The organism is Curtobacterium sp. SP.BCp (genome assembly GCF_051903255.1).
GTDB lineage: Bacteria > Actinomycetota > Actinomycetes > Actinomycetales > Microbacteriaceae > Curtobacterium.
The window spans coordinates 3,161,441-3,276,279 of sequence record NZ_CP194338.1; the positions used below are offsets into that span (position 1 = coordinate 3,161,441).

The window sequence follows — 114,839 nt, forward strand, 5'->3', positions numbered from 1 at the left end:
TACCAGAACGGCACCGAGGTTCCGCACGGCCCCGGCTGGCCCGGCGTCGAGGTCACCGAGCCGGAGCCCCTGCCCGAGGCGACCCCGCCCGCGACCCTGTTCTGATGGGACGAGCGCCGGGTCCCGACGAGGCACGGTCACTCGTCGAGTCACGGCTCCACGACGGCGAAGAGCTCCTCTGGGTCGGCCGGAGTGATCCGGCCCGCGTCTTCGTGGACGCCGATCGGTGGCTGATCCCGCTGAGCGTGCTGTTCTCGGCGGTCCTCGCCGTCGCCGACGTCGCAGTGTTCTCGTCGGGCGCCCACCCGGTGACCATCGTCGTGCTCGCAGCACTGTCCGTCGCTGCCGCGCACGTGCTCGTCGGGCGCTTCCTCGTGAAGCGGCACCGCAAGCGCACCGACGTCTACGCGGTCACGGACCACCGAGTGCTCGTGGTGAACGAGCGCCGGGTCCGGGAGACCTCCGCGAGCCGGACCGACTGGTACGTCGATCGCTCCGCCGAGCACATGTCCGTCGAGTGGGACGACTCACGCCACCTCGACACGCTCTTCTGGGGTGGAAGCGAGGCGGTGCGGCAGTACGCGAACACCGGCCTCGACCTCACGCCCGAACGCGGGAACTTCGCGCTCTACGACGTCGCGGACGGCGAAGCCTTGCTCGCCGCGCTGCGGCGAACTTCTGGCCGGTGAGGTGGACCCGGCCTGGCAAGTCGGGCAGGCAGCGGGGTCAGTAGGTCCCGTCCCGCCGGTCCTGCCGGGTGATCTGCTCACCGGACGCCGGATCGATCCCACTCCGGGTGGTCGTCGTGGTGCGACGGCCGCCGAACGCCACCGCCAGGCTGATGATGAGCAGCACGACGCCGGCGGCCATCAGGATGTAGCCGATCAGGCGGAGGTCGACCCCGGCGACCTGGATGTTCAGGGCGAACGCCACGATGGCGCCGATCACGATCAGGGCGATGCTCGATCCGATGCGCATGGCGGTTCCTCTCGACGGTCCCGGCCACCGGACGGGGCTGGGCTGCCGTCGAACGTACCCGGACGTCAGAGTGGGCGTTCCCACAGTGTGACGGTGCTCTCCAGCCGGTCGTACCGGTAGGCTTCGTCTCCCCCGTCGGCTCGTACCCGAGCGAACGCCAGAACGGCTCCGCCACGTCCGCGTTCGTCGCGACGATCCCGAGCCGGAGCCGGGTGATCGGGACGGACGATGCCGGCACACCCACCCCGACGGACGCACGGGCGAACGCCACGACCTCGTCGTGCATCGCTCGCCCGAGTCCCTGCCCGTGCGACCCACCGCGGACGACGAGCAGTCCGATGTACGCGACCTCCGGCGCCGGGTACCCGAGCAGCACGTCCGCGAAGGCCACGAGACGGTCGCCGTCCCACAGTCCGAGGCCGTGCTTCCCCGCGGGGTCGAACCCGTCCGGGACGCCGATGAGCGCGCTGAGGCCGTCGGACGGCCCCGGCGGGTAGCCGGTGATGCGCTCGGCGTAGTCCGGCACCGACTCGAGGAGGTCCTGCAAGGCGGCGACGTCGCGCGCGGCGGACGCACCGCCGAGCGGACGGGCAACGGGAGCCATCAGTCGACGTCCACCTCGGCCCACCCGTCGAACCGGCCGATCTCGGTCACCCGGACGACCGCCTCGCCGGCCTCGTCGGAGGCGTCGAGGTCGATCGTCGCCGAGAACCCGAAGTCCTTGTCGCCGGACGGGTCCGCGAAGATCTGCCGCGCACGCCAGGTCCGCCCGGCGCCGTCCTCGGACAGCACGAGGTACCCCATCGAGCGCGCATCCGCGTCGGTGCCGATCGAGTCGTGCGCGTCGTAGTACTCCTCGAGCGCGTTGTCCCACGCCGATCGGTCGAACCCGCTGGTCGCGTCGAGCTGCCCGAGCCCCTCCGGGTCGTCGGCGGCGGCGAGCAGCACCCGCTGGAACAGGGCGTTGCGGACGAGGACCCGGAAGGCCCGCACGTTCCCGGTCAGGCGCGCAGGTTGCGGCGGCGCGATCACCTCGTGCTCGGCCTCCGCCAGCGCGACGTCTCCGTTGAGGAGCGCTTCCCACTCGTCGACGAGCGAGGAGTCCGTCTGCTTGACGACCTCGCCGAGCCACTCGATGAGGTCGTCGAGCTCGGGGGTGCGCTGCTCCTCGGTGATGGTCTGCCGCATGGTGCGGTACGCGTCGGAGAGGTACCGCAGGACGAGCCCCTCCGAGCGGGTGAGCTGGTAGAACCGCACGAAGTCGCCGAAGGTCATCGCCCGCTCGTACATGTCCCGGACGACGGCCTTGGGCGAGAGCGTGAAGTCGAGGACCCACGGCTGCTCGGCGGCGTAGGCCTCGTACGCGGCGGTCAGCAGCTCGTCCAGCGGCTTGGGCCACGTGACCTCCTCGAGCAGCTCCATCCGCTCCTCGTACTCGATGCCCTCCCGCTTCATGCGCGCGACCTCTTCGCCGCGCTCCTTGAACTGCTGCTGCGCGAGGATCGCCCGCGGGTCGTCGAGCGTGGATTCGACGATCGACACCATGTCCAGCGCGTACGTCGGCGACTCCGGGTCGAGCAGCTCGAACGCGGCGAGCGCGAAGGGTGAGAGCGGCTGGTTGAGCGCGAAGTTCGGCGCGACGTCGACCGTGAGCCGGTACGACACAGGCGGCCCGGAGAACCGCTCGATCACCCGTGCGTTGATGAGCGTCCGGGCGATGGTGAGCGCGCGCCGGGCCATCGCGAGCTGCCGGGATCGGGGCTCGTGGTTCTCGAAGACCAGCGCCCGGACGTTCTCGAACACGGATCCGCCGCGGGCCACGACGGAGAGCACCATCGCGTGGGTGATGCGCATGCGCGACACCATCGGCTCGGGCTCGGCCGCGATGAGCTTCTCGAAGGAGGCCTGCCCCCAGGAGACGAATCCCTCCGGCGCCTTCTTCTTCTTGACCTTCCCCTTCTTCTTCGGGTCGTCGCCGGCCTTCGCGAGGGCTCGGGCGTTCTCGATCTCGTGCTCAGGCGCCTCGGCGACGACGTCGCCCTCGGTGTCGTACCCGGCGCGTCCGGCCCGTCCGGCGATCTGGTGGAACTCGCGCGCGGACAGCTGCCGCATCCGCGAGCCGTCGAACTTCGTCAGGCCGGTGAGCAGCACGGAGCGGATCGGGACGTTGATGCCGACGCCGAGGGTGTCGGTCCCGCAGATCACCGGCAGGAGGCCGCGCTGCGCGAGCTGTTCGACGAGCCGACGGTACTTCGGCAGCATCCCCGCGTGGTGGACGCCGATGCCCGCGCGGATGAGCTTCGAGAGGGTCTGCCCGAAGCCGGCACTGAACCGGAACCCGGCGACGGCATCGGCGATGAGATCGCGTCGTTCACGGGACGCGACGCGGACGGACATCAGTGCCTGCGCCCGCTCGAGTGCCGCGGCCTGGGCGAAGTGCACGATGTAGATCGGCGCCTTGCCCTCCTCGAGCAGCCGTTCGACGGTCTCCTGCACGGGCGTCATGACGTACTCGTACGACAGCGGGACCGGCCGGGAGACACCGGTCACCCGGGCGGTCGGCCGTCCGGTGCGGCGGGACAGGTCGTCCGCGATCGTGGTGACGTCGCCGAGGGTGGCGGACATGAGGAGGAACTGCGCACGTTCGAGCACGAGCAGCGGCACCTGCCACGCCCAACCACGGTCGGGGTCGCCGTAGAAGTGGAACTCGTCCATGACGACGACGTCCACCTCGGCATCGGGCCCCTGCCGCAGCGCGAGGTTGGCGAGGATCTCCGCCGTGCAGCACACGATGGGGGCGTCGGCGTTGACGCTCGAGTCGCCGGTCACCATCCCGACGTTCTCCGCGCCGAACAGGTCGACGAGCTGGAAGAACTTCTCGGACACGAGGGCCTTGATCGGCGCCGTGTAGTAGCTCCGCTTCCCCTCGGCGAGCGCCGCGAAGTGCGCGCCGGCGGCGACGAGGGACTTGCCGGTGCCGGTCGGGGTCGAGAGGACGACGTTCGCGCCCGAGACGAGTTCGATCACCGCTTCGTCCTGCGCCGGGTACAGCGGTCGGCCGCCCTCGGCGGCCCACGCGGCGAAGGCCTCGTAGACGGCGTCCGGGTCGACGACACCGTCGACCGCCGCCGGCAGGGCGGCGACGAGCGGGGGCTGGGTGGTGACGTCGGTCATGCGTCCATCCTCCCAGGTGGGTGGTGACGACCGGACGGACTGGAGGCGCGGTGCGGGCCCGACCCGCGCCTCCAGTCCGGATCGTGCCGGGCCGCGAGCCCCGCTCCATACGCGCGCATAGACTCGCGACATGCGCGATCTCGGCTTCCTCTCCTTCGTCCCGAACCACGGTGGCACCGCAGGTGCCGCCGCCGCGCTGGAGGACGGCCTGCGACTGTTCGCCGCGGCCGAGTCGTTCGGCTACGGCACCGGCTGGGTCCGCGGGCGGCACTTCGAGCCGTTCCTGACGAGTCCGATGACGTTCTTCGCGGCCGCGGCACAGCGGACGAGCACGATCGGGTTCGGCACCGCCGTGCTGGGCATGCGGTACGAGGACCCGGTGCGGTTGGCCGAGGACGCGAGCACGGTCGACCTCCTGAGCAGTGGGCGGGTGCAGCTCGGGATCAGCACGGGCATCGCGGGCTACGGACCGATCCTCGACCCCGTGTTCGGCCCGGTCGACCGGAGCTTCCGCGACGAGGCCGAGGCGCGCGCCGCACGGCTCCTCGAGGTCCTGCAGGGGGAACCGCTCGGCACGGCGGGGAAGGGCTACGAGAGCATCCCGGCCGGGGCCGACCTGACCCTCCAGCCACTGAGCCCAGGGCTCCGTGGCCGCGTCTGGTGGGGCGGCGGCAGCCTCGGCACCGCGGTGCGCACGGCCGAGAAGGGACTGCTGCTGCACTGCTCGACGCTGAACACCGAGGACACGGGCGCGCCGTTCGCCGTGGCGCAGGCGGGCCAGATCACGGCGTACCGGGAGCGCTTCGCGGAGCTGCAGGGCACCGGTGAGCACGTCGACCGCACGCCGAGGGTCGCCGTCGGCCGGATCGTCGTGCCCCTCCTGGACGACCACGACCGCGCGGTGCACGAGGAGTTCCTGACCGGGTACGCGGCGGGCATGGACGACGAGGGCCGTCCGCTCTCGGGGCCGCCGTTCCGCTTCAGCAAGGTGGTCGCGGGCTCGGTCGAGCAGATCACCGAGACGCTCCTCGCGGACCCGGCGGTGGCGGCGACGGACGAGCTCGTGATCACCCTCCCGGCCAACGGTGACGCGGCCGCGCACGAGCGCATCCTGCAGATCGTCGCCGAGCAGGTCGCCCCAGCACTCCGCACAGCCTGAGCCGGGCTGCCCGCGCCCACTCCGCGCCGGCTGGGACAGCACGGACCGGATGGCATCCGGCGGGGCCCGCGACCGGGCTGGTGAGTTCCCCCGGGCCCCCGGCCGGATGACCATCCCGTCCCTGATCCGTACGGGATGGTGCGTCCATAGTTGCACTTCGCCACGGCGTTGTCACACCGAGTTCGCGGTATTCGGCGATTCAAGGTGAACGTTCGTCATTCATGGGATCCGGTGCACCGAACGACGAATGCGCCCCCGCGCAAGCGTGGGGGCGCATCCTGACACACCGGCGCCGTCCGGGCTGACCGATCGGATCAGGAGACCGGCTCGCACACACGACGGCACCGTTCATGGTGTGTACGCGACCGGTAACCAGCCGGAACGCGCGGATTCATGTTACTGAATGCACCACGCGCCCGTGCGGAAACCGGATGTGGTCACTGCTCCAGTTCGAGGGTCGTCGTGCCGGCCTCGTCGATCACCGAGGCCCCGACGTGCAGCGTGAACGCCCCGGGCTCGTACGACCAGGCACCGTCCCAGTGCGCGAAGGCACGGGCCGGCACCTCGATCGAGACCTCGGTGGAGGCGCCGGCGTCGAGGCGCACCGGGGCGAACCCGACGAGCCAGCGGACCGGCCGGTCGATCGCGGAGTCGGCACGCGAGGCGTAGACCTGCACGACGTGCTTCCCAGCGCGCGCACCGGTGTTCGCGACCGTCGCGGTGACGATCACGGAGTCGCCCTCGCGGACCGTCGGCGTCCCTGCGACACCGTCGATCGTCCAGGTCGTGTAGCCGAGGCCGTGCCCGAACGGGTACGCCGGCTCGGTGCCGGCGCGGAGCCAGGCCCGGTAGCCGATGTGCACGCCCTCGTCGTAGGCGACCTTGCCGTCCACCGGGGTGACGTTCGACACGGGGACGTCCGCGAGCGTCGCGGGCCAGGTCGTGGGCAGGCGCCCGCCCGGCTCCGCGGCACCGGTCAGCACGTCGGCGAGCGCGTTGCCGTACTCCTGCCCGCCGAACCAGGTGAGGAGCACCGCGGCGACGTCGTCGCGCCAGGGCATCTCGACCGGGGAGCCGGCGTTGACCACCACGACCGTGTTCGGGTTCGCGGCGGCGACGGCGCGGACGAGGTCGTCCTGGTGCCCCGGCAGCGCGAGGGAGTCGCGGTCGTAGCCCTCGGACTCGACCTTGCTGTTCGTCCCGACGACGACCACGGCGACGTCCGCGCCCGTGGCGGTGCGCACGGCCTCCTCGATCAGGACGGCCGGGTCCGCGTCGCTCGGCTCGGTGCCGAACTGGTACGCGAGCACCCCGCCGAGGGTCTCGTCCTGGACGACGTCGTACTCGATGCGGATCGCGACCTGCTGGCCGGCCTCGACCTCGACCGGCACCGACCGCGCCGGCGGGTTGAGGAAGGCGGCGCCGAGCTGGTCGCCCTCGAAGCCGACCTCCTCGTCGAGGACCAGTGAACCGTCGATCCACATCCGGGAGTGTCCGGCGGCGCCGATGCCGATCCGGACGGTGCCGGTCGTCGGTGCGGTGTACGTCGTGGTGATGTCGAGCCGGTCGGCCTCGCGCGTCGGGGCGTCCCCGCCGAACCAGAAGAGCGCGGTGGCGCGGCGGTCCTCGACGAAGATCTCCTCGCCGGCCCTGACGAAGGCGACGCGGGCACCGGGCTCGCCGGTCGCCGGGTTCGTGATGGTCGACAGCGGGAACTCCGCGATGCCCTCCTGCACGACCGCACCGATGGCGTGGTCGATCGTCGCACCCGGGAACGCGGCGCGGATGCCCTCGACCGGGGTCACGACGTGCGACGGCACGACGGTCGCTGAGCCGCCGCCCTGGCTGCGGGCCTGGTCGGCGTTGTGCCCGAGCAGGGCGACGCGCGACACGGCACCGGGGTCGAGCGGCAGGATGCCGGTGTTGCGGACGAGGACCGTGCCCTCCGCCTCGGCCTCGCGGACGAACGCGACGCCGTCCTCGACGTGCACGGGCTGCGCGGCGACCGGCTCGAAGCCCTCGAGGGCCCCGACGCGGGCGGCGAGCGTCAGGATGCGCCGGACCTTGCGGTCGATGTCGGCCTCGGGGACATCGCCGGCGCGCACCGCCTCGAGCAGCGGCCCCTCGCTCCACCACGGGTTCGGTCCGGGCATCGCGACGTCCTGCGACGCCTTCGCCGAGTCGACCGAGCGGACGCCGGTCCAGTCGGACACGACGATTCCGTCGAAGCCCCACTCCGAGTTCAACGGGGTCTCGAGCAGGTCGTTCTCCGACGCGGTCACACCGTTGATCGCGTTGTAGGACGACATGATCGCCCAGGCGTGCGCCTCGGTGACGGCCTTCTCGAACGCGAGCAGGTACAGCTCGCGCAGGGCCCGGTCGGACACCTCGGTCGAGGCGGTGAAGCGGTCGGTCTCGTAGTCGTTGGCGATGTAGTGCTTCGGGGTCGCGGCGACGCCGTTCTCCTGCACGCCCTCGACGTAGCTGGCCGCGAGGTCGGCGGTGAGCACCGGGTCCTCGCTGAACGCCTCGAAGTGCCGGCCGCCGAGGGGCGAGCGGTGCAGGTTGATCGTCGGGCCGAGGACGACGTCGACGCCCTTGCGCCGGGCCTCGACGGCGGCTGCCGCGCCGTAGCGCTTGGCGATCGCCCGGTCCCAGCTCGCCGACAGCGCGGTGGCGGACGGGAGGTTGAGCGACGGGTCGCGCTCGTCCCACACCTCGCCGCGGACGCCGGACGGGCCGTCCGACATGAGGATGCGGCGGAGTCCGATCTTCTCGATCGGCCAGGTGGTCCAGAAGTCACGTCCGGTGAGCAGCTGCACCTTCTCCTCGACGGTCAGCTGGTCGAGGAGCGCGTCGATGCGCTCGGCCAGCGGACTGGAGGCACGGGTCGTCTCGTTCACGATGGTCACGGTGGTCGGTCCTTTCGTGGGGGCGGGCGTCAGCGCACGCCGCGGATGCGGGAGACGGAGGCGATGCCGAGCAGGCCGACCACCGCTCCGGTGATGAAGAACCCGCTGTAGCCGCCGGTCACGGCGATCACGCCGGGGGCGGCCGCGGGGACGATCGACTGCGGGAGCGCCTGGGCGATGTTCACGACGCCGAGGTCCTTCGCGTTGTCCTGGTCGGACGGCAGCACGTCGGTGATGAGCGCGAGGTCGACCGCGTAGAAGACGCCCATGCCGGCGCCCATGACGAACTCGCCGACGAGCACCATCGACAGCGACGGCGCGAGCGCGATGAGCACGAGGCCCACGACGCCGACGACCCCGGCGACGGCCACGAAGAGCTTGCGGCGCCCGAGTCGGTCGGACAGCCAGCCCGCGACGAGCGAGGTGAGCACGATGCCGACGACGTTCCACAGCGTGCCCTGGAACACCGCGTTGGCGAGGGTCGCCTCGTTCACCCCGATGTCGTCGCGCAGGAAGTACGTCAGGTAGGACACCGCGGTGTACTGCGCGGCGACCATCATGAAGCGGGTGAGCCAGGCCCAGCCGAGGTCCGGGTGCTTGACCGGGTTGAAGACGAACGAGCCGAAGAGCTGTCCGACGCCGAGCTTCGAGGTCGGGCGGTTCACGAGCACGCGGTCCCGGAAGAGCACGGCGTAGAGGACGACGAGCGCCGATCCGATCGCCCCGGGGACGATCATCTGCGTCGCCGAGGTCGAGAAGAGCTGCACGAGGAAGGTGCCGCCGACGAGCGCGAGGTTCTGCGCCAGTCCGAGGAGCGCGGCGACGCGGCCGCGCTGCGAGCGCGTGACGTGGTCCGGCATGACGGCGGTGAGCGCGGCGATCGTGGCGTTGTACGCGATCTGGGCGACGCCCCAGGCGACCACGAGGACGACGACGGAGGACGTCGTCGCGACGGCCACGAGGGCTGCGAAGCCGACCACGGTGCCACCGATGATCCACGGACGACGCATGCCGAGCCTCCCGGCCGTCCGGTCGCTCAGGCGACCCGCCAGGGGGTTGGCGACCATCGCCGCGAACGCGCCGATGCCGAGGGCCGTGCCGAGCACACCGGCCTGGTTCTGGGGCGCGATCTCCGCGACCTTCAGCGCCATCGCGACGAGCACGGGCGGCAGGAGGGCGATGAACAGGCCGAACATCGCGATCGGCATGCCGAGCGTGTACATCAGCGGGTTGCCGCGACCGCGCGTGGGGGCGACGGCGGTCGGGGTGTCGGCCATGGTCAGGGCGTCGTTGGCCACTGGGTCCTTCTTCCGGGTGCGCCACCAGCACCGGTGACTCGCTCGCCTCCTTCGGCGGCTCCGACCACCGTAACACCAGAAACCTACTTGTGCTTGGTTTTGTCTGTGTGCTCCTGGCGGTATGGTCACCGCATGGCACGACGGGGTTCGTACGCAAAGGGCATCGCGAAGCGCGAGGAGATCCTCACGATCGCGCTCGACCTCGTCGCCGTGAACGGGTTCCGCCGCACCAGCATCAAGGACATCGCCGACGCTGTGGGGCTGACCCAGGCCGGGCTGCTGCACTACTTCGACTCGAAGGACGAGCTCTGGGTCGAGGTGCTCAAGCGCCGCGACGCGATCGACGACGCCCACGACTGGCAGGCGTCGGACCCCGCCGAGCTCCTCGCTGCCGTGGTGCGGCACAACGCCGAGGTCCCCGGGCTCGTGCAGATGTTCGTGAACCTCTCCGCCGCGGCCGCGACCGATCCGGAGCACGCGGCGCACGACTACTTCCAGCAGCGCTACGAGACGACCCGTGCAGAGATGACCCGGCAGTTCCGGGAGATGCAGGCCGAGGGGCGGCTCCGCGCCGACGTCGATCCGGAAGCCCTGACGAGCATCATGCTCGCGGTGTCGGACGGCATGCAGATCCAGTGGCTCTACGACCCCTCGCGGGACATGGCTGCGCACGTGGAACTGATCGCGCAGCTCGCCGTGACGCAGGCCGCGGCGAGCATCGCGGACTGACGCGTACCGGGCGCCGCGCCCGAGCAGCGCACGCAGCGCACGCCGCGCCCGCGGCGCCCGCGCCCGCCGCGCCCGCGCCCGCCGCGCCCGCGCCCGCCGCGGTTCAGCTGCGCCGCAGCTCCGCGAACCCGTCCTCGCGCCACTCCCCCTCGACCGGGACGCCGGCCGCGGCCGCCCGCTCCTCGCGCTCCCGGAGCTCGACCCGGCGGATCTTGCCCGAGATCGTCTTCGGCAGCTCGGCGAACTCGACCCGACGGACCCGGGCGTACGCGGGCAGTGCGGCGCGGGCGTGCTGCAGGACCTGCAGGGCGGTGTCCGCGTCGGCGGCCCACCCCGCGGCGAGCGTCACGTAGGCCTTGACGAGGTTGAGCCGCGCGGCGTCCGGAGCGGGCACGACGGCGCTCTCCGCGACCGCGGGGTGCTGCAGCAGGGCGCTCTCGACCTCGAACGGCGACACCTTGTAGTCCGAGGACTTGAACACGTCGTCGGTCCGACCGATGAACGTGAGCTGCCCGTCGGCGTCGCGCGAGGCGATGTCACCGGTGCGGAAGAAGCCGTCCCGCATGGCGACGTCCGTGCGGTCGGGGTCGCCGAGGTAGCCGGACATGAGGTTCAGCGGGCGTCGGGTCAGGTCGAGGCAGACCTCACCCTCGTCGGTCCGTTCGCCGGTGACCGGGTCGAGCAGCACGACGTCGACGCCCGGCAGGGGCGTGCCCATCGCGCCAGGGGTCACGGGAGCGCCGGGCGGGTTGCCGATGATCGCCGTGGTCTCGGTCTGGCCGTAGCCGTCGCGGATCGTCAGGCCCCAGGCGTCGGCGACGCGCGCGATGACCTCGGGGTTGAGCGGCTCGCCCGCGGAGACGACCTCGCGGAGTGCCCGCGGCCGAGCCCCGAGGTCGCCCTGCAGCATCATCCGCCAGGCCGTCGGCGGCGCGCAGAACGACGTGACCTCGTGTCGGTCGAGCGCGTCGAGCAGCGCGACCGGGTCGAAGCGCGGGGTGTCGTGCACGAAGATCGTGGCCTCGGCGATCCACGGCGCGAAGAAGCAGCTCCACGCGTGCTTGCCCCAGCCGGGCGAGCTGATCGCGAGGTGCACGTCGCCCGGACGGACGCCGATCCAGTGCATCGTGCTGAGGTGTCCGACCGGGTACGAGGTCTGCGAGTGCACGACCATCTTCGGCTTCGAGGTCGTCCCCGAGGTGAAGTACACCAGGCACGGGTCGGTCGCGAGGGTGCGCACCACGGGCCGGCGTTCGTCGGCGGGGGCGGGCTCGCCGAGGTCGGTCGGGTAGGTCGTCCAGCCCGGGGTCGCTGCCCCGACCGCGATGCGCGAGAAGTCGCCGTGCACGTCGTCGAACTTCGCCGTCTCGCCGGCGTTCGTCACGACGTGCGCCACTTCGCCACGGTCCACACGGTCCTGGAGGTCGGCGGTGTCGAGCATGGTGGTGGTGGGCAGGATCACCGCGCCGACCTTCATCACCGCGAGCATCGTCTCCCAGATCTCGAGCTGGTTGCCGAGCATGAGGAGCACGTGGTCGCCCTTCCGGACGCCGTGCGCGTGCAGGAACGCCGCGAGCCGGTCCGAGCGCGCCGCCATCTCGGCGTAGCTGAACCGTCGGTCGTGCTCCGCGTCGACGAGGTGGAGCGCGGTGCGGTCGTTGTCGCGGGCGATGACGTCGAACCAGTCGTCCGCCCAGTTGAACGTCTCGCCGACATCGGGCCAGGTGAAGTCGGCACGGGCCTGATCAGCGGTCTCGGCCGCGAGCAGCTGGTCGCGGGCGGCACGGAAGGCGGCGGTCACGTCGGGAGAGGACACCGTACGATCATGCCCGATCGGACTGCGCTGCCGGTGACCGCGCGGTCGCGGGTGCGCTGGCGCGCCGGCCGGGAGGCCCGTGCAGCGTCCGGCGGACAGGTACCGTCCGTGCCTGGTTGCGTCCACCCCGCGCCGGGCAGGATGGGCGGGTACGCAACACTCGACGAAGAGGAGACGCGATGACACGCGTGGTGGTCACCGGTGGCAGCGGCAAGCTCGGGCGGGCCGTGGTCCGGCACCTGGACGAGCACGGGTACGACGTGGTGCTCGTCGACCGGGTGCCCTCGCCGGACAAGCCCGAGCGGGTGCCGTTCATCCGCGCCGACCTCACCGACCACGGCCAGGTGCTGAACGTGCTGCTCGGCGTCGACGACCGCTACGACCACGTGGACGCCGTGGTCCACCTCGCCGCAGTCCCCGCTCCGGGCCAGGTGCCGGACGTGGCGCTCATCACGAACAACGTGACGTCGTCGATCAACGTCTTCCACGCCGCTCGCCAGGCCGGCATCAAGAACGTCGTGTGGGCGTCGAGCGAGACCCTGCTCGGCATCCCGATGGGCGAGCACCACCCGCCGTACCTGCCCGTGGACGAGGAGTTCCCGGTCCGTCCGCAGTCGTCGTACTCCCTCGGCAAGGCCGTGGAGGAGGAGATGGCCCGCCACTTCACGCGCTGGGACCCGGAGCTGAAGATGATCGGCCTCCGGTTCTCGAACGTCATGGACGAGACCGACTACCCGTCGTTCCCGTGGGACGCGACCCCGGAGGCGAAGACCTTCAACCTGTGGTCGTACATCGACTCGCGCGACGGCGCCCAAGCGGTCCGACGGGCTCTCGAGGCCGACCTCACCGGGTTCGAGGCGTTCGTGATCGCGAGCCCCGACACCGTCATGGACACCCCGACGATCGAGCTCGTCGAGCGGTTCGTCCCGGACATCGAGCGCCGGAGCGACATCGACGGCGTCAGCTCGCTGCTCTCGAGCGAGAAGGCCCGCGAGTTGCTCGGCTACGCGCCCGAGCACAGCTGGCGCGACCACCGCGCCTGAGCCCGCCCGGAGTGGGCGCCGGTCAGGCCGGCAGCAGGAGCCCGTCGAGGACGAGGTCGCGTGCCCGTGGCAGCAGGTCGGCCACGAGCGCGTCCTCGTCCACGCCGGTGATCTGCGCGATCGCACCGGTGATCGCCCGCACCGACAGGTCGCCGTCACACGCGCCGACGAACGCGGCGAGCGCCGTGTCCGCGTCCACACGACGGCCGAACCCGCCGCCCTGCACGAGCGTCATCACCGTCGGGTCGTCGTTGCCCGGCCAGTAGTACCGCTCCTCGGTGACGTCGCCGGCGACGCGCAGGTGCGCGGCGCCGAGCGCGGCGTCGTCGTGGGCGGCGAGCCAGTCGGCCGCGTCGAGGACGCGTGCGACGGTCGCGCCGAGCCCCGCGGGGTTGGACCCGAGCGCCTCGGGGACGCGCTCGAAGCGGCGGAGGCGGGGCGCGCCTCCCGGCCGTTCGTCCGCGTGCGCGGGGCGACGCACGACGACGTAGCCGAAGCCGACGCCCGTGACGCGGCGGTCGCGGAAGTCGTCGAGCCAGGCGTCCACGAGGTCGTCGAACTCCGTGCTGCCGGGCTTCGTCCCGCCGTCGCGGATCCAGGTCTCGGCGTAGGCGGGCGGGTCCTCGCGCTCCCGCTCGACCACCCAGACGTCGAGGTCGGCGTCGGCGCGGGCGTCGGCGTCGGCGAACCACGAACGCACCCGGTCGAGGCCGTCGGAGCCCCAGCGGTACTCCCAGTTGCCGAGGAGCTGCGCGGTTCCGCCGGGTTCGAGGTGCTCGCCGAGGCCGCGGAGGACGGTCTCGACGAGGGCGTCGCCGACCATCCCGCCGTCGCGGTACTCGTAGGCGGGGACGCCCTCGCGGCGGGGTGTGATGACGAACGGCGGGTTCGAGACGATGCGGTCGAAGCGCTCGCCGGCGACGGGTTCGAACAGGGAGCCGAGCCGGAACTCGATGCCGTCCAGCCCGTTCAGCGCGACGTTGAACCGGGCGATGTCGAGGGCGCGGCGGGAGATGTCGGTGGCGACGACCTCGTCGGCGAACCGGCGGGCGTGCATGGCCTGGATGCCGCAGCCGGTGCCGAGGTCGAGCACGCGCTGGACGGGCACGGGCACCTGCAGGCCGGAGAGCGTGGTGGTGGCTCCGCCGATGCCGAGCACGTGCTCCTCCCCCAGGGCCGTGCCGAGGGCGAGCTCGCCGAGGTCCGAGACGATCCACCAGCTGCCGGCGCCGAGGTCGTCGACGAAGGCGTACGGGCGGAGGTCCACCGTGGGGTGGACGAGCGCGTCGGCGGGGTCGAGCGGGAGCCCGGAGTCGTCGGTGCTGGTCACGTCGTGCCGGAGCAGGCCTGCTGCGGCGACCCGGTCGACGCCCGCCGTCGGGAACGCGGCCTCCGCGTGCGCCCGCGACACCGGGAGCCCGAGCACGAAGAGCGTGGCGAGGGCGGCGAGCGGGGAGGAGTCCCGCGACGCCAGCGCACGCAGCGCCGCCACGCGTGATCCCCGGTGCAGTGACGCTGCGGCCTCGGCACCCCACAGGAAGTCGAGCCGCTCCACGGTGAACCCCGCGGCCTCGAGGTCGGCGGCGATCGCCGCGACGGCCGCGGGCTCGGTCGTGATCGTGGGCAGCCGGTGCGCCGGTCGAGCAGCGGGGGTCACGGGGCGACGTCCTCGCGCATGAGGGCCGCCGGGACCTCCCACGCCGCGACGAGGTCGAGCAGTCCGGGGAACCGCTGCTGCACGTCGTCGAACCGCACGCGACTCGAGCGGACGAGGCCCTCCTGGTGCTGTTCGAGCAGCCCCGCCTCGCGCAGCACGCGGAAGTGGTGCGTCAGCGTCGACTTCGGCCGGTCGATGCCGACCCAGCCGCAGCTCCGCACCCCGCCGGCGGCGTCGATCAGGTACCGGTGCAGGATCGCGAGGCGGATCGGGTCGCTCAGGGCGTCGAGGACGACGGGCAGGTCCATCTCGGCGACGGCCGGCTGGGGCAGCCGCTCCGGGGCATCGACGTTGGCGGGCATGCACGAGACGGTAGCACCGTTCACCTCCCTGTACGACTTGCGTCGTACAGTCGACTGCGGTACGAATGCAGTCGTACAAGACCTCCTCGGAAGGGTGCTCATGCAGCAGTCAGCTCGCTCGGTCGCCGGGTTCTGGATCCTCGCCGCGGTGCTCCTCGCCGCGATGGCGTCGTCCGCGGTGCCGTCGCCCATCTACCCCGTCTACGCAGCCGAGTGGCACCTCACACCGCTCATGCTCACCGCCGTGTTCGCGATCTACGTCGCCGGACTCCTCGTCACGATGCTCGTCGCCGGGCGCCTCTCGGACCACGTCGGCCGGAAGCCCGTGCTGTTCACCGGTGGCCTGCTGCTCGTCGCCTCCCTCGTCCTCTTCACGCGGGCCGACGGGCTCGGTGCGCTGATCCTCGACCGGATCGTCCAGGGCGTCGCGGTGGGCCTCCTGATCGGTGCCCTCGGGGCCGCGCTCATCGACCACTCGCTCGAGCGCTTCCCGTCCCTCGCCGGTGTGCTCAACGGCGCCGTGCCGCCCTTCGCCCTCGCGACTGGAGCCCTGTCGAGCGGCGCGCTCGTCGAGTGGGGTCCGGCGCCCGAGCAGCTCGTCTACGCGGTGTTCGGCTCGCTGCTGCTCGTGCTCGTGATCGCCCTCGTGGTCGTCCCCGAGCGGGTCACCCGTCGCCCGGGAGCCCTCCGGTCGCTCCGCCCGACGGTGTCCGTGCCGCGGGACTCCCGCGTCCTGTTCCGCAGCGTCGCCGGGTCACTCGTCGCGAGCTGGGCCCTCGGTGGCCTCTTCCTCTCGCTCGTCCCCTCGGCGCTCGGCGCGGTGTTCGGCATCCGGGACCACTTCGCCGCCGGGGCGCTCATCGCCGTCGTCACGGGGGTCGGCGGCCTCACCGGTCTCGCGATCCAGCGCCTCGACACCCGCCGGAGCCTGCTCCTCGGGCTCGTCGCGCTCATCGTCGGCCCGGTCGTCACCGTCTCGTTCGTGTTCGCGCACTCGCTGCCGGGCCTCGTCGTCGGCAGTGCGATCGCCGGCATCGGCTTCGGCGCCGGGTTCCAGGCGCCGCTGCGGATGCTGCTCGCGACGGCCGCACCGACCCACCGCGCGGGGCTGCTGTCCACGATCTACATCGTGAGCTACCTCGCGTTCGGTGTCCCCGCCGTCGTGGCGGGCCTCGTCGAACCGGCCTTCGGTTTCGTGCCGGTGCTCGCCGGGTACGGCGCGTTCATCGTCCTCGCCGCCGGGACCGCCCTCGTCCTGCAGCTCACGTCGACCCGACGGGCTGCGGTCGAGGAGCAGGCGGCTTCGGTCATCGAACGCACGGCCACCGGCTCCGTCCGGACCTGCCCCGAGCGGGGCGCCGCGGCCGCCGACTGAGCGGAGGCGCCGGGCTCGCTCAGTGACCGGGGCGCGGGTGCCTCGGTGCGCGGGCCTGCATCCCCATGTTCCGGTGCGCGTCGGCGTGTGCGGCGTCCACGTCCGCCTTGCCGCGGTCAGCGACTTTCCGCAGCCACTTCGGGCCGCGGGTCTTCGCCCAGTCCCAGAAGCGGTGGAGCTGTGCCCGGAGCCACGTGATGATCCGGTGGAAGAAGTGGAACTCGCTCGCGAGGATCGTCAGCCCGATGAAGACCACGAGCCAGCCCGGCCCGGGCAGCGGCACGAGGATCAGGCCGATGACGACCACCAGCCCACCGACGACCCCGACGAGCACCTTGTAGAAGAGGTGCACGTGCGGCCGCGCGTGGATCCAGGCGCGGAGTTCACGGAACCACTGGAAGCGTTGGTGCCGCGCCGCCGAGGGCTCGACAGCGCCGGGTCGCTCGTCGGGTGTGCCGTCCATGTCGGCACGGTAGGGGCTGCGGCTGGGAAACTGCGCCGTGGCGGACGGCAGGGTCCTGGACGGCGCACCACGGGCCTCCCGGCCATCGTCAGCATCGGGTCAGCGACCCGGCCTGGAGGCCCGTCACGCGTGCGCGACGCACGTCGCCGCCCACGGGACGGCGGCCAGGCGCGCCTCCGGGATCGGCTCCCCGCCGACCGCGCATCGCCCGTAGGTCCCCGCGTCGAGCCGCGCGAGCGCGGCGTCCACCAGCCGGATGTGCTCGCGGGCGTCGTCGCGGACCGCGCCGAGCGAACCGCGCTCCCACGCGAGGGTCGCTCCCTCCGGGTCGTGCTCGTCGTCGGAGTTGGCGTCCTGCCGGGCGTCGCTCACGTCCCGCATGCTCTCCTCGACGCCGGCGAGCAGACGTTCGTTGCGGAGGCGCTCGGCGGTGAGTGCGGCGCGGGGATCGTCCATGGCGGACCACGGTAGTCCGCCGTCGCGTGCCGCCACCCGGGTCCGGTGCGGAATGGACGCCGACTCGGATGCGTTCGCATCGACATGACCAAGATCGGGTTCCTGTCGTTCGGACACTGGCGCGACGTGCCGGGGTCCAGGGTGCGCAGCGCGCGCGAGGCCCTCGTCCAGGCCGTCGACCTCGCCGTCGCCGCCGAGGAGGCCGGGGTGGACGGCGCGTACTTCCGCGTCCACCACTTCGCGCCGCAGCAGGCCGCACCCTTCCCGCTGCTCTCCGCGATCGCCGCCCGGACCAGCCGCATCGAGATCGGCACCGGCGTGATCGACATGCGGTACGAGAACCCCCTCTACATGGCCGAGGAGGCCGCGGCGACCGACCTCATCTCCGGCGGCCGACTGCAACTCGGCGTCTCCCGGGGATCACCCGAGACCGCTATCGCCGGGTACCAGCAGTTCGGCTACGTGCCGGACGCCGGCGACCCGAACGGCGCCGACCTCGCGCGTTCGCACACGAGCGTCTTCCGCCGAGCGATCGCCGGGGAGCCCATGGCGAACGCGAACCCGCAGATGACCGGCACGGCCGGGTCGCTGCCCGTGTTCCCGCTCTCGGACACGCTCCCGGACCGGATCTGGTGGGGTGCCGGCACCCGTGCCACCGCCGAGTGGACCGCCGAGCAGGGCATGAACCTCATGTCGTCGACGCTCCTCACCGAGGACACCGGCGTGCCGTTCGACGAGCTCCAGGCCGAGCAGATCGAGCGCTTCCGGTCGACCTGGGAGCAGATGGGGTGGGAGCGGACCCCGCGGGTCTCGGTCTCGCGGAGCATCATCCCGATCATCGACGACGAGTCCCGCCACTACTTCGGTGTCCGGGCGCAGGTCGAGGGACAGGACCAGGTCGGACACCTCGATGGTGGTCTCGCACGGTTCGGCCGCTCGTACATCGGGTCACCCGAGGACCTCGTCGCGGAGCTCGCCGCCGACCGGGCCGTCCGTGCTGCCGACACCGTGCTCGTCACCGTGCCGAACCAGCTCGGCGTGGACTTCAACGCCCGGATGCTCGCCGCGGTGAAGGACGTCTTCACGGAGGTGGACGCAGCACCCGTGCCCGCCTGAGCGGTCCCGGCCGGCGCGCAGCGGTCCCCCATCTCGCCGACACCCGGGCTGGGGCTGTGTCGCACGCGCACCGCGCCGTAGCGTCGAGGGGCACATCCGCACTCCGTCTCCTCGAGGAGGACCCCGTGACGCTCCCGGCCGCCGGCTGGTTCCCCGATCCGCAGGACGCATCCCGACTGCGGTGGTGGGACGGGCGCACCTGGGCCGAGGCGACCCGGGCGCTGCCGAGCCGGACGGAGCCGATCCTGCCCGTGGTGGTCGCACCCGTCGGGCCCTCGTTCTCCGTCGGCACCGCGGCGATCCGGGCCCGTCCGTGGGCGTCCGACGCCGGGAACGTCCGACGGCTGTGCGTGCTGACCGTCGTCGCCGCCCTTGCCGCGGCGCTCTCGGCGGTCTGGAACCCCCTCGGGCTCGTCAGCGCGGTCGCGTTGGCGATCGGGTCGGTGGCCGTGATCGCTCCCCGGGCGACCGGCGGGTGGCGGGTGCTCTCGCGGAGCATCGCGGCGAGCGCCCTCGTCGTCGCGGTGGCGACGGCGGCCGTCGCTGCGTCGGCGCAGTTCGGCCTGTTCTGACCCCGGCGCCCGTCCGCCGACGCTCGCCCGTGTGCTGACGGCGGTGCAGTCGCGGTGCGGTTCCCGTTCGCACAACCGAAGTCCGATCGCACCGGATGCAACCGTGGCGCCGATCGCCTTTGGTTGAGCGAACCCACGGCACCCCGACACCGCGCCCCGCCCTACCCCCGCCTCGCCCGCGGGTGCGCCGTCTGGTACACGTCCCGCAGCATGTCCGCCGTCACCATCGTGTAGATCTGCGTCGTCGCGACGCTCGCGTGCCCGAGCAACTCCTGCACGACCCGCACGTCCGCACCGCCCTCGAGCAGGTGCGTCGCGAACGAGTGCCGGAACGTGTGCGGCGACACGTGCGCCTCGAGGTCGGCCGCAGCCGCAGCCGCCTGGATCACGAGCCACGCGCTCTGCCGGGACAGCCGCGCCCCGCGGGCACCGAGGAACAGCGCCGGCGTCGAGGGTCCACGTGCGGCGAAGACCGGCCGGGCCCGGACGAGGTACGCGTCGATCGCCGCCCGGGCGAAGCTGCCGAGGGGCACGATCCGCTGCTTGTTGCCCTTGCCCGTCACCCGCACGACCGAGACCCCGGGACCACCGGGCCCCTCGTCGTCCGACTGCACGTCGTCCACCGACAACCCGACCGCCTCGGAGATGCGCGCACCCGTGGCGTAGAGCAGCTCGAGCAGCGCCCGGTCCCGCAGCTGCACGGGATCGTCGCCGACGACCGCGCCGAGCAGCCGCTCCATGTCGTGCACGGAGATCGCCTTCGGCAGCCGCATCGGGGCCTTCGGCGGTCGGACGGCGGTGCCGGGGTCGAGCGGCAGCCAGCCCTCCCCCGCAGCGAACGCCGTGAAGGACCGCACCGAGCTGAGCATCCGCGCGATCGACCGGGGCGCGAGGGGCTCCGGCCGGGTGGCGAGGTGCTCCACGAACCCGGCGACGTCCGCCCGCGCCAGACGACCCACGTCCTCGACGGCAGCGGCTCCCCCGGCTCGGTCGGCGCCCGCGGAGTCGACCACCGGGGCGTCCGCCAACCATTCCGCGAACACGGCGAGGTCGCGCCGGTAGGCCGACACGGTGTGCTGCGACAGCCCCCGCTCGATCGCGACGTGCCGCAGGTACGACTCCGTGGCCTGTGCGAGTGCGATCACGCGGTCACCGTGACGACCGGCACGCTACCGACGAGCCGCGGCGTCGGCCGCGAGGACCGCCACCACCAGCCCGGAGTTGTGCAGGCGCCCGTCGAGGATCGCCTCGACCAGCTCGGCGCGAGGCACCCACCGCTTCACGATGTCGGCCTCCTCGGCCTCGCGTTCGAACGCCGACGCGGTGGCTCGGATGCCGCGGGCGCGGTAGATCTCGAGGAACTCGTCGCTCCCGCCCGAGGACGTGTTGTAGGTGACGAGGTGCTCCCACTCGTCGGCCTCCACATCGGCCTCCTCGGCGAGCTCGCGCTTCGCGGCCACGAGGTGGTCCTCGCCCGGGTGGTCGAGCAGACCCGCGGGCAGCTCCCAGTCGCGCACCCGGACCGGGTGCCGGTACTGCTGGATGACGAGCACGCGTCCCTCGTCGTCCTCCGCGTACACGGCGACCGCCCCGGTGTGGTCGATGTACTCGCGCACCATCGAGCCGTCCCCGTACGCGACGGTGTCCCGCCTCACGTTCCACACGACGCCCTCGTACACGACCGTGGAGTCGGTGACGTCGAAGGAGGTGGGCTCGTCTGCGATGGGTGCGTCGGTCACGTGCTCAATCCAAGCACGCCCGCTCGCCGGAACCAGGTTCCGGACACAGCACCGCGCTTTTCCGTGGTGTTGTGTCCGGAACCTGGTTCCGCCCGACAGAACGCGACCGCAAGCGACAGAACGCGACTGCGAGCGCCAGAGCGCGACCCCGGGACGGACGGGAGGCGCGGTGCCAGCTGGCACCGCGCCTCCCGTCCGGATCTCGGTCGGCTCAGGCAGCCGACTCCTGCGGGTCGAACAGGCTCGAGGCACCCGCACGCTCGATCGCCGCACCGACGAGTCCGGCGAACAGCGGGTGCGCGTTCGTCGGACGCGACCGGAGCTCCGGGTGCGCCTGCGTGGCGATGTAGAACGGGTGCACCTCGCGCGGCAGCTCCACGTACTCGACGAGCGTGCCGTCGGGCGAGGTGCCCGAGAACACCAGGCCGGCGTCCGCGATCTGCTGGCGGTAGTGGTTGTTGACCTCGTAGCGGTGACGGTGACGCTCCGACGCCTCCGGGGTGCCGTACAGCTCCGCCGCGAGCGACCCGTCGGTGAAGTGCGCCGGGTACAGACCGAGGCGCATCGTCCCGCCCAGGTCACCGCCGGCGATGATGTCCACCTGCTCCGCCATGGTCGCGATGACCGGCGTCGTCGTCTCCGGGTCGAACTCGGTGCTCGACGCGTCGGTCAGCCCGGCCTCGTGGCGGGCGTACTCGATCACCATGCACTGCAGGCCGAGGCACAGGCCGAGCGTCGGGATGCCCTGCTCACGCGCGAACCGCAGCGCGCCGAGCTTGCCCTCGATGCCGCGCACACCGAAGCCACCCGGGACGCAGATCCCGTCGACGTCGCCGAGGTGCTTCGCGGCACCCTCGGGCGTGGTGCAGTCGTCGGACACGACCCACTTCAGCTTCACGCGGGCGTTGTGGGCAAACCCACCGGCGCGGAGGGCCTCTGTGACCGACAGGTACGCGTCGGGGAGGTCGATGTACTTGCCGACGAGGGCGATCGTGACCTCCTTCTTCGGCTCGTGCACCGCGTCGAGGACCGGCTTCCACGCCGACCAGTCGACGTCGTGCGCCTCGAGGCGGAGGGCGTCGATGATGACCTGGTCGAGGCCCTGGTCGTGCAGCAGCCCCGGGAGGTCGTAGATCGAGGGCACGTCGACGGCGTTCACCACGGCGTCCTCGTCGACGTCGCACATGAGGGCGATCTTGCGCTTGTTCGAGTCCGACACGGGGCGGTCGCTGCGGAGGACGAGCGCGTCCGGCTGGATGCCGATCGAGCGCAGTGCGGCGACGGAGTGCTGCGTCGGCTTGGTCTTCTGCTCGCCGGACGCGTTCATGAACGGCACGAGCGAGACGTGCACGAAGAAGACGTTGTTGCGGCCGAGCTCGTGCCGCACCTGGCGTGCCGACTCGATGAACGGCTGCGACTCGATGTCACCGACCGTGCCGCCGACCTCGGTGATGATGACGTCGGGCTGGGGGTCGTTCTCCGCCTGCTCGCGCATCCGACGCTTGATCTCGTCGGTGATGTGCGGGATGACCTGGACCGTGTCGCCGAGGTACTCGCCGCGACGCTCCTTGGCGATGACGCTCGAGTAGACCTGCCCGGTGGTGACGTTCGCCGCCTGCGAGAGGTTGATGTCGAGGAAGCGCTCGTAGTGCCCGATGTCGAGATCGGTCTCGGCGCCGTCGTCGGTCACGAAGACCTCGCCGTGCTGGAACGGGTTCATCGTGCCCGGGTCCACGTTGAGGTACGGGTCGAGCTTCTGCATGACGACCTTGAGGCCGCGCGCCGTGAGCAGGTTGCCGAGGCTGGCCGCCGTCAGGCCCTTGCCGAGAGACGAGACGACCCCGCCGGTCACGAAGATCTGCTTCGTCACCTTCGGGGTCTCGTTCGAAGTTTGTGTTCCGCCGCTGTAAGTGTCCGCCACGGGCTTCCATCCTACGTCAGATCGCACGGGAGGCGCGACCCGCGTTCGCCGCGGGCGTTGCGCGGGTGGGTGGCCGGTGCTCGGCCCGCCTCGTGGCGCGCCGGTCGTGGCGGGCTCGGGTGGCGTCTCCCGGCCGGCGTCCCTGACACTTCCTTCCGGCGCGGCTGCCGCATCCCGCCGGATGCGCACCGCGCGCTTCCTGCCGGATGCGGGCTGCCGTCAGGCGGACTGACCGGCGACCTCGAGGAGCTCGCGGGCGTGCTCCATGCCGCTGGCACTGTCGCCGAGGCCGGAGAGCAGCCGTGCCATCTCCTGCAGCCGCTCCTCGCCGTCGAGCCGCCGCACGCTCGACGAGGTGACCGCGCCGCTGGCGTCCTTCACGACGTTGAGGTGGTTGTTCGCGAAGGCCGCGACCTGCGCGAGGTGTGTCACGACGATGACCTGCGTGCGCTCCGCGAGCTGCGCGAGCCGCCGCCCGATCTCGATCGCCGCCGCTCCGCCGACGCCGGCGTCGACCTCGTCGAAGACGAACGTCGGGACGGTGGTGCTGCCCGCCATGACGACCTCGATCGCGAGCATGACGCGCGAGAGCTCACCGCCCGACGCGCCCTTGCCGATCGGACGCGGGTCGGTGCCGGAGTGCGGCTGCAGGAGGATCGCCACCTGGTCGCGACCGTGTCGGCGGTACTCCTCCGCGTCGGTGACCTCGACCACGAGGGTGGCGCCGGCCATCGCGAGCGACTTCAGTTCGGCGGTCACGCGCTTCGCGAGGTCGCCGGCAGCCTTGGTCCGGGCCGCGGTGAGGGCACCGGCGGCGTCCGCGAGGGTCCGTTCGTCCTGCTCCACCGCCTGCTGCAGTGCAGCGATGCGGTCGTCGTCGCCGTCGAGCTCCAGGAGTCGCTCGCCGGCCCGCTGCCCGTACGCGATGACGTCGTCGACGGTCTCGCCGTACTTGCGCGTGAGCCCGGCGAGCAGGGCGCGTCGTTCGTTGATGAGCTCGAGGTCGTGACCGGCGTCCGGTTCGAGCGAGCCGAGGTAGCTCGACAGGCTCGCCGAGGCTTCCGTCGCCTGGATGCTCAGCTCCGTCAGCTGTTCGAGCACGGGCTGCAGTGCGGCGTCCGAAGCCGCGACGCGCTCGATCGCTCGGCGTGCCGACTCGACGAGGCCGACGACGTCCGGTGCGCCCTCGAGTGACTCGCTCGACAGCGCTTCGTGAGCGAGGCCCGCGGACAGCCGGAGTTCCTCGAGGTTGCCCAGCCGTTCGGCCCGTTCCGCGAGCTCGACGTCCTCGCCCGGCTGCGGGTCGGCCGTCTCGATCTCGTCCGAGGCGGCGCGGATCCGCTCTGCCTCGGCGACGCGGTCGTCGCGGTCGCGCGTGAGCGTCTCGAGCTCGCCCGCGTGCTGCTGCCAGGCGTCGTACGCGGCGACGTACGCGTCGAACGCCTTCCGGAGCTTCGGACCGCCGAACCCGTCGAGGGCGGCGCGCTGGGCCGCGGCCGACGTGAGGCGGATCTGGTCGGACTGGCCGTGCACGGTGACGAGCTGGTCGGCGAGCTCGCCGAGCACCGCGACCGGAGCGCTGCGACCGCCGACCGTCGCGCGGCTGCGACCCTCCGCCGAGACGGTACGGGTGAGGATGAGCTCACCGTCCTCGACGGCGCCGCCGGCGTCCTCGACCCGTTCTGCGACGGCGTCGTGGTCCGGCACGTGCCAGCGTCCTTCGACGACGGCGGACGATGCACCCCGACGGACCGCACCGGCGTCAGCACGGGCACCGAGCAGGAGGCCGAGCGCGGTGACGATCATCGTCTTGCCGGCGCCGGTCTCACCGGTCACGACGGTGAAGCCCGGACCGAGTTCGAGCGTCGCCTCACCGATCACCCCGAGGTCGGCGATCGAGATCTCCTCGATCACTGGTCGACCTCGTCGTCGCGCTGCGGGCCGCGCCAGCCGGTGACGGGCAGGCGGAACTTCGCCACCAGACGGTCGGTGAACGGGGCGTCCTTGAGCCGCGCCACCCGCACGGGCTCAGAGGACCGGTGCACCTCGACACGTGCACCCGGCGGCAGGTCGTGCGCCCGGCGGCCGTCGCACCACAGCACGCCGACGCCGCTCGTCCGGCGCAGCACCTCGACCGCGAGGGTGCAGTCCGGGCCGACGACGATGGGGCGGGAGAACAGGGCGTGCGCGCTCAACGGCACCATGAGGATCGCGTCGACGTCCGGCCAGACGATCGGGCCGCCGCCGGAGAACGAGTACGCCGTGGAGCCGGTCGGGGTCGAGATGACCACGCCGTCGCAGCCGAAGGACGACAGGGGGCGGCCGTCGACCTCGGTGACGACCTCGAGCATGCGTTCGCGCGACGCCTTCTCGATCGTGGCCTCGTTGAGCGCCCACGACGAGTACACGGTCTCTTGGCCGACGACGACGTCGACCTGCAGCGCCACACGCTCCTCGACGTGGTACTCACCACGGAGGGTGCGCTGCACGGTCTCCTCGAGGTCGGGGCGTTCGCTCTCGGCCAGGAACCCGACGTGGCCGAGGTTCACCCCGACGAGCGCCGCACGGGTCCCGCGGACGAGCTCTGCAGCGCGGAGGATGGTCCCGTCGCCGCCGAGCACGATGACGATCTCGAGCTGGTCCGCCTGCACGTCGACCCCGAGGATGTCGACCTTGCCGACGGACGCCTCGGCCCGCCGGACGTCGGCGTACTCGTCGAAGGGCATCACCGGGGTCACCCCGGCGGCGTGCAGGATGTCGCAGACCTCCACCGCGGCATCGATCGAGTCCTGCCGCCCGGTGTGCGAGACGAGCAGGATGTGCCGTTCGTCGCTCATGCCACCCCTTCCGCCAGGCTCGTCGCCCGGTCGATCCATTCTGTCGGATTGGTACCGACACCACGCTGGAAGCGCGCGAGGTACTCGTGGTTCCCGTGCGTGCCGACGATCGGCGAAGCGGCGAGACCGGACGTCCCGAGGCCCGCGTCCCACGCCGACCAGAGCACGTTCATGAGCGCGTCGTTCCGGAGGCCCGGGTCGCGCACGATGCCTTCGCGGACGCCACCACGACCGACCTCGAACTGCGGCTTCACCAGGAGCACGAAGTCGTCGGACGGCACCGCGGAGGCGAGCACCGGCAGCACGATCCGGAGCGAGATGAAGGACAGGTCGCCGACCACGAGGGACGTCTCCGCAGCTGCCGGATCGAGCGCGGCGTACGACTCGGCGGTGAGGTTCCGCGCGTTGCACCCCTCGACCACGGCTACACGGTCGTCGAGGGCGACCACGGGGTCGAGCTGGCCGTGACCGACGTCGAGCGCGACGACCCGACGGGCACCGCGTGCGAGGAGCACCTGGGTGAAGCCGCCCGTGCTCGCGCCGACGTCGAGCGCCACGCGTCCGGTGGGATCGATCTCGAAGGCATCGAGGGCACCGACGAGCTTCCGCGCAGCACGGGACACCCACTCGTCCCCGGAGTCGACGACGATCGCGGCGTCCGCACGGGTCGGGTGGGACGGCTTGACGACCGCGACCCCGGCGACGGTGACTCGCCCGTCCTGGATCAGCTTGGCCGCCGCCGTGCGTGACCGTGCGAGTCCGCGTTCGGCGACGAGCGCGTCGAGACGGACGGGACCGCCGCGAGCGCCCTCGGGTGCTCCGGCGGCCTCAGGCACTCGCCGTGCCGCCGCTCTCGAGTCGGGTGCGGAGCTCATCGTGCAGGGCCGCGAAGGCGTCCGCCCGCTCCGCGAGGTCGAGTTCCTCCGCCGCTGCGGTCCGCGCGGCGAAGTCCTCGTGGTCCTGGTCGGACAGCGGGACGCCGGAGGCCCCGCCCGGCTTCGGACGCGCCGAGACGCCGCCGGGCTGCGGCTGCGTCGGGTGGTCCTCGTTCGGCACGTCGGTCACGCTACTCGCCGCCGTACAGCTTCGGGTCCACGTCGAGACCGTAGATGGCCAGGCCCGACTCCCAGATGATCGTCGCGCCCGCACGCAGTCGGTCGAGGTCGTCGCCGTCGTCGAGCACCCGCACGACGTGCCCGCGCATCGCGACCGTGGAGTCGCCGACCGTGACGTACCGGGTGCCGTCCTCGTCCTCGCGCCGGACCGTCACCGGGTACGGCGTCGACAGGCCGCGGAGGTCGCCGAGGATGAACGTCGGCCGCGACTTCGGGTCGGCCGCGAGGATCTGCTTCGCCCGGTCGATCCCGGTCAGGACGAGGACGCTCGGGATCCCGGCGTCGTTCGCCCCCTTGATGTCCGTGTCGAGTCGGTCGCCGATGAACAGCGGGTGCTCACCGCCGAAGCGGGCGAGGGCAGCGTCGAAGATCGGCCGTTCCGGCTTGCCCGCGACGACCGGCATCCGGCCGACCGCCTGGTGCACGGCCGACACGAGCGTGCCGTTGCCGGGCGCGATCCCTCGCTCGACGGGGATCGACCAGTCCATGTTCGTCGCGACCCACGGCACCTCCGGGTCCGCGAGGGCGAAGGACGCCTCCGCGAGCTCCTTCCACCCGAGGTCGGGCGAGAAGCCCTGGATGACCGCCGCCGGCGAGTCCTCGGCGCTGTTCGTGACCATGAACCCGGCTTCCTCGACGATGCTCGTGAGCCCGAGGCCACCAGTCACCAGGACCGTCGATCCGGCCGGCACGAGCGTCGAGAGGAGTCGGACGCCGGCCTGCGACGAGGTCACGACGTCGTCCGCGGTGACCTCGAGGCCGAACGCTTCGAGGTGCTCGGCCACGTCGACCGGACGTCGCGACGCGTTGTTCGTGATGTACCCGACGCGGGCGCCGAGCGACGCCCGCGTCAGGGACTCGACGGCGTGCGGGATCGCGTTGCGTCCGCGGTACACGACGCCGTCGAGGTCCGTCAGGACGACGTCGATCCCGCGTGTCGGGGGAACCGGGCCGTCAGACGGCTGAGCAGCTGCGTCAGCCGGCTGCGGAGCCGTCGACGTCGGCGGGGTTGTCGTCGTCGATCTCGCCGGGCTCGTCGGCGGGGCCGGGCTCGTCGAGGGGAGCGGGTTCGTCGGCAGGCTCGAGCTCGTCGTCGGCGTCCTGCTCGACTGCGGGCTCGTGGAGCTGCTCGGCGTCGTCCTCTCGGTGTCCTTCGTCCTCGATCGCTTCCTCGACCACATCAACCGTCTCCCAAGCATCCTCGTCAGCGGCCTCGGCCAGAGCCGTGGTCGCGTGATCGACACGGGCCCACCACTCGTCGGCCTCGTCCTGGCGGCCGAGCTCCTCGAGCGTGGCCGCGTAAGCACTGTAGAGCGCCGGGGACCAGCTGTACGCAGTCGAGGGGTCGAGCTGTGGAATCTCCAGCTCACCGAGCGCGGCCTGTGGATTGCCGAGGTCGAGGCGTGCGCCGGACATCGCGATCGCGAGCTCCACCTGCACGGGGGTGTCGAGGGCTGCGCGATCGACCGAACGACCGAGCTCGAGCGCGCGCTCGGGTCGGCCGAGGCCGCGCTCGCAGTCGACCATCATCGGCAGCTGGTCGTTCTTGCCCGCGATGCGCCGGTAGGTCCGGAGCTCACGGAGCGCGGTGGCGAAGTCGCCGAGACGGTACGCGGTGATCGCTGCGGTCTCCCGGACCACGGCCACGCGACCGGCGCGACGGGCAGCGCTCAGTGCGTGCTGGTTCGCAGTCTCGGGGTCGACGTCCACGAGGAGCGCCGCCGAGACGAGGTGCTTCGCGACCCAGTCCGCGTTGTCCTTGCTGAGGGTCTTGAGCTCTGCACGGGCAGCAGGGTCGAGATCACGTGCCTGCACGCCGTCCGGGATCTCCGGATCGTCGTGGCGGGGGCGGATGGACTTGGTGCCGTACGGGTCGCGGTCCTCCCAGTCGTCACGGGCTGCCTCGCCGAAGCGTGCGCCGGCATGACGCGAGCCGTCCCCGAAGCGACGACGGTCGTCGCCTCCGTCACGACGCGGGCGGTCGGAGTCTCCGCGGAACGGACGGCCGCCGTCGCGGCGCTCGGGACGGTCGCCATCTCGCGCAGGACGGTCCGAACGGAACGGACGGTCCCCGTCGCGACGGGGACGATCGGTACCACCGCGGAACGGACGGTCACCGTCACGCACCGGACGATCCGAACGGAACGGACGATCACCATCGCGCGCCGGACGATCCGAACGGAACGGACGATCACCATCACGCGCCGGACGATCCGAACGGAACGGACGATCACCATCACGACGCGGACGATCAGCACCACCGCGGAACGAGCGATCACCATCACGCTGCGGCCGATCAGATCCACCACGGTACGGACGATCACCATCACGCGCCGGACGATCCGAACGGAACGGACGATCACCATCACGACGCGGACGATCAGCACCACCGCGGAACGAGCGATCACCATCACGCTGCGGCCGATCAGATCCACCACGGTACGGACGATCACCGTCGCGCTGCGGCCGGCCAGCACCGCGCGGACCGTCGCCACGAGGCGGGCGCCCGCTGTCAGCACGATCACCGCGCCATGCCGGACGGTCCCCACGCTGGGAGCCGTCGCGGAACGGACGACCGCCCTCGCGACGAGGACCATCGTCACGCCGGCCACCCTCCCGACGCTCGAAGTCGCGCGGACCGGACGACCAGCGGCCACCCTGGCCGCCGTCTCGACGAGGCCCACGGTCTCCGTCTCGACGCGGCCGATCCGAACGGCCTTCGCCGTCTCGTCGCTGTTCGTCGTCGTTCGCCACCGTCGCTCCTCGTCTGCGCGCCCGGTCTCCCGAGCTGTCGTCCGCTGTGTCGTTGTCATTGGGTGCCGGCCTCGAGCACGACACACGCCCAGTCCATCACGAACCGTGCTGCGCGTCGAGGCGAGCGACCGCCACAAACAGAAATGGCCACCGACCCTCGCGAGCCGTGGGTTTCCCCTGTGCTCGACGGAGGGCCGATGGCCACGTCTTTCTTTCACGTTGAGTCCGGCGGCGTCCTACTCTCCCACAAGGTCCCCCTTGCAGTACCATCGGCGCTGAGAGGCTTAGCTTCCGGGTTCGGAATGTGACCGGGCGTTTCCCTCTCGCTATGACCACCGGAACACTTTCGACCCAATCGCTGGGAAATCTCGAAAGCTGTTCCGCGCATGCGCGGTGTTCAGTTTCTTGTTCCCGATCGTCGGTCGGGAACCACAAAGTGGACGCGAGCCCCACACCCGAAAGTGTGGGAAATAGTTGTGTTGTCAAGTCTTCGGCTTATTAGTACCGGTCAGCTCCACGGGTCGTTGGTCCCCGCTTCCACATCCGGCCTATCAACCCAGTAGTCTGCTGGGAGCCTCTCACACTCAAGGTGCATGGAAATCTCATCTCGAAGACGGCTTCCCGCTTAGATGCTTTCAGCGGTTATCCGGTCCGAACGTAGCTAATCAGCGGTGCCCTTGGCAGAACAACTGACACACCAGAGGTTCGTCCATCCCGGTCCTCTCGTACTAGGGATAGATCTTCTCAAATTTCCAACGCGCGCAGCGGATAGGGACCGAACTGTCTCACGACGTTCTAAACCCAGCTCGCGTACCGCTTTAATGGGCGAACAGCCCAACCCTTGGGACCTACTCCAGCCCCAGGATGCGACGAGCCGACATCGAGGTGCCAAACCATGCCGTCGATATGGACTCTTGGGCAAGATCAGCCTGTTATCCCCGAGGTACCTTTTATCCGTTGAGCGACAGCGCTTCCACAAGCCACTGCCGGATCACTAGTCCCGACTTTCGTCCCTGCTCGACCTGTCAGTCTCACAGTCAAGCTCCCTTGTGCACTTACACTCGCCACCTGATTGCCAACCAGGTTGAGGGAACCTTTGGGCGCCTCCGTTACTCTTTGGGAGGCAACCGCCCCAGTTAAACTACCCACCAGGCACTGTCCATGAACCCGATCAGGGTCCTACGTTAGACATCCAGAGTGACCAGAGTGGTATTTCAACAATGACTCCACGAACACTAGCGTGCCCGCTTCACAGTCTCCCACCTATCCTACACAAGCCACACCGAACACCAATACCAAGCTGTAGTAAAGGTCACGGGGTCTTTCCGTCCTGCTGCGCGTAACGAGCATCTTTACTCGTAGTGCAATTTCGCCGAGTTCGCGGTTGAGACAGCTGGGAAGTCGTTACGCCATTCGTGCAGGTCGGAACTTACCCGACAAGGAATTTCGCTACCTTAGGATGGTTATAGTTACCACCGCCGTTTACTGGGGCTTAAATTCAGAGCTTCGCCCAAAGGCTAACCCTTCCTCTTAACCTTCCAGCACCGGGCAGGCGTCAGTCCGTATACATCGTCTTGCGACTTCGCACGGACCTGTGTTTTTAGTAAACAGTCGCTTCCCACTGGTCTCTGCGGCCTTCACCGCTCACGGAGCAAGTCCGGTCACGGTTCCGGCCCCCCTTCTCCCGAAGTTACGGGGGCATTTTGCCGAGTTCCTTAACCACGATTCTCTCGATCTCCTTGGTATTCTCTACCTGACCACCTGAGTCGGTTTCGGGTACGGGCGGCTGCAACCTCGCGTCGATGCTTTTCTCGGCAGCATAGGATCACTGATTTCCCCGAACGGGTACGCGTCGGATCTCAGGCGTACAGACGACGGATTTGCCTATCGTCAGCCCTACATCCTTACACCAGGTTCACCTTACGGATACCATCGCCTGGCTCAGCTACCTTCCTGCGTCACACCTGTTCATACGCTAGCCGCACCAGCATGGGGTCGAGCGTTAGACCGGCCCGCATCACCCCGAAGGGATCCGCTGGTCCGGGTTAGGACTCTTAGCACCACTGGATTAGCTTGGGCGGTTGTTCGCCGGTACGGGAATATCAACCCGTTGTCCATCGACTACGCCTGTCGGCCTCGCCTTAGGTCCCGACTTACCCAGGGCGGATTAACCTGGCCCTGGAACCCTTGGTCTTTCGGAGGACGGGTTTCTCACCCGTCTTTCGCTACTCATGCCTGCATTCTCACTCGTGTAGCGTCCACGGCTGGATTACTCCGCCGCTTCACTCGCCACACGACGCTCTCCTACCACTCCGCACGACTGAACCACGAAGGCTTATCGAGTGTGCGAAATCTACAACTTCGGCGGTGTGCTTGAGCCCCGTTACATTGTCGGCGCGGAATCACTTGACCAGTGAGCTATTACGCACTCTTTCAAGGGTGGCTGCTTCTAAGCCAACCTCCTGGTTGTCTATGCAACTCCACATCCTTTCCCACTTAGCACACGCTTAGGGGCCTTAGTTGGTAGTCTGGGTTGTTTCCCTCTCGACGATGAAGCTTATCCCCCACCGTCTCACTGCTGCGCTCTCACTCACCGGCATTCGGAGTTTGGCTGACGTCAGTAACCTGTTGAGGCCCATCGGCCATCCAGTAGCTCTACCTCCGGCGAGAAACACGCAACGCTGCACCTAAATGCATTTCGGAGAGAACCAGCTATCACGAAGTTTGATTGGCCTTTCACCCCTATCCACAGCTCATCCCCTCCATTTTCAACTGAAGTGGGTTCGGTCCTCCACGACGTCTTACCGTCGCTTCAACCTGGCCATGGATAGATCACTTCGCTTCGGGTCTAGGACATGCGACTGAACCGCCCTATTCAGACTCGCTTTCGCTACGGCTACCCCACACGGGTTAACCTCGCCACATATCGCTAACTCGCAGGCTCATTCTTCAAAAGGCACGCCGTCACCCCTACAAGGAGGCTCCGACGGTTTGTAAGCAAACGGTTTCAGGTACTATTTCACTCCCCTCCCGGGGTACTTTTCACCTTTCCCTCACGGTACTTGTCCGCTATCGGTCATCTGGGAGTATTTAGGCTTATCAGGTGGTCCTGACAGATTCACACGGGATTTCTCGGGCCCCGTGCTACTTGGGATACACATCCGGCCATAACACCATTTCGTCTACGGGGCTGGCACCCACTACGGCCCGGCTTTCAAACCGGTTCGACTATGATGCGCTGTAACCGTCCCAGTCCGGCAGAACTGAGCGACGTGTCCCACAACCCCGACCATGCAACGCCCGCCGGCTATCACACATGATCGGTTTAGCCTCATCCGCTTTCGCTCGCCACTACTCACGGAATCACATGTTGTTTTCTCTTCCTGTGGGTACTGAGATGTTTCACTTCCCCACGTTCCCTCTACCCGCCCTATATATTCAGGCGGGAGTCACCAGGTCGACAAGTCGCCTGGCGGGGTTTCCCCATTCGGAAATCCTCGGCTCACAGCTCGATTATCAGCTCCCCGAGGCTTATCGCAGATTTCTACGTCCTTCTTCGGCTCCAGATGCCAAGGCATCCACCGTTTGCTCTTAGAAACTTGACCACAAAGATTAAAATTGCGATCGACTCGAACAACAACCAACACAAGCCGGTCATCGTCACGAGCGATCTAAGATGCTCGCGTCCACTGTGTAGTTCTCAACATACGATCGGCACCACACTCCCCCAACACTCTCGCGTCAGCTTCATGTGGCCCATCGAAGAACCAGCAACACCCACGACCCGAAGGCCCCGACTGTCACGGCTCAACCCCCGACCAAGCGGCCGGGAAGCCTGGTCCCTCAGGACCCAACAACGTGCACCAGCCACCCCGCCTGCCCACCAACCCGTTCCTGACCAGCCCCGAAGGACCAGCCGTACTGAGATCGGCAGACGCGCCGACGACTGCACTGTCAATGTTCCACCCATGAGCTACCGGCAACCACATTCGGGTTGCATCGGCGCCTGGATCCCTGCGAGCCACGAGGACTGCACGAGACCAGATGCTCCTTAGAAAGGAGGTGATCCAGCCGCACCTTCCGGTACGGCTACCTTGTTACGACTTAGTCCTAATCACCGATCCCACCTTCGACGGCTCCTTCCACAAGGGTTAGGCCACCGGCTTCGGGTGTTACCGACTTTCATGACTTGACGGGCGGTGTGTACAAGGCCCGGGAACGTATTCACCGCAGCGTTGCTGATCTGCGATTACTAGCGACTCCGACTTCATGAGGTCGAGTTGCAGACCTCAATCCGAACTGAGACCGGCTTTTTGGGATTCGCTCCACCTTACGGTATCGCAGCCCTTTGTACCGGCCATTGTAGCATGCGTGAAGCCCAAGACATAAGGGGCATGATGATTTGACGTCATCCCCACCTTCCTCCGAGTTGACCCCGGCAGTCTCCTATGAGTCCCCGCCATAACGCGCTGGCAACATAGAACGAGGGTTGCGCTCGTTGCGGGACTTAACCCAACATCTCACGACACGAGCTGACGACAACCATGCACCACCTGTACACCGACCACAAGGGGGCGACCATCTCTGGCCGTTTCCGGTGTATGTCAAGCCTTGGTAAGGTTCTTCGCGTTGCATCGAATTAATCCGCATGCTCCGCCGCTTGTGCGGGCCCCCGTCAATTCCTTTGAGTTTTAGCCTTGCGGCCGTACTCCCCAGGCGGGGCGCTTAATGCGTTAGCTACGACACAGAAACCGTGGAAAGGTCCCTACATCTAGCGCCCAACGTTTACGGCGTGGACTACCAGGGTATCTAATCCTGTTCGCTCCCCACGCTTTCGCTCCTCAGCGTCAGTTACGGCCCAGAGATCTGCCTTCGCCATCGGTGTTCCTCCTGATATCTGCGCATTCCACCGCTACACCAGGAATTCCAATCTCCCCTACCGCACTCTAGTCTGCCCGTACCCACTGCAAGCCCGAGGTTGAGCCTCGGGATTTCACAGCAGACGCGACAAACCGCCTACGAGCTCTTTACGCCCAATAATTCCGGACAACGCTTGCACCCTACGTATTACCGCGGCTGCTGGCACGTAGTTAGCCGGTGCTTTTTCTGCAGGTACCGTCACTTTCGCTTCTTCCCTACTAAAAGAGGTTTACAACCCGAAGGCCGTCATCCCTCACGCGGCGTTGCTGCATCAGGCTTTCGCCCATTGTGCAATATTCCCCACTGCTGCCTCCCGTAGGAGTCTGGGCCGTGTCTCAGTCCCAGTGTGGCCGGTCACCCTCTCAGGCCGGCTACCCGTCGTCGCCTTGGTGAGCCATTACCTCACCAACAAGCTGATAGGCCGCGAGTCCATCCCCAACCAAAAAATCTTTCCACCACCAGGCCATGCGACCAGTAGTCATATCCAGTATTAGACGTCGTTTCCAACGCTTATCCCAGAGTCAGGGGCAGGTTACTCACGTGTTACTCACCCGTTCGCCACTAATCCACCCAGCAAGCTGGGCTTCATCGTTCGACTTGCATGTGTTAAGCACGCCGCCAGCGTTCGTCCTGAGCCAGGATCAAACTCTCCGTAAAAAAATTACCAACCACACCCGAAAGCATGGCCGAGTTGATACTGACAAAAAGAACTGTCAACTGACAATTCTGTCTATCCAAAAGGAATTGTCTCCGAACCGAGCAAGCTCGGCCACGGGGTCAATAAATTGGCATTGACAATGTGCACGCTGTTGAGTTCTCAAGGACCAGACGCACTCCCCACTCGACCCCACGAAGAGGTTTCGCCAGAGAGGCTTTCGATCTTGGTTTGACCACCTGTGTCGTCGGACCAGAAGGCCCAGTGGCTCATCCCTGACGGGAGAGAACCGGTGGACTAGTCATCCTAGGCGTCGAAGCGATCCAGCGCAAGGCCAGTTCTGAACTTCAGTGGAGGATGGTCCCGCTTGAGGCCGGCAGGCTCTGGGCTCTCGCTCCAGCCGCTCCGCCGCACCTTTGGGGTGACGAGTAAGAACTCTACGTGCGGACCGGGGGGAGCGCCAACCGGCCGCACTTCCCGGGCGTGTCGCGTTCTGCAACACCGGCCCCGCAACGCAGCGACGCCCGGCTCCCACAGGGGGAACCGGGCGTCGGCGTGCGCGGGCGATCAGCTGATCGACACACCCGCGAGGGTCTTCTTGCCGCGACGGAGCACGAGCACTCCCCCGCGCAGCGCGAGGTCCGCCACCGGTGCGGTCGGGTCCTCGGCCCGGGCGTTGTTCACGTACACCCCGCCCTGGTCGATCGCTCGCCGGGCCTCGCCGAGGGACTTCACGAGACCGGTCTCGACGAGGGCGCGCGCAACGTCGGCATCGCCGGGCAACGTCGTCGACCCCGGCAGCTCGGCGATCGCGGACCGGAGGGTCTGCTCGTCGAGGGTCGTCAGGTCGCCGTTGCCGAACAGGGCAGCGGCGGCGTCGATCGCGGCCTGGGTCGCCTCGACCCCGTGCACGACCGCGGTCACCTCGAACGCGAGGGTGCGCTGCGCCTCACGGCGGAACGGTTCGTCCGCGACGGCCTGCGCGAGCCGTTCGACCTCGGCCCGCGACAGGAACGTGAACTGCCGGAGGCGCTCGACCACGTCGGCGTCCGAGGTGTTGAGCCAGAACTGGTAGAAGGCGTACGGCGACGTCATCTCCGGGTCGAGCCAGATGGCGTTGCCCTCGCTCTTGCCGAACTTCGTGCCGTCCGAGTTCACGATCAAGGGCGTCCCGAGCGCGTGCACGGCAGCGCCCTCGGTACGCCGGATCAGCTCCGTCCCCGAGGTCAGGTTGCCCCACTGGTCGGAGCCGCCGGTCTGCAGGGTGCACCCGTACTGCCGGAAGAGCTCCCGGTAGTCGAGGCCCTGGAGGATCTGGTAGCTGAACTCGGTGTAGCTGATCCCCGCGTCCGAGTTGAGCCGCGCGGCGACGGCGTCCTTCTTGAGCATCGAGTTGACGCGGAAGTACTTGCCGATGTCCCGCAGGAAGTCGATCGCGGACAGCGGCGCGGTCCAGTCGAGGTTGTTCACCAGGCGGACGCCGTTCTCGCCCTCCGGGCTGAGGAACCGTGACACCTGGGCACGGAGACGGTCGACCCAGTCGGCGACGGTCTCCGGGGTGTTCAGCGTGCGCTCGGCGGTCGGGCGCGGATCGCCGATCAGGCCGGTCGAACCGCCCACGAGCGCGAGCGGCTTGTGCCCCGCCAGCTGGATCCGGCGCAGGGTCAGCAGCTGCAGCAGGTTGCCGCAGTGCAGTGAGGGCGCGGTCGGGTCGAAGCCGCAGTAGTAGGTGATCGGCTCGCCGTCGAGGGCCTCCTTGAGTGCGGTCTCGTCGGTCGAGACGTGCACCAGACCACGCCAGCGCAGTTCGTCCCACACCGAGGCGAAGGTGGGGTCGTTCTGCTGGCGCGTCAGGACATCGAGCGCGGTATCACTGGACACCCGGCCATCGTAGCGGCGGTCACGGACGCGCACGGCAACCGGCCGGGAGGCACGGGTCGCCCCCGCTAGTCGACGGCACCCTTGTGCCGTCGGTACGTCGAGACCGTTGGGTCGCCCGTCAGCCAGAAGCGCCAGGGGAAGCGCGCGCCGCCGGCGACGCCGCCGACGCCCGTGCGCGGCCCTCGCGAGATGCGCCGCACGCCTGCGGCGTCCGTCTCCGCCAGGAGTTCCTCGACGACCGCGGCTGGCGGGGCGGAGGCGAGCCGTGCCTCCAGGCCGGGTGCCAGGGTGAGGACGAACGGACCGGACCCGTCCAGGAGCGACGTGCCGTCGTCGGTGCCGAGGACGGCCCCGAGCGCGACGCCGAGGTTCCCGGGTCCGCGCGCCAGAGCCACGTCGGCGGGGCGGAGCCCGCGGCGCTCGCGGGCGGTGGCCAGGCCGTCGATGACCTCGCCGCCACGGAGCAACGAGCCGGCGGACGTGCCCTCGGCGCCGCTGACGACGTTGACACAGGTGTGGATGCCGTACGAGCGGTAGGCGTAGAGCGTGCCCGGCGGGCCGAAGAGGTGACGGTTGCGCTGGGTCATCCCGCGGTGGCCGTGGGAGCCCGGATCGGTCGGGCCGTGGTAGGCCTCCACCTCGGTGATGCGGACCGCGACGCCGCGGCCGGCGATGGTCGCGCCGAGCAGGGCCGGGGCGCAGATCGGAGCGGGCTCGGCGAGCAGTGCCCGCAGCGCGTCGGTCATCGGGTGAAGGGGGCGCCCTCCGCCAGCTCGCGGACGCGCTGGGTCAGGGACGTGAGCTGCTCCGCCACGCGGTCCGGTGCGGTGCCGCCGGCGCCCGTGCGGGAGGCAACGCTGCCCTCGATCGTGAGGACCGAGCGGACCTCGGGCGTGAGGTGCTCCGACACGGACCGGTACTCGTCGTCGGTCGGGTCGTCGAGATCGATGCCGCGCTCCTCGCAGTGGCGGACGAGGGCGCCGGAGACCTCGTGGGCGTCGCGGAAGGGCACGCCCTGCCGGACGAGCCACTCGGCGACGTCGGTCGCGAGCGAGAAGCCCTGTGGCGCGAGCTCGGCCATCCGCTCGGTGTCGAAGGTCAGCGTCGCGATCATGCCGGTGAACGCCGGGAGCAGGACCTCGAGCTGCTCGACCGAGTCGAACACGGGCTCCTTGTCCTCCTGCAGGTCACGGTTGTACGCGAGCGGCAGGCCCTTGAACGTCGCGAGCAGGCCGGTGAGGTTGCCGAGGAGCCGCCCGGACTTGCCGCGCGCGAGCTCGGCGATGTCCGGGTTCTTCTTCTGCGGCATGATGCTCGACCCCGTCGAGAACGCGTCGTGCAACCGGACGAAGCCGAACTCCTTCGTGTTCCAGAGGATGACCTCCTCCGCCAGGCGCGAGACGTCGATGCCGATCTGGGCGAGGACGAACGCGAACTCCGCCACGACGTCACGGCCGGCGGTCGCGTCGATCGAGTTCTCGGCCGGCCGGGCGAACCCCAGTTCGTGCGCGATCGCCGTCGGGTCGAGTCCGAGCGAGCTGCCGGCGAGGGCACCGGCGCCGTACGGGCTCACGCCCGCGCGGGCCGACCAGTCGCGGAGCCGCTCGAGGTCACGCACGAGCGGCCAGGCGTGCGCGAGCAGGTGGTGCGCGAGGAGCACGGGCTGCGCGTGCTGGAGGTGCGTGCGGCCCGGCATGATCGCACCGGGGTGCTCGTTCGCCTGCTGGCTGAGGGCGTCCACGAGGTCGATCACGAGGTGGCCGATGCGCCGACCGTGGTCGAGCATGTGCATGCGGCCGAGCGTGGCGATCTGGTCGTTGCGGCTCCGGCCGGCGCGGAGCTTCCCGCCCAGTTCCGGACCGAGGTCGGCGATGAGCAGCCGTTCGAGCGCGCCGTGGACGTCCTCGTCGGAGTCGTCCGGCTGCAGCTCGCCCGTCGCGTGCGCGTCGGCCAGGCGGTCGAGGCCGGCGAGCATGCGCTCCAGCTCGTCCTCGGTCAGGTAGCCCGCGGCCTGCAGTGCCCGCGCGTGGGCACGGGACCCGGCGATGTCGTAGGGCGCGAGCTGCCAGTCGAAGTGCGTCGACTTCGAGAGGGCGGCCAGCTCGGCGCTCGGGCCGTCCGCGAAGCGGCCGCCCCAGAGGGCGCCGGTGTTGGTGGCGTCGGTCTTGGCGTGCGGGGCTGCGTCGGTCATGTCGTCCTGCGTCGTGTGGGTTCGTTCTGGGTGGTGCGTCCGTGGGAGGCGACCGGCGGGTCGGACGCGGGTCGTGCCTCCGGGCCGGTGGTGGGACGGGGTGGCCGGTGGTGGGGCGGGACCAGCTGGTCCCGCCCCACCGGGGTCGCCTAGTTGGCGGCGTCGCGCCGGGCCGAGATCTTCGACGGCAGCGACCACAGCTCGATGAAGCCCTTCGAGAGGGACTGGTCGAACGTGTCGCCGGTGTCGTAGGTCGCGAGGTCGAAGTCGTAGAGGCTCTGCTCCGACTTCCGGCCCGTGACCGTCGCCCGACCACCGTGCAGCTGCAGGCGGATGTCGCCCGACACGTGCTGCTGGGTGTGGTCGATGAACGCGTCCAGGCTGCGCTTCAGGCCGCCGAACCACAGGCCGTCGTAGACCAGGTCGGCCCACTCCGACTCGATGCCGCGCTTGTAGCGGTTCACGTCGCGCTCGAGGGTCAGGCTCTCGAGCTCCTCGTGCGCGGCGATGAGGGCCATCGCCGCGGGGGCCTCGTAGACCTCGCGCGACTTGATGCCGACGAGGCGGTCCTCGACGACGTCGATGCGGCCGACGCCGTGCTTGCCGGCGAGGGCGTTGAGCTCCTGCACGATGCGGAGGACGCTGAAGCGCTGGCCGTCGATCGCGACCGGCACACCCTGCTCGAACGTGATCGTGACCTCGTCGGCGTCACGCGGGACCGAGGGGTCCTGCGTGTACGAGTAGAGGTCCTCGATGGGGGCGTTCCACGGGTCCTCGAGGAAGCCGGTCTCGACCGCGCGGCCCCAGACGTTCTGGTCGACCGAGTACGGCGACTTCTTCGACTGCTCGATGGGGAGGTTGTGCTCGTTCGCGTAGACGATCGCCTTGTCGCGGGTGAGCGCGAGGTCGCGGACGGGCGCGACGCTCGTCAGGTCGGGCGCGATCGCGGCGACGGCGGCCTCGAAGCGGACCTGGTCGTTGCCCTTGCCGGTGCAGCCGTGCGCGACGCTGTCGGCACCGAGCTGCTTCGCGGTGAGGGCGAGGTGCTTCGCGATGAGCGGGCGGCTCAGCGCGGACACGAGCGGGTAGCGCTTCTGGTAGAGCGCGTTCGCCTTGAGGGCGGGCACGAGGTAGTCGTCGGCGAACTCGTCCTTCGCGTCGACGACGACCGACTCCACCGCGCCGCAGTCGAGCGCGCGCTGACGGATGGCGTCCATGTCCTCGCCGCCCTGGCCGACGTCGACCGCCAGCGCGACGACGTCCTTGCCGGTGGCGTCCTTGAGCCAGCCGATGCCGACGGAGGTGTCGAGGCCTCCGGAGTACGCCAGTACGACGCGGTCTGCCATGTGGTTTCTCCTTGGGGGTGGGGGTGTCAGTTGGTGGGGGCCGCGGCCGGTTCGACCGTGTTCGCGGCCGCGGCCGGTTCGGCCGTGTTCGCGGCCGCGGCCGGTTCGGCCGCGTTCGCGGCCAGGAGCCAGGCGAGGAGCGCCTTCTGGGCGTGGAGACGGTTCTCCGCCTCGTCCCAGATGATGCTGCGCGGGCCGTCGATGACCTCCGCCGTGACCTCGAAGCCACGGTCGGCGGGCAGGCAGTGCATGAACACGGCGTCGTCGGCCGCGTGCGCCATCAGCTCGTCGTCCACGCGGTAGCCGGCGAAGGTGTCGAGGCGCGCCTGCTTCTCGTCCTCCTTGCCCATCGAGACCCAGGTGTCGGTGACGACGACGTCTGCACCGGCGACGGCAGCGACCGGGTCGGAGACGACGAGGACGGAGCCGCCCGTGATCGCGGCGCGCTGCTCGGCGTCCGACACGACCGACGCTGCGGGCGCGAAGGACTCCGGCGCGGCCACGCGGACGTGCATGCCCGCGGTCGCCCCGGCCAGCAGGTACGACTGCGCCATGTTGCTCGCGCCGTCACCGACGAACGCCAAGGTCTGGCCCGCGAGCGTGCCGCGGTGCTCGCGGATGGTGAGGAGGTCGGCGAGGAGCTGGCAGGGGTGGAAGTCGTCGGACAGGGCGTTCACCACGGGGACACGGGTGCCGTCGGCCATCTCCTCGAGACCCGACTGGGCGTACGTGCGCCAGACGATCGCGGACACCATGCGCTCGAGGACGCGTGCCGTGTCCGACGGGGTCTCCTTGCCGCCGAGCTGGCTGTTCGCCGTCGTGATGACGAGCGGGCTGCCGCCGAGGTCGGAGATGCCCACGTGGAACGACACACGCGTGCGGGTGGAGGACTTGTCGAAGATGACCGCCACGGACTGCGGCCCGGCGAGGGGCTTCGCGGCCCAGCGGTCGGCCTTCATCTGCGCCGCGAGGTCGAGGATCGCGGACTGCTCGGCCTGGCTCAGGTCGTCGTCGCGGAGGAAGTGGCGGGTCATGCGGAGGTCTCCTGGTCGGCGGTGCCCTGCTCTGCCGCGACGGCGGCCAGGCTCTCTCCGAGGATCGACACGAACTCGTCGATCTCGGCGTCAGACACGACGAGCGGCGGCGCGATGCGCAGACTCGACTCGTTCGGGGCGTTGATGATGAGGCCACGGTCGAGCGCGGCCTGGTTGACGGCGGGGCCGACCGGCCCCGTCAGGCCGACGCCGATGAGCAGGCCGGTGCCACGGACCTCCTGCACGAGCGGCGAACCGATCGACGCGATGCCCGCACGGATCCGCTCGCCCTTCGTCACCGCACCGGCGACGAGGTCCGCACGCTCGATCTCCTCGAGCACGGCGTTCGCGACACGGGTGCCGAGCGGGTTGCCGCCGAACGTCGAACCGTGCTGGCCGGCCGAGAAGAGGTCGGACGCCCAGCCGAACGTGACGAGGGCGCCGATCGGGAAGCCGCCGGCGATGCCCTTCGCGATGGTGATCGCGTCGGGGGTGAAGCCGTGCCCCTGGTAGGTGAACCAGTTGCCCGTGCGACCGACACCGGTCTGGATCTCGTCGAGGATGAGCAGCGCGCCGTGCGCCTCGGTCAGGCGGCGTGCCGCGAGCAGGAAGCCCTCGGGCAGGTCCACCACACCGGCCTCGCCCTTGATCGGCTCGAGGATGAGCGCAGCGACGTGGTCGTCGAACGCGGACTCGAGCGCCTCGACGGTGGAGTCGACGTGCTCGACACCCGGGACCATCGGCAGGAAGTCCTGCTGCAGCGCGGGCTTGCCGGTGAGTGCGAGCGCGCCCATGGTCCGGCCGTGGAAGCCCTGCTTCAGTGCGAGGATCCGGGTCTTGCTCCCGTCCGCGCCCTTGTTCAGGCGCGCGAGCTTGAACGCGGCCTCGTTCGCTTCGGCGCCCGAGTTGCCGAAGTACACGCGACCGGCGTCCCCGGCACCCGTGATGCGCTTCAGGCGCTCGGCGAGCTCGAGCTGCGGCGGCGTCGCGAAGTAGTTCGAGACGTGCACGAGCTTCGCGGCCTGGTCGGCGACGGCCTCCACGAGTGCGGGGTGCGCGTGCCCGAGCGAGTTCACCGCGATGCCGGCGAGGAAGTCGAGGTACTCGTTGCCGTCGACGTCCCACACCCGACAGCCCTCGCCACGCTCGAGCATGATCTTCGGCGGGGTCAGGGATCGCATGAGCGACGCCCCGAACCGGTCGTTCCAGGTCTCGGTCTGCGTCTCGGTGCTCACTACTGCTGTCCCTTCTCGGTCGCGCTGGCCACGTGCTGGCCGGTACTGCTGTCGATCGACGGTGACGCGACGCGTCGGCCGATCTCGGCGTGGGTCATCTGGTTCTCGGTGCGACGGCTCGGGTCCGGGATCACCTCGGTGCCCGCGCCGCGGAGCGTGAAGACCTCGAGCAGGATCGAGTGCGGGATGCGGCCGTCGATGATCGTCGCCCCGCCGACCCCGCCGACCACGGCGTCGAGGCACGCGGTCATCTTCGGGATCATCCCCGACTCGAGCGACGGCAGGAGCTCGCGGAGTTCCTCGACCGCGATGAGGTCGACGACGGAGTCGCGGTCCGGCCAGTTCCGGTACAACCCGGGGACGTCCGTGAGCATCATCAGCTTCGCGGCCTTGAGTGCGATGGCGAGCGCACCAGCGGCGGCGTCCGCGTTCACGTTGAGCGCCTGGTCCGGGTGGGCGTCGTCGATCGCGATGCTCGAGACGACCGGGATCCGGCCGGCCTCGATCGCGGCGAGGACGCCGGACGGGTCGACGTGCGTGATGTCGCCCACGTGGCCGAGGTCGAAGTGCTCGCCGTCGACGACGACGCCCTTCTTCTCGCCCGTGAACAGGGAACCGCCGTCACCGAACACGCCGACCGCGAGGCCGTCGCCGTGCTCGTTCATGAGCTCGACGATCTCGCGGTTGACCTCGCCGGCCAGGACGTCACGGACGACGGTGATCGCCTCGGTGGTGGTGACGCGGTACCCGCCGCGGAACTCGGACTCGATGCCCTGCTCCTTGAGCGCAGCCGAGATCTGCGGCCCGCCGCCGTGCACGACGACCGGGTGCAACCCCGCGTAGCGAAGGTACACCATGTCCTCGGCGAAGGCCCGCTTGAGGTCCTCGTTGATCATCGCGTTGCCGCCGAACTTGACGACGACGACCTTGCCCGAGAACCGCTTCAGCCAGGGCAGGGACTCGATGAGCGTCGCGGCCTTGACGGCGGCGAGCTCGTGCTCTTCTTCCTTGGTGAGGTCGTGGTCGCTCATCAGCTGGAGTACGCGCTGTTCTCGTGGACGTAGTCGTGCGTCAGGTCGTTCGTCAGGATCGTCGCCGCGTGCGGCCCCACCCCGAGGTCGATGAGCACGTGGGTCTCCCGGCCGGTCAGGTCGACGGAGTCGCTCGGCTCGTCCGGCGCGCCCGCGTGGCACACCCGGACGCCGTTCATGCTCACGTCGACCGCGTACGGGTCGAAGTCGGCGTCGGTCGTGCCGATGGCCGCGAGCACCCGGCCCCAGTTGGGGTCGTTGCCGAACACGGCGGCCTTGAAGAGGTTGTTCCGAGCGACACTCCGGCCGACGGTGACGGCGTCGTCCTCGCTCGCGGCGCCGACGACCTCGATCGCGATGTCGTGGCTCGCGCCCTCGGCGTCCTGCTGCAGCTGCTTCGCGAGGTCGGCGCAGACCGCGGTCAGCGCCTCTTGGAAGTCGCCGACCTCCGGGGTGGTCCCGCTCGCCCCGGAGGACATCAGGACCACGGTGTCGTTCGTCGACATGCAGCCGTCCGAGTCGACGCGGTCGAACGTCACGCGGGTGGCCGCGCGGAGCGCCTGGTCGAGTTCGTCAGCGGGCAGCAGGGCGTCCGTGGTGATGACGACGAGCATCGTCGCGAGGCCGGGCGCGAGCATCCCGGCGCCCTTCGCCATGCCGCCGACGGTCCAGCCGTCCTCGGTCACGACCGACTGCTTCGGCTTCGTGTCGGTCGTCATGATGGCCGTGGCCGCGTCGTGTCCGCCCGTCGGGGACAGCGCCGCGGACGCGAGGTCGACGCCCTTCAGGACGTTGTCACGGAAGGTCTGGTCGCCGACGCCGATGAGGCCGGTCGAGCAGACGACGACGTCCCCTGCGCCGATGCCCAGGGAACCGGCGACCGCCTCGGCGGTGAGGTGGGTCGTCTGGAAGCCGAACGGACCCGTGAAGCAGTTCGCGCCTCCCGAGTTGAGGACGACCGCACGGGCGACACCGTCGCCGACCACCTGGCGCGACCAGATGACGGGGTGCGCCTGGGCGCGGTTGCTCGTGAAGACGGCGGCGACCGCCGCCTCGGGGCCGTCGTTGACGACGAGCGCCACGTCCGGCTTGCCGCTCGCCTTGAGACCGGCGGTCACGCCGGCGGCGCGGAAGCCCGCGGCCGCGGTGACGCCCTGTCCGGACGACCCTGCCTGGAGGCCCGGCTCGGTTCCGACAGGCTGACCTGCGTCGTGCTGGTTCGCGTCGGTCACGGTGCGACTCCGTCCACGCTGAGGCCGAGGGTCTCGGGGAAGCCCAGGGCGATGTTGGTGGACTGGACCGCTGCCCCGGCGGTGCCCTTCGCGAGGTTGTCGAGCGCGCTCACCGCGACGACGCGACCGGCTGCTTCGTCGACGGCGATGCCGACGAGGCACGTGTTCGCCCCGATCGTGTCGGCGACCCGCGGGAACTCGCCCTGGGGCAGGAGGTGCACGAACGGCTCGTCGGCGTACGCCTGCTCCCACGCGAGCCGGACGTCACGGGCACTGACCCCGGGCGCGAGCTTCGCCGTCGTCGTCGCGAGGATCCCGCGGGACATCGGGACGAGCACCGGGGTGAACGAGATCGTCACGTCCGAGGCGCCGGCGACCTGCAGGTTCTGCTGGATCTCCGGGATGTGCCGGTGCTTCCCCCCGACCTGGTAGGCGCTCGCGGAGCCCATGATCTCGGAGGCGAGGTACGTCGTCGCGAGCTTCTTGCCGGCACCGCTCGGCCCGACGGCGAGCACCGCGACGATGTCGTCCGACTCGACGAGCCCGGCCTGGATGCCCGGCTGGATCCCGAGCGTCACTGCGGTGACGTTGCACCCCGGGACCGCGATCCGCTTCGTGCCGGCCAGTTCCGTGCGCTGCCGGCCCTGGGAGGCGATGTCGTCCTCGTCACGCCACTCCTCCGCGGAGCCGGGCGCGGGTGCCGCGTGCAGGAGTTCCGGGAGCCCGTACGTCCACGCACCGAACCAGTCGCCGCCGTAGAAGGCCTCCCACGCCGCCGGGTCCGTCAGCCGGTGGTCAGCGCCGCAGTCGACGACGAGGGTGTCGTCGTCGAGCTCGGCGGTGATCGCCCCGGACTGCCCGTGTGGCAGGGCGAGGAACACCACGTCGTGTCCGCGGAGGTTCTCGGCCGTCGTCTCCGCGAGCGTCAGGTGCGCCAGCGAGCGCAGGTGCGGCTGCGTGGCGATGAGCGGCTGTCCGGCGTTCGAGAACGCGGTCACCGTCCTGACGTCGAACTCGGGATGGGCGGAGAGCACGCGCAGGAGCTCACCGCCCGCGTAGCCGGAGGCTCCCGCCACGGCGACGGATACGGACATGGGATTCCACCTTTGGGTCGGACTGGTCGTCGAGAGAGTCGGAGGCGGCGGCCCCGGGCGGTGATCCTGTGGATCAGTCGCGCAGGGTCGCCCCGAATCGCTCGCCGGCACGTCGGACAGCGCCGTCACGGGCCTCGGAGGCCTCGGCAGCGGTCAGCGTGCGGTCCGTGGCACGGAAGCGCAGCGCGAACGTCAGGGACTTCTGTCCCTCGCTCACGCCGGTGCCCCGGTAGTCGTCCACGAGCCGAGCATACTCCAACAGCTCCCCGGCACCAGAGCGGACGACGTCGAGGACGTCACCGGCCGGAACGTCCGCGTCGACCACGAGGGAGAGGTCCTGCGTCGCCGCCGGGTAGGACTCGATCGGGGCGACCGACACGAGCTCCGGGGCCGCCGCGACCAGGGCGTCGAGGTCGAGCTCGAGCACGGCGACCACGCGGGGCAGCACCGCGGCCTCGCTCAGCTCCGGCAGCAACTCGCCCGCGATGCCCACGACGGAGTCGCCGACGAGGAGCGACGCCGCGCGCCCCGGGTGCAGCGACGGGTGGGTCGTCTGGGCCACCGTCAGCTCGACGCCGACGGCCCAGGCGACCTCGTGGGCGGCGTCGAGCGCGTCCGCGATGCCGTACGGCTCCGCTGCGGCGCCCGGCTGCTTCGCGACCCGGTTGCCCGTGAGGAGCGCCGAGACGTGGAACGGCTGCGCCGGCAGGGACGCGTCGAGGGCGGCGAGGGTCTGGCGGTCCGGCAGCGCGGCGCCCGCGGGGACGTCGACGGTGCCGAGCTCGTGCCCGTCCGTCGGGAGGAAGACCCTGGAGGTCTCGTACACCGCGACGTCGACGAGTCCGCGCGACACGTTGCGCCGTGCGACGTCGACGAGCGCCGGCAGACCGCTGCGGCGGAGTCGGTTCTGCTCGCTGTCGAGGGCGTTGGCGAGCACGACGCTCGGGCCGCCGTCGCCGTCGATGCCCGGGTAGGCGTCCTGCGTGGCGGCCGAGACGAACGGTGCGGTGACGACCTCGACCAGGCCGGCGGCGGCCAGGGCGTTCGCGACCCGGCGACGAGCCTGCTGGTGGCCGGTGAGTCCGCGGCCGGGCGGGGCGACGGGCAGGACGCTCGGGATGCGGCCGTAGCCGACGATCCGGGCGATCTCCTCGACCAGGGTGGTGTCGTCGCCGAGGTCCGGGCGCCAGGTGGGCGGCGTGACCGCGAGCAGATCGCCGTCGACCTCGACCGTGGCGCCGATCGCACGCAGGGTGTCGATGACCTCGGCGTCGGTGTACTCCACGCCGATCAGCTCGGCCGGGCGCCCGATCCGCATCGCGATGGTCGGTCGGGGCGTCGTGTCGACGAGGGTCGAGCCGAGCGGGTCCGCGCTGCCCCCGGCGAGCTCGACGAGGAGGTCCACGGCGCGGTTCGCGGCCGCCTCGGACACGAGCGGGTCGACGCCGCGCTCGAAGCGCCGGGACGCCTCGCTCGGGAGCTTGTGGCGACGAGCGGTCCGGGCGATCGACACCTGGTCGAACACGGCAGCCTCGATGAGGACGTCGGTGGTCGTGTCGGAGATCTCCGTCCGGGCACCGCCCATGACGCCGGCGAGCCCGACCGGACCGTCGCCGTCGGTGATGACGAGGTCCTCCGGGTCGAGCTTCCGCGTGACGTCGTCGAGCGTGACGAGGGTCTCCCCCGCGTGCGCACGCCGGACGCCGAGCCCGCCGACGACCTTCGCGAGGTCGTACCCGTGCAGCGGCTGGCCGAGCTCGAACATGACGTAGTTCGTGACGTCGACGGGGAGCGAGATCGAGCGCACACCGGCGAGTGCGAGGCGCGACACCATCCACGCCGGTGTCTTCACGGTCGGGTCGATGCCGCGGACGACCCGGGTCACGAAGGTCGTCGCGCCCTGATGGCCACGGATCGGCGCCTGGTCGTCGATGGCCACCGGGAAGCCTTCGGCGGCGCGGGGCGTCACGCGGTCGACCGGGTCGTGGAACGAGGCCCCGGTGGCGTGCGCGTACTCGCGGGCGACACCGCGCATGCTCATGGCGTAGCCGCGGTCCGGGGTGACGTTGATCTCGACCGCGGCGTCGTCGAGGCCGAGCAGGGCGATGGCGTCCGCTCCGACCTCGGGCTCCATCCCGAGGTCGGCGAAGCGCAGGATGCCGTCGTGCTCGTCGCCGAGGCCGAGCTCGCGCGCCGAGGCGATCATGCCGTCGGACACGTGGCCGTACGTCTTGCGGGCGGCGATCGGGAACGGGCCGGGCAGCACGGCGCCGGGCAGCGTCACGACGACGAGGTCACCGGCGACGAAGTTGTGCGCGCCGCAGACGATGCCGCGGGGCTCCGGCTCGCCGACGTCCACCTGGCACCAGTTGATCGTCTTGCCGTTCTTCTGCGGCTCCGGATCGAGCGACAGCACCCGGCCGACCACGATCGGGCCGGTCAGGTCGTAGGTGTGGACGTCCTCTTCCTCGAAGCCCACCGACACGAGCGCCGCGTGGACGTGCTCGAGGGTGGCGTCTTCGGGGAGGTCGACCGACTCACCGAGCCAACGGAGTGGGACGCGCATCAGACCACCGTTCCGAACTGCTGCGAGAAGCGGATGTCGCCCTCGAGGAAGTCACGCATGTCGTTCAGGCCGTTGCGGAACTGCAGCGTCCGCTCGATGCCCATGCCGAACGCGAAGCCCTGGTACTCGTCCGGGTCGATGCCGGCGGCGCGCAGGACGTTCGGGTTGACCATGCCGCAGCCGCCCCACTCGACCCACCGGGCGCCACCCTTGGCGTTCGGCTGCCAGACGTCCATCTCGGCGCTCGGCTCGGTGAACGGGAAGTAGTTCGGGCGGAGACGGATCTGCGCCTCGGCGCCGAACATCTGCCGGGCGAAGTGCTCGAGCGTGCCGCGCAGGTGCGCCATCGTCAGGCCCTTGTCGATCGCGATGCCCTCGACCTGGGTGAAGACCGGCAGGTGCGTGGCGTCGAGCTCGTCGGCCCGGTACACGCGCCCGGGCGCGATGACGTACAGCGGCAGGTCTCGGGAGAGCAGGGAGCGGACCTGCACGGGCGACGTGTGCGTCCGCATGAGCAGGTGCCGTTCGACGGGCTCGACGAAGACGGTGTCGGCCATCGCTCGGGCCGGGTGGTCCTGGTCGAAGTTCAGCGCGTCGAAGTTGAACCACTCGTGCTCGAGCTCGGGGCCCTCGGCGACCTCCCACCCCATGCCGACGAAGATGTCCGCGACGGCGTCGTTCAGGAGCGACAGCGGATGACGCGACCCCGGTGTGCGACGCGACGGCAGGGCCGTGACGTCGACCCGCTCGGACTCGAGCCGTGCGCGCTCCTCGGCCTCGGCCAGGACGGACTCCTGCTCGGCGACGGCCTGGTTGACGCGGCCGCGGGCCTGGCCGACGAGCTTGCCCGCCGCGGCCTTCTGCTCCGGCGGCACACTGCGCATCGACGCGTTCATCCGCGCCAACGGCGACTGCTCACCGGTGTGCTCGGCCCTGGCCTGCTTCAGCTCGGCGACGGTCGTCGTGGCCCGGACGGCCGCGAGGGCGGCGTCCACGGCGGCGCTGACGGCCGGTTCGCTGATCTCGAGGTGTTCTGACACGAGGCCCAAGCCTACCGGCCGATGGGATACCGCCGTCCTGTACCCGTCGGACGGTGGAGGGAGACGACGCGTCAGCCGGCTGTGGAGGAAGCAGCCGCGGCCCGCTGCGCGAACGCGCTCTCGTACAGGCACACCGAAGCCGCCGTGGCGAGGTTCATCGACTCCGCCTGCCCGTAGATCGGCACCTTGACGGCACGGTCGACGAGCGCGAGGTCCTCGTCGGTCAGCCCGCGGGCCTCGTTGCCGAAGACCCACGCCGTCGGTCCGTCGAGCATCCCGTCGGCACGGACCTCCGGGAGGTCGTCGCCCGAGACGTCCGCCGCGAGCACCGTGTAGCCGAGGGCCTTCGCCCGCCCGACCGCGTCGGCGAGCGTCACACCGACCGAGACCGGCACGTGGAACAGCGAGCCCGTGGTCGAGCGGACGACCTTCGGGTTGTACGGGTCCACCGAGCGCCCGGTGAGGACGACCGCGTCGGCGCCGGCGGAGTCGGCGGCGCGGATGATCGTGCCGGCGTTGCCGGGGTCCCGCACCTGCTCGAGGATCGCGACCAGTCCGGGGAGGGCACCCTCCGTCGCGGAGGCGCCACGGGCCTCCAGGCCGTCCGTCGCGTCGACGGGGGCCACGTCGACGGAGGCCGGATCCGGGAAGACCGACCGCACCGACGTCGGGAACTGCTGGCAGACGGCGACGACGCCCTGCGGCGTGACCGTGTCGGCCATGGTGTCGAGCACCTGCTCGGTCACGAACCAGGTGTCGACCGGCGCGTCGTCGAGCGCGTAGCGCGCGGCCGCGGTCGGCGTCACGTAGAGCTCGCGGAGGAGCTCCGGGCGGTACTCGAGCGCCTCCCGGACGGCCTGCGGCCCCTCGAGCAGGAACAGGCCCGTGTCGGCGCGGACGTCCTTCTTGGCGAGGGCGGCCACGGCACGGACACGGCCGGCCTTCGGGTTCTCGAGGAGATCACTCACGGGCACCAGTCTAAGAACGCACGAAGCCCCCGCTCCGCGGACGGAACGGGGGCTTCGTGGTGCGGCTGGCGTGACTACGCGGCCTTCGGGGCCGAGGTGTCGGCCGGCAGGGCCTTCTTCGCGGTCTCGACGAGCGCCGCGAACGTGTCGGGGTTGTTCACCGCGAGGTCTGCGAGGATGCGACGGTCGACCTCGACGCCGGCCAGGTTCAGACCCTGGATGAGGCGGTTGTAGGTCAGGCCGTTCGCACGCGACGCAGCGTTGATGCGCTGGATCCAGAGGCGACGGAACTCGCCCTTCTTGGCGTGACGGTCGCGGTACGCGTAGACGAGGGAGTGGGTGACCTGCTCCTTGGCCTTGCGGTACAGACGCGAACGCTGACCGCGGTAGCCCTCGGCGCGCTCGAGAACGACGCGGCGCTTCTTGGCGGCGTTGACCGCTCTCTTTACTCGTGCCATTGATCTATTCCTTTACGTTCCGCCGGCTCAGTGGCCGAGAAGCTTCTTGACGTTCTTCGCGTCGGCCTTCGCGAGGACCTGGTCCTCGTTGAGGCGGGCCTTGCGCTTGGCGCTCTTGACCTCGAGGTTGTGACGCATACCGGCCTGCTGCTTCATGATCTTGCCGCTGCCGGTGACCTTGAAGCGCTTCTTCGACCCGGAGTGGGTCTTCTGCTTGGGCATGGAGTGCCTTTCCGTGGGATGGGTGTGGGGAGCCGCGTCGTCGCGGGTTCGGTCGGGGAGACCTACTCGGCCGGAGCGGCCTGCTGCTCGGAAGCGGCGGGGGACTCCTCGCCGTTCTTCGCGGCGTGCTCCGACGCGCGACGCTCGGCCTTCTGTGCAGCACGCTTGGCGTTCTGCTCGCCCTTGACGTCGGACTTGTTCTTCAGCGGAGCGATGATCATCGTCATGTTGCGGCCGTCCTGGGTCGGACGCGACTCGACGACACCGAACTCGGCGATCTCCTCGGCGAACCGCTGCAGGAGACGGACGCCCTGCTCCGGGCGCGACTGCTCGCGACCGCGGAAGAGGATCATGGCCTTCACCTTGTCGCCACCGAGGAGGAAGCCCTCGGCGCGCTTGCGCTTGGTCTCGTAGTCGTGCTTGTCGATCTTCAGGCGGAACCGGACCTCCTTCAGGTCCGTGTTCACCTGGTTGCGACGCGCTTCCTTGGCCTTCTGCGCAGCCTCGTACTTGAACTTGCCGTAGTCCATGATCTTGGCCACGGGCGGCTTCGAGTTCGGGGCGACCTCGACCAGATCCAGTTCGGCTTCCTGCGCGAGACGCAGGGCCATGGCGATCGGGACAACGCCGACCTGCTCACCCTGGGGGCCGACGAGTCGGACCTCGGGAACGCGGATTCGGTCGTTGGTGCGGGGATCGGTGATGCGGAGCTCCTTCAATCAGGTGGTTGGCCGTCCGGGGCTGTTGCCCTGGACGACGGCACGAGAGAGGAGGTCTGACGCACGGATCGGAACCCGTTGCACCGCCCGACGTCGTCCCTTGCGGGAGGACCTGCCGTGCTCGTGGTGCTGAGCCCGGCGGAGCGATGGGGACCCGGTAGCCTGGTGGTGCACAGCCGCGGGTGGGAGAGACTCCTCTTTCGCAAGACGCCGCTCGAGCCCCCGAGGGCGCACGGACAGCATCTGCCGCGACAGAGTCTAGCAGAGGAGCACCGTGACCGACACCCCGCCGAACGAGCCCACCGGAGCCGACGAGGCGCGTGACATCGCGGAGGTGCCGGCGGTCGAGCTCATCAACACCGTCGCGGTGCACCTCCTCAGCGCCGCGGCCGTGAAGGTCGGGCTGGCCGACGACCCGCAGGAACAGACCGACCTCGACGAGGCGCGGAAGCTCATCACCGCCCTCGCCGGTCTGGTCACCGCCGCCGCGACGGAGATCGGCGACCACCACGCCCGTCCGCTGCGCGACGGGCTCCGCTCGGTGCAGCTCGCGTTCCGCGAGGCCTCCTCGATCCCGGACGCTCCTGGCAAGGGCCCCGGCGAGAAGTACACCGGCCCCGTCAACTGACGTGACCGGATGACGGCCTGGAGGCCCGTGGCGGCGTCGCCACGGGCCTCCAGGCCGTCAGGTGGGCGCGTCAGCCAGCGCTGCGCGCGCGGACCCGTCAGCCAGCGCTGCGCGCGCGGACCCGTCAGCCAGCGTTGCGCGCGGCCAGCCGCGCGACGGCCGCGAGGGGGATGTCGACCCAGTCCGGCCGGTTTCGGGACTCGTAGACGACCTCGTAGACGGCCTTGTCGAGCTCGAAGGCGTCGAGGACCTCGCGGTGTGCGCGGAGGTCGCCGCCGGCCCCCTGCTCGTAGCCGGTGAGGAACGCGCTCCGGGCTTCGTGTGCCCAGTCGCCGGTGTCCACCGGGTCGGCATCACGGGCGAGCGCTCCCGCCACGTAGTCGAACGACCGCAGCATGCCCGCGACGTCGCGCAGCGGGACGTCGGGCACCGAGCGCTCGGTGAGCGGACGGAGCGGTTCACCCTCGAAGTCGAGGAACACCCACCCCCGCTCCCCCGGCACCGCGAGCACCTGGCCGAGGTGCAGGTCTCCGTGGACCCGCTGGAGGTCCGGCCACGACGCCTCGGCTGCCCGTGCGTACACGGCACGCACGGCGTCGGCGTGCTCGGCGACCGCCGGCGCCTCGCGTTCGGCCGCGGCGAGGCGGGCGTGCATCGTGGCGAGGGCATCACGGCGGCGGTCGTCCGTCGCGGGCGTGGTCGGCAGGACCTCCGCGAGCGTGCGGTGCACCTCGGCGAGCGCCGCACCGAGCCGTGTCGCGTCGTCGGCGAAGGCGACACCGGCGCGGGCGTCGTCGAGCGCCACACGCCAGGCGTCGCGGGTACCGGGGAGGAACTCCTGCGCGACGGCGAGGTGGCCGGTGGCGGTGCCGTCCGGTCGCCCGGTGTCGGGCCAGCTGCGGCGGAGCGCGCCGTAGACCGCCGGCACCCGGGTACTGCCGGCCGCGGAGAGGGCGAGCTGCGTGGTGACGTCGGGGTTGTCGCCGTGGTGCAGGACGCGGAACACCTTGACGATGACCTGCTCGCCGGCCTCGGTGTCGCAGATCACGGAGGTGTTCGACTGCTCGCCGGACAGCACGCGCGCGGCGGTCACGGTGCCGATCGGACGGAGCGACTCGGGGTCCGCGTCGATCCGGGCTGCGAGGCCCCTGACCCACTCGAGGTCGGTCGTGGCGTCGGTGAGGGCGCCGTCGCGGACGACGACGGGCGCCTGGTAGAGGACGGCACCGGTCGTGGCGTCGTCGAGGACCAGCCGGGTGTCGTCGTCGGTCGACAGCGTGCGGAGCGTCGGGCCGGCGCCTCCCTTGGCGGCGTACCAGCGCTGTGCGGCGATCCACGGGGCGAGGTCGTGGTCGGAGGGAGCGTCGCTCATGCCGCGGAGGCTACGCGCCCGGCGCTGGGGAGGTGGGGGACGCCGGTGCTCGCGGTGCTCGCGGTGCTCGCGGTGCTCGCGGTGCGAGGATGACTGGGTGCCGCACTACCTCGAGGACCTCGCCGCCGGACAGACCTTCACCACACCGGGTCGGACGATCACGGAGGCCGACGTCGTGTCGTTCGCCTCGTGGACGAACGACAACAACCAGGTGCACACCGACGTCGAGTTCGCGGCACGCACCCGCTACGGCCAGCGCGTCGTGCACGGACTGCTCGGGACGTCGCTCTGCCTCGGCCTCATCGCGCGGACTGGGGTCTTCGAGGGTTCGGCCGTGGCGCTGCTCGGCATCGACCAGTGGCGGTTCACCGCTCCGGTGTTCATCGGCGACACCGTGACGTGCACGGTGGAGATCCTCTCGACGCGGCTGACGAGTTCGGGGACGACGGGCATCGTCGAGCGCGCGGTGTCGCTCCGCAACCAGCACGGCGAGGTCGTCCAGCAGGGCCGGATGGACGTCATGGTGCTGACACGGGACGCCGCGATCGCGTGACGAGCGACATGGGGCCCGTCCGTTGCCACACCTCTTTACAACGATGTACGAACGGGTCCAGCATGGACGCATGAGCACGCTCGCCGGCAACGACGCCGCCCCCACTGCCCTCCCCGTCGCGACCGAGCAGGACGGGACGTACCCGCGGCCGCAGCTCCTCCGCCCCGCCTGGGCCGACCTCGACGGCACGTGGTCGTTCCGCAACGACGGGGACGACGCCGCCTGGCGCTCGGGCTTCCCGGACGCCCGGGACATCACCGTGCCGTTCCCGCCGGAGTCGGTCGCGTCCGGGATCGACGAACCGGGCTTCCACCCCGTGGTCTGGTACTCCCGGCAGCTCACCGCAGCCGACATCGCCGCCGCCGGGTACTCGTCCGCGCAGCCCCGTCTGGTCCTGCACTTCGGAGCCGTCGACCACCGTGCGCGCGTCTGGGTCGACGGGCAGTTCGTCGGCGAGCACGAGGGCGGTCACACGCCCTTCGCGTTCGACGTCACCGACGTACTGACGGCGGACCCCGACGCCGTGCACACCCTCGTCGTCCGTGCCGAGGACGACCCGCTCGACCTGACGCAGCCCCGTGGCAAGCAGGACTGGCACGAGGAGCCGCACGCGATCTGGTACCGCCGGACCACCGGCATCTGGCAGACCGTGTGGCTCGAGGCCGTGCCGACCGTGTCGATCGCGGCGCTGCGCTGGACGAACGTCGACCACGCCACGGTCCGACTCTCCGTCCGGCTCGCCGGCACCCGTCCCGGCGGCGAGCGCCTCCGCGTCGCGGCGTGGTGGGCCGACGAGCACCTCGCGACCGTCGAGTCCGCGCTGGGCGACGTCGCCCGGTCGAGCGCGATCGACACCGAGTTCGACGTCGTCGTGCCGCTCCCCCGGCAGACGAACGGCCAGGCCGAGGACGAGCTCGTCTGGACGCCCGAGACGCCACGGCTCGTCGACGCGACCGTCACCCTGCTCGACGCAGGCGGCACGGCGACCGACGCGGTCGCGAGCTACTTCGGGGTCCGCACCACCTCCATCGGCCAGGGCGCGTTCCTGCTCAACGGGCACTCGTACGACGTCCGCAGCGTCCTGAACCAGGGCTACTGGCCGGACTCGCACCTCGCCGCCCCGTCCCGCGAGGCCCTCCGGCGCGAGGTCGAGCTCATCAAGGAGCTGGGCTTCAACGCCGCGCGGAACCACCAGAAGGTCGAGGACCCGCGCTTCCTCTGGTGGGCCGACAAGCTCGGACTGCTCGTCTGGGGCGAGATGCCCGGCGCCTACGCGTTCTCGCCCACGGCGGTGCAGCGGTTGATGCGGGAGTGGATGGACGCCGTCGAGCGCGACGCCTCGCACCCGTCGATCGTGACCTGGGTCCCCGCGAACGAGAGCTGGGGCGTGCAGCACATCGCGGACGACCCGGCTCAGCAGGCGTACGCGCGTGCGCTCGCGGACGTCGCCCGGGCGCTCGACCCCACCCGCCCGGTGATCTCGAACGACGGCTGGGAGCACCCCGCGTCGGACATCCTCTCGGTCCACGACTACGAGGGCGACGGCGCCGTACTGGCCCGCACGTACGCGGACGACGCGGCCCGCACGGCCCTGCTGCGCGGCATGGGTCCGGCCGACCGGCAGATCCTCGTCGGCGGTGCGGTCGACGAGGGGCAGCCCGTGATGCTCACCGAGTTCGGCGGCGTGAACTACCAGCCCGGCGTCCAGCGCGAGGACGGCTGGGGGTACACCTCGGCGTCCGACGGGGACGACTGGATCACGCGCATCACCGGCCTGTACGACGCGATCCGGGCGAGCACGTTCCTCGCCGGCTCCTGCTACACCCAGCTCACCGACACGATGCAGGAGACGAACGGGCTGCTCAACGCCGACCGCACGCCGAAGGTCCCGATCGAGCAGATCCGCCGAGCCGTCACCGGACGCTGACGCGCACCAGCAGGCGGACGGCCGCGTCCGCCTGCTGGTGGCCGACGCTGCTGCGCAGCGTGCGAGGATCGTGCGGTGACCGACGTGGCGGAGACGACCCGTGCCTCCCGGCTGGGTTCCGTCCTGGAGGCGCGCCACAGCGGGTGGTCCGCTCCACTGGTCCTGTGGCTGGCTTCACGGGCGTTCAGCACGCTGCTGCTCGGCTCGCTCTACTGGGTCGCGACCGCGGCCGGGTGGCCGTTCGCGTCGTACCGACGCGACCCGTCGTTCTTCACGTTCTCCGGGTCGTGGGACGCGTCCTTCTACCGGATCATCGCCGAGCGGGGGTACCCGACGGCGATCCCGGTGGACGACGCCGGGCACGTGCTGCCGAACGCGTGGGCGTTCCTGCCGGTGTTCCCGTGGCTCGCCCGCACGGTGGCGCCCGTCGTCGGCGGGTCGTTCTGGGTCGCGGGTGTGCTCGTGGCGACCCTCGCCGGCGCCGGTGCCTGCATGGTGCTGTACCGCGTGGTGCGAGCGGTCCGCGGCGACCGGGCCGCGCGGTGGGCGACCGCCCTCTTCGCCTTCGGTCCGACCGGGTTCCTGCTCCAGGTGGCCTACGCGGAGAGTCTGTTCCTCCTGCTGTTGTTCGCCGCGCTGCTCGCGCTCGTGCGCCGACGGTACTGGTGGATCGCGCCCCTCGGGATCGTCGCCGCGTTCACGAAGCCGGGCGTGCTCGCCCTCGCCGTGGCGCTCGCGGTGCACCTCGTCGTGCGGTGGGTGCAGGACGGGCGGGGGTTCCGGTGGCGGGACCGCGTCGTGGTGGTCGTGTCGGGGCTGCTCGTCGCGACCGCGGGGCTCGCGTGGCCGGTGATCGCCTCCGCCGTGACCGGCCGACCAGACGCGTACCTCGACACCGAGCTGTCGTGGTGGGTCGGGTTCGTCGGGCGGCAGCACTTCGCGCCGCTCACACCGTGGTTCACGATGGCGGGCACGTGGCTCGGGCCGGCGGGCATCGTCCTGGTGCTCGTCGCGCTGGCCGCTGCCGTGTGGTTCTGGTGCCGCCGGGACGTCCGGGCAGTGGGTACCGACGTGTGGTCGTTCACGGCCGCGTACGTGCTCTACCTCGTCGCGGTCTTCCTGCCGCAGCAGTCACTGCCCCGCCTGCTCATGCCGACGGCGCCGCTGCTCGGGTCGGACGTGTTCGTCGGCACGCGGCGGCGGGCGGTGGCGTGGCTCGTGGTCGGCATGTGCCTGCAGCCCGTGGCGGTCGTGCTCCTGTGGTTCCTCGGGTACCCGTAGGCGCGGGCGGCGCGTAGCGCCGGCGCCGGCGCCGGTGGCGGTGGCGGTGGCGGTGGCGGTGGCGGTGCCGGTTGCGTTCGCACAACCGAAGTCATGCCGAACCACGGGCGTCCGCGGCGCGAACCGCCTTTGGTTGTGCGAACGCAGAACGCGCCACCGTGGCCGCGCCACCGCGCCTGCGCCACCGTGCCGCGGCTACGCGTCGAACGTGTGGAACCAGGCCTTGCCGCCGGGGTGCTGCACCGTGATCATCTCGTCGAGGTCACGGTAGGGGCCGTCCTGGTTGTGGCTCGCGGACTTGATGCGCACGGTGCCGTCGGGCTCGGTGAAGACCTCGGACACGATCGTGGTGTGGTCGGGCGAGTCGTTGTCGTTCCAGTCGAAGAACACGATGTCGCCGACCTTCACCTTGTCCCGCTCGTCGATCGACCGCTTCGTCAGGCCGAACTCGGCCGCGTGCTCGCTGAGCCACGGGTCCATCGCAGGGCAGTACGTCCACGTGGGTGAGTGCGCGGCACCCGCGTCGCGGTTGTACCAGTCGTCGCGCTGCTCCCACCCGCGAGCGATCAGGGTCTGGCTGACGTAGTTCGCGCAGTCCCCGCCGATCGGGTTCATCGTCCCGTACTCGGCGAGGTTGTAGTCCTTCCAGTACCGCATCGCGTAGGCGAGCTGTCGGTCCGTCGCGGTGAGTGCTGCGTACGCCAGCGACGTCGTCGCGACGGCATCGGCGGCGTCCGGCGTCGGGGCCGCGGTCGGCGTCGGCGCGGCGGTCGCGGAGTCCTGCGTCGCACCGGACTGGCCGTCGTTCGCGCTGCTGCCGTTGCCGTCGGAGGACTGGTTCGCCGACGGCAACGGCTCGATCGTCTCGGTGAAGAGAGCGACGTCCGCGTCCCCGGCGGTGTACATCGCCTGGTGCGGGGCCGTGAAGGTGACCTTCCCCGCGGTGGCCCGGACGTCGCGAGCAGCGATGCCGCCCACCGTCACGCCCTTGACGACGTCGAGCCCGGTCCCGAGGACGGTGACGGTCACCCCGCCCGCGAGCGGGACCTGCGCGGGCTCGAGCTTCGAGGCGACCGGCTTCGCGGTCGACGAGCCGGTCGTCGGCGCCGATCCGGTCGCGCCCGGCTGCTTCGTCGCCGAGGCCTTCCCCCCGCCGTCCGACGAGCACGCGGCGACCGCGAGACCGACGCCGGCGACACCGGCGAGCGAGAACAGGGTGCGGCGCGTGTAGGAGGCAGTCATGACCTCACCAGGGTAGGCGACACCCCCGACGGACGGCCCGGTGCCGCGCGCGACCGGCGGCGAACCGGCATGATCGACCCGCAGCCACCGAACGAGAGGATCCCTCCGCATGCCCGAGAGCCACGACTTCTTCGTCGCCGCCGACCCGGAGACCGCACGTGCCCGCGCACGCGACGCCCTCGTCCACGAGGGCTACACGGTCGACGACGCCGACCAGGGTGGTCTCCGCGCCACCCGCGGCAGCCTCGGACTCACGCTCCTCGTCGGCTCCCTGGCGAACGACCGCACGTTCCACACCCGCCTCGACGTGCAGGTCATGGTGACGCAGGACGGCCGGACCGTCGTCCGGCTGCTCCGCGGCTCCGGCCGGTCGCTGGTGAAGGGCGGCGCGATCGGGATGGCGCGCGGCAACCGGGCGTTCGAGGAGGCCGCGAACACGATCCACGCCGTGTTCGCGCAGGCGGGCGTCCTCACGGCGAGCGTCCCCGGCTGACGTCGGGGCGACGGACGGGAGGCACGGCGCGGGTCCGCACCGTGCCCGGCGTCCGTCAGCGCGTCAGCGACACGACCAGTCGCGGTCGATCTGCGACGCCCCGAACGCGGTGACGTACTGGGTCATCGCGACCGTTCCGCCGGCGAAGCCGGCGCTCGAACACGCCGACTGCGCCTGGTCGAGCCGTGCAGGCCCGATGGCGAGCCAGCTCGGGAGACCGCGTGCGGAACTCGTCGACGGGACCGAACCCATGATCTCCCCGAAGTGGCTGGCGGTGGAGTAGATGCCGACGTTCGTCACGCCCGCATCACGGAGTGCTGCGATCATGCCCTCGAGGGCGGCCAGGTTGTACGTCGTCGTCCTCGTGTGGGACAGCCCGGTCTCGACGTCGAGCCACCAACGGAACTGCGCCGCGTTCGACACGCCCCGCTTGGTCGATGCCTCGTACGCCCGAGCGAACCCGTACACGTAGGAGCACGCGGTCGTCGTCACGTACTTCGACTGCGGGACACCGCTGGCCTGTGCCCGGCACACCCCGTACGACTTCGGTGTCGGGACGACCTTGCCGTCGTCGAGCGTGTTCGACATCGGCCACTTCGATGCGAGCGTCGCACCCGGGTTCGTGAAGAGCGAGTAGAGCTGCGTCTTCGGCTGCGCCGTTCCCCCCTTCGAACCGGCCGCCCACGCGAGTTGCTGCTGCAGGCAGGGGTTGGTCGTGTTGGCCAGGCTCGCGTTGACGCCGACGATCGCGAACGACTGATCCGTGGGGACGGTCTTCCCGCACTGCGGCCACGACACGTCGACACCGGTCCCCGATCCCGTGCTCCCGTCGATGAAGTACCCGACGACGTCCACGTAGGCGGTCGCCGTCCCCGCCGACACCTTCGCTGACACCTTCCCGCCGGACGCCAGCGGCGCGATGAGCGCGTTGCCGATGGTCTGCCCCTTCGCGTACACCTGCGTCGGCACGCTCGAGGCGAGCCCGGCACCGACGACGCGCAGTGACCCGCCGACGCTGCCCTTGCCGACTTTCGCGTTGATGACCGCCGCGACGGCGTTCCGCGGGACGCCGGCCGTCCCGGCGACGGTGACGTTCTTCGCGGTCGTACCCGCCGCGACGGTGGCGGCGCGGACCGGGGCCGAGGGGACGAACACCGCCCCCGAGGTCGACGGCGAGTAGTACCCGACGACGTCTGCGAGGGCACGCGCGCTCCCCGACGACACCCGCGCCTGCACCGCACCGCCGGAGAGCCGCACCGTGACGGTGTTCGCGACCGTGACGCCCTTCTGGTAGGTCACCGACGCGATGCCGGCGGCGCTGCCCGCGGGCGTGAGGCGGAGCGTGCCCGCGGCGGCCGGGCGCGAGACGTCCGCCTGGAGCACGACGGCCGTGGCGTTCGACGGCACACCTGCCTTCCCGGCCACGACGATCCGGGTCGCCCCGGTGCCGACGGTGCCCGTGAGGACGTTCGTCGGCGCGAGCGGGGTGTAGGTCGACCCGCCGCTGCTCGAGCCGTACCAGCCCGCGACGTCGAGGGCGACGGTCGCGGTGCCGGACGACACCTTCACCTGGGCCTTCCCGCCGACGAGTCCGACGGTGGTGGTACCGGAGATCGACTGCTTCGGGCCGAAGTTCTGGATCGACGGGCTCGCTCCGCTGCCGCCGGGCGCGACGCTCACGTACCCGGACGCGGTCGGTCCGCTGACGGTCGCGGTGAGGACCACCGCGGTCGCGGAGGACGGGATGCCGTTCCGACCGCCGAGCGTGACGCTGGTCGGCGAGGTCCCGACCTTGCCGGACCATGCGCGAGCGGAGGTCACCGGGGTGAACCTTCCGTCGACCGGTGCGGCGGCGGACGCGGTCGGAGCCGGTCCGGCCATGACGCTCCCGGCGATGACCGCGGCGACCGCCCCGATCGCGACGACGACGTTCCTGATGTGCATGTTCCCCCCTCGGCGCTGCAGCGCGCCCCGCGAGTCTAGGGCGACCGGGGCCGACGACACAGCACTGCCGAGGAGAACCTCAGGCAACGACGAAGGACCACCCGATCGGGTGGCCCTTCGTGTACCTGGTGGAGCTAAGGGGATTCGAACCCCTGACCTTCTCATTGCGAACGAGACGCGCTACCAACTGCGCCATAGCCCCAAGGACTCGTCAACCCTAGCACCACGGTCCGCGTGAACCGAAATCGACCGACCGTGTCCGGGCGTGCCGTGGCAGGGATCAGACCGCGCGGCGTCGACGCATGATGGCGTCGAGGTCGGCCTGCTGGTAGACGTCCTCGTCGATGACGCCCATGCCGGCCCACCGGCTCGGCGGCGCGGGCTCGACGGGCGTCTCGACGGCGGGCTCGGCCGACGCCGAGGGCGAGGACGAGGACGAGACAGCAGACGCGGACGCGGGAGCACGGAGTCCGAGTCGCTCGGCGAGCCGGCCCTGGTCGTGCGAGGACAGCGACGCGGCCGCCTCCTCGACGTCGGGCCGCATGCGCGAGACCGTCGCGAGCGACGGGTCGGTGGCACCGGCCCGGATCGCCGCGGCCTCGGCATCGGCCTCGGCCTTCGCCTCGGCGACGCGCTCCTTGAGCCGCGCAGCGAGTTCGGCGGACGACTCCGGCGAGGCCTTCGGCGCGACGGGACGCTCCACGTAGAGCGGCTTCGGCACGTGGTTCGGGGTCCAGCTCCGGTCGCGCACGGGTTCGGCGGGCGCCTCCGTCGGCAGCGGCGGCGCCGGGTCCGTCCACGCGGTGGTCGGCCGGGAGGCACGGGTCGCGTCCGTCGCGGCGGCTGCGGCACGCGCCTTCCGCGCCTGGGCGACCTGGTGCAGCTGCGCGAGGACCGCGACGGCCCCACCGGCGGCCACGAGCCCGGCGACGGCGATCAGCCAGAGTGCGGGTGCGGCGACGAGGACCACGACGGCGACGACGAGTCCGATCGTGCCGAAGAGCGTCGCGCCGAGCCGGGAGCGACGCATCCGCATCGCCGTCAGGGCCGGCACGTTCGAGGCGCGTTCGAGCACGGGCGCCTGTTCCGCGAGACGGCGGGTGATCTCCCGCTGACGGGCGGCCTCGTGCGCCCGGACGATGGCGGTGCGCTTGGCCTCCTCCGACCGGGCGACGCGCTGCGCCTCGGCGAGGGACTTCGCGTTCATCTCGACGCGGACCTCGTCGGGGAGCTCGGCGGTCTGCGCGAGGATCCGGAGGGTCTGCTGGAGCCGGATCGCGTTGCGCTCGGTCGCGAGGTACTGGCGCCGCGCCGCCCACGAGGGCACGAGGTAGACGATCCAGAGGACGGCTGCCAGGAGCAGCACGATGCCGCCGCCCCAGGAGCCGATACCTGCCATGCGCCAACGGTAGGGGCGGGGTCGCACGCGGAGCGTGATTGGCGGACGCGTGTTGCGCGTGTCGCGACGGATTCCGTCGGGGCCGAGCCGTGCCTCCAGGCAGGCCGCGTCAGAGGCGGGGCGTCGTGTGGATCGGCAACGCCGCCTCGTCGCGGGCCGACAGGGGCACGCTGCCGGCACCCGGCGGTACCCGGCCCTGGACCCAGCGCTCGAGGACGCCCTCGCGGACCTCCTCGGCGACGAGGGCGAAGCAGAAGTGGTCGCGCCAGTCGCCGTTGATGTGGATGTAGCGGCGGCGGAGCCCCTCGTACCGGAAGCCGAGCTTCTCGACGACGCGGAGGCTCGGCGCGTTCTCCGGACGGATGCAGATCTCGATGCGGTGCACGCCGACCGACCGGAAGCAGTGGTCCACGGCGAGGGCGACCGAGATCGGGGTGACGTTGTGCCCGGCGGCGTCCTCGACGACCCAGTAGCCGATCGAGGCACTCGCGAGTGACCCGTAGGTGATGCCGGACACGTTGAGCTGGCCGACGAACCGGCCGTCGAGCTCCATCGCGAACGGCAGCCCGAGGCCCGCACGCGCATTGGCCTGCAGCGCGCGGATGCTGCCGCGGACGTCGGTGGAGACGTGGCCGGAGGGGTTGGTGGCCTCCCACGTCCGCAGCCAACCGCGGTTCGAGGCGAGGGCGACGTCGAGGTCACGGCTGTCCCGGAGCCGGAGCGGCCGGATGGTGACCCGCCCGTGGGACAGGGTCGGGATCGTCGTCATCGCTGTGGTTCCTCCGGATGCGCCGAACGGGCCCGGGGGAACTCCCCCGGACCCGTTCGACGACGGGTCGGCTATTCGCCCGCGTTGAACTCCTTGAGCCAGGACTTGAGGTCCGGCCCGAGGTCTTCGCGGTCCGAGGCGAGCTGCACGATCGCCTTGATGTAGTCGAGTTTGTCACCGGTGTCGTACCGACGTCCACGGAACACGACGCCGTACACGCCACCCGTCCACTCCTCGGCGCCGGCCATCTTCATGAGGGCGTCGGTGAGCTGGATCTCGCCACCCTTGCCGGGCTCCTGCTTCTCGAGGACGTCGAAGACCTCGGGGCGGATGACGTAGCGGCCGATGATGGCGAGGTTCGACGGGGCTTCGCCCTGCGCGGGCTTCTCGACCAGGCCGGTGATCTTCACGACGTCGTCGACGTCGGTCTCCTCGACCGTCGCGATGCCGTACATGTGCGTCTGCGACTCGGGGACCTCGAGGAGGGCGACGATCGTGGCGTTCTTCTGGCCCTGGACCTCGATCATGCGCTTGAGCAGCGGGTCGCGGGCGTCGATGATGTCGTCGCCGAGCAGGACCGCGAAGGGCTCCCGGCCGACGTGCATCTTCGCGCGGAGCACCGCGTGACCGAGGCCGAGCGGGTCGCCCTGGCGGACGTAGTGCATGTCGGCGAGGTCCGTGGACTGGTTCACCTTCTGCAGCTTCTCGTGGTCGCCCTTCTTCTTCAGGGTCTCCTCGAGCTCGGCGACGTGGTCGAAGTGGTTCTCGAGCGCGTTCTTGTTGCGGCCCGTGATCATCAGGACGTCGGTGAGCCCGGCGTCGACGGCCTCCTCCACCACGTACTGGATGGCCGGCTTGTCGACGACCGGGAGCATCTCCTTCGGCATCGCCTTGGTGGCGGGGAGGAAGCGCGTGCCCAGGCCGGCGGCGGGGATCACGGCTTTCGAAATCTGGAAGCCCATGCCTGTGAACGTACCGGACCAGTCCTGGAGGGCACATGTCGTCGCTGTGGAGGACACGGCTTCGCGCGGGCCGCGGCGGGAAGCCGCAAGAGCGGCCTCGGTAGACTCCCGGGCATGATCCCCGACCGAGGTGTCGAGAAGCGTGCGTTGCGGGCGGAGCTCCGGCAGCGGCGACGCACCAGGACCACCACCGAACGCGACGCCGACGCGGCAGCCCTGACCGAGACCCTGCAGCGTTTCGTCGAGGAGCGCCAGGTCGAGTCACTCGCGCTGTACCTCTCCGCGCCCGACGAGCCCGACGTCCGGCCGTTCCTCGACTGGGCGCACGCGCGGGGCATCCGCGTCCTGCTGCCGATCACCCGCGAGGACGGGCTCCTCGACTGGGCGGTCGGCGACGGCGAGTCGGAGCACGAGGGGCTGTTCGGGATGCCGGAGGTCGTCGGCGAGGTCCTCTCCCCGCTCGCGCTCGGCGACGTCGACGCGATCCTCACCCCGGCCGCCGCGGTCGGACACGACGGGATCCGGATGGGCTGGGGCCGCGGCTACTACGACAAGACCCTCGGGTCCATGGCGAACCGTCCGCCCGTCTATGCTGTGATCTTCGACGCGGAGTACCTCGACGAGGTCCCGCGCGAGGCCCACGACGAACCCGTCGACGGCATCATCACGCCGTCGCGCATCATCACCTTCCGGAGCTAGCGTGCCCACCTACTCGTACCGGTGCACCGAGTGCGACAGCGCCTTCGACGTCAAGCAGTCCTTCACGGACGCCGCCCTGACCGAGTGCCCCGTCTGCGGTGGTGCACTCCGCAAGGTGTTCTCGCCGGTCGGTGTGACGTTCAACGGCGGCGGGTTCTACCGGACGGACTCGCGGGCGAAGCCGGCCGGCGGCGGCTCGTCGTCCGGCGCGTCGTCGACTGACAGCGGTTCGTCGTCGAGCGCTCCAGCGAAGTCGGAGCCGAAGAAGACCGAGTCGAAGAAGCCGGCCGCGCCCAGCGCCTCCTGACCTGCGGGCGGACGCCTCGGTACGGTGGGGGCTCCTCGACCGGAAGGAGGCCCGCGTGAAGGGCTTCAAGGAGTTCCTGCTCCGCGGCAACGTCATCGACCTGGCCGTCGCAGTCGTCATCGGTGCGGCGTTCACCGCGATCGTGACGGCGATCGTGAACGCCGTCATCAACCCTGCGATCGGGGCGGTGTTCAACGCGAAGAGCCTCGACAAGGCGCTGCCGGTCGTCATCCCGACCGTGTCGAACGGTCACGCGACCATGTACTTCGGCGCGGTGATCGGCGCTGCGCTCAACTTCGTGATCGTCGCCGCCGTCGTGTACTTCGCGCTCGTGCTGCCGGTGAACCACCTCAAGAAGGTGGCGTTCGAGCGCGTGCAGAAGAACCAGGAGCAGACGCCGCAGGACGTCCCGCCGACCGACGTCGAGGTGCTGCTCGAGATCCGCGACCTGCTCCGCTCCCAGAACGGCGCCGCACTGCCGGCCGGCGGCGGAGCGCACGTGGCACCGTCGGACGCGCCCGAGGGCCCGGGCATCGGCGGCTCGACGAAGCTCTAGCCGCGCCGCCGCTCCAGCTACGAACCACGAAACCGACATCGAACCGAGCTCGGAGTCCGGTTCGATGTCGGTTTCGTGGTGCGAACCGGAGCGGCAGCGCCCGGCGTGCCGCCCACCCGCGCGCTCAAGCCGCGGCAGCCACCGCGCGGCGCTTGCGGACCATCGCCACGGCGTACTGCGCACCGGCGAGCACGTGCCCGGCGGTACCGAGGTACACGAACACGAGGGCGACGATCCGGACCCACGGCGCGTTCTCGTCCACGGTGTGCACGGCGGAGAAGAGCAGCACCGGCAGGCCGACGAACAGCAGTGCCGAGCGGATCTTGCCCGTCCAGGTGACGTCGAGGTCCGGGTTGCCGTGGAACAGCACGCTCGAGAGCACGGCGAGCACCAGGTCGACCGCGACGACGACGATCACGACGAACAGCGGCAGCAGCCCGACCAGCACGAGCGAGAGCACGATGGCGATGATGGCGAGCCGGTCGGCGACGGGGTCGATCGCCTTCCCGAGCTTCGATCCCTGGTCGAAGCGGCGCGCGATGAACCCGTCGGCCCAGTCGCTGACGCCGATCACGACGAGCGACACGAGTGCCCACCCCGGGTGCCGGGCGACGACGAGCCCCACGAACACCGGGATCAGCAGGAGCCGGAACAGCGTGATGAGGTTCGGCCACGTCTGCCAGTCGGGGCGCTGTCGCGCGGTCTCAGTCATCGCCTGCAAGGCTACCCGGCCTCACCAGTGCGGCGGGACGTCGCGTCGGAGCTGGTCGTCGTTCTCGCCGTCGCGGTGCCGCGCCGGCTCCGGCGGGGCGGCCGGGTCGTAGCCCGGCACAGGCTGGGTGGTGACGCGCCTGCGCCGGCGGCGCGTGCCTCCCGGCCGGTCGTCCGTGTCGCGTTCCGGGGACGCCGACCGGACGGGAGGCGCGGCTGACGACGCGTCGTCGGTCCGCGCCCACGTGCCCACCAGCTGGTCCGTCTCCGGCGTGACCGGACCGGCGGGGCGGGAGGCCCGCCGGGACGGGCTCACCGGCGGGCGGGGCCCGCCGTGAGCACGCCGGGATCGAGATCCGACGTGTTCACCGGCGGGCGGGGATCGGCGGGATGGAGATCTCCTGGGTCGCGCCGCGGTCGACGCCGAGCACCGAGGCCACCGTGTTCGCCACGCGGTCCGGGTCGGAGAACAGCTGGAACGCGTGCACGCGCACGTAGTGCCACCCGAGCCGACGGAGCACCTCGGGCCGGAGCCGCAGCGACTCGCGCAGGGACCCCTTCACGAGCGACGCGTCGGTCTCGATCGTGACGCACACCCCGCCGTGCGCCGCGACGAGCCCGAGCTTGCCGCGGTGTCCGAGCGCGACCGGGATGCCGCGCATCTCGAGTCGGCGGGCGAGGTCGACGAGCAGCGGGTCGGAGTCGTCCGGCACGTACTCGGCGCTCGTGCGGGCGCGCACCTCGGCGAGGATCTCCGCGAGCGCGACGGTGCCGTGGCCCATCCGCTCGGCCTCGATGTCGGACGGCTGGAAGCACGTGACGATGACCATCGAGCGGCGGGCACGGGTCATCGCGACCGCGAGCAGGCGCTCCCCGCCGGGCTTGCCGAGCGGACCGAAGTCGCGGAGGACCCGGCCGTGCGGCGTCCGGCCGTAGCCGATCGAGAAGATGACGCGGTCGCGGCTCTGGGCCACCGACTGCTCGAGCGTGGCGACGATGAACGGCTCGGCACGGTCGCCGATGACGAACTCGGTGAGGTCCTTGTGCCCCTGCGCCGCGGTGAGCACGGCCTGCTCGACGCGGACCGCGTGCTTGGCGGAGGCCGTAATGACCATGAGCGACTCGGTCGGACGGGTGCGGGCGTGCTCCATGACGAGCCGCACGACACGGTCCACCTCGGCGTCGACGCTCTCGACCGCTCCGGAGTCGGGGTCCGGCACGGCCTTGCCGTCACTGACGTAGTCGAGTGCGATCGACCCGTGGCCGAGGAACGACCCGGCCCACGGCAGGGACTCGATCCGGCCGCCGTAGAAGCGTCGGTTGACCAGTTCCGCGAGGTCCTCGCCGCCGGCCCGGTACGAGCGGGTGAGCGAGAGCGTCGGGAGGAGCGTCGAGAGCTTCGCGAGCGCGGAGTCGGCGTGGAAGGCGTCGAGCGTCTGCTCGTCGACCTGCAGTGCCCGGTGGTCGGGGTCGACGGCGATGCGGTACGGCGACGGCGTCTGCGTCACCGGGTCGCCGAAGACGACGGTCTGGCGGGCACGGCGGACGGCACCGACGGTCTCCGCGATCGTGACGGCACCGGCGTCGACGAGGATCACCGTGTCGAACGGCATCGTGTCCGCGATCTCGGACACCTCGTACGGGCTCGCGAGCCACACGGGCGCGATCGACCGGGACAGGTGCGGTGCGGAGTCCTGCAGCAGACGCGAGGTGATCGCGCCCTCCTTGAGCTGCGTCTTCAGCGCCGTGGCCTCGTCCGGCCAGTCGACGAGCCCGACCTTCCAGTTCTCGGCGAGCTGCCACGCGAGGCCCTGGGACACCCCGGCCGCGTGCGCGTCGTCGACGAGCCGGAAGTCGGCCTCGACCCGGTCGAGCATGTCGGTGTTCGCCCCGAGGAGCGCCCGGTCGGACTCGAGCATCGACTCGAGGGCGGACTGCCACCACGCGAGTTCGAGCTCCGCGGGGACCTGCGTGTCCGGGACGTGCCGGTTCGCGAGGTCGGTGATGAGCGGCTCGAGCTGCAGGTCGCGCAGGGTCTGCATGAGCTCCGTGCGCTCCTGCAGGTTGTGCAGGACGTCGGATTCCTCGGCGAGCCGGGCGATCGTCGGGACGAGCTGGTCGACGGGCAGGTTCGCGAGCTGGTCCTCGCGTGCGGTGCGACCGAGCGGCTCGTCGAGGCGCGCGAGGTCCTCGACCACGTTGGAGAACAGGACCTGGACGTCCGCGATGCCCGTGGGCACCTCGGGGTTCACGCCGGCGGCGACGTACCGCTGCCAGAGCACACGCTGCTGCTGCACGCGGGTCAGTGCCTCGTGCAGGTCGGACACGTGCACGCCGGGGCGGACGTACTCGCGGGCGAGCTTCTTCAGTCGGCGACGGTTGGTCGACGACATCGGGGCACCCTCGCCCCGGGGAGCGGTCGCGGCGACGAGCTCGGACACCGAACGGTCGAAGACCACTGGCAGGAAGCGGTCGAGCGTGTCCCGGATCTCGGTGAGCAGGCGGAGGTAGATCCCGAGCTCGTTGATCGTCGTGAACTGCCGCATGTGCGTGGTCGCGACGAGGTCGTGCGCGCGGCGGAGCAGCGTGGGCAGCCCGTCAGCGTCGAGGTCCTTCGCGGTCTTGTGCGCCCGCTGCGCGCCGTCGCTGGTGGAGAACTTCGCGCCGTACCAGGGCGAGTCGTCGGGGCCGTAGCGGAACTCGCCGAGGTTGGCCGCGCTGACCATCGTCTCGGCGACCCGGGAGCGCCCCTCGACCATCGACGCGACCGACGACTGCGAGAGCCGTGCGGTCGTCGACGGCGGGACGGGCAGCAGCGAGAGCCGGGAGAGCTCGACGAGGCAGTCGAGCACGGAGACGCCGAACGACGGGTCCACGCGCGTCAGTGCACCGCGGTAGTCGATGAGCACCTTCCGGAGCCGGACGAGCGCGTCGTCGACCTCGCGGAGGTTCGGACGCTTCGCCTTCTCGTTGCGGGCGATCGCGCGGACGACGTCGCGGCGGAGCGTCGACGGCGTGACCGCGACCCCGGGCAGGTGCACCTCGCCGAAGCGGGCGGCGATGCCCCGGAGGGTCGCACGCCGGGGGCTCACCACGAGGACGCGCTTGTTCGCCGCGACGAGACCGCCGAGGGCGTTGACGATCGTCTGCGTGCCACCGGTGCCCGGGAGGGTCTTCACCACGATCGAGTTGCCGGCCGTGATCTGCGCGATCACGTTCTCCTGCTCGTCGTCCGCGTCGAGGAGCAGCGTGTCGGTCTCCGGGCTGCGCTCGTCGGACGGCGTCTGCTCGACGGGCCGGTAGGACTGCTCGACCTGCCACTTCGCGCTCGGGTTGCCGGCGAGGGCGTCGAGCACGGGGTGCGAGAGGTCACCGGTGTCCTCGACCATGCCGGTCGCGACCTCGGCGAACGTCGAGACGACGAGGCGCGCGTGCACCGAGAAGCCGGGGATGTGCGCGGTGAGCCCGCGGAGCCGGTCGATCACGGGGTTCGGTGTGAAGGAGCCGTCCTGCTGCGCGAGCGCGACGAACGACTGCGCGTCGAGGATGACGCCGTACTGCTCGTGCAGGGCGTCGGCGAGGCCGGGATTGAGCACGGGCTCGCCGAGCAGGCGCACCTCGAAGTCGCGGCCGTGGCGTCGGATCGCGAGCGGACGCAGCAGCACCGGCCCGCGGAAGTGGTCGTCGCCGTGCTTCCAGTCCGCCATCCCGATGCCGAGCTTGACCGCGTCGATGCCGCGCACCGTCGCGAGTTCGGTGCCCTTCGCCTCGACGTGCGCCGCGGCGATGCGGGCCGCACGGAGCGCGACCTCGTCGCGGATGAGGCTCGACAGCAGCGTCGTCTTGCCGGTGATGAACTGTGCGAGGCCGCCGGGGTGCGTCGTCGAGAGCTCGATGCGGGCACGCGGGTGGTCGGAGAAGCGGGTCAGCGGGCTCGTGCCGCCGACACCGGTGAGCTGCTTCCGCCACGCGTCCCACGCGGGCTCCGCCGCGTTGCCGGCCTGGAGGCGCGGGTCACCCAGGCTGATCGCCTGCGGACTCGTCAGCTGCAGCTCCGGCCGCAGGGTGCGGTCCGTCTCGTCGGTCGCGTCCGCACCACGGTCGGGCGCGCTCGACGGTCGCTGTCCGACCGGGGCATGCGACCCGGTCGGACCCGTCGTCTCGTCCTGCTCCTGCTGTCCGTTCCGGGGGCGCGCGTCGGCACCCTCGACGGGGACGTCGTCGTTCACGTCGTCCTCACCGTCGGTCACCCTGTCCGCTCGCCACACATCGGACACTGTAGGCGGAACCGGACCCGTGCTCCTGCAATGAACCGGAGGTTTCCGGATTCGTCGCCCGTGACACGCGGGCTGGAGGTCACGGTGTGGTACCAACGTGGACATGGCCATCGACGACCGAACCGCTCCGCCCGCCCCGACCCCGTCCCGTCGACGGGCGGTGGCGCCGGACATCTCGCGGTCGTGGCTCCTCGTCTCCGGCAACCACGCCGACCGCTTCGACCGGGCGCAGCGATCCCGCGCCGACCAGATCATCCTCGACATCGAGGACGCCGTCGACCCCGCCGCCAAGCCCGCCGCCCGCTCGACCGTGGCCGCCTGGCTGGCCGGGGGCGGCGAGGCCTGGGTCCGGATCAACGACGTCACCACGGACTTCTGGGCCGACGACGTCGAGGAGCTCCGCGGCCTGCCCGGGCTGCAGGGCGTCATGCTCGCGAAGACGGAGTCACCGGCGCAGGTCACCGACACCTGGCACCGGCTCGGCGGACAGATCCCGGTGGTCGCGCTCGTCGAGTCGGCGCTCGGCATCGAGGAGGCGACGTCGATCGCTCGGGCGCAGGGCGCGTTCCGCCTGGCGTTCGGGTCCGGCGACTACCGACGGGACACCGGGACGAGCGCCGACACGCTCGCGATGGCGTACCCGCGGTCGCGACTCGTCGTGGCGTCACGCGTCGGCGGCCTCCCGGGTCCGATCGACGGCCCCACGGTGGGGTCGGCGCACGCCATCCTCCGCGAACAGTCGCAGATCGCGGTGTCGCTCGGGCTCACCGGCAAGCTCTGCCTCGACACCGAGCAGCTGCCCGTCATCAACGAGGTGATCTCGCCGACGCCGACCGACGTCGCGTGGGCGCAGGACTTCCTCGACGACTTCGAGGCCCGCGGCCGCGTCATCCGCGACGGCTCGGACCTGCCGCGCCTCGGCCGGGCGCAGAAGATCCAGAAGCTCGCCCAGGCGTTCGGCGTGGAGGCACGGTAGGACTGGTGCCATGACCTGGTCGAACGTGCCCGGCGGGCAGCCCACCTCCTCCTCCGGTGACGAGCAGCGTGCCGCGGCGTGGGAGCGCGGCGGCACGACGCTGTTCCCGGCCGGACGGGTCGCGGACCGGGTGACGACGATCCTGCTCCTCGCGTTCGGCGCGGTGATGACCGTCGTCACGGCGGTCGTCGGCGTCGTCGCGGTGATCTCGGCGACCGCGACCTGCGACGCCGCCACGGGATGCTCCCCCGGCGGGTACCTCGGCGGCACCGCGATCGCGGTCGGAGGGGCGTTCGTCGTCGGCGTCGTGACCGTCGTCCTGGCGATCGGGGCGTGGCTGCGCCGCCGGACCTCCTGGTGGATCGCGGCCGTGGGCTTCGTCCTCGCGGTGGCGTGCGTCACGTGGGGCGGCGTCGTGTTCGCGCAGGCCGCCGACCACGGCACGGCGTCGTCGTCGGTCGGGACCGCCTGACGGACCGGACCCGGCACGCCGGAGCCGCACCGGGCCTCCCGGCGGTCGTCCGCGGGACGGGCGTAGCGTCCGCGGCATGGTGACCACACGGCGGACCACGGTGGCGGTGGTGGGAGGCGGCCCGGCCGGCGTCGTCCTCGGGTTGCTGCTGGCGCGAGCGGGCATCGCCGTCGAGGTCGTCGAGCGGCACGACGACTTCAACCGCGACTTCCGCGGCGACACCGTGCACGCCTCGACGATCCGGCTCCTCGACGAGCTGGGTCTCGGCGAGGCGTTCCGGTCCCTGCCGCAGTCGCGTCTCGACGACTTCTCGCTGCCGATGCCCGACGGCTCCCGGCTGCTGCTCGGCGACTTCTCGCGGCTCGACCCGCCGTACGACCACGTCGCGATGGTGCCGCAGTGGGACCTCCTCGACATGCTCGTCACCGCTGCCCGCGCAGAGCCGTCCTTCACGATCACGATGGGGACGGCCGCGACCGGGGTGATCCTGGAGAACGGGGTCGTCACGGGCGTGCACCTCGCTCCCCGCAGCGGCGCCGGCGAGCGCACCGAGCTGCGGGCGGACGTGGTGGTGGCGTGCGACGGCCGTGGCTCGACGGTCCGGGACGCCGCCGGGTTCCGACCGGTGTCGTCGTCCGTGCCGTTCGACACGTGGTGGTTCCGGCTCCCGCGGCGCGACGGCGACACGGCGAGCGCCCTCGTGCCGGCGTTCTCCGAGGCGGACGTCCTGCTCTCGTTCCCCCGCCCGGACTACCACCAGGTCGCGTACTTCGCGCCGAAGGGGTCGGACGCGCGGCTCCGCGCCGAGGGCGTCGAGGCGTTCCGCGCCCGGGTCGCGCGTCTGCGGCCGGACTTCGCGGAGCGGGTCGGGGCGATCGGCTCGATGGACGAGGTGCACGTGCTCGACGTCCGGATGGACCGGCTGCGGCGCTGGTGGCGGTCGGGGCTGCTCTGCATCGGCGACGCCGCGCACGCGATGTCCCCGGCGGGCGGGGTCGGCATCAACCTCGCCGTGCAGGACGCCGTGGCCACGGCGACCGTGCTCGCTCCGGCGCTCCGGACGGGCCGTTCCGGGGCGGGACTGGACCGGGACCTCGCACGGGTGCAGCGTCGTCGGACGCCGCCCGCGGTGGTCGTGCAGGCGGCGCAGTCGGTGCTGCACCGGGTCGTGTTCGAGCGGGCGTTCGCGGGTCGGCTCGGGGACGGGCCGCCGCTGCTGCCCGTGCTCCTCGCCCGGTACGTGCCGCCGATGCGTGGACTCTACGCACGCGGAGTCGCCTTCGGGCCGCTGCCGGAGCACGCGCCGGCGTGGGCGCGGCGGTAGCCGAGGCGCGGCGGTGCCGGACGGGCGCTCGTGAGGCTGCGGAACGACGTCGGCGCCGTCGCACGACAACGACGGTGTCGTTCCGCCGCGCATGTCGGACGGGAGGCGCGTGGCGGCGCCGCACCGCGCCTCCCGTCCGGTGGTGGGGCGGACCGCACCCGTCGGCTCACGAGCCGCTCGAGAGGTCGTAGAGGGTGACCCCGTCGACGGTCGTCGACGCGAAGTGCGAGGTCACCCACGAGGTGATCTGCTCGGCCGCGTCGCTACCGGAGCTGCTGCTCCCACCGGTCCCGGACCCGGCGATGAACCAGTGCACCTCGCCGGCCGCGACGAGCGCCTCGAACCGCGCCAGGGTCGGTGCAGGATCCGTCCCGTTGTACCCGCCGATCGCCATCACCGGGTCGCCGGTCGCGAGCTGGTACGTCGCGGCGCTGTTCGAGCCCACGGTCGCTGCTGCCCAGGTGAAGTCGTCGGCGTCCTCGGACAGGGCCGACACGACGTCGCCGGACACGTCGGTCGACCCGCCGTTGAGCGACGATCCGCCTCCGCCACCGGCGCCACCGGTCGGACCGTCGGTCCCGGTCGGCGCCTGGCCGCCCTGCGCCGTCGTCCCGCCGTCCGCCGAGCCGTTCTGACCGCTCTGGCCGCTCTGGCTGCTCTGGCCGCTCTGGCTGCTCTGGCCGCTCTGGCTGCTCTGGCTGCTCTGGCCGGCGGGATTCCCCGGGCCACCGGGTCCGGTCTGCCCGCCGCCGTTCACCTGGCCGCCGGTGCCGCCCCGGCCCCCTGCACCACCGGGTCCTCCGGGTCCGCCCTGACCCGACCCGCTGACCTGCGGACCTGCTGACGGCAGCGCGCCGGTGTGACCGACCGTGGTCGTCTGCACCGAGAAGGCCGTCGGCCCGAGCAGGGCCGCGACGAGCACGGCGGCGATGGTCGTGCCCGTGAGGAGCCGGCCACGCGGCGGCAGGAGCGCGAGGACCGTGCCGGCGATCGTGGCGGCGAGCACGACCCATCGGATCCAGGGTTGCCACGACGACACCTCGGAGAGGAGGACGAACCCCCAGACGCCGGAGAGCGCCACGACCGAGGCGCTGACGACCCGCCAGGCAACGGCTCCTCGGCGCTGCCACAGGAGTCCGGCTCCGATGCCGACCAGACCCGCGATGTACGGAGCGAGGGCGACCGTGTAGTACGGGTGGAAGATCCCGCCCATGAAGCTGAACACCAGGCCGGTGACCAGCAGCGAGCCACCGAGCACGAGGACCGTCGCGAGCCGCGGGTCACTTCGACGGCGCAGCCCCACGGCCACGAGGGCGACGACGAGGAGGGCGAGTGCCGTGGGCAGGAGCCAGGCGACCTGGGTGGCGAACTCCGAGCCGAACAGGCGGGTCAGGCCGGTCGAGCCCCAGGACCCGGCACCCGTCGTCCCACCCGGCACGACACTGCCGGTCTCGTCGCCGGTGACCCGCCCGAGACCGTTGTAGCCGAAGGTGAGCTCCAGGAAGCTGTTCGTCTGGGACCCGCCGATGTACGGCCGTGACGAGGCCGGGACGAGCTCCACGATCGCGACCCACCACCCCGCCGACACGACGACCGCGGCGGCCGCGGCAAGCAGGTGCCCGATGCGCCGCAGCAGTGGACGCTGCGACGCGACGAGGTAGACCCCGACCAGCGGGGGCAGGACGAGGAACGCCTGCAGCTGCTTCGTCAGGAACGCCAGCCCGATCAGCACCCCGGCCCACACCACCCACCGCATCCGACCGGACTCGACACCGCGCAGCGTCAGCGCGATCGAGCCCACCGTGAGGAGCACGAGCAGGGCGTCCGGGTTGTCGTAGCGGAACATCAGGGTCGCGACGGGAGTCGTCGCGAGGACCGCGCCGGCCACGAGCGCCGCGCCGGCCGAGAAGCGGCGGCGGACGATCCCGTGCAGGATCGCGACCGAGGCGACACCCATCAGCGCCTGCGGCACGAGGATCGCCCACGAGTTCAGACCGAAGAGCCGCACCGAGGTACCGATCACCCACAGGAACGCCGGGGGTTTGTCCACCGTGATGGCGTTCGCCGCGTCCGAGGAACCGTAGAAGAAGGCCTCCCAGCTCTGGCTCCCTGCCTGCACTGCCGCCGAGTAGAACGCGTTCGCCCACCCGTTGACGCCGAGGTTCGCGATGTAGAGGACGCCGGTCACGAGGAGGAGCCCGAGGAACGCCGGACGTTCCCACGCTGCGGTGCCCGCTCGACCGCGGACGAGGCGGTGCAGCCCGGCCCGGATCGCCGAGGCGGGAAGCGCGGACGCAGGCGCGTGTGGTGATCGAGTGGTCATGGATCCAGCGTGCGAGCGGAGCATGCACGGACTCGATGTCCCGGCTGTGGCGGCCCTAAGCGAGGTGCGGCGTGGAAGTCGCGGCCGCGCCGCTCCACCGTTGCACTGCTGGGCGCGACGCGGGCCTCGCGGAGCATGCTGGGGCGATGAAGCAACGAGTCATCGGAGACGTGTCCGTCAGCGCGATCGGTCTCGGCGGCATGCCGATGTCCATCGAGGGCCGACCGGACGAACGGCGCTCGGTCGCCACCATCCACGCCGCACTCGAGGCGGGCGTCACGCTCATCGACACCGCCGATGCGTACCACCTCGCCGCCCACGACGAGGTCGGGCACAACGAGTCACTCATCGCCAAGGCCGTCCGCGAGTTCTCCGGCGCCACCGACGACGTCCTCATCGCGACGAAGGGCGGCCACCTCCGTCCGGAGCCCGGCCCGTGGGCGCAGAACGGGCACCCGGAGTACCTCAAGGAGGCGGCGAAGGCGTCCGCGAAGCGGCTCGGTGTCGAGGCGATCGGGCTCTACCAGTTCCACCGGCCGGACCCCGCGGTGCCCTACGCCGAGTCGATCGGGGCCCTCGCGGAACTGCTCGACGAGGGTGTCATCCGGATGGCGGGCATCTCGAACGCCGACCCGGAGCAGATCCGCACGGCGAACGAGGTCCTCGACGGGCGGCTGGCCTCGGTGCAGAACCAGTACTCGCCGCGGTTCCGGTCGAGCGAGCCGGAACTCGAGCTCTGCGACGAACTCGGCATCGCGTTCCTGCCGTGAAGCCCGCTCGGCGGCATCACGAACGCGGCCGACCTCGGGACCGCGTACGAGGACTTCGCGTACGTCGCCCGTGACCGCGGGGTGACGCCGCAGGTCGTGGCGCTGGCGTGGGAGCTGGCGAAGAGCGACGTCGTCGTCCCGATCCCCGGGGCGTCGCGGCCGCAGTCGATCCTCGACTCGGTCACGGCCGTGTCGGTGAAGTTGCGCCCCGAGGAGGTGGCGCGGCTCGACGCGTCGCAGGCCGCCGCCTGACACCCTCCGACGCGGCGCCCGCGCTCCTCACCGGGAGCGCGGGCGCATCACGTGTGCGGCCGTCCGCTCAGGACGGGCAGTCCGCCGACAGGTCCTTCAGCGTGGCCTGCACCTTCTCCTGCGCGGCGACGGCCTCGGACGAGGTCTGCGACCCCGAGTCCTGGACCGTCTTCACGTAGTCCTTCGCGGCCGAGCTGAAGGCCTCGAAGTCCTGCTTGACCTCGTCGTTGGTGACCTTCGGCACGACGGCGTCGAGGCGCGAGGTGAGCCCCTCCACGACCTTCGCGCGGTCCTCGGCGCTGGTCGCGCCGGCCGCGGCCGACGACTGGGACGCGATGTACGACTGCAACTCGTTCTCGACGAGGGTGCAGGCCTCCTGCTTCGTCTGCGCGGGCGCCGCCTGGGTCGGCTTCGTGCTCGCCGCGCTGGACGACTCCGCACCCGAGCCGGCGTCGCCGCCGCCCGAGTCGCCGCCGCCCGAGCAGCCGGCGAGGAGCGTGACGGCGAGGACCGCCGTGGTGATGGTCAGGTACTGCTTGCGCATGGTGGTGCGTCCCCCTTCGATCGCCGAGCCCGGCGTGGGTGCGGCCGCGTCCGAGCGTACCGTCGAGGACATGCGAGCGATCAGCCACGACGACGGCACCCTGACCCTGCGCGACCTCCCGGACCCCGAGCCCGGCCCGGGCGAGGTGCTCGTCGAGGTCGCGGCGGCCGGTGTGAACAACGCCGACCGGCAGCAGGTCGCGGGGAACTACCCGCCGCCGCCCGGGGCCTCCCCCGTGCTCGGGCTCGAGGTCTCGGGCACCGTCCGGTCGCTCGGCCCCGACGTCACCGGGTGGTCGGTCGGCGACCGCGTGTGCGCGCTGCTCGCCGGCGGCGGGTACGCGTCGCTCGTGGCCGTCCCGGCGACGCAGCTGCTGCCGGTGCCGGACGCGCTCGACCTCGTGTCCGCTGCCGCGCTCCCCGAGGCCGCCTGCACGGTGTACTCGAACGTGGGGATGCTCGCCGGACTCCGGCCGGGGCAGACCCTCCTCGTGCACGGAGGCACCGGCGGCATGGGGTCGCACGCCGTCGTCTGGGCGAAGGCCCTCGGTGCGACGGTGATCACGACGAGCGGGGGTGACCGGAAGGTGCGGGCGTCCCGGGAGCTCGGCGCGGACCTCGCGATCGACCACCGGTCCGAGGACTTCGTCGCGGCCGTCCTCGACTTCACCGACGACCGCGGGGTGGACGTCGTGCTCGACGTGGTCGGGGCGGACTACCTGGCGAAGAACCTCCGGGTGCTCGCGCCGAACGGACACATCGCGGTGATCTCGACGACGAGCGGCCCCAGGGGCGAACTCGACCTCGGCGCGATGATGGCGAAGCGCGCCACGATCAGCGCCACGACGCTGCGCGCCAGACCGCTCGACGAGAAGGCCGCGATCGTCGCCGCGGTCCGCGAGCACGTCTGGCCGTTCGTCGAGGACGGGAGCGTCCGCCCGGTGGTGGACTCGGTGCTGCCACTCGCCGAGGCCGGTGAGGCGCACCGACGGATGGCCGACGGCGAGCTCGTCGGGAAGGTCCTGCTGACGCCGTAGCGCGCGAGCCCCGCCGCCGGCCGCGCCGCCCCGCCGAAGTTCGCACCGCACAACCGAAGTCGTCTCGAACCGTGGATTCCCGTGGTTCGAGACGGCTCCGGTTGTGCGCGGACCGTCGACGCCGCACCACGCCCGCGAGTCCGGACCGTGCCGCGCGGTGCGGCGCGGCGCGTCAGGCGTGGACGCGGGCCAGGAACTCCACGAGTGCCGGGTGCTCCGGGTGGTCGAGCACGTCGGCCGGAGCTCCCTGCGCGACGACCTCGCCGCGGTGCAGGAACACGATCCGGTCCGCGACCTTCCGCGCGAAGGACATCTCGTGCGTGGTCATCAGGATCGTCGAGCCCTGCCGCTTCAGCTCGGTGACGAGGTCGAGCACCTCGCCCACGAGCATCGGGTCGAGGGCGCTCGTGACCTCGTCGAGCAGCAGCAGTTCGGGGTCGGACGCAATGGCCCGCACGATGGCGACGCGCTGCTGCTGCCCGCCGGACAGCCGGTCCGGGTAGGCACCCGCGAAGTCCGCCAGGCCGATCCGGTCGAGCAGCCGCCGCGCCGTCTCCTCCGCCGTCGCCTTGCCGATGCCGTGCACCTGCCGCGAGGCGAGCGTCACGTTGTCGAGCACGCTCATGTGCGGGAACAGGTTGAACTGCTGGAAGACGACGCCGATCCGCGCCCGGGTGGCGTCGACGTCGACGCGGGGGTCAGCGATGTCGGTGCCCTGCAGCAGGACCTCGCCGTCGTCGACGCCCTCGAGCAGGTTCACGGTCTTGAGCAGCGTCGACTTCCCGGAGCCGGACGCGCCGATGACGCAGATGACCTCGTGGCGGTGCACGGTGAGGTCGATGCCGCGCAGCACCTCGTGCTCGCCGAACGCCTTGCGGAGGCCGCGCAGCTCGAGAACGGGGGCCGACGTCGGCGGCTCGCGCCGTGCCTCCTGGCCGTCGACCGGACTGGAGGCACGACCCGCGTCCGCTTCGTTCGTCGCGTTCACACCGTGCCCCCGATCTGCTCGCGCTGCTGCTGCCGCCTGGCGATCGCGTCGGTGACGCGGATCAACGGCAGGCTGATCACCACGAACAGCAGACCGGCGACGAAGTACGGCGTGAAGTTGTAGCTCTCCGCCTGGGCGATCTGTGCCGAACGCACCGCGTCGACGGCGCCGAGGATCGAGACCAGGCCGACGTCCTTCTGCATCGACACGAAGTCGTTCATGAGCGCCGGGGTGACCTTCCGGATCGCCTGCGGCAGCACGACGAGCCGCAGGGTCTTCGCGTGCGAGAGGCCGAGCGACCGGGCGGCGAGGCGCTGCGACGGGTGCACTGCCTCCATGCCGGCGCGGAGCACCTCGGCGATGTACGACGAGTACGTCAGGACGATGGCGATCGTGCCCCAGAACTCGGCGGGGAGTCGGGGGAAGACGCCGAGCCCGGGGATCCCGTAGCCGACGAGGTAGAGCACGATGATGAGCGGCAGGCCACGGAACAGGTCGGTGTACCCGGTCGCGAGCATCCGCAGCGGGAAGAACACCGGGCTGCGGAGGCCCCGGACGACGGCGAGGAGCGTGCCGAACACGGCGACGCCGATCGCGCTGAAGAACAGGATCCGGACGTTCAACCACAGGCCGGCGAGGATCGCGGGGAACGAGTCGACGGCGGTCTGAGGGTCGAAGAACGACTGCTGGACGGCGGCCCACCCGGGGGTGTTCACGACGCCGAAGTACACGACGGCGACGACCACGAGGGTCGACACCACCGACACCGCGATCGACCGGCGTCCGCGCTGCCGACGGTAGAGCCGACGCTCCAGCTCCACCTGGCTCGGCGCGGGTGCGGCGACCGGGGTGCCGGTGCCTGCGGGGACGGTCACGAGTACTACTTCAGGACGGGCGTGCCGGTCTCCGAGGAGAGCCACTTCGTCTGCAGGCTCTGCAGCGTGCCGTCGTCCTGCAGCGCGGTGAGCGCCTTGTCGACCTTGCTCGTGAGCTCCGAGCCCTTGGGCAGCACGAAACCGAACTGGTCCCCGGCGCCGTCGTCGGGGAACTGTGCCGACACGGTGCCCTTGCCGTCGAGCTGCGCGCCGGCCATGTAGAACGCGGTCGGCAGGTCGGTGACGATGGCGTCGATCTGGCCGGACTTCAGCGCGAGGACCGCGTCGTCGTTCGAGTTGAACACCTGCGGCGTGACGCCGAGGACGTCCTTCACGCTCTGGATGCTCGTCGACCCGGTGGCCACGCCGATCGCGTCCTGCTTGAGCGCGCTGATCGTGGTGTCGCCCGCGGCCTTGGAGGACTTCGTCGTCACGACGGCCTGGGTCGTCGTGTAGTACGCGGTGGACATGTCGACGGCCTTCTTGCGCTTGGCGTCGATCGAGAACTGCTGGATGTTGAGGTCCCAGTCCTTCGGACCAGGAGCGATCGCGCTGTCGAAGGTGCTGCGCTTCCAGACGACGTCGGACTTCGCGTAACCCATCTCCTTCGCGACGGCGTACGCGACAGCGGCCTCGAAGCCCTTGCCGGACGCCGGCTTGTTGTCCTCGACCCACGGCGAGTAGGCGGGCTGCCCGGTCGCGATCGTGAGTTTGCCGTCCGTGACGGTCCCGGCGGCGTTGCTGCTGCCGGCCGAGCACGCAGTCAGGGCCAGGGCGGCGACGGCGGCCGTCGCGACGGCGAGGGTGAGGCGGAGGGAACGGGTCACGGGCGGGCCTTCGCTCGAGGGGTGTGGGCGATGCGATCGTACGCGGAACTGGTACACCAGCGCGAGCCGCCGGCGACGCGGACCGTCATGGTCAGCGTCCCGAACGATGCATTCTGGTCGGAGGAATACCGAACGGGAATCGGTGCGAAAGCCGCAACCGAACCTCACGAAACGATCACGACGACATTTCCGGCGCATTCTTCGTGCATGATCGGTCCCGCAGCACGTTGCTCCGGCGGCGGGTGGCGGACAACGGCGTCCGGTGCCCGCCGCCGGCAACGCTGTTCCCCGCCACGATCGGTCGGCTCGGTCCTGCTACTGCTCCTCGGCCAGGCTGAAGTCCTCGAACGAGAAGCCCGGCGACACGAGGCAGCTCAGGAGCACCTCGCCGTCCTGCGGGAGTGTGCGCTGCCAGACACCGCCGCGGACGAAGGCCTGCGCGTCGTTCACCCGGTCACGTCCGGCGTCCGGCCCGAGGGTGATCGTCGCTCCCGGCACCGGTTCGTCACCGTCGCCGCCGAGCTGGAGGTCGACCGAGTCGGGTCCGTGCCACATCCAGATCTCGTCGTTCGCCACCCGGTGCCAGGCCGAGGCCTCGCCGGGCGGGAGCAGGAAGTGGATGAGCGTCGCCGCAGGACGTTCCCCCGCCGGGGTCTGGACGGTCGCGGGCGACGTCCACGTGCGGACGTACCAGCCGCCCTCGGGGTGTGGCTCCATGCCGAGGGCGACGGCACGCTTCGGGACGTCGAGCCACTCGACGAGCTCGCCGGAGACGGTGCGGCGGGCTGCCATGCCGGGTCGGGGTGCGGTCTCGGTCATGCGGGTTCCTCCTGGTGGGACGACGACGGGTGGGACGACGACGGGCGGGACGACGACGGACGGGTGGGCGCCGGGGTGGGCTGCGGTCCGGCGTGCCCGACGAGTGCGCCGTCGATCGCACGCACCACGCCCCGGACGACGGTCGCGACGGCGCGCCCGGCACCGTCCTCCACGAGCTCGGCGAGTGCGTCCGGGACGGTGCGCGCGTCGACGTCGAACACCGCGAGGTCCGCTCGGGCCCCGACAGCGAGGTGCCCGATCCGGTCCGGTCCGACGGCCAGCCCCATCGCGTGCGCGCCGCCGAGGGTCGCCGCGGCGAGCAGCCGCTCGTGCAGGTCGTGCCCGCGGTACCCCTGGGCGCGGGCGATCCGGTGCAGCGCGGTGACGTCGGCCATCAGGTCGAGGGACGGCGACGACGACAGCGAGTCGGTGCCGATCGCGATCGGGCTACCTTCGCGCAGGTAGTCGGCGACGGGCGGCGGGTCGAGCCCGATCACGGCGTTCGACCGGGGGCAGAGTGCGACGGCCGTGCCCCGGGCCCGGAGCAGCGCCCGGTCGGCGGCCGTCATGTAGACGCCGTGCGCGACGTGGCAGTCCGGACCGAGCACACCGAGGCGATCGACGAAGGAGGTCGCGCTGGCGCCGAACCCGAGTGCCCGCATCGCACGGAACGAGGGCACGTTCGCGAGGTGCCAGTCCGCGCCGTGTCCGACGCCGACGACCCCGTCGAGTCCCGGGACCGGTTCGATCGCGGTCCGCTCCCCCTCGAAAGCCGCCTCACCGAGGTGCAGGTGCAGGCGGAGTCCGCGTTGCCGGACGATGTCGGGGAGCTCGAGCAGCGGACCGACGTCGAGCGAGTACGGCGCGTGCGGCGACAGTCCGGCGCCCGGGGTAGAGGGGATCCGGGCGAGTTCGGCGAGCACCTGGTCGCGGCCGTGCTCCTGCCATGCCGCGTTCTCCCAGTCCATCACCTCCCAGTAGGCGATGCCGCCGAGCCCGGCGTCCTCGAGTGCGGTCGCCGCCTCGATGTCGGTGACGACGTCCGCGACGCTCGTCACCCCGGCCAGGAGCGACGCCTCAGCCCCGTCTGTGGCCTCGGCCCGCCAGTCGTGCGGCACCGCGTACTCCGCGTTGAACGCGGCCGCCCAGTCCTCGAAGCCCGCGTACTGCCGGCGCCCGACACCAGACATGCCGGTGTACTGCAGGTGCGTGTGCGCGTTGACGAGACCGGGCAGGAGCGCGCCTCGCCACCGGCGCTCGGTGGTCGGCACGCCGCTCGCGGCGAGCTGGTCGACGACCCACGAGCGGTCCCCCACGTGCAGGATGCGGTCGCCCTGAACGGCGACCGCACCGTCGGCGATGGGCGGCGCGGTCATCGGGACGACGACCCGTGCGGAGTGGACGACGACGCTCACGACGGGTCCCCGAAACGGTGGGTACGGACGTCGGGCTCGCGGTCCGCCGGATGCTCACCCATCCGGCCGGGAGGCGCGGGTCGGGTCCCGAACGCGGCGAGCGCCGTCCGGGCGGTCGCCTCGTCCACCGCGGGGTCGATCGGCACGACCGAGCGGTCGAGCTCGTCACCGCGCTCCAGGAGCATGCGGACGGCGCCGAGCTGTGCGGCGAAGGACAGGTCCATGATCTCGACGGGGTTGCCCTCGGCGGCCGTCACGTTGATGCACCCGCCGCGGTCGAGCACCACGACGTGGTGGCCGTCCGGGAACGTGAACCGTTCGACGTCGGGCGCCTCGGTCGTGGGGGTGGCACCGGCGGCGAGGGCGTCCGTGACGGCGACCTCCTGGTCGACCCCGCCCGCGACCGACACGACCGCGCCCGCTGCCGTCGCCCGGAGGACCTCGAGCGAGAGCGTGTCGCGGACCCCGGTGGCACTCACGACGAGGTCGGCGTCCCGGACGGCGTCGGCGAGCGGAGCGACCACGTGCCCGGCGAAGGCGGCCTGCAGGGCTCGGACCGGGTCGGTCTCGGCGACCACGACGACGAAGCCGAGCGCGCGGAGCACCATCGCGACCCCCTCGCCGACCGGACCGAACCCGGCGACGACGGCCGTGCCTCCCGGGCGGACCCGGTGCGCGCCGGACGGGAGCCGGTCGACCAGGTCGAGCGTCGCGGACACCGTCGACTGCCCGGTGCCGTACCGGTTGTCGAAGAAGGTCTTGGTGCGGGCGTCGTTGACGGCGACCACCGGGATGCCCAGGGTGCCGCGCTCGGCCATGGTGCGGAGCGGCCGGAGTCCGCTCGTGGTCTCCTCGGCCGCGCCGAGCATCACGGGGAGCAGGTCCGGCCGTTCCTGGTGCAGCAGGCGGATGACGTGCGCGCCGTCGTCGAGGACGATGTGCGGCGCCGTGTCGAGCATCGCGAGGGCGAGCGTCTTCTGATCGGCGAGCGACACACCGGCGCGGGCGAACACGGGGAGCCCGGCGGCGCGGAGGACCTCGGCCACGGCGTCGTCGGTCTCGTCGGCGTGGGCGTACACGACGACCTCGGCGCCGGCGTCCCGGAGGAGCAGCGCGAGCACCGCGGTCTTCGGTTCGAGCACCATGGCGACGGCGACGCGGGTGCCGCGCAGCAGCCCTCCGTCCCCGAGCTCGCGCGCCACCGTCCGGGACACCGGCATCCAGCGCCGGGCCCACCGGATGCGGGCCTCGGCGGCCGGGTCGGTCTCGGGGTCGCGGCCGGTCGAGACGAGGAAGACGTCGGCCGACAGCGAGGGGACGCCGAGGACGCCCGGTCGGACGGGGGCGACCGGGCCGAAGGCGTCCTCGTCCACCGCGGGGAGGTACCTCCCGGCGTCGACCACGACGAGCGCGGCGCCGCGGGGACGGTCGGCCTCGCGCTCGACCGCGGGCGTCGTCTCGGCGGGGTCGCCGAGGCACCAGAGCTGGTCGACGGGTTCCTGTTCACCCGCCGGCCGCGCGCCGAGCCCGGTCAGGACCGCGCCGAGGGTCGCGACGTCGGTTGGGTCGCCGCCGACGATGCGGAAGCGGCGCGCGGCGACGAGGAGGTTGGTGGCGGCGGCGAACCGGCGGACGGCTGCGGAGGCCCAGGCGGCCCGGGCGGGGTCGGGTCGCTGCGGCATGGGGACATCGTAGGGCGCGCGGGTGTCGCGCCGGTGCCCGGGGTCAGTGCGCGTGCGGGGGCGGGGTGCGGGTCCAGTCGGTCGCGCCCGGTCCCGACGGACCCGACAGCCACGTCGGCGCAGCCGCAGCGTCGGACCGGTCCGACGCTGCGGCCAGCGCCCGGTCCTGCCGACGGTGCCGGACGAGCACGGTCACGAGGACCGCCACCCCGATCGCGGTGACGATCGCGAGTCCCACGACGTACAGCGTCGTCGAGAGCGTCGCCACGTCGGCCGGCACGTACCGGCCCCGCGCGGCGGAGAACGGCGTGCCGGTGAACACGAACGCGAGGAGCGTCGCGAGGGTCGAGTTGCTGTCCCACAGCCCGTGGAGCAGCGACACCCCGACGTACGCGACGACGATGCTCCACGACCAGCGGAGCCGGACCCCACCGCGCGCGGCCCCGAAGAGCACGGCGCCGAGGACCGCGGTCCACAGCACGTGTCCGACCGGGGACAGGATCGCCCGGACGACCTCCGTCTGCAGGAGCGACACGAGGTCGATCCCCCGCGCGGTGATCGCCGCGTTGAACGCGTACCCGGCGGACTCGAACGCCGCGAAGCCCGCGCCGACCGTGGCGCCGAGGAGCGCACCCTGCCGCGCCGTCTTCGGCCGGACCCGCCAGGCGACGACCACGAGCAGCACGCCCTTGACGAACTCCTCGACGAACCCGACCGCGATGTACAGGAGCGCGTCCTGCCGGAGGTTCGCCTCGAGGAGCGACGCCCCGAGGACACCGAGGATCCCGCCGACGAAGAACGCCGTGACGAGCTGCATCGTGCTGATCGTCCCGGTGACCCGCTCGATGACGAAGAGCACGACGGTGAAGGGGACGAGGAAGCTGCCGAGCAGGATGATCGTCGGCACGAGGTTCGTGTTGCGCGTCAGCACCGTGACGACGATCGTGACGACCCACAGCAGGAAGCCCGCGAGCAGGGTCTTCCACCACCAGCCGTGGCGGTGGTGGGGGTGGACCACGTCGACGGGGAGGCTCATGCTCCGATCGTGCTCCCGTCCGACGGAGCGTGTCCCGGTGTGCGCGGGAATGCACTGCGGCCGTCGAGCGTCGTACCCCACATGGCTGAAGCGACGTTCGACAAGGTGACCATGTTCGGCGCGGACTGGTGCCGCGACTGCCGGCGCTCCAAGGCGCTGCTCGACGGGCTCGGGATCGACTACGACTACGTGGACGTGGAGGCGGACCTGACCGCTGCCGACCGCGCCGAGGCGCTCAGCGGGCGGAAGAACATCCCCGTCGTGGTGCTGCCGAACGGCAAGCACTTCGTGGAGCCGTCGGACGCCGAGCTCCGGGGTGAGCTGGAGGCCTCCGGGCTGGTCTGAACGCCCTCGCGAGGGCTCCCTGGGAGGACGCCGAGCGAGCGGGGAGTTGTGTCTGGTGCTGGTCGCACCCGGTACCCGCCGAGTGGACCGACCCCCACACAAGGAGGCACACCGTGTTCGGTCTCATCGTCAGCCTGATCATCATCGGACTCATCGCCGGCGCGATCGCGCGCCTGGTCATCCCCGGCAAGCAGAACATCGGCATCCTGATGACGATCGTCCTCGGGATCGTCGGCTCGTTCGTCGGCGGTTTCCTCGGCTACCTGATCTTCAACCACGACGGGAACGACGGGTTCTTCCAGCCCGCCGGCATCATCGGGTCGATCATCGGCGCCATCATCGTGCTGTTCATCTACACGCGGTTCGCCGGGCGCGGAGCGCGTACCCGCTGACGCGGGAACCGGACGGGAGGCACGGTGCGCGTCGGACGCGCACCGTGCCTCCCGTCTGTTCCCGGGCCGTCAATCCGAGGCAGCGAGCCGCCCCATCTCGGCCACCACGTCACGGAGCCGCGTCGCGAGCTCCGCTCGCGACGACACCGCGTACCGGTGCGTCGCCTCGATCACCGCGGCCATGACGAGCGTGACGGCCGTCCGCGCGGTGTCCGCACCGGCCCGTTCGGCGGCGACCTCGGCGACGCGGGCGCGGGTCTCCGACATCCACTGGAGCATCGTCGGGACCATCTCCGGCCGGGCCTGGACGAGCTGCTTCATCCGGCGGCGGTCCTCCGGCAGGGTGACCGTCCGCGCGACGAGGTCGCAGCAGTCCGCGACGAGCGGGCCCGTCCCCGCGAGGAACGCCGCGCGGGCGTCCTCCGGGACCGTCGACGGGCCGAGTCCGAGTGCGGCGTCGCCCTTCGACGGGAAGTAGTTGAAGAACGTGCGGCTCGAGACGCCCGCGGCCGCACAGATCTCCTCGACGGTGACCCCTGCCAGCCCGTGTCGGGTCACGAGCTCGAGCGCGGCACCGTGGATGGCGGCGCGGGTCTGCTGCTTCTTCCGCTCGCGCAGGCCGCAGGCGCCGGCGTCCGGACCGGAGCCGTCCGCGGTGGTGCGGACGGCTCCGGTCGGGTCAGGCGTCCGTACGGTCGCGCTGGACACTGATCGACCCGGTGGTCGGTGCCGTGGGCGAACCCATGGTGTCGGCTGCACGGACCGCCTGGACCTCGAGGTCGTCAGCGGTGCCGGCGGAGTCGGCCTGTTCCTGGAGCGCCGAGCTCTTCCGGAGCGGCGGCGCCTTGAAGAACCAGCTCAGCACGAACGCGAGCAGGATCACGGCGAACCCGACCCAGTACACGGTCACGGCCGAGGCGTTGAACCCGGTCATGAACGGACGGGTGAGTGCCGGGTCCGCACCGTTGAGGTACGACGTGTCGCTCGTCTCGGAACTGCTGCTCGAGCCGCTCGACGACGCTTGGTCCTCGATGGTGCTCGACAGCTTCGGGGTGAGCTGGTCGACCCAGTACGAGCGCTGCGAGGCGTCCGCCCAGTCGACGGAGACGGTGCCGTCCTGGACGCTGGCGTGTGCCTTGTCCGCGACCGCGGCGAGGGCCTGCTGCTCGGCGGCCGGGGTGGCCGCGGCGACCTGCTGGTCGATCACGGTCTGCGCCGCCGCTGCGGGCACGGCTCCGGCCGCGACCTGCTGCTGCACGGTCGCCGTCACCTGCTTCGTGACCGCGGCGTCGGCTGCGCTCTTCGCCTGGGTCGATGCGGAGTCGAGCTGCTGCTGCACGTTCTCCTGGACCGGCTCGACGATCGGGTTCCAGATCTGGTCCATCACGCCCTGGTTCGCCTTCGCCGAGGCGACCGTCGGGTTCAGGGCTGCGTCGAGCGCGGAGGACAGGTTCGACCGGTCCGCCGTGGCGTGCAGGATGTTCGTCGGCATGATCGAGAACAGCACGGAGAGCAGGACCGCGGTGCCGAGCGTGCCACCGATCTGGCGGAAGAACGTCGCCGAGGAGGTCGCCACGCCCATGTCCCGCGGCTGCACCGAGTTCTGCGACGCCAGGGTGATGCTCTGCATGAGCTGGCCGAGACCGAGCCCGATGAGGAACATGCCGATCATGAGGAACCAGAGCGGCTTGTCGATCGTCATGAAGGTCAGCACGACGTAGCCGACCGAGACGAGCGCGGTGCCGATGACGGGGAAGATCCGGTAGCGGCCGGTCTTCGCGACGATCTGGCCGGAGGCGATCGAGGCGATCATGAGCCCGCCGATCATCGGGAGCGTGGCGAAGCCGGACTCGGTCGGGGTGAGGCCGGTCACGATCTGCAGGTACAGCGGGATGGTGAGCATCGCGCCGAACATCGCGAACCCGACGAGGAATCCGAGGCCGGTCGCCATCGAGAAGACACCGGAGCGGAAGAGCTTGAGCGGGATGATCGCGTCGTCCTTCATGAGCGACTCGATCACCAGGAACGCCACGAGTCCGAGCGCACCGATCACGTAGCAGGCGATGGCGGCCGCGGAGCCCCAGCCCCACGTGCGGCCCTGTTCGGCGACGAGCAGCAGCGGCACGAGCGTCACGATGACCGAGGTGGCGCCCCACCAGTCGATGCGCGGCTTCGCCTTGGCGTCGCCGAACTTCGGGAGGTGCAGGAACGCGATGACCATGATGAGCGCGCCGATGCCGATCGGGACGTTCACGAGGAAGACCCAGCGCCAGCCGGTGATCCAGAGGATCTCGTTCGCGCCCGAGAACAGCCCGCCGATGAGCGGTCCGATGACGCTCGAGATGCCGAACACCGCGAGGAAGTAGCCCTGGTACTTCGCGCGCTCACGCGGAGCGAGGATGTCACCCATGATCGCGAGAGGCAGCGACATCAGCGCACCCGCACCGATGCCCTGGAACGCCCGGAAGGCCGCGAGCATGATCATCGACGTCGAGAGGGTCGAGAGCAGCGACCCGAGGATGAACACCGCGATGCCGAAGATGTAGAGCGGCCGGCGGCCGAACACGTCGGAGAGCTTGCCGTAGATCGGCGTCGTGATCGTCGACGCGATGAGGTAGGCGGTCGTGACCCAGGCCTGCTGGTCGAGGCCGTGCAGGTCGTCACCGATCGTGCGGATCGCCGTCCCGACGATCGTCTGGTCGAGCGACGACAGGAACATGCCGGCCATCAGGCCGTAGATGACGAGGAGGATCTGCCGGTGCGACATGATCGGCTTCGCCGGCGTGGCCGCCGGAGCCGACGATCGCCCGCGCTGCACCTCGACCGGTGCGGTGGCAGTGGACATCTGGTTCCCAACTCTCAAACTTGCAGACCGCGCAACTTTACATCAGCAGCATCGTTGCTGGCAATGCATGTTTGCCATCGTGCACCTTTGGTGAACGGCTTCTCAGGTAGCGTGGCCGGATGGGGCGGACGAGCTGGACCGGACTACCGACGACGCTGCGGGCACGGATCGAGGCAGCCCTCGGCAGTCCGGTCGTCCAGGCCGTGTCGCAACCCTCGGGGTGGTCGCCCGGGAGCGCCGACCGCGTCGTCACGGCTGACGGCCACCGCGCCTTCGTGAAGAGCGTCGCCCGGTCCCGCAACGGCGACAGCGCCGACATGCACCGCCGCGAGGCGCGGGTGATGGCGGCGATCCCACCCGAGGTGCAGGCACCACGGTTGATCGCCGCGTTCGACGAGGTGCACGACGGCGACGACTGGGTCGCGCTCGTGCTCGACGACGTCGACGGCCGACACCCGGGTGGCGACGGCCGCGGTGCTGACACGGCCGCCGTCCTCGACGCCCTCGACACGCTGCCGCTCGCCTCCGGGACGCTGACGGGCCTCCCCCGCATCGCCGACGACCTCCGCGACGAGTTCGCCGCATGGGACCGGATGCTCGTCACCGGGCTGGCCCCGGAGGTCCCGGAGGACGTCGCCGCCGTGGCGGACCTCCTCGCGGCGACGGCGCGCGGTGCCGACCGGCTCGTCGACGGTGACCACCTCGTGCACGCCGACTGCCGGGCCGACAACCTGCTGGTGGACGCCGACGGCCTGGTGTGGGTCGTCGACTGGCCCTGGGCGTCCGTCGGGGCGCACTGGCTCGACCCGCTCACCTACCTCCTCGACACCCTGGTCCGCGGTGAGGACGACGATGTCGACCAGCACCTCGCCGAACACCCGGTCTTCGCCGGGCTGGACGGGTCGACGGTCGACGCCGTGCTCGCGGCGCTCGCAGGGCTGTTCCTCGAGAAGGCGGCGCAGCCGGCGCCGCCCGCGATGCCGACGATCCGCGACTTCCAGCGGAGCGAGGGCACGGCCGCCGCACGCTGGGTGCTCCGCCGCCGGGCCGTGACCCCGCGCTGACCCGAGGGGGGACGCCCGCGTCCAGGGTCGGCGGAACGCGGAGCGTACCGTCCACGCCATGACCGAAGAGCACGCACACCACCGTCCCGAGGACGACGCCGCGCGCCTCGGGCTCGTCGTCGTCGGCGAGGCCGCCGCACTGCACGCGGGAGACGACGCATCACTCGACGCGAGCGAGCAGAACATCCGCGACACCGTCGACGACCTGGTCGACGAACCCCTGACCGACCGGCAGGAGGAGGTCGTCGAACGCCTCGCCTCGGCGGGCGGCACCCTGACCGCCGGGCTGAGCGGCGCACTGGCCGCGCAGACGGACCGGAGCGTCGACGACGTCCTCGGGGGTGCCGCGCGCAGCGTCGTGTGGCAGCAGCGGCTGTCGCAGGAGCGCGAGGACGCCGGCCGACAGCACAACCGCTCCGACGACGACGGGCGCCGCGAGGACGGTCGCGGCGAGGACTGACCCCGCCGCGCCCGTCGTCGGCCCTTACTCGGCGTCGGCGGCCGCGGGCTCCTGCTCGCGTGCCACCGCGCGCGCTGCGGCCTGACCCGTCGTCGTGCTCTTCACGATGTCGCTCAGCGTGAAGCCGGCGGTCGTCCCGAGGAGTGCGTCGACCTCGCTGAACTGGCTCACGACGCTCTTCGAGAGCGAGCCGGCGCCGTCCGACGACACCACCGTCAGCTTGTCGATGTTGCCCATCGGCGCTGCGAGCTCGCGCGCGATGCTCGGGAGCGTCTCGATCGCCTTGACGCGCAGCACCGCCTCGGAGTGCTGCGCGAGCGCGTCGGCCTGCGCCTTGGTCGCGTCGGCCTCGGCCTGACCCTTGGCCCGGATCGCGTCGGCCGCTGCCTCGCCCTCGGCGCGCGAGGCGTCGGCGGCGAGCTTGCGGGCCTCGGACTCCGCCTGGGCCTCCGCGGCGACGGCCTCGGCGGAGATGCGACGGGCCTCGGCCTGTGCACGGGCCGTCTCGACCTGGGCACCGGCGGCGGCTTCGGCCTCGAGCCGGGTCTTGCGGGCGTTCGCCTCGGCCACGGCGGTGACCTCGGACTCGAGCTCGGCACGACGGAGCTCGGCTCGCTTCTGCGCCGTCAGCTGCTCCTGCTCCACGACGCCCTGCGCGGCGCGGGCGTGCGCGAGCGGTCCCGCCGCAGCGGCCTCGGCCGAGGCCCGGTCGGAGTCGAGCTGGAGCGCGGCTCGGCGGATCGCGAGGGCGTTCTCGGCCTCGGCGATCGCCTGGTCCGCGCGGGCACGGGCCTCACGGGCTTCGCGGTCGGCCTGCGCCTCGGCGTTCTCGGCCTCGAGCCGGACACGGGCGCGCTCGGCACGACCGAGGTCGCTGATGTACTCGTTGCGGTCCGAGATGCCCTTGATCTCGAACGAGTCGACGTCGAGGCCCTGGCTGTGCAGGGCGTCCTTCGCGACGTCGAGGACCGCGACCGTCAGCTGGTCGCGGTTGCGGATGATCGTCGAGACGTCGGTCGCGCCGATCGAGGCGCGGAGCGAACCCGACAGGACCTCGCGCGCGAAGTCGTCGATCTTCTTCTCCTGACCGAGGAAACGCTGCGCCGCGGCACGGATGGAGGCGTCCGCCTCGCCCACCTTGACGAGCGCCACCGCCTCGACGTCGATCGTGACGCCGCGGGAGTCCTGCGCGTTGACGTTGATGTCGATCGCCCGCGAGCTCAGCGACAGCTTCGCGACCCGCTCGAAGAACGGGCGGACGAGCACGCCGGCGCCGAGGACGACCTTGATGCCGGACTCGACGGTCTCGGTGCCGTCGGCGTTCTTCACCTTGCGCGACCGCTTGCCGGTGATGATGAGCGCCTCGTCCGCACCGGCGTTGCGGTAGACGAGCTTGGCGTAGACGAGCACGATCAACGCGAGGACGATCACGCCCACGATGACCAGCGGAACGGCGCCGAGTGCGAACAGGACTTCCATGTCTCCCCCTCACGGAAGCCGCCGTCCGGCGGGCGCCGAACCGGGATTCCGCATGTGTTGTTCTGTTCGCTCCACCCTACCGGGCCGCGCCGACGGACGGGAGGCGCGGTGCAAGCCCGCACCGCGCCTCCCGTCCGTCAGCTGGTGGCGACTACCGCGCGTCGACGGTCGCGCGCCACCAGTCGTCGAAGGGGGTCGCCGGGACGGCGCGCTTGTGCGCCGTCGCGCAGTACCGCGCCTCGATCGCCTCCGCGACCTCGTCCGGCACGTCGTGCCCCTGCAGGTACGCGTCGATCTCCGCGTAGGTGAGCCCGAGGTTCGCCTCGTCGGTCTGTCCGGGCAGGTCGTCGAGCAGGTCCGCGGTCGGTGCCTTCTCGTACAGGCGGGCGGGGGCTCCGAGGAACTCGAGGAGCTGGCGACCCTGGCTCTTCGTCAGGCCGGTCAGCGGGGTGAGGTCCACACCGCCGTCGCCGTACTTCGTGAAGAACCCGGTCACGGCCTCGGCCGCGTGGTCGGTCCCCACGACGAGGAGCCCGCGCTGCCCGGCGACGGCGTACTGGGCGACCATGCGCATCCGGGCCTTCACGTTGCCCTTGACGAAGTCGCTCAGCTCGACACCGGAGGCGAGGGTGTCCTCGACGACCCCGTCGACGCCGTGCTCGATGTTCACGGTGATGCCGGGGTCGGCGCCGATGAACCGCAGGGCGAGCTGCGCGTCCTCTTCGTCGGCCTGCACACGGTACGGCATGCGCACTGTGGTGAAGGTGACGTCGTGCCCCTCGGACCGGAGGGACTCGACGGCGAGCTGCGAGAGCTTGCCGGCGAGGGTGGAGTCCTGTCCGCCGCTGATCGCGAGGAGGTACCCCTTCGCGCCGGTGGTCAGCAGGTAGTCGCGCAGGAACCCGACCCGACGGTCGATCTCCTGCTGCGGGTCGATGGTCGGCTGGACGTCGAGGTCCGCCGCGATCTGGGCTTGGAGTTCACGCACGGAGCCAGTATCCCCCCGTGCGGGCCTCAGCGGACAGGTGTCGCCCGGTCGGGGCGGATGGTGTTGTCGTGGTCGGCACCGATCGCGCACGTGCAGACGACCGACAGGGTCTCGGACGGCGCGTGGGTCAGCCGGAAGCGTTCGACGTGGGGCGGCCCCACGTGGCGGTCGAGCGGGTGGGTGTCGTGGTCGTGCACGGTGCTCCTCATCGGTGGGACGGCGTCGTGCGGCAGGGAAGGTGCCCGCCGATGGTGACGCCGGTGCGGTGGTGACCCGATCACCACCGCACCGGCGTGGGAGGCCGCGACCCGAACGCGCCACCCCCCGGGAGTGCGCGGGTGACGGCTACCCTGACCGCCACCCGCGCGGGTCACGCGTCGTCTACGCCGTGCGGCGGAGGCGACGAGCGAGGAGCGTGCCGCCACCGGCGGCGAGGAGCAGACCGGCGATCAGCATGATCGGCAGGAGCTCGGCGCCGGTGTAGGCGAGCGAGCCGCCACCACCGCCGGCACCCGGGCCGACGCCTGCGCCGGACCCGTCACCGCCCGGACCGCCCGGCGTGCCGGGGGTGCCCGGGTCGGTCGGGTCGGTCGGGTCGGTCGGGTCGACCGGCGCCGCGGCCACGACGAAGGTCACCGAGTCGGGGTCGCTCACGAGCGTGCCGATGGTCTCGACCGCGACGGCCTCGTGGTCACCGACGGCGACGTCCGGGAACGTCACGGTCCAGGTGCCGTCCTCGTCGGTGACCGTGGACTGCGTGCCGTCCTCGTCACCGTCGAGCGTCACGTCGACGTCCGAGCCCGGCTCCGCGGTGCCGCTGACCGGCACGTCCGTGGTGTCGTCCTCGGTCGGCACGGTGGTCTCGGTGCCGTCCTCCGGGTCGGTGATGGCGATGCCGGCGAAGGCGTCGGCCTGCACGGTCGCGGTCGCGATGTCGACCGTCGCCGCGTCGACCGCGGGGAGCAGTTCGATGCGGACGGCACGGACCGTGGTGGCGCCGGTGGCGTCACCGTCCGGGTCGCTGAACGCCGGGGCGGTCTGCGAGTTGATCGTGATCGACACCAACTCGTTGAGTGCGTCGAGCACCGGGTCGAGGGCCGTGACCACGTCCTCGAGCGTGTCGACGAGCGTGGCGACGGTGTCGGACACGAAGTCCTCGGTCACGATGCCGCTGACCGCGGTGGTCAGCGCGGGCAGGAGCGCCGTGTCGACGACTGCCTCGAGACCGGCCGTGAGACCGAGGTCGTCGAGGAGCGCGAGTGCCCCGGTTCCGGTGAGGGTGACCTCGGGGTCGGTCGTCGAGGTGCCGAGGAGCTGGCCGAGGGTCGTGTCGACGGAGATGTCGAGGCCGGCGTCCGCGACGAGGACCGTGGCGTCCGTGCTGACGTCCACGTTCACGGTGGCGACGTCGAGCGCGTCCTGGAGCGCGTCGGTCAGCAGCGCCGGCACCTGGTTCGTCAGGATGTCGGCGATCGCCTCCTCGATCTGCGCGTTGATCGTGTCGCTCGCGAGCAGTCGCGTGTTCGGCGCGAGGTCGTTGAGCGTGTAGAGGTCGTCGAGGTCGATCGAGACCGTGCCGGTTGACAGGTCGATCGTGACGGCGCCCGAGGTGAGCGGGGCCGCGGTGATCGACGACACGGCGGCCGCGAGGTCGACGTCCGCGGTCACGGTGGCCGTGGTGTCACCGACCGCGATGCCCGGGACGGTGTTCAGGACGTCGGTGAGGTCGTCCGTGACCGCGCCGGTCAGCGCCGTCGTGACCCCGCCCGCGCCGAGCGCCGTGTTGAGGGTCGTGCTCGTGGTGCCGAGCGTCGTGTTCAGCTGCCCGACGAGCGCGGCGACCGCCGGGCTCACGACGGACACGTCCGCGCTGGCCACCTGGTAGTCGGTGGTGACGTCGGCACCGTCGAAGGTGCGGGTCGCCTCGGCCCGCGCGGAGAGCGCCCCGAGGTCGACCGATGCGTCGCTGATGACCCCGTCGAGGTCGAGTCCGGCGAGCAGCGGCTGGAGGTCGATGCTCGCGCCGTCGCTGCCGGGAGCGCCGACCTGGATCGCGCCGTCGCCCGTGACCGCCCCGGCCGCGGCGACTGCCCCGGTGGTGGAGGTCGAGGAGTACTGACCCGCGACCCCGACGTCCACGAGGCCGTTGGCCCCGAGGAGCTGGATGCCGCCGGGGACCTGCACACCGAGGCTGTCGAGGACGGTGAGGTCGAGCGGGTTCGACCCGCCGTCGGCGGCGCCGCCGGGAGCGGTCGCGCCGTACGACCCGGCGAGTGCCGCGATCGTGTCGAGGTCGACGGTGCCGCTGCCCGCGAGCAGGCGACCCTCGGCCTGGGTGACGTCGGTGGCGGCCGCGTTCGCGGGGAGCGCCGCACCGCCGATGATGACCGCGGCCACGGTGGCCGTGGCGCCCGCGCGCAGCGCGAAGCGTGTTGCTGTGGATGGCATTGTGCCTCTTCCTCCGGCGGATCCCTCCGCCGCTGATCCATCCCCGGGGTGGTTGGTCCGGGGATCCGACGAGACCGCTGGTGGGGCGGTCCCGGAGTCACGTGTGCGCGTCGAGCTGCGCGCGGACGGGCTTCAGCGGATCGCGTCACCCCCGTGGATGAAGGGTGGGACGCCGGCGCTCACGCAGGACTGCACGCGTCGTGCGGTCGCGGAGTCGTTCCGGTCCATCCCTGATCCCCCTCGGGTGTGCACGGCATCGCCGTCGTGCTGAGGACTGCGCGCGGGTGGTTGATCCGCGCTCCCTGAACAACCTACAAGGAAGCGCCCACACTCTGGCGATACCCCCGTTCGGGGGAGTCCGAGCAACCGTTGACAGTTAGAAGTCAAACAGTTAGAGTTCTGAACATGACGCAGCAGGCACCGCAGTTCGACACGCCGCTCCAGCTCATGCGCTGGATCGGGTGGGCGCAGCGCAAGGCCGCCGAGGAGTGGGTCCGCGACCGCGACCTCACGCAGGAGCAGTCCTTCGTGCTCGGGTACCTGCAGCGTTCGCCCGGCGCGATCCAGCGTGAACTCGCCGAGGTCACCCGGACGAGCGCCGCCAGCGTCTCGAGCCTCCTGCAGGGGCTCGAACGGCGCGGGCTCGTCGAACGTCGTCCGGACGCCGACAACGCCCGCACCAAACGGGTCCACGCCACCGAGGCGGGAACCGCCCTCATCGCCGGGTTCGAGGACGCCATGTACGCCCTCGACGACGAGATCCTCGCACCGCTGACCCCCGACGAGCGCGCCACCCTGCACGACCTCCTGCGCAAGGTGACCGCAGCCCTCCCGGAGCCCACCCGGTAACGCACCACGCGCCTCCCGGCCGGAGGGCACGCACCACAGCGACGGCGTCCGCCGGCCGCTCTCCCCGTCGCGCCACGACCACGGTCGCCGCGACTCCGCACGCCGTGCCGACGACCGTCGGCGCGCGCTCCGCCCTGCCCAGAAGGAGGCAGCCATGAGCACCACCACCCTCGACCACGGCGACCGCGTCGCCGACCGGAACCGCTGGTACCTGTCCGCGGCACCCATCGCCCGCGCCCTCGTGCACCTCTGCGTGCCGATGGCCTCCGCGATGGTCGTCAGCGCCGTCTACAACGTCATCAACGCGGGGTTCATCGGCTCGCAGCACGACACCTCGCTGCTCGCCGCGATCACCTTCGGCACCCCGCTCCTCGGCCTGGTCATGGCCGTCGGTGGCGTGTTCGGCGTCGGCGGCAGCGCGCTGATGTCCCGGATGCTCGGCGCCTCCGAGCACGAGCCGGACCGAGCGCAGGACATCAAGCACGTCGCAGCGTTCTCGCTCTGGGGCGCCGTGGTCACCGGAGCCGTGCTCGGCGGCGCCGGACTCCTGCTGCTGCACCCACTCGTCGCCCTGCTCGGTGCCGACGCCCGAGCCGTCCCCGCCACGAGCGCCTACGTCGCCGTGATGCTTGCGTTCGTGCCGGTCCTCGCCGCGTCCTTCGCGCTCGAGCAGATCGTCCGCTCCGAGGGCGCCGCGCGGCAGGCGATGGTCGGGCTCGTGCTGTCGACCCTCGGCAACCTGGTGTTCGACGTGCTCTTCATCCTCGTGCTGCACTGGGGCGTGGCCGGCGCGGCACTCGCGGTCGGTCTCGGCAACCTGGTCGCGATCGGGTACTGGGTGGTCTGGCTGCAGCGGCACAGCGCGAACGTCAGCTTCGCTCCGCGGTGGATCACGCTGCGCGGCGACGTGGTGCGGCCGGTCCTCGGCGTCGGCGCCGGCGAGCTGCTGCAGGCGGCGTTCCTCATCGTCACGACGCTCGTCCTGAACAACCTCGCGAGCGCCTACGGCAACGACCCGCTCGCCGCCATGGGCGTCGCGGTCCGCATCGCCCAGGTCCCGGAGTTCCTCGTCATGGGGGTCACGATCGGCGTGCTCCCGCTCCTCGCGTACGCGTTCGGCAAGGGCGATGCGGGCCGACTGCGCTCGGCCCTCCGCGCGGCGGCCCTGACGGTCGGTGCGATCGTGCTGGTGTTCTCGGGCACCGTCTTCGTGTTCCGCGAGCAGGTCTTCACGGTCTTCTCGGGTGACCACGCCGTGCTCGCGATCGGCGTGACGATCCTCACGGCACAGCTGGTCGCGACGATCGTCAACGGGTTCACCGGCCTGCTGACGTCGCTGTTCCAGGCGACCGGGATGGTCGTCCCCGCCATGACGCTCTCCCTGGCACAGGGCGTGCTGTTCATCCCGATCGTGTTCGTCGGGAACCTGTGGTTCGGGCTCGCCGGGATCATCTGGGCGCTCACCGTGACCGAGGTCCTCGTGTTCGCCGCGGCGCTCGTGCTGTGGGCGGTGTCGCGGGCGCGGATCGCCCGAGGCCTCGCCGAGGGGTCGCCGGAACGCGCGGAGGCGGCGCTCGTCGAGTCGGCTACCTGAGCGGCAAGTCGGCCGGACCATCGGACGGGAGGCCCGTGGCGGCGCCGCCACGGGCCTCCCGTCCGGTGGTCCCCGCGTCGGGCGCGGGGCGCTCCGCCGTCGTGCAGCTGCGCTCAGCGCAGCGGCGGGAGGGTCGCGACCGAGACGCCGACCGCAGAGGCCACCTCGCGGACGCGCTGGTCGAGTTCCTCGCCGCGCAGGTGCTTCGGGAACCCGAACACCACGCGGTACGCCGGCACGTCGATCCACACCGGTGCGTTCGGGTCACCCGCGAGGACCCGGATCGCGTCGACCCGTCCGAAGGCGTAGCGACCGACGGCCTTCGCGTCGCCGCTCGCCACCGAGACGACCGCGGCGCGCGGGATGCCGACGAGGAGCGTCGGGGTCGATCCACCCGAGTAGAGACCGATGCCGTTGCCGTCCGCGACGAGCGTGCCGTAGCCCCGCCGGGGCACGGACTCCCGGGGCAGGCCGAGTGCGCCTGCCGCCCAGTCGATCTGCTTGCCGAGGTCGCGGCTGACCCGCACCGGGACCAGGCGGGCACCGGGGTGGAGGGCGGCGAGGGCGCGTTCACGGCGCCGGGTGTGCGCGTGGTAGGCGAGGTTGATCACCTCGACGATCACGAAGAACAGTGCCGCGAACCCGACGAGGCTCAGGACGATGCCCTCGGTGGACATGCCCTCCTGGTGCTCCCGGTACGCGAGCAGGCCGAAGCGCAGCACCAGGTACCCGCCGAGCACGAGCAGTCCGATCGCGCCCCCGCTGCGGCGTCCGTTGTTCCCCATCGCGCCAGACTAAGGCGACCGGCGGACCTGGCCGAGGATGCTGCACGGTCCCTCAGTCGCCGCGGACGCGCAGCCCGTCGAGCAGGACACGCACCATCGGGTTCGGCGAGCCGTCGGCCGCGGGTGCCCGGTGGCTGAGGTCGCCGATCGCCTGCAGAAGCTCCACCGCGTCGACGTCGGTGCGGACCTCCCCCGTGGCGATCGCCGCGTCGAGGAGCTCGCGCAGGACGTGCCCGAGCCGGTCCACGAAGTACCCCGGCAGCGCGTCGAACGCCGGGTCGCCGGAGTGCAGTGCCGCGGACAGGCCCTGCTTCGTCGCGACGAACCGGGTGAACCGGGTGACCCAGCGGTCGAGGGCCTCCCCCGGCGGGTACTCGGCCCGCAGACGGTCGGCCTCGGCGGCGGTGTCGTCGATCTCCGACGTGAAGACGGCGGCGACGAGGTCCGCGCGCTGCGGGAAGTGCCGGTAGAGCGTGCCGACACCCACGCCGGCCTCGGTAGCGACCTCGCGCACGGGGGCGTCGACCCCGGACCGGGCGAACACCGTCCGGGCTGCCTGCAGGATCGCGTCGACGTTCTGGCGGGCGTCGGCACGCAGGCGACGCGGTTCGGCGGTCGGCACAGCACACCCCTTGCGTAAACGGAACAATGTTCCGTATGGTGATCGACATCAGCGGAACGTTGTTCCGGATACGAGACTACAGGAGACCGCCATGCAGTACCGCACCCTCGGACGCACCGGCATCAAGGTGACGCCCTACGCGCTCGGCGCGATGATGCTCGGCCAGTTCGGCAACCCCGACCGCACCGAGGGCATCCGGATCATCCACCGGGCGCTCGACGCCGGCATCAACTTCATCGACACGGCGGACCGCTACGGCGACTCGGAGGAGGTCGTCGGCGAAGCGCTGGCCGGACGACGCGACCAGGTCGTCCTCGCCACGAAGTTCCACGGTCCGGTCGACGACGACGTGAACCACCGTGGAGCGTCTCGGCGGTGGATCGTCGAGGCGGTCGAGCGGTCGCTCCGGAACCTGCGCACCGACCACATCGACCTCTACCAGCTGCACCGCCCGGACCCCGACACGGACATCGACGAGACCCTCTCGGCGCTCACCGACCTCGTCCGGCAGGGCAAGGTCCGCGCGATCGGCAGCTCGTCGATGCGCGGCTCGGAGATCGTCGAGGCGCAGTGGGTGTCCGAGCGCCGCGGGTTCGAGCGGTTCCGCACCGAGCAGCCGAACTACTCGATCCTCGACCGGGAGATCGAGCGCGAGGTCCTGCCCGTCGCGCAGCGGTACGGCATGGGGACGCTCGTCTACAGCCCCCTCGCGGGCGGCTCGCTGACCGGGCGGTACCGTGCCGGGCAGTCGAACGACGAGTTCCGGGCGAGCACCGGCATGCGGCACTTCCGCGACGAACGACGGCTGGCCGCGATCGAGCAGCTCATCGCGCTCGCCGACGAGACCGGGATCCGGCTCACGCACCTCGCGATGGCGTTCACGATCGCGCACCCGGGCGTGACGTCGGCGATCGCCGGGCCCCGCACGATGGAGCAGCTCGAGGACACCCTGGCCGGGGTGGACGTGGTGCTCTCCGACGAGGTCCTCGACCGGATCGACGCGATCGTCCCGCCGGGCGAGAGCATCGGCGCGATGGACATGGTCTACCGCGGACCCGAGGTCGGCTCCCCCGCGATGCGCCGCCGCCCCGAGGGCGAGCGCGCCGCTGCCTGACGGTGCTGGTGCTCGGTGCTGGTGCTCGGTGCTTGACGCTTGGTGCCCCTGGAGGGACTCGAACCCCCAACCGTTTCCTTAGGACGGAACTGCTCTTCCATTGAGCTACAGAGGCTGGCTGGACCACTCTAGCGGGCGCGACCAGGTGACGGACGGGAGGCGCGGTGCCAGCGGGCACCGCGCCTCCAGTCCGCTCCTGGCTGCGACAGCAGCGCCGCTACGCGGCGACCAGGTACTCGTCCCAGTCCGCCTGCGGACGCTCGATCCCGCGCACGACCCACGAGGCGCCGTGCGGCGCCCTCGGGCGGAAGCGCAGCCGCCACCCCATCTCCTGCGGGGTGCGGTCACCCTTCGTGTTGTTGCACGCCAGACAGCAGGCGACGAGGTTCTCCCACGAGTCCTGCCCGCCGCGGGACTTCGGCTGGACGTGGTCGATCGTGGTGGCGTGCCGGTCGCAGTAGGCGCAGCGGTTGCCGTCGCGACGGAGGACGCCGCGGCGGGAGACGGGCACGAGTCTGGAGTGCGGGATGCGCACGTACCGGGTGAGGATGATGACGGACGGACGGTCGTAGGTCGACGTCGACCCGGTCACCGGGTGGTCGAGGTCGGCGGCGACGATGGCGGCCTTCTGGTTCATGACCAGCACGAGGGCCCGTCGGAACGAGATCACCGCGAGGGGCTCGTAACCGGCGTTGAGGACGAGAGTGCGCATGGGTTCCCTTCCGACGTGCCTGGACGGCTTCCAGGCGGTGCGGGTGCGCCGGACCAGGGCGTCGCGCAGGTGACCGTCGCTCGCGCGCACGGCCCCGGAACCACGAAGAGCACCACCCGGATGGGCAGTGCTCTCGTCATGACGGGGCGTGCTCGTGCACGCAGGCGGTGGTCGACCATATGTCGACGTGCGCGCGCCGACCCATGGTGCGGGTCGTGCGGAACGCTGACATGAGGTCTCCCTGCTCGCAGCCGAAGGGCCGGTGCAGCGTCAGGATACGTCGGAAACCGGCCCGGCACGAGGGTGTGCGGGCCGGTTCCGGCGATGTTCACGGGTTCGACGCATCCGCGTCGACCGGAGGGCGCGCTCGGGGTCAGATCCCGAAGCGGACGATGTGGTAGTCGCTGGTCCAGATCGGACGGATCGACACGGAGCCGCCGGGCTTCGGCGCGTCCATGATCATGCCGTTGCCCATGTAGAAGCCGTCGTGCGCCTCGTTGTTGAAGATGACGACGTCGCCGGGCTGTGCCTCGGACTCCGGGATCGTGGTGCCGGCCTGGTCCTGCAGGGGCACGGAGTGCGCGAGGTTGATGCCGTACTGCGCGTACACGAACATCACGTAGCCCGAGCAGTCGAACCCGGACGGGTCCGCGCCGCCGAACACGTACGGCGTGCCGATGTACTGCTTCGCGGTCGCGACGACGGCGGGCAGCGAGAACGGGGTGTTCGCGGCCTTCGAGGTCGCGACGTAGTCGGCGGCGCTCGGGCCCGAGTACGAGGCGTACTGCGTGGCGGTCGCCGCGCGAGCCTTCTCGGTCGCGGCGGCCTGCTTCGCGGCAGCTGCCGCGGCCTTCGCCTCGGCCTGCTGCGCGGCCTCGGCGTCGAGCGTCGACTGGGCCGTCGCACCGTAGCCGTCGCGGCTGGTGCCGGCGAGGGCGACCGCGTCCGACACGGAGAAGTTCTGCTCGCCGGTCGTGCGGAGCTGGCGCTGGGCGGCGGCAGCGGCGTCCGAGGGCTGCTGGGTCGACGCGAACGCGGCCGGGACCGCCATCGTGCCGAACATGCCGGCGGCGACGGTCAGGACGAGGGGCGCGAGGAACCGGCGCTTGCGGGCGGACGAGCTGGCCTTCGCCTGCTCGGCGCGCTGGGCGGCCTGTGCGGCACGGCGTCCACCGGCGAGCGGTGCGGTCTTCACGGGCTGCGGGGCGGCAGCGCGCGCGGTGCGTCGGGTGGGGAGGGCCGTGGGGGCGTCGGCGGTGTTCGTCGGGTTCGCGGTCTGGTCGTCCGCGGCGGAACCGTTCAGCGTCAAGGGTGGGATCTCCGGCGCCTCGTCACCACGGTCCGGGGCATCACGACGAGCTGGGGACTCGCCTGACCTGGGCCGTGGAACCCCATCCGTTCGTCATCGTTTCCGATCGAGGCAGGAGACGGGTTCGAGACGTCCTGCCACGGGTTCCCGGGTTCGGTGTCGGCCCGGGGACTCGCACGAGTGTACGTGGCCGTCGTTACCTTGTCGAGATGAAACGGGGACTTTGTAACAGAACGGTAAAGGCGAGCGGACGTCAGGCGTCGCCGCGTTCGATGTACACGTGCTGTGCGACCTCGCTCGGGAGCTCGATGCCCGAGTCCTCGCCGTCGACCCGCACCGCGACGTAGGCGCCGGCGCGCTGCACGCTCGCGACCCGACCGGGCATGACCCCGGCGGTCCGCAGCTGGTGGAGGAGCTCGGGTTCGAACTGCACCGGCTCACCCAGGCGGCGGATCGTGCCCGTCGCGACGGCGTCGGTGCCCTCGGTCGCGGTGACGATGTTCTGCACGCCGTCGAGGAAGCCGCCGGCGTCCGGCCCGCCGATCTCGGCCAGCCCCGGGATCGGGTTGCCGTACGGCGACTCCGTCGGGTTGCCGAGCATCTCGAGCAGCCGGACCTCGACCTGCTCGCTCATCACGTGCTCCCAGCGGCAGGCCTCGTCGTGGACGAACGCCCAGTCGAGCCCGATGACGTCGGAGAGCAGCCGCTCGGCGAGACGGTGCTTGCGCATGACGTGGGTCGCTCGGGAACGCCCCTCGGTCGTGAGCTCGAGGTGGCGGTCGCCGGACACGACGACGAGGCCGTCACGTTCCATGCGGGCGATGGTCTGCGAGACCGTGGGACCCGAGTGGCCGAGGCGCTCCGAGATGCGGGCGCGCAGCGGGATGATCGCTTCTTCCTCGAGGTCGAGGATCGTGCGCAGGTACATCTCCGTGGTGTCGACGAGATCGGTCACGGTCCGCCTCTCTGGTCTCAGGTCCCGCCACCCTACTTGTTCGCGGTGACACTGCAGGACCAACACTTGCAAGGGTCAAGGAATGCCCTGGGATACCGCGCCGGTAGGATCGCTCCATGGCAGACATCGTCATCCCGTCCGACCTCCTCCCGACCGACGGACGCTTCGGCTGCGGCCCGTCCAAGATCCGTGGCGCGCAGCTCGAGTCCCTCGTGACGCGCGGGGCGACGATCCTCGGCACCTCCCACCGGCAGAAGCCCGTGAAGGACCTCGTCGGCAGCGTCCGACAGGGCATCGCCGACCTGTTCCAGGTGCCGGACGGCTACGAGGTCGTGCTCGGCAACGGCGGGTCGACCGCGTTCTGGGACGCCGCCGCCTTCGGGCTCGTCGAGCGCCGTGCCGAGAACCTGTCCTTCGGCGAGTTCGGCTCGAAGTTCGCCAAGGCCGTCGCCGCACCGTGGCTCGAGGCGCCGCACGTCATCGAGGCCCCGGGCGGTTCGCTCGCCGCCCTCGAACCGGTCGAGGGCGTCGACGTCTACGCCTACCCGCACAACGAGACCTCTACCGGCGTCATGGCCCCGGTGGTCCGCGCGCAGGGTGACGACGGCGCGCTCACCGTGGTGGACGCCACGAGCGCTGCCGGCGGTGCGGCCTTCGACGTGTCCGCGACCGACGTCTACTACTTCGCGCCCCAGAAGAACTTCGCGTCCGACGGCGGGCTGTGGCTCGCGCTGTTCTCCCCCGCCGCGATCGAGCGGGTGGAGCGCATCGCCGCCTCGGACCGCTACGTCCCGGAGTTCCTGTCCCTGAAGAACGCGGTCGACAACTCACGGCTCGACCAGACGCTGAACACCCCGGCACTCGCGACCTTGCTCCTCCTCGACGACCAGGTCCGCTGGATCAACGAGTCGGGCGGCATCGCGTGGGCCGACGCCCGCACGAAGCAGTCCTCCGGGACCATCTACGACTGGGCGGCGTCGGTCGACTTCGCGACGCCGTTCGTGGCGGAGCCGTCGCACCGGTCGCAGGTGGTCGCGACGATCGACCTCGACGACGCGATCGACGCCAAGGCCGTGGCCGCGACGCTCCGCGCGAACGGCATCGTCGACACCGAGCCGTACCGGAAGCTCGGCCGCAACCAGCTCCGGATCGCGACGTTCACGGCGATCGAGCCGGCGGACGTCGCGCAGCTCACCAAGGCGATCGAGTACGTGGTGGGCGAGCTGTCGCGCTGACGCGCGTCAGAACAGCGCGCGGCAGAACAGCGCGCGTCGGGACAGACGGGAGGCGCGGTGCCAGCTGGCACCGCGCCTCCCGTTCGTTGCCGGTCGCGTCGCGGACGACGCGCGTCGCGTCAGGACCGGTGGTGGTCCGGGTCGACCTCGCTCGCGTCGAGACGGTCGACCTCGAGGTCGTCGTCCGGGTCGACGGGGCGGACGCGCTGCGCGCGTCGCCGGCGTGCGCGCGGCGGCGCGACCGGCTCCGGCTCGGTGTCGTCCTCGTCCGACTCGTCGTCGGAGTCCGCCGCGTCGTCGAGCTCGTCGACGTCCACGCCGTCGAGGTCGTCGTCGTCCGACTCGCTCAGGTCGTCCTCGTCGGTGTCGAAGTCGTCGTCGTCGTCCGATTCATCGTCGTCGGCCTCGTCGTCGTCCGGGTCGTCGTAGTCGGCGTCCTCGTCGTCGTCCTCGTCCGACTCGTCGTCGTCCTCGTCGGACTCGTCGTCGTCGTCCCCGTGTCCGTCCTCGCCCTCCTGCGCGGCGCGGTACTCCGCGAGTCGCTCGGACCAGGGCACCCACTCGGGCGCGACGAGCGAGCCGTCGCCGGGCATGAGCTCGACCTCGAGCACGGTCGGTTCGTCGTCGCCGATCTTCGCGACCGACACCGTCCACCGCCAGCCGGGGTACCCCGCCATCCGGTTGGCAAAGCGGAGCGAGACGACGTCGTCGCCCTCGTCCACGGCGTCGACGAAGGCGCCGACGGTCGAGTCCGGCGTGACCTCGAGCAGGGCGGTGCGCGCGAGGCGCTCGTACTCGTGCGTGGGCATCAGGCGTCCAACTGGTCGGCGACGTGGCGGAGGATCGCGGCGAGGCGCTCCCCGTTCTTCGGGTAACGGCCGTGGCGGAGGTCGCCGCTGATGCGGTCGAGCTCCTTCACGAGGTCCTCGACGATCACGGCCATGTCGTCGGCCGAGCGACGGGACATCTTCGACAGCGACGGCTGCGGGTCGAGGAACCGCACGCTGAGCGCCTGCGACCCCTTCTTGCCCTGGACCACGCCGTACTCGAGTCGCGAACCGGCCTTCACCGTGGTGACGCCGTCCGGCAGCGAGGAGGCGTGCAGGAACACCTGGTCGCCGTCGTCGCCGGTGATGAACCCGAACCCCTTCTGGTCGTCGTAGAACTTGACCTTGCCGGTGGGCATGCGTGGACTCCTCGTGGTCGTGGAACGGCCGTGGTGCGTCGGATATCCTGGGTCGATGGCCAAGCCGACCCGATCCACCGGGACCCCCCGCGACGCAGCGGAGTCCTCGGTGACGTTCAATCGTACCGAACGCGTGCTCGGGTTCATGGTCGGCGGGATCTTCATCGCCGCCTTCCTGTGCCTCGTCGCGGTGATCGTGATGTGGCTGACGGCTCCTGCTGCCGGAGGGTCGATGCCGTGGCCGGTCGTCATGGCGATCCCGCTCGTCGGACTCCCGATCGGCATGCTGCTCCTGTTCGTGCTCCTCGGCGTCGTCTGGACACGCCGGGCCCGCGAGAACCGGACGTCTCACTGAGGACCCGGACCCGGCACCGAGCGGACGGACGATGACGACCACCGCCGACCTCGCCGCCCGGCTCCGGGCGATGCCCGACGACGCCCTCGAGCGCCTCGTCGTCGCCCGCCGGCTGCCCGCCGCGTCGCTCGCCGAGAGCGGGCCGCAGCACATCGCGGACTTCTTCGACCTGGCCGAGGCGCTCCGCACGGACGACGCGGTCGACGCCGCGATCGAGCACCTGCCGCGGGCGGCACTCCTCGCCCTCCGCGACGGCGGCGCCACGGACTCGCTGGCGCCTGCGGTCGCGCTCGGCCTCGCCGACACGGACGGCGGCGTCGACGACGCGGTGTCCGCCCGCCTGGCCGCCCACCCGGACCTGGCGGTCGCGGTGGACCAGCCGGGAGGCCCGGCACCAGCCCGCCACGCCGCCCCCGTCGACGACGACACGGCCCGGGCGACGGGCGCCGAGCACGCGTTCGGCACCATGACCGTGCTCGCCGAGCTGCTCCGGGCCGTCGACGCCGGCGAGGTGCGCGAGCTCGTGAAGGGCGGCATCGGCACCCCACTCGCCCGGACGCTCGGCGACCGGCTGGGCACCGACCCCGAGGTCGTCCCCGACCGCCTCAGCCTGCTGCGCCGGACCGGCCTGGCGTCGCTCGAGCGCGGCACGTGGAACGTCTCGGACGATGGTGACGCATGGCTCCTCGCGCCGTGGGCCGAGCGGTGGACCACCCTCACGGGCGCTTGGCGGGACGCGCTCGACCCCGCCGTGCGCGAGGTGCTCGACCTCGCGGGCGCCGACTGGCACGACCTCGTCGCGACGGGGCGCTGGGCGTACCCGGCCGGTGCACGGTGGCTCGACGCCGAACTCCTGACGGTCGCGGGCACGGGGAGCGCGCTCGGCCTCGTGGTCGACGGCGCCCTCACGACCACGGGTGCCGCCCTGCTCGCCGGCGCCACGGACGCGGCCGACCGTGCCGCCGCGGACCTCCCCGACACCGTGCCGGGCGTGTACCTCCAGCACGACCTCACCGTCATCGCGCCCGGGCCGCTCGCCCCGGCGGACGACGCCGAACTCCGTGCCGTCGCGACGCTCGAGGCCCCGGGCCTCGCAGCGCGGTACCGCGTGTCGGAGGAGTCGCTCGCCCGGGCCTTCCGGTCCGGACTCGACCGCGACGCGGTGCTCGGGCGGTTCGAACGGCTCTCGGTGTCGGGCGTGCCCCAACCGCTCGTCTACCTCGTCGACCAGGTCGCCGAGCGCGACGGCAGCATCGTGGTCGACCTCGGTCCGGGCGGCGTCGGCTCGGTCGTCCGGGGCACGGCCGACCAGCTCGACCTGATCGGCGTGGACGCCGAGCTCCGGCAGGTGTCGTGGGAGCGGCCGGACCTCACCACGCTGACCACCCGCTACCCGGCGCAGGTCGTGCACACCGCGCTGCGCGACGCGCGGTACCCGGCCGTGCTGACGACCGCAGCCCAGGCGACCGTGGAGGCCGCGCCTCCCGTCCGCCGCGCAGCGGGACGCGACCCGCAGGAGGCCGCCCGTGCACTCGTGGAGCGCCTCCGGTTGACGACCCAGCGGGCGGAGGGCGAGCCGGAGCAGGAGTGGCTCGGCCGGCAGATCGACCTCGCCGTGCGCGGACGCACGCCGATCCGGCTCACGGTGCGCATGCCGGACGGCTCGGAGCGACCGTTCTCGATCGTCCCGACCTCGGTCGCGGCCGGTCGCGTCCGCGGCAAGGACACGGCGGTGGACGTCGAGCGGACCCTCCCGCTCTCCCTCGTCGTGGCTGTGGAGAGCGACGCCTGATCCACACCCCGGCCCGTGCGCAGGCGGAGCGCCTAGGCTGATCCGTCATGAACGGACCGCTGATCGTGCAGAGCGACCGCACGGTGCTGCTCGAGGTGGCACACCCCGACGCCGAGGACGCGCGCCACGAACTGGCGGTGTTCGCGGAGCTCGAACGTGCCCCGGAGCACGTGCACACCTACCGCATCACGCGGCTCGGTCTGTGGAACGCCCGGGCCGCCGGGCACGATGCCGAGGCGATGATCGACACGCTCGAGCGGTTCGCGAAGTTCCCCGTCCCGCAGAGCGTCACGGTCGACGTCCGCGACACGGTGTCCCGCTACGGCCGGCTCGTCATCCGGCGCGAGGAACGGCCGGACGCACCCGCGATCGCGAACTCCCCCGGCGAAGAACTCGAGCGCCAGCCGATGCTGCTCCTCACCGCCACCGACCCGGCGATCCTCGCCGAGGTCACCCGGTCGAAGCGCATCAAGCCGCTCCTGGGCAACCAGCGCTCCCCGGAGGAGATCGAGCTCCAGCCGTGGGCCCGCGGACAGGTCAAGCAGGAGCTCGTGAAGCTCGGCTGGCCGGCGGAGGACCTCGCGGGCTACACGCCGGGTCAGCCGCACGCGATCGACCTCGCGACCGCCGACTGGCACCTCCGGCCGTACCAGGAGCAGGCCGTCGACACCTTCTTCGCGCAGGGCTCGGGCGTCGTCGTGCTCCCCTGTGGTGCCGGCAAGACGCTCGTCGGTGCCGGAGCGATGGCGACCGTCAAGGCGACCACGCTCATCCTCGTGACGAACACCGTCTCCGCGCGGCAGTGGCGGGACGAGCTGCTGCGGCGGACCAGCCTGACCGAGGACGAGATCGGCGAGTACTCCGGCTCCGTGAAGGAGATCCGGCCGGTCACGATCGCGACGTACCAGATCCTCACCGCGCGGCGGAAGGGCGAGTACACGCACCTGTCGCTCCTCGACGCGCTCGACTGGGGGCTCATCGTCTACGACGAGGTCCACCTCCTGCCGGCGCCGGTGTTCAAGCTCACGGCCGACCTGCAGGCGCGTCGCCGCCTCGGCCTGACCGCGACGCTCGTGCGCGAGGACGGACGCGAGGGCGATGTGTTCTCGCTCATCGGGCCGAAGCGCTACGACGCCCCGTGGAAGGAGATCGAGGCGCAGGGCTACATCTCGCCGGCGTCCTGCTACGAGGTCCGCATCGACCTGCCCCACGGCGATCGGCTCGAGTACGCGGCGTCCGGCGACGACGAGCGCTACCGCCTCGCCGCGACGACGCCCGCGAAGACCCCGGTCGTGCGAGAGCTCATCGAGAAGCACCGGGGCGAGCAGATCCTCGTCATCGGGCAGTACATCGACCAGCTCGACGACCTCGCTGCGTCGCTGGACGCCGCCGAGATCACGGGAGCGACGCCCGTCGACGAGCGTGAGCGACTCTTCCAGGCCTTCCGCACGGGTGCGATCGACGTGCTCGTGGTGTCCAAGGTCGCGAACTTCTCGGTCGACCTGCCCGACGCGACCGTGGCGATCCAGGTGTCGGGCTCGTTCGGCTCCCGGCAGGAAGAAGCGCAGCGCCTCGGACGGCTCCTCCGTCCGAACAAGGACGGCCTGCCGGCGTCGTTCTACACCCTCGTCACGCGGGACACCGTCGACCAGGACTTCGCGCAGAACCGGCAGCGGTTCCTCGCCGAGCAGGGCTACTCGTACACCATCCTCGACGCAGACCAGGTGGCGGCCGCCGCGTAGCGGCCTCCTTGCGGGGGTTCCCGAAGGGCGGCCTGGAGGCGCGGTGCCAGCCCGCACCGCGCCTCCAGGCCGTCCCGTGCTCACGCACGCACCGCTCACAGGAAAGCCACAAGGAACGGTCAGAAGATGGGCGCATGAGCGATGGCCCCAAGATCCTGATCGTCGACGACGAACCGAACATCCGCGACCTGCTGACGACCTCCCTGCGTTTCGCCGGCTTCGCCGTGCGTGCCGTGGGCAACGGCGCGCAGGCCATCTCCGCCGTGCTCGAGGAAGAGCCGGACCTCATCATCCTCGACGTCATGCTCCCCGACATGAACGGCTTCGGCGTCACCAAGCGCCTCCGGTCCTCGGGCTACACGTCGCCCATCCTGTTCCTCACCGCCAAGGACGACACCGAGGACAAGATCACCGGCCTCACGGTCGGCGGCGACGACTACGTGACCAAGCCGTTCTCGCTCGACGAGATCGTCGCCCGCATCAAGGCCATCCTCCGTCGCACCATGAACGACGAAGAGGACGCCATCATCCGTGCCGGCGAACTGACGATGGACCAGGACACCCACGAGGTCACCATCGGCGACGCGCAGATCGAGCTCTCCCCGACCGAGTTCAAGCTGCTCCGCTACCTCATGCTCAACCCGAACCGGGTGCTCTCCAAGGCGCAGATCCTCGACCACGTGTGGGAGTACGACTTCAACGGCGACGCGGGCATCGTGGAGTCGTACATCTCGTACCTCCGCCGCAAGCTCGACCAGTACTCGGCCGAGCCGGTCATCCAGACCAAGCGCGGTTTCGGCTACATGCTCAAGGCGGCGAAGGCCTCCTAGGCGCAGGTCTTCACGGCGGCCGTCCGGTTTCACCGGGCGGTCGCTGTCTATCGTTGGGACAGCATGCACACGCGAATGAGCCGCTGGTGGGACGGGATCTCCCTGCGCACCAAGATCACCGGGATCACGGTGCTCCTGGTCGCGCTCGGCCTGCTCGTCGCCGGGCTCGGCACGATGACCGTGCTGTCGACCTACCTCCTCACCCAGCTCGACGACACCGTGAAGCAGACGACGGAGCAGCTCGAGGGCCAGAACATCAGCGACGGCAAGCAGTACTGCGAACTGTCGGTCGTGCTGTCGCAGCGTGCCTACGTCGCCGCCTACAACGCCGACGGCGACCAGATCTGCCAGACGAAGACCAGCAGCCGGCCCGACATCCGGATGCTCGACTTCGCGCAGGCCTCGCAGAGCACGCAGCGGTTCTCGCTCTACGACAGCGCACACGACCACGAGTGGCGCGCGCAGGTCATCCCCGCCGCGCTGCAGAACCGGTCCGACGGCACCACCGAGACCGGGTACGTGCTCGTCGCGGTCTCGAGCGCCGACAACGACCAGACGATCCTCCGCTTCACCGTCATCTTCCTGTTCTTCGGCATCTCGGTGATGCTGCTCGGCGCCATGCTGACCAGGCTCCTCGTGACGGCGACCTTCGACCCCTTGCGCGACGTCGAGGACACCGCTGCGCGCTTCGCCGCCGGGGACTTCAACCAGCGACTCGAGGCGGACACCCCGAACACCGAGGTCGGGCGCCTCAACCGCTCCCTCAACGCCATGCTCGAGCGCATCGACACCGCGTTCGAGGACCGGGAGCGCACGATCGACCAGATGCGCCGGTTCGTCGGTGACGCCTCCCACGAACTCCGGACGCCGCTCGTCTCGCTCCGCGGGTACGCCGAGCTGTACCGCATGGGTGCCCTCCGCAAGGAAGAGGACGTCGCCCAGGCCATGGAGCGCATCGAGAAGGAAGCCCAGCGCATGGGGCTCCTCGTGCAGGACCTGCTCCAGCTCGCCCGCATCGACGAGTCGAAGCCGCTCGAGCTCGGCCCGGTCGACCTCGTGTCGATCGCCCGCGACTCCGCGCTCGACACCATGGCGTCCAACCCCGACCGCGAGATCCAGGTGCTCGTCGAGGACAGCGTCACCGGCGAGAGCGTCCCGCAGGCCGTCCGCCCGGCGATGTCCGAGACCGGCGAGGTCCCCGCGTCGCCGACGTCCGCCTCCGCCAACACGACGGGACCGATCGCGTTCTCGCGCCAGACGATCGCCCGGCTCCGTGCCCGTCGCAACCGTGCGATGAGCCTCGACGCCGCGCCGACCGACGAGACCACCCCGCTGCCCACGGTCGTGCTGCCGAAGCGCCCGCCGATCGTCCTCGCCGAGGAGAACAAGATCCGGCAGGTCGTGACGAACCTGATGGGCAACGCGATGCGCTTCACGCCGTCCGACGACCCCATCGAGATCGGCATCGGCGTCGACGAGGAGCGCGGGCTCGCGAACATCGACGTCATCGACCACGGCGAGGGCATCCCGCCGCAGCTCCGCGACAAGATCTTCCAGCGGTTCTGGCGTGCGGACACCTCGCGGGCACGCGACACCGGCGGCTCCGGGCTGGGGCTCGCGATCGTGTCGGGCATCGTGCAGGCACACCACGGGTCGGTCGAGGTGTTCGACACCGAGGGCGGCGGCGCGACCTTCCGCGTGTGGCTCCCCCTGCTCCCCCGCGACTGGGTGCCCCCGGTCCCCGAGGCCGCCCCCGCCCCCTGACCCCCACGCTCCCGCCCGACGCGCGACCCCGGTTGGTCGCACGACATGCCGCTCAACTCCGGTCGTGCCGACATGTTCTGCGACCAGTCCGGCTCGCCGACGGCAGGTCGTGCGACCAAGCCGCCGCTCACGCGACCCGTCGAGCGTCCCGCCGAACGACGAACGCCTGCCGAAGCCGTTCGAAGAGCACAGCCGGGCGCGATGCATCGGCGCGGGTGGCGTGGATGACGAGCCAGTCGTTCACCGCGAGACCGTTGTCCCGACGCTGGTCGTGCTCGAACGCTGCACGCTCGCGGTGGTGCGCGCCGTCGTACTCGAGCGCGATCCGGTACTCCGGCCAGGCCATGTCGACCCGAGCGAGGAAGACACCGCGCGCGTCGGACACCTCGACCTGGAGCTGGGGCTCCGGGAAACCGGCATCGACGACCGCAAGCCGGAGCCACGTCTCCATCGCCGAGTCCGCGCCCACCCGCACGAGGTCGAGCACCTCCCGTGCCGCTGCGTTGCCGTGACTTCCCGGGCGGATCGCCGCGATGAGGTCGTCGACCGTCAGCAGTCCACCGGGTCGGACGAAGTGGTCTGCGACCGCGACTGCCTGGTGCACCGTGAGGAGACCGACGCTCTCTCGCCAGGCCTGTGCGGGAGCGCTGACGCGGACGCCGTCGCGGACCACCGTGTCGACCGGAGCGCGATGCCGGTGTCCCGTGACACCTCGTCGCCGCATCAGTGGACCGGTGCCGAAGGTCGACACGTGCACCAGCTCGCCGACCCCCCGTCGAGGGAGCGGTGCACCCCACACCGCGAGTGCGGACGTGTGGCTCACGTGCTGGTCCGGGCGCAGCACCAGACCCACAGCACGGACCAGCGGGAGCGTCGGGTCGGTCGTGCGGACGCCGTGGGTGGGGCGGAGCAGGTCTCCACGGCGGAGTCGGTTCGCGCTGGCCCCGGCCGCGGTGGCGTCACGGACGAGGAAGCCCGCTCGGTCGAGCTCGGGCGGAAGCGAACGGGGGTGGGTCATGCCGGGAGTATCGCCCCAGGGTATGTCCGCGGGCTCCCTCGGGACGCGACCTGTGGAGAACTGGGCGAGCCGCGCCTCCCGTGCGGAACTCGGTGGTCGCGCAACGTGCCGTGCACGGAACGCCGTGGTCTCACGAACTGTCGCCTACCGGCGACGAAGCCGACACGTTTCGCGACCAACCGGCGGCACCCACCCCGCACGCGCACCCCGCACGCGGAGCGCCCCCGCACGCCGAGCGCCCCCGCACGCCGAGCGCCCCGCACGCGGAAGGGCCCCGCACGCGCAGCGTGCGGGGCCCTTCCGGCTACCGGGACTAGAAGTCCATGCCACCCGTGGGGTCGCCGGCCGGCATGGCCGGGGCCTTCTCGGGCTTGTCGGCGACGACGGCCTCGGTCGTGAGGAACAGACCGGCGATCGACGCAGCGTTCT

At 71.1% G+C, this 114,839-nt stretch carries 99 protein-coding genes, 2 tRNA genes, 3 rRNA genes and 2 pseudogenes (2 of these 106 running past the window's edge); 34 read left to right on the forward strand and 72 right to left on the reverse strand.

Annotation, left to right across the window (positions count from 1 at the left end):
- On the forward strand, positions 1-105 hold the 3' portion of the coding sequence (locus ACRQ4C_RS15105; RefSeq protein ID WP_439689253.1) for a ribonuclease H family protein. 417 nt of this gene lie to the left of the window's left edge; the window shows 105 of its 522 coding nt (coding positions 418-522); its start codon lies beyond the left edge, outside the window; the stop codon is at positions 103-105.
- On the forward strand, positions 105-689 hold the full coding sequence (locus tag ACRQ4C_RS15110) for a hypothetical protein (RefSeq protein WP_439689254.1): 585 nt from the start codon (positions 105-107) through the stop codon (positions 687-689). Before ACRQ4C_RS15105 ends, ACRQ4C_RS15110 begins: the two co-directional genes overlap by 1 nt.
- Before the next feature lie 37 nt (positions 690-726).
- On the opposite strand, the gene ACRQ4C_RS15115 is transcribed toward ACRQ4C_RS15110, so the two are convergent.
- The 3 genes and pseudogenes from ACRQ4C_RS15115 to ACRQ4C_RS15125 all read right to left on the reverse strand — a co-directional run bounded on the left by ACRQ4C_RS15115 (position 727) and on the right by ACRQ4C_RS15125 (position 4,152).
- Positions 727-978: a DUF6458 family protein gene (locus ACRQ4C_RS15115; RefSeq protein ID WP_058725573.1), complete on the reverse strand. Its 252-nt coding sequence runs from the start codon at positions 976-978 to the stop codon at positions 727-729.
- A gap of 304 nt (positions 979-1,282) precedes the next feature.
- Positions 1,283-1,582 (reverse strand): annotated as a pseudogene (locus tag ACRQ4C_RS15120) (hypothetical protein); the annotation flags it as partial.
- Positions 1,582-4,152 (reverse strand): DEAD/DEAH box helicase, encoded by a 2,571-nt coding sequence (locus ACRQ4C_RS15125; protein WP_439689255.1) that lies wholly within the window; start codon positions 4,150-4,152, stop codon positions 1,582-1,584. The pseudogene ACRQ4C_RS15120 and the gene ACRQ4C_RS15125, both read right to left, overlap by 1 nt.
- A 130-nt stretch (positions 4,153-4,282) precedes the next feature.
- Between ACRQ4C_RS15125 and ACRQ4C_RS15130 the strand changes: the two genes are divergently transcribed.
- Positions 4,283-5,311 (forward strand): LLM class flavin-dependent oxidoreductase, encoded by a 1,029-nt coding sequence (locus ACRQ4C_RS15130; protein WP_439689256.1) that lies wholly within the window; start codon positions 4,283-4,285, stop codon positions 5,309-5,311.
- Between the two features lie 437 nt (positions 5,312-5,748).
- Here ACRQ4C_RS15130 and ACRQ4C_RS15135 read toward each other — a convergent pair whose 3' ends face one another.
- Together ACRQ4C_RS15135 and ACRQ4C_RS15140 are read right to left on the reverse strand one after the other, a co-directional pair.
- Positions 5,749-8,223: a glycoside hydrolase family 3 protein gene (locus ACRQ4C_RS15135; protein ID WP_439689257.1), complete on the reverse strand. Its 2,475-nt coding sequence runs from the start codon at positions 8,221-8,223 to the stop codon at positions 5,749-5,751.
- 29 nt (positions 8,224-8,252) lie between these two features.
- Entirely contained in the window at positions 8,253-9,521 is a 1,269-nt protein-coding gene (locus tag ACRQ4C_RS15140) for an MFS transporter (protein WP_439689258.1), read from the reverse strand.
- A gap of 132 nt (positions 9,522-9,653) precedes the next feature.
- On the opposite strand from ACRQ4C_RS15140, the gene ACRQ4C_RS15145 reads away from it, so the two are divergent.
- Positions 9,654-10,250, forward strand: coding sequence for a TetR/AcrR family transcriptional regulator (locus tag ACRQ4C_RS15145; protein WP_439689259.1), 597 nt, complete (start codon positions 9,654-9,656; stop codon positions 10,248-10,250).
- A gap of 103 nt (positions 10,251-10,353) precedes the next feature.
- Here the strand turns inward: ACRQ4C_RS15145 and ACRQ4C_RS15150 are convergent, their stop codons facing one another.
- On the reverse strand, positions 10,354-12,066 hold the full coding sequence (locus tag ACRQ4C_RS15150; RefSeq protein WP_439689260.1) for an AMP-binding protein: 1,713 nt from the start codon (positions 12,064-12,066) through the stop codon (positions 10,354-10,356).
- A gap of 179 nt (positions 12,067-12,245) precedes the next feature.
- Here ACRQ4C_RS15150 and ACRQ4C_RS15155 point away from each other — a divergent pair, with 179 nt between their 5' ends.
- Positions 12,246-13,109, forward strand: coding sequence for an NAD-dependent epimerase/dehydratase family protein (locus ACRQ4C_RS15155; protein ID WP_439689261.1), 864 nt, complete (start codon positions 12,246-12,248; stop codon positions 13,107-13,109).
- Positions 13,110-13,131: 22 nt separating this feature from the next.
- Here the strand turns inward: ACRQ4C_RS15155 and ACRQ4C_RS15160 are convergent, their stop codons facing one another.
- Positions 13,132-14,766: a DUF7059 domain-containing protein gene (locus ACRQ4C_RS15160; protein ID WP_439689262.1), complete on the reverse strand. Its 1,635-nt coding sequence runs from the start codon at positions 14,764-14,766 to the stop codon at positions 13,132-13,134.
- Positions 14,763-15,128 carry an ArsR/SmtB family transcription factor gene (locus ACRQ4C_RS15165; RefSeq protein ID WP_439689263.1) on the reverse strand — a complete coding sequence of 122 codons (366 nt, stop codon included), beginning with the start codon at positions 15,126-15,128 and terminating at the stop codon, positions 14,763-14,765. Before ACRQ4C_RS15165 ends, ACRQ4C_RS15160 begins: the two co-directional genes overlap by 4 nt.
- A gap of 100 nt (positions 15,129-15,228) precedes the next feature.
- On the opposite strand from ACRQ4C_RS15165, the gene ACRQ4C_RS15170 reads away from it, so the two are divergent.
- Positions 15,229-16,503: an MFS transporter gene (locus ACRQ4C_RS15170; RefSeq protein WP_439689264.1), complete on the forward strand. Its 1,275-nt coding sequence runs from the start codon at positions 15,229-15,231 to the stop codon at positions 16,501-16,503.
- 19 nt (positions 16,504-16,522) lie between these two features.
- On the opposite strand, the gene ACRQ4C_RS15175 is transcribed toward ACRQ4C_RS15170, so the two are convergent.
- Both ACRQ4C_RS15175 and ACRQ4C_RS15180 read right to left on the reverse strand, forming a co-directional pair.
- Complete coding sequence (locus ACRQ4C_RS15175) at positions 16,523-16,966, reverse strand: TIGR02611 family protein (protein WP_439689265.1); 444 nt, start codon at positions 16,964-16,966, stop codon at positions 16,523-16,525.
- Positions 16,967-17,089: 123 nt separating this feature from the next.
- Positions 17,090-17,422, reverse strand: coding sequence for a TraR/DksA family transcriptional regulator (locus ACRQ4C_RS15180; RefSeq protein WP_439689266.1), 333 nt, complete (start codon positions 17,420-17,422; stop codon positions 17,090-17,092).
- A gap of 84 nt (positions 17,423-17,506) precedes the next feature.
- Between ACRQ4C_RS15180 and ACRQ4C_RS15185 the strand changes: the two genes are divergently transcribed.
- The gene (locus tag ACRQ4C_RS15185; protein WP_439689267.1) at positions 17,507-18,538 is read left to right on the forward strand and encodes an LLM class flavin-dependent oxidoreductase; all 1,032 of its coding nucleotides are present in this window, start codon (positions 17,507-17,509) and stop codon (positions 18,536-18,538) included.
- Between the two features lie 125 nt (positions 18,539-18,663).
- Positions 18,664-19,110 carry a DUF2510 domain-containing protein gene (locus ACRQ4C_RS15190; RefSeq protein ID WP_439689268.1) on the forward strand — a complete coding sequence of 149 codons (447 nt, stop codon included), beginning with the start codon at positions 18,664-18,666 and terminating at the stop codon, positions 19,108-19,110.
- A gap of 161 nt (positions 19,111-19,271) precedes the next feature.
- Here ACRQ4C_RS15190 and ACRQ4C_RS15195 read toward each other — a convergent pair whose 3' ends face one another.
- The 28 genes from ACRQ4C_RS15195 to infC all read right to left on the reverse strand — a co-directional run bounded on the left by ACRQ4C_RS15195 (position 19,272) and on the right by infC (position 52,068).
- Positions 19,272-20,252 (reverse strand): site-specific tyrosine recombinase XerD, encoded by a 981-nt coding sequence (locus ACRQ4C_RS15195; protein ID WP_290134189.1) that lies wholly within the window; start codon positions 20,250-20,252, stop codon positions 19,272-19,274.
- A gap of 27 nt (positions 20,253-20,279) precedes the next feature.
- Positions 20,280-20,849, reverse strand: coding sequence for an NUDIX domain-containing protein (locus tag ACRQ4C_RS15200; protein ID WP_439689269.1), 570 nt, complete (start codon positions 20,847-20,849; stop codon positions 20,280-20,282).
- 211 nt (positions 20,850-21,060) lie between these two features.
- Positions 21,061-22,719: a CTP synthase gene (locus tag ACRQ4C_RS15205; protein WP_439689270.1), complete on the reverse strand. Its 1,659-nt coding sequence runs from the start codon at positions 22,717-22,719 to the stop codon at positions 21,061-21,063.
- A 270-nt stretch (positions 22,720-22,989) separates the two neighbouring features.
- Complete coding sequence (gene recN / locus ACRQ4C_RS15210) at positions 22,990-24,684, reverse strand: DNA repair protein RecN (RefSeq protein ID WP_439689271.1); 1,695 nt, start codon at positions 24,682-24,684, stop codon at positions 22,990-22,992.
- The gene (locus ACRQ4C_RS15215) at positions 24,681-25,607 is read right to left on the reverse strand and encodes an NAD kinase (RefSeq protein ID WP_058725554.1); all 927 of its coding nucleotides are present in this window, start codon (positions 25,605-25,607) and stop codon (positions 24,681-24,683) included. The genes recN and ACRQ4C_RS15215 overlap by 4 nt, the downstream gene beginning before the upstream one ends.
- Positions 25,604-26,443, reverse strand: a complete 840-nt coding sequence (locus ACRQ4C_RS15220; RefSeq protein WP_439689272.1) for a TlyA family RNA methyltransferase — start codon at positions 26,441-26,443, stop codon at positions 25,604-25,606. The genes ACRQ4C_RS15215 and ACRQ4C_RS15220 overlap by 4 nt, the downstream gene beginning before the upstream one ends.
- The gene (locus tag ACRQ4C_RS15225; RefSeq protein WP_439689273.1) at positions 26,436-26,663 is read right to left on the reverse strand and encodes a hypothetical protein; all 228 of its coding nucleotides are present in this window, start codon (positions 26,661-26,663) and stop codon (positions 26,436-26,438) included. Before ACRQ4C_RS15225 ends, ACRQ4C_RS15220 begins: the two co-directional genes overlap by 8 nt.
- A gap of 10 nt (positions 26,664-26,673) precedes the next feature.
- Positions 26,674-27,651: an HAD-IIA family hydrolase gene (locus ACRQ4C_RS15230; protein ID WP_439690917.1), complete on the reverse strand. Its 978-nt coding sequence runs from the start codon at positions 27,649-27,651 to the stop codon at positions 26,674-26,676.
- A 46-nt stretch (positions 27,652-27,697) separates the two neighbouring features.
- Positions 27,698-28,432, reverse strand: coding sequence for a hypothetical protein (locus ACRQ4C_RS15235; protein ID WP_439690918.1), 735 nt, complete (start codon positions 28,430-28,432; stop codon positions 27,698-27,700).
- A complete protein-coding gene (locus ACRQ4C_RS15240; RefSeq protein WP_439689274.1) occupies positions 28,393-29,325 on the reverse strand; it encodes a hypothetical protein in 933 nt (310 codons plus the stop codon). Before ACRQ4C_RS15240 ends, ACRQ4C_RS15235 begins: the two co-directional genes overlap by 40 nt.
- 374 nt (positions 29,326-29,699) lie before the next feature.
- A 5S ribosomal RNA gene (gene rrf, locus ACRQ4C_RS15245) occupies positions 29,700-29,816 on the reverse strand.
- Positions 29,817-29,954: 138 nt separating this feature from the next.
- Positions 29,955-33,081, reverse strand: a 23S ribosomal RNA gene (locus ACRQ4C_RS15250).
- A 450-nt stretch (positions 33,082-33,531) separates the two neighbouring features.
- Positions 33,532-35,053 (reverse strand): 16S ribosomal RNA (locus tag ACRQ4C_RS15255).
- Together the 16S, 23S and 5S rRNA genes form the textbook arrangement of a ribosomal RNA operon.
- 565 nt (positions 35,054-35,618) lie before the next feature.
- The gene (tyrS, locus tag ACRQ4C_RS15260; RefSeq protein ID WP_290133799.1) at positions 35,619-36,932 is read right to left on the reverse strand and encodes a tyrosine--tRNA ligase; all 1,314 of its coding nucleotides are present in this window, start codon (positions 36,930-36,932) and stop codon (positions 35,619-35,621) included.
- Positions 36,933-36,997: 65 nt separating this feature from the next.
- On the reverse strand, positions 36,998-37,678 hold the full coding sequence (locus ACRQ4C_RS15265) for a DNA-3-methyladenine glycosylase (RefSeq protein WP_439689275.1): 681 nt from the start codon (positions 37,676-37,678) through the stop codon (positions 36,998-37,000).
- Complete coding sequence (argH, locus tag ACRQ4C_RS15270; RefSeq protein WP_439689276.1) at positions 37,675-39,123, reverse strand: argininosuccinate lyase; 1,449 nt, start codon at positions 39,121-39,123, stop codon at positions 37,675-37,677. Before argH ends, ACRQ4C_RS15265 begins: the two co-directional genes overlap by 4 nt.
- A 149-nt stretch (positions 39,124-39,272) precedes the next feature.
- Positions 39,273-40,469 carry an argininosuccinate synthase gene (locus ACRQ4C_RS15275; protein ID WP_058726105.1) on the reverse strand — a complete coding sequence of 399 codons (1,197 nt, stop codon included), beginning with the start codon at positions 40,467-40,469 and terminating at the stop codon, positions 39,273-39,275.
- Between the two features lie 26 nt (positions 40,470-40,495).
- Complete coding sequence (gene argF, locus ACRQ4C_RS15280; protein ID WP_439689277.1) at positions 40,496-41,503, reverse strand: ornithine carbamoyltransferase; 1,008 nt, start codon at positions 41,501-41,503, stop codon at positions 40,496-40,498.
- The gene (locus ACRQ4C_RS15285) at positions 41,500-42,738 is read right to left on the reverse strand and encodes an acetylornithine transaminase (protein ID WP_439689278.1); all 1,239 of its coding nucleotides are present in this window, start codon (positions 42,736-42,738) and stop codon (positions 41,500-41,502) included. The genes argF and ACRQ4C_RS15285 overlap by 4 nt, the downstream gene beginning before the upstream one ends.
- On the reverse strand, positions 42,738-43,769 hold the full coding sequence (gene argB / locus ACRQ4C_RS15290; RefSeq protein WP_290133794.1) for an acetylglutamate kinase: 1,032 nt from the start codon (positions 43,767-43,769) through the stop codon (positions 42,738-42,740). Before argB ends, ACRQ4C_RS15285 begins: the two co-directional genes overlap by 1 nt.
- On the reverse strand, positions 43,769-45,001 hold the full coding sequence (gene argJ, locus ACRQ4C_RS15295) for a bifunctional glutamate N-acetyltransferase/amino-acid acetyltransferase ArgJ (RefSeq protein ID WP_439689279.1): 1,233 nt from the start codon (positions 44,999-45,001) through the stop codon (positions 43,769-43,771). The genes argB and argJ overlap by 1 nt, the downstream gene beginning before the upstream one ends.
- Entirely contained in the window at positions 44,998-46,095 is a 1,098-nt protein-coding gene (locus ACRQ4C_RS15300) for an N-acetyl-gamma-glutamyl-phosphate reductase (protein ID WP_439689280.1), read from the reverse strand. The genes argJ and ACRQ4C_RS15300 overlap by 4 nt, the downstream gene beginning before the upstream one ends.
- Before the next feature lie 73 nt (positions 46,096-46,168).
- Complete coding sequence (gene pheT / locus ACRQ4C_RS15305) at positions 46,169-48,661, reverse strand: phenylalanine--tRNA ligase subunit beta (RefSeq protein ID WP_439689281.1); 2,493 nt, start codon at positions 48,659-48,661, stop codon at positions 46,169-46,171.
- A complete protein-coding gene (gene pheS / locus ACRQ4C_RS15310) occupies positions 48,661-49,701 on the reverse strand; it encodes a phenylalanine--tRNA ligase subunit alpha (protein ID WP_439689282.1) in 1,041 nt (346 codons plus the stop codon). Before pheS ends, pheT begins: the two co-directional genes overlap by 1 nt.
- 71 nt (positions 49,702-49,772) lie before the next feature.
- Positions 49,773-50,669, reverse strand: a complete 897-nt coding sequence (locus tag ACRQ4C_RS15315; protein ID WP_439689283.1) for a TrmH family RNA methyltransferase — start codon at positions 50,667-50,669, stop codon at positions 49,773-49,775.
- A 74-nt stretch (positions 50,670-50,743) separates the two neighbouring features.
- Positions 50,744-51,127 carry a 50S ribosomal protein L20 gene (rplT, locus tag ACRQ4C_RS15320; protein ID WP_058726112.1) on the reverse strand — a complete coding sequence of 128 codons (384 nt, stop codon included), beginning with the start codon at positions 51,125-51,127 and terminating at the stop codon, positions 50,744-50,746.
- 27 nt (positions 51,128-51,154) lie between these two features.
- A complete protein-coding gene (gene rpmI, locus ACRQ4C_RS15325) occupies positions 51,155-51,349 on the reverse strand; it encodes a 50S ribosomal protein L35 (RefSeq protein WP_022903519.1) in 195 nt (64 codons plus the stop codon).
- 62 nt (positions 51,350-51,411) lie between these two features.
- Entirely contained in the window at positions 51,412-52,068 is a 657-nt protein-coding gene (gene infC / locus ACRQ4C_RS15330; RefSeq protein WP_290133788.1) for a translation initiation factor IF-3, read from the reverse strand.
- A gap of 274 nt (positions 52,069-52,342) precedes the next feature.
- On the opposite strand from infC, the gene ACRQ4C_RS15335 reads away from it, so the two are divergent.
- Positions 52,343-52,696 carry a DUF1844 domain-containing protein gene (locus tag ACRQ4C_RS15335; RefSeq protein ID WP_058726113.1) on the forward strand — a complete coding sequence of 118 codons (354 nt, stop codon included), beginning with the start codon at positions 52,343-52,345 and terminating at the stop codon, positions 52,694-52,696.
- A 124-nt stretch (positions 52,697-52,820) separates the two neighbouring features.
- Here the strand turns inward: ACRQ4C_RS15335 and ACRQ4C_RS15340 are convergent, their stop codons facing one another.
- Positions 52,821-54,068: a phosphotransferase gene (locus ACRQ4C_RS15340; RefSeq protein ID WP_439689284.1), complete on the reverse strand. Its 1,248-nt coding sequence runs from the start codon at positions 54,066-54,068 to the stop codon at positions 52,821-52,823.
- A 97-nt stretch (positions 54,069-54,165) separates the two neighbouring features.
- Here ACRQ4C_RS15340 and ACRQ4C_RS15345 point away from each other — a divergent pair, with 97 nt between their 5' ends.
- The 3 genes from ACRQ4C_RS15345 (at position 54,166) to ACRQ4C_RS15355 (ending at position 57,829) form a co-directional block, all read left to right on the forward strand.
- Positions 54,166-54,621 carry a MaoC/PaaZ C-terminal domain-containing protein gene (locus ACRQ4C_RS15345; protein ID WP_439689285.1) on the forward strand — a complete coding sequence of 152 codons (456 nt, stop codon included), beginning with the start codon at positions 54,166-54,168 and terminating at the stop codon, positions 54,619-54,621.
- Positions 54,622-54,691: 70 nt separating this feature from the next.
- Complete coding sequence (locus ACRQ4C_RS15350; protein WP_439689286.1) at positions 54,692-56,548, forward strand: glycoside hydrolase family 2 TIM barrel-domain containing protein; 1,857 nt, start codon at positions 54,692-54,694, stop codon at positions 56,546-56,548.
- 75 nt (positions 56,549-56,623) lie between these two features.
- Positions 56,624-57,829: a hypothetical protein gene (locus ACRQ4C_RS15355; RefSeq protein ID WP_439689287.1), complete on the forward strand. Its 1,206-nt coding sequence runs from the start codon at positions 56,624-56,626 to the stop codon at positions 57,827-57,829.
- Positions 57,830-58,024: 195 nt separating this feature from the next.
- Here ACRQ4C_RS15355 and ACRQ4C_RS15360 read toward each other — a convergent pair whose 3' ends face one another.
- Positions 58,025-59,071 carry an amidase domain-containing protein gene (locus tag ACRQ4C_RS15360; RefSeq protein ID WP_439689288.1) on the reverse strand — a complete coding sequence of 349 codons (1,047 nt, stop codon included), beginning with the start codon at positions 59,069-59,071 and terminating at the stop codon, positions 58,025-58,027.
- Between the two features lie 109 nt (positions 59,072-59,180).
- Here ACRQ4C_RS15360 and ACRQ4C_RS15365 point away from each other — a divergent pair, with 109 nt between their 5' ends.
- Positions 59,181-59,564, forward strand: coding sequence for a hypothetical protein (locus tag ACRQ4C_RS15365; protein ID WP_439689289.1), 384 nt, complete (start codon positions 59,181-59,183; stop codon positions 59,562-59,564).
- Between the two features lie 63 nt (positions 59,565-59,627).
- Here ACRQ4C_RS15365 and ACRQ4C_RS15370 read toward each other — a convergent pair whose 3' ends face one another.
- From ACRQ4C_RS15370 to galU, 5 genes are all read right to left on the reverse strand, one after another.
- A complete protein-coding gene (locus tag ACRQ4C_RS15370; RefSeq protein ID WP_439689290.1) occupies positions 59,628-61,508 on the reverse strand; it encodes a hypothetical protein in 1,881 nt (626 codons plus the stop codon).
- A 126-nt stretch (positions 61,509-61,634) separates the two neighbouring features.
- Positions 61,635-61,710 (reverse strand) — tRNA-Ala (locus ACRQ4C_RS15375).
- A gap of 78 nt (positions 61,711-61,788) precedes the next feature.
- Entirely contained in the window at positions 61,789-62,907 is a 1,119-nt protein-coding gene (locus ACRQ4C_RS15380) for a hypothetical protein (protein ID WP_439689291.1), read from the reverse strand.
- A gap of 109 nt (positions 62,908-63,016) precedes the next feature.
- Positions 63,017-63,676 (reverse strand): GNAT family N-acetyltransferase, encoded by a 660-nt coding sequence (locus ACRQ4C_RS15385; RefSeq protein ID WP_290133779.1) that lies wholly within the window; start codon positions 63,674-63,676, stop codon positions 63,017-63,019.
- Between the two features lie 71 nt (positions 63,677-63,747).
- Positions 63,748-64,638, reverse strand: a complete 891-nt coding sequence (gene galU / locus ACRQ4C_RS15390) for a UTP--glucose-1-phosphate uridylyltransferase GalU (protein ID WP_290133778.1) — start codon at positions 64,636-64,638, stop codon at positions 63,748-63,750.
- 114 nt (positions 64,639-64,752) lie between these two features.
- Between galU and ACRQ4C_RS15395 the strand changes: the two genes are divergently transcribed.
- The 3 genes from ACRQ4C_RS15395 to mscL are packed head-to-tail and all read left to right on the forward strand — an operon-like array spanning position 64,753 to position 66,200.
- Positions 64,753-65,337 (forward strand): 5-formyltetrahydrofolate cyclo-ligase, encoded by a 585-nt coding sequence (locus ACRQ4C_RS15395; protein WP_290133777.1) that lies wholly within the window; start codon positions 64,753-64,755, stop codon positions 65,335-65,337.
- A 1-nt stretch (position 65,338) separates the two neighbouring features.
- Positions 65,339-65,644, forward strand: coding sequence for an FmdB family zinc ribbon protein (locus ACRQ4C_RS15400; protein WP_439689292.1), 306 nt, complete (start codon positions 65,339-65,341; stop codon positions 65,642-65,644).
- Between the two features lie 55 nt (positions 65,645-65,699).
- Positions 65,700-66,200 (forward strand): large conductance mechanosensitive channel protein MscL, encoded by a 501-nt coding sequence (gene mscL, locus ACRQ4C_RS15405; protein WP_439689293.1) that lies wholly within the window; start codon positions 65,700-65,702, stop codon positions 66,198-66,200.
- A gap of 124 nt (positions 66,201-66,324) precedes the next feature.
- On the opposite strand, the gene ACRQ4C_RS15410 is transcribed toward mscL, so the two are convergent.
- Positions 66,325-66,912, reverse strand: coding sequence for a CDP-alcohol phosphatidyltransferase family protein (locus ACRQ4C_RS15410; protein WP_290133774.1), 588 nt, complete (start codon positions 66,910-66,912; stop codon positions 66,325-66,327).
- Positions 66,913-67,276: 364 nt separating this feature from the next.
- Positions 67,277-70,975 carry an AAA family ATPase gene (locus ACRQ4C_RS15415; protein ID WP_439690919.1) on the reverse strand — a complete coding sequence of 1,233 codons (3,699 nt, stop codon included), beginning with the start codon at positions 70,973-70,975 and terminating at the stop codon, positions 67,277-67,279.
- A 316-nt stretch (positions 70,976-71,291) separates the two neighbouring features.
- Here ACRQ4C_RS15415 and ACRQ4C_RS15420 point away from each other — a divergent pair, with 316 nt between their 5' ends.
- From ACRQ4C_RS15420 to ACRQ4C_RS15430, 3 genes are all read left to right on the forward strand, one after another.
- Complete coding sequence (locus ACRQ4C_RS15420; protein WP_290133772.1) at positions 71,292-72,164, forward strand: HpcH/HpaI aldolase/citrate lyase family protein; 873 nt, start codon at positions 71,292-71,294, stop codon at positions 72,162-72,164.
- Between the two features lie 10 nt (positions 72,165-72,174).
- Entirely contained in the window at positions 72,175-72,636 is a 462-nt protein-coding gene (locus tag ACRQ4C_RS15425; RefSeq protein WP_439689294.1) for a DUF6264 family protein, read from the forward strand.
- A 76-nt stretch (positions 72,637-72,712) separates the two neighbouring features.
- Complete coding sequence (locus ACRQ4C_RS15430) at positions 72,713-73,960, forward strand: FAD-dependent oxidoreductase (RefSeq protein ID WP_439689295.1); 1,248 nt, start codon at positions 72,713-72,715, stop codon at positions 73,958-73,960.
- A 166-nt stretch (positions 73,961-74,126) separates the two neighbouring features.
- On the opposite strand, the gene ACRQ4C_RS15435 is transcribed toward ACRQ4C_RS15430, so the two are convergent.
- Positions 74,127-76,283, reverse strand: a complete 2,157-nt coding sequence (locus ACRQ4C_RS15435) for an ArnT family glycosyltransferase (protein WP_439689296.1) — start codon at positions 76,281-76,283, stop codon at positions 74,127-74,129.
- A 146-nt stretch (positions 76,284-76,429) separates the two neighbouring features.
- Between ACRQ4C_RS15435 and ACRQ4C_RS15440 the strand changes: the two are divergent.
- Positions 76,430-77,305 (forward strand): annotated as a pseudogene (locus ACRQ4C_RS15440) (aldo/keto reductase).
- A gap of 67 nt (positions 77,306-77,372) precedes the next feature.
- Here the strand turns inward: ACRQ4C_RS15440 and ACRQ4C_RS15445 are convergent.
- Positions 77,373-77,921, reverse strand: a complete 549-nt coding sequence (locus ACRQ4C_RS15445) for a hypothetical protein (RefSeq protein ID WP_439689297.1) — start codon at positions 77,919-77,921, stop codon at positions 77,373-77,375.
- On the opposite strand from ACRQ4C_RS15445, the gene ACRQ4C_RS15450 reads away from it, so the two are divergent.
- Positions 77,920-78,885: an NAD(P)H-quinone oxidoreductase gene (locus ACRQ4C_RS15450; RefSeq protein ID WP_439689298.1), complete on the forward strand. Its 966-nt coding sequence runs from the start codon at positions 77,920-77,922 to the stop codon at positions 78,883-78,885. The two genes, ACRQ4C_RS15445 and ACRQ4C_RS15450, sit on opposite strands and share 2 nt — an antisense overlap.
- A 172-nt stretch (positions 78,886-79,057) precedes the next feature.
- Here ACRQ4C_RS15450 and ACRQ4C_RS15455 read toward each other — a convergent pair whose 3' ends face one another.
- The 7 genes from ACRQ4C_RS15455 to ACRQ4C_RS15485 all read right to left on the reverse strand — a co-directional run bounded on the left by ACRQ4C_RS15455 (position 79,058) and on the right by ACRQ4C_RS15485 (position 86,527).
- Entirely contained in the window at positions 79,058-79,774 is a 717-nt protein-coding gene (locus tag ACRQ4C_RS15455; protein WP_439690920.1) for an amino acid ABC transporter ATP-binding protein, read from the reverse strand.
- Between the two features lie 95 nt (positions 79,775-79,869).
- The gene (locus tag ACRQ4C_RS15460; RefSeq protein ID WP_439689299.1) at positions 79,870-80,748 is read right to left on the reverse strand and encodes an amino acid ABC transporter permease; all 879 of its coding nucleotides are present in this window, start codon (positions 80,746-80,748) and stop codon (positions 79,870-79,872) included.
- A gap of 5 nt (positions 80,749-80,753) precedes the next feature.
- Entirely contained in the window at positions 80,754-81,575 is an 822-nt protein-coding gene (locus ACRQ4C_RS15465; protein ID WP_439689300.1) for an ABC transporter substrate-binding protein, read from the reverse strand.
- A gap of 315 nt (positions 81,576-81,890) precedes the next feature.
- Positions 81,891-82,394, reverse strand: coding sequence for a cupin domain-containing protein (locus ACRQ4C_RS15470; protein WP_439689301.1), 504 nt, complete (start codon positions 82,392-82,394; stop codon positions 81,891-81,893).
- A complete protein-coding gene (locus ACRQ4C_RS15475; protein WP_439689302.1) occupies positions 82,391-83,809 on the reverse strand; it encodes an amidohydrolase family protein in 1,419 nt (472 codons plus the stop codon). Before ACRQ4C_RS15475 ends, ACRQ4C_RS15470 begins: the two co-directional genes overlap by 4 nt.
- A complete protein-coding gene (locus ACRQ4C_RS15480) occupies positions 83,806-85,491 on the reverse strand; it encodes an adenosylhomocysteinase (protein WP_439689303.1) in 1,686 nt (561 codons plus the stop codon). The genes ACRQ4C_RS15475 and ACRQ4C_RS15480 overlap by 4 nt, the downstream gene beginning before the upstream one ends.
- 43 nt (positions 85,492-85,534) lie before the next feature.
- A complete protein-coding gene (locus tag ACRQ4C_RS15485; protein ID WP_439689304.1) occupies positions 85,535-86,527 on the reverse strand; it encodes a PrsW family intramembrane metalloprotease in 993 nt (330 codons plus the stop codon).
- Positions 86,528-86,608: 81 nt separating this feature from the next.
- Between ACRQ4C_RS15485 and ACRQ4C_RS15490 the strand changes: the two genes are divergently transcribed.
- Complete coding sequence (locus ACRQ4C_RS15490) at positions 86,609-86,872, forward strand: glutaredoxin family protein (protein WP_439689305.1); 264 nt, start codon at positions 86,609-86,611, stop codon at positions 86,870-86,872.
- 113 nt (positions 86,873-86,985) lie between these two features.
- A complete protein-coding gene (locus ACRQ4C_RS15495) occupies positions 86,986-87,264 on the forward strand; it encodes a GlsB/YeaQ/YmgE family stress response membrane protein (protein ID WP_290133758.1) in 279 nt (92 codons plus the stop codon).
- 69 nt (positions 87,265-87,333) lie between these two features.
- Here the strand turns inward: ACRQ4C_RS15495 and ACRQ4C_RS15500 are convergent, their stop codons facing one another.
- Positions 87,334-87,972, reverse strand: a complete 639-nt coding sequence (locus ACRQ4C_RS15500; RefSeq protein WP_439689306.1) for a TetR/AcrR family transcriptional regulator — start codon at positions 87,970-87,972, stop codon at positions 87,334-87,336.
- Positions 87,944-90,109: an MDR family MFS transporter gene (locus ACRQ4C_RS15505; protein ID WP_439689307.1), complete on the reverse strand. Its 2,166-nt coding sequence runs from the start codon at positions 90,107-90,109 to the stop codon at positions 87,944-87,946. The genes ACRQ4C_RS15500 and ACRQ4C_RS15505 overlap by 29 nt, the downstream gene beginning before the upstream one ends.
- A 119-nt stretch (positions 90,110-90,228) precedes the next feature.
- Between ACRQ4C_RS15505 and ACRQ4C_RS15510 the strand changes: the two genes are divergently transcribed.
- Positions 90,229-91,173 (forward strand): phosphotransferase family protein, encoded by a 945-nt coding sequence (locus tag ACRQ4C_RS15510; RefSeq protein ID WP_439689308.1) that lies wholly within the window; start codon positions 90,229-90,231, stop codon positions 91,171-91,173.
- Between the two features lie 58 nt (positions 91,174-91,231).
- Positions 91,232-91,633: a hypothetical protein gene (locus ACRQ4C_RS15515; protein WP_439689309.1), complete on the forward strand. Its 402-nt coding sequence runs from the start codon at positions 91,232-91,234 to the stop codon at positions 91,631-91,633.
- Positions 91,634-91,657: 24 nt separating this feature from the next.
- Here the strand turns inward: ACRQ4C_RS15515 and ACRQ4C_RS15520 are convergent, their stop codons facing one another.
- The 4 genes from ACRQ4C_RS15520 to ACRQ4C_RS15535 form a co-directional block, all read right to left on the reverse strand.
- Positions 91,658-93,112 (reverse strand): SPFH domain-containing protein, encoded by a 1,455-nt coding sequence (locus ACRQ4C_RS15520; protein ID WP_439689310.1) that lies wholly within the window; start codon positions 93,110-93,112, stop codon positions 91,658-91,660.
- Between the two features lie 151 nt (positions 93,113-93,263).
- On the reverse strand, positions 93,264-94,100 hold the full coding sequence (nadE, locus tag ACRQ4C_RS15525) for an ammonia-dependent NAD(+) synthetase (RefSeq protein WP_439689311.1): 837 nt from the start codon (positions 94,098-94,100) through the stop codon (positions 93,264-93,266).
- A gap of 26 nt (positions 94,101-94,126) precedes the next feature.
- Positions 94,127-94,297 (reverse strand): hypothetical protein, encoded by a 171-nt coding sequence (locus ACRQ4C_RS15530; RefSeq protein WP_290133751.1) that lies wholly within the window; start codon positions 94,295-94,297, stop codon positions 94,127-94,129.
- A 184-nt stretch (positions 94,298-94,481) separates the two neighbouring features.
- Positions 94,482-96,548 (reverse strand): choice-of-anchor G family protein, encoded by a 2,067-nt coding sequence (locus ACRQ4C_RS15535; RefSeq protein ID WP_439689312.1) that lies wholly within the window; start codon positions 96,546-96,548, stop codon positions 94,482-94,484.
- Positions 96,549-96,953: 405 nt separating this feature from the next.
- Between ACRQ4C_RS15535 and ACRQ4C_RS15540 the strand changes: the two genes are divergently transcribed.
- A complete protein-coding gene (locus ACRQ4C_RS15540; protein WP_439689313.1) occupies positions 96,954-97,397 on the forward strand; it encodes a MarR family winged helix-turn-helix transcriptional regulator in 444 nt (147 codons plus the stop codon).
- 154 nt (positions 97,398-97,551) lie between these two features.
- A complete protein-coding gene (locus ACRQ4C_RS15545; protein WP_439689314.1) occupies positions 97,552-98,991 on the forward strand; it encodes an MATE family efflux transporter in 1,440 nt (479 codons plus the stop codon).
- 113 nt (positions 98,992-99,104) lie between these two features.
- Here ACRQ4C_RS15545 and ACRQ4C_RS15550 read toward each other — a convergent pair whose 3' ends face one another.
- Both ACRQ4C_RS15550 and ACRQ4C_RS15555 read right to left on the reverse strand, forming a co-directional pair.
- Positions 99,105-99,776: a hypothetical protein gene (locus tag ACRQ4C_RS15550; RefSeq protein ID WP_439689315.1), complete on the reverse strand. Its 672-nt coding sequence runs from the start codon at positions 99,774-99,776 to the stop codon at positions 99,105-99,107.
- A 52-nt stretch (positions 99,777-99,828) separates the two neighbouring features.
- Entirely contained in the window at positions 99,829-100,398 is a 570-nt protein-coding gene (locus ACRQ4C_RS15555) for a TetR/AcrR family transcriptional regulator (protein WP_439689316.1), read from the reverse strand.
- A 91-nt stretch (positions 100,399-100,489) separates the two neighbouring features.
- On the opposite strand from ACRQ4C_RS15555, the gene ACRQ4C_RS15560 reads away from it, so the two are divergent.
- Entirely contained in the window at positions 100,490-101,512 is a 1,023-nt protein-coding gene (locus ACRQ4C_RS15560) for an aldo/keto reductase (protein ID WP_439689317.1), read from the forward strand.
- 40 nt (positions 101,513-101,552) lie between these two features.
- On the opposite strand, the gene ACRQ4C_RS15565 is transcribed toward ACRQ4C_RS15560, so the two are convergent.
- From ACRQ4C_RS15565 to ACRQ4C_RS15580, 4 genes are all read right to left on the reverse strand, one after another.
- A tRNA-Arg gene (locus ACRQ4C_RS15565) sits at positions 101,553-101,627 on the reverse strand.
- 102 nt (positions 101,628-101,729) lie between these two features.
- Positions 101,730-102,224, reverse strand: coding sequence for an HNH endonuclease (locus tag ACRQ4C_RS15570; protein ID WP_290133744.1), 495 nt, complete (start codon positions 102,222-102,224; stop codon positions 101,730-101,732).
- 373 nt (positions 102,225-102,597) lie between these two features.
- Entirely contained in the window at positions 102,598-103,533 is a 936-nt protein-coding gene (locus ACRQ4C_RS15575) for a C40 family peptidase (RefSeq protein ID WP_439689318.1), read from the reverse strand.
- A gap of 253 nt (positions 103,534-103,786) precedes the next feature.
- Positions 103,787-104,488, reverse strand: coding sequence for a metal-dependent transcriptional regulator (locus tag ACRQ4C_RS15580; RefSeq protein WP_290133742.1), 702 nt, complete (start codon positions 104,486-104,488; stop codon positions 103,787-103,789).
- A gap of 116 nt (positions 104,489-104,604) precedes the next feature.
- Here ACRQ4C_RS15580 and serC point away from each other — a divergent pair, with 116 nt between their 5' ends.
- On the forward strand, positions 104,605-105,723 hold the full coding sequence (serC, locus tag ACRQ4C_RS15585) for a phosphoserine transaminase (protein ID WP_439689319.1): 1,119 nt from the start codon (positions 104,605-104,607) through the stop codon (positions 105,721-105,723).
- A 119-nt stretch (positions 105,724-105,842) separates the two neighbouring features.
- On the opposite strand, the gene ACRQ4C_RS15590 is transcribed toward serC, so the two are convergent.
- Complete coding sequence (locus tag ACRQ4C_RS15590) at positions 105,843-106,532, reverse strand: DUF3027 domain-containing protein (RefSeq protein ID WP_439689320.1); 690 nt, start codon at positions 106,530-106,532, stop codon at positions 105,843-105,845.
- Positions 106,532-106,909, reverse strand: coding sequence for a cold-shock protein (locus tag ACRQ4C_RS15595; RefSeq protein ID WP_290133739.1), 378 nt, complete (start codon positions 106,907-106,909; stop codon positions 106,532-106,534). The genes ACRQ4C_RS15590 and ACRQ4C_RS15595 overlap by 1 nt, the downstream gene beginning before the upstream one ends.
- Before the next feature lie 55 nt (positions 106,910-106,964).
- On the opposite strand from ACRQ4C_RS15595, the gene ACRQ4C_RS15600 reads away from it, so the two are divergent.
- From ACRQ4C_RS15600 to ACRQ4C_RS15620, 5 genes are all read left to right on the forward strand, one after another.
- The gene (locus ACRQ4C_RS15600; protein WP_290133738.1) at positions 106,965-107,264 is read left to right on the forward strand and encodes a hypothetical protein; all 300 of its coding nucleotides are present in this window, start codon (positions 106,965-106,967) and stop codon (positions 107,262-107,264) included.
- Positions 107,265-107,295: 31 nt separating this feature from the next.
- Positions 107,296-109,056 (forward strand): helicase-associated domain-containing protein, encoded by a 1,761-nt coding sequence (locus ACRQ4C_RS15605; RefSeq protein WP_439689321.1) that lies wholly within the window; start codon positions 107,296-107,298, stop codon positions 109,054-109,056.
- A 47-nt stretch (positions 109,057-109,103) separates the two neighbouring features.
- Positions 109,104-110,798: a DNA repair helicase XPB gene (locus ACRQ4C_RS15610; RefSeq protein ID WP_439689322.1), complete on the forward strand. Its 1,695-nt coding sequence runs from the start codon at positions 109,104-109,106 to the stop codon at positions 110,796-110,798.
- A gap of 134 nt (positions 110,799-110,932) precedes the next feature.
- Complete coding sequence (locus ACRQ4C_RS15615; protein WP_022903465.1) at positions 110,933-111,628, forward strand: response regulator transcription factor; 696 nt, start codon at positions 110,933-110,935, stop codon at positions 111,626-111,628.
- A gap of 63 nt (positions 111,629-111,691) precedes the next feature.
- A complete protein-coding gene (locus ACRQ4C_RS15620) occupies positions 111,692-113,392 on the forward strand; it encodes a sensor histidine kinase (protein WP_439689323.1) in 1,701 nt (566 codons plus the stop codon).
- Between the two features lie 127 nt (positions 113,393-113,519).
- On the opposite strand, the gene ACRQ4C_RS15625 is transcribed toward ACRQ4C_RS15620, so the two are convergent.
- The gene (locus tag ACRQ4C_RS15625) at positions 113,520-114,410 is read right to left on the reverse strand and encodes an endonuclease domain-containing protein (protein ID WP_439689324.1); all 891 of its coding nucleotides are present in this window, start codon (positions 114,408-114,410) and stop codon (positions 113,520-113,522) included.
- Between the two features lie 313 nt (positions 114,411-114,723).
- Positions 114,724-114,839, reverse strand: the end of a protein-coding gene (groL, locus tag ACRQ4C_RS15630) for a chaperonin GroEL (RefSeq protein ID WP_290133733.1). The gene runs 1,504 nt beyond the window's last position; 116 of the gene's 1,620 nt are visible here — the last part of the coding sequence; its start codon lies beyond the right edge, outside the window; the stop codon is at positions 114,724-114,726.

Bases quoted from the DNA above. Each gene is read 5' to 3' on its own strand.
- ACRQ4C_RS15110 (WP_439689254.1), top strand. From the start codon at position 105: ATGGGACGAGCGCCGGGTCCCGACGAGGCACGGTCACTCGTCGAGTCA.
- ACRQ4C_RS15115 (WP_058725573.1), bottom strand. From the start codon at position 978: ATGCGCATCGGATCGAGCATCGCCCTGATCGTGATCGGCGCCATCGTG.
- ACRQ4C_RS15125 (WP_439689255.1), bottom strand. From the start codon at position 4,152: ATGACCGACGTCACCACCCAGCCCCCGCTCGTCGCCGCCCTGCCGGCG.
- ACRQ4C_RS15130 (WP_439689256.1), top strand. From the start codon at position 4,283: ATGCGCGATCTCGGCTTCCTCTCCTTCGTCCCGAACCACGGTGGCACC.
- ACRQ4C_RS15145 (WP_439689259.1), top strand. From the start codon at position 9,654: ATGGCACGACGGGGTTCGTACGCAAAGGGCATCGCGAAGCGCGAGGAG.
- ACRQ4C_RS15155 (WP_439689261.1), top strand. From the start codon at position 12,246: ATGACACGCGTGGTGGTCACCGGTGGCAGCGGCAAGCTCGGGCGGGCC.
- ACRQ4C_RS15165 (WP_439689263.1), bottom strand. From the start codon at position 15,128: ATGCCCGCCAACGTCGATGCCCCGGAGCGGCTGCCCCAGCCGGCCGTC.
- ACRQ4C_RS15170 (WP_439689264.1), top strand. From the start codon at position 15,229: ATGCAGCAGTCAGCTCGCTCGGTCGCCGGGTTCTGGATCCTCGCCGCG.
- ACRQ4C_RS15175 (WP_439689265.1), bottom strand. From the start codon at position 16,966: ATGGACGGCACACCCGACGAGCGACCCGGCGCTGTCGAGCCCTCGGCG.
- ACRQ4C_RS15180 (WP_439689266.1), bottom strand. From the start codon at position 17,422: ATGGACGATCCCCGCGCCGCACTCACCGCCGAGCGCCTCCGCAACGAA.
- ACRQ4C_RS15185 (WP_439689267.1), top strand. From the start codon at position 17,507: ATGACCAAGATCGGGTTCCTGTCGTTCGGACACTGGCGCGACGTGCCG.
- ACRQ4C_RS15215 (WP_058725554.1), bottom strand. From the start codon at position 25,607: ATGAGCGACGAACGGCACATCCTGCTCGTCTCGCACACCGGGCGGCAG.
- ACRQ4C_RS15265 (WP_439689275.1), bottom strand. From the start codon at position 37,678: ATGACCGACGCGCTGCGGGCACTGCTCGCCGAGCCCGCTCCGATCTGC.
- argH (WP_439689276.1), bottom strand. From the start codon at position 39,123: ATGACCGACGCAGCCCCGCACGCCAAGACCGACGCCACCAACACCGGC.
- ACRQ4C_RS15275 (WP_058726105.1), bottom strand. From the start codon at position 40,469: ATGGCAGACCGCGTCGTACTGGCGTACTCCGGAGGCCTCGACACCTCC.
- argF (WP_439689277.1), bottom strand. From the start codon at position 41,503: ATGACCCGCCACTTCCTCCGCGACGACGACCTGAGCCAGGCCGAGCAG.
- argB (WP_290133794.1), bottom strand. From the start codon at position 43,769: ATGAGCGACCACGACCTCACCAAGGAAGAAGAGCACGAGCTCGCCGCC.
- ACRQ4C_RS15300 (WP_439689280.1), bottom strand. From the start codon at position 46,095: ATGTCCGTATCCGTCGCCGTGGCGGGAGCCTCCGGCTACGCGGGCGGT.
- pheT (WP_439689281.1), bottom strand. From the start codon at position 48,661: ATGCGCGTCCCACTCCGTTGGCTCGGTGAGTCGGTCGACCTCCCCGAA.
- rplT (WP_058726112.1), bottom strand. From the start codon at position 51,127: ATGGCACGAGTAAAGAGAGCGGTCAACGCCGCCAAGAAGCGCCGCGTC.
- rpmI (WP_022903519.1), bottom strand. From the start codon at position 51,349: ATGCCCAAGCAGAAGACCCACTCCGGGTCGAAGAAGCGCTTCAAGGTC.
- ACRQ4C_RS15340 (WP_439689284.1), bottom strand. From the start codon at position 54,068: ATGAGCGACGCTCCCTCCGACCACGACCTCGCCCCGTGGATCGCCGCA.
- ACRQ4C_RS15350 (WP_439689286.1), top strand. From the start codon at position 54,692: ATGAGCACGCTCGCCGGCAACGACGCCGCCCCCACTGCCCTCCCCGTC.
- ACRQ4C_RS15360 (WP_439689288.1), bottom strand. From the start codon at position 59,071: ATGACTGCCTCCTACACGCGCCGCACCCTGTTCTCGCTCGCCGGTGTC.
- ACRQ4C_RS15365 (WP_439689289.1), top strand. From the start codon at position 59,181: ATGCCCGAGAGCCACGACTTCTTCGTCGCCGCCGACCCGGAGACCGCA.
- ACRQ4C_RS15370 (WP_439689290.1), bottom strand. From the start codon at position 61,508: ATGCACATCAGGAACGTCGTCGTCGCGATCGGGGCGGTCGCCGCGGTC.
- ACRQ4C_RS15380 (WP_439689291.1), bottom strand. From the start codon at position 62,907: ATGGCAGGTATCGGCTCCTGGGGCGGCGGCATCGTGCTGCTCCTGGCA.
- ACRQ4C_RS15385 (WP_290133779.1), bottom strand. From the start codon at position 63,676: ATGACGACGATCCCGACCCTGTCCCACGGGCGGGTCACCATCCGGCCG.
- galU (WP_290133778.1), bottom strand. From the start codon at position 64,638: ATGGGCTTCCAGATTTCGAAAGCCGTGATCCCCGCCGCCGGCCTGGGC.
- ACRQ4C_RS15395 (WP_290133777.1), top strand. From the start codon at position 64,753: ATGATCCCCGACCGAGGTGTCGAGAAGCGTGCGTTGCGGGCGGAGCTC.
- ACRQ4C_RS15410 (WP_290133774.1), bottom strand. From the start codon at position 66,912: ATGACTGAGACCGCGCGACAGCGCCCCGACTGGCAGACGTGGCCGAAC.
- ACRQ4C_RS15420 (WP_290133772.1), top strand. From the start codon at position 71,292: ATGGCCATCGACGACCGAACCGCTCCGCCCGCCCCGACCCCGTCCCGT.
- ACRQ4C_RS15425 (WP_439689294.1), top strand. From the start codon at position 72,175: ATGACCTGGTCGAACGTGCCCGGCGGGCAGCCCACCTCCTCCTCCGGT.
- ACRQ4C_RS15430 (WP_439689295.1), top strand. From the start codon at position 72,713: ATGGTGACCACACGGCGGACCACGGTGGCGGTGGTGGGAGGCGGCCCG.
- ACRQ4C_RS15435 (WP_439689296.1), bottom strand. From the start codon at position 76,283: ATGACCACTCGATCACCACACGCGCCTGCGTCCGCGCTTCCCGCCTCG.
- ACRQ4C_RS15450 (WP_439689298.1), top strand. From the start codon at position 77,920: ATGCGAGCGATCAGCCACGACGACGGCACCCTGACCCTGCGCGACCTC.
- ACRQ4C_RS15445 (WP_439689297.1), bottom strand. From the start codon at position 77,921: ATGTCCTCGACGGTACGCTCGGACGCGGCCGCACCCACGCCGGGCTCG.
- ACRQ4C_RS15470 (WP_439689301.1), bottom strand. From the start codon at position 82,394: ATGACCGAGACCGCACCCCGACCCGGCATGGCAGCCCGCCGCACCGTC.
- ACRQ4C_RS15480 (WP_439689303.1), bottom strand. From the start codon at position 85,491: ATGCCGCAGCGACCCGACCCCGCCCGGGCCGCCTGGGCCTCCGCAGCC.
- ACRQ4C_RS15485 (WP_439689304.1), bottom strand. From the start codon at position 86,527: ATGAGCCTCCCCGTCGACGTGGTCCACCCCCACCACCGCCACGGCTGG.
- ACRQ4C_RS15490 (WP_439689305.1), top strand. From the start codon at position 86,609: ATGGCTGAAGCGACGTTCGACAAGGTGACCATGTTCGGCGCGGACTGG.
- ACRQ4C_RS15505 (WP_439689307.1), bottom strand. From the start codon at position 90,109: ATGTCCACTGCCACCGCACCGGTCGAGGTGCAGCGCGGGCGATCGTCG.
- ACRQ4C_RS15510 (WP_439689308.1), top strand. From the start codon at position 90,229: ATGGGGCGGACGAGCTGGACCGGACTACCGACGACGCTGCGGGCACGG.
- ACRQ4C_RS15515 (WP_439689309.1), top strand. From the start codon at position 91,232: ATGACCGAAGAGCACGCACACCACCGTCCCGAGGACGACGCCGCGCGC.
- ACRQ4C_RS15520 (WP_439689310.1), bottom strand. From the start codon at position 93,112: ATGGAAGTCCTGTTCGCACTCGGCGCCGTTCCGCTGGTCATCGTGGGC.
- ACRQ4C_RS15535 (WP_439689312.1), bottom strand. From the start codon at position 96,548: ATGCCATCCACAGCAACACGCTTCGCGCTGCGCGCGGGCGCCACGGCC.
- ACRQ4C_RS15540 (WP_439689313.1), top strand. From the start codon at position 96,954: ATGACGCAGCAGGCACCGCAGTTCGACACGCCGCTCCAGCTCATGCGC.
- ACRQ4C_RS15545 (WP_439689314.1), top strand. From the start codon at position 97,552: ATGAGCACCACCACCCTCGACCACGGCGACCGCGTCGCCGACCGGAAC.
- ACRQ4C_RS15550 (WP_439689315.1), bottom strand. From the start codon at position 99,776: ATGGGGAACAACGGACGCCGCAGCGGGGGCGCGATCGGACTGCTCGTG.
- ACRQ4C_RS15560 (WP_439689317.1), top strand. From the start codon at position 100,490: ATGCAGTACCGCACCCTCGGACGCACCGGCATCAAGGTGACGCCCTAC.
- ACRQ4C_RS15570 (WP_290133744.1), bottom strand. From the start codon at position 102,224: ATGCGCACTCTCGTCCTCAACGCCGGTTACGAGCCCCTCGCGGTGATC.
- serC (WP_439689319.1), top strand. From the start codon at position 104,605: ATGGCAGACATCGTCATCCCGTCCGACCTCCTCCCGACCGACGGACGC.
- ACRQ4C_RS15590 (WP_439689320.1), bottom strand. From the start codon at position 106,532: ATGCCCACGCACGAGTACGAGCGCCTCGCGCGCACCGCCCTGCTCGAG.
- ACRQ4C_RS15595 (WP_290133739.1), bottom strand. From the start codon at position 106,909: ATGCCCACCGGCAAGGTCAAGTTCTACGACGACCAGAAGGGGTTCGGG.
- ACRQ4C_RS15600 (WP_290133738.1), top strand. From the start codon at position 106,965: ATGGCCAAGCCGACCCGATCCACCGGGACCCCCCGCGACGCAGCGGAG.
- ACRQ4C_RS15605 (WP_439689321.1), top strand. From the start codon at position 107,296: ATGACGACCACCGCCGACCTCGCCGCCCGGCTCCGGGCGATGCCCGAC.
- ACRQ4C_RS15610 (WP_439689322.1), top strand. From the start codon at position 109,104: ATGAACGGACCGCTGATCGTGCAGAGCGACCGCACGGTGCTGCTCGAG.
- ACRQ4C_RS15615 (WP_022903465.1), top strand. From the start codon at position 110,933: ATGAGCGATGGCCCCAAGATCCTGATCGTCGACGACGAACCGAACATC.
- ACRQ4C_RS15620 (WP_439689323.1), top strand. From the start codon at position 111,692: ATGCACACGCGAATGAGCCGCTGGTGGGACGGGATCTCCCTGCGCACC.
- ACRQ4C_RS15625 (WP_439689324.1), bottom strand. From the start codon at position 114,410: ATGACCCACCCCCGTTCGCTTCCGCCCGAGCTCGACCGAGCGGGCTTC.